The sequence below is a fragment of the Paenibacillus sepulcri genome, assembly GCF_042647105.1.
Classification (GTDB): domain Bacteria; phylum Bacillota; class Bacilli; order Paenibacillales; family Paenibacillaceae; genus Paenibacillus_Z; species Paenibacillus_Z sepulcri.
On the sequence record NZ_JBHRUP010000001.1, the window covers coordinates 4,322,299 to 4,437,641 of the forward strand.

The 115,343-nt window shown below is 51.7% G+C and carries 93 protein-coding genes and 1 riboswitch (2 of these 94 only partly in view); of the genes, 83 read left to right on the forward strand and 10 right to left on the reverse strand.

Annotated elements, in window-relative coordinates; all coding sequences use genetic code 11:
- The 5 genes from ACFOLF_RS19135 to ACFOLF_RS19155 all read right to left on the reverse strand — a co-directional run.
- Positions 1–1,364, reverse strand: partial view of an ABC transporter ATP-binding protein gene (locus ACFOLF_RS19135; RefSeq protein WP_210039093.1) — the 5' portion only. It extends 634 nt beyond the left edge of the window; the window shows 1,364 of its 1,998 coding nt (coding positions 1–1,364); its start codon is at positions 1,362–1,364; its stop codon lies beyond the left edge, outside the window.
- On the reverse strand, positions 1,361–3,085 hold the full coding sequence (locus ACFOLF_RS19140; protein ID WP_210039092.1) for an ABC transporter ATP-binding protein: 1,725 nt from the start codon (positions 3,083–3,085) through the stop codon (positions 1,361–1,363). The genes ACFOLF_RS19135 and ACFOLF_RS19140 overlap by 4 nt, the downstream gene beginning before the upstream one ends.
- Before the next feature lie 3 nt (positions 3,086–3,088).
- The gene (locus ACFOLF_RS19145) at positions 3,089–3,589 is read right to left on the reverse strand and encodes a MarR family winged helix-turn-helix transcriptional regulator (protein WP_210039091.1); all 501 of its coding nucleotides are present in this window, start codon (positions 3,587–3,589) and stop codon (positions 3,089–3,091) included.
- Positions 3,590–3,857: 268 nt separating this feature from the next.
- Positions 3,858–4,424 carry a TetR/AcrR family transcriptional regulator gene (locus tag ACFOLF_RS19150; protein ID WP_210039090.1) on the reverse strand — a complete coding sequence of 189 codons (567 nt, stop codon included), beginning with the start codon at positions 4,422–4,424 and terminating at the stop codon, positions 3,858–3,860.
- A gap of 447 nt (positions 4,425–4,871) precedes the next feature.
- A complete protein-coding gene (locus ACFOLF_RS19155) occupies positions 4,872–5,732 on the reverse strand; it encodes a helix-turn-helix domain-containing protein (protein ID WP_210039089.1) in 861 nt (286 codons plus the stop codon).
- A 144-nt stretch (positions 5,733–5,876) separates the two neighbouring features.
- Here ACFOLF_RS19155 and ACFOLF_RS19160 point away from each other — a divergent pair, with 144 nt between their 5' ends.
- From ACFOLF_RS19160 to ACFOLF_RS19175, 4 genes are all read left to right on the forward strand, one after another.
- Positions 5,877–7,865: a glycoside hydrolase family 127 protein gene (locus ACFOLF_RS19160; RefSeq protein ID WP_210039088.1), complete on the forward strand. Its 1,989-nt coding sequence runs from the start codon at positions 5,877–5,879 to the stop codon at positions 7,863–7,865.
- 180 nt (positions 7,866–8,045) lie between these two features.
- Positions 8,046–8,672: an FMN-dependent NADH-azoreductase gene (locus tag ACFOLF_RS19165; protein WP_210039087.1), complete on the forward strand. Its 627-nt coding sequence runs from the start codon at positions 8,046–8,048 to the stop codon at positions 8,670–8,672.
- A gap of 97 nt (positions 8,673–8,769) precedes the next feature.
- Positions 8,770–9,546, forward strand: a complete 777-nt coding sequence (mobA, locus tag ACFOLF_RS19170; RefSeq protein ID WP_210039086.1) for a molybdenum cofactor guanylyltransferase — start codon at positions 8,770–8,772, stop codon at positions 9,544–9,546.
- A 188-nt stretch (positions 9,547–9,734) separates the two neighbouring features.
- A complete protein-coding gene (locus ACFOLF_RS19175) occupies positions 9,735–10,421 on the forward strand; it encodes a class I SAM-dependent methyltransferase (RefSeq protein WP_210039291.1) in 687 nt (228 codons plus the stop codon).
- Positions 10,422–10,476: 55 nt separating this feature from the next.
- On the opposite strand, the gene ACFOLF_RS19180 is transcribed toward ACFOLF_RS19175, so the two are convergent.
- The gene (locus ACFOLF_RS19180) at positions 10,477–11,718 is read right to left on the reverse strand and encodes a nitrate/nitrite transporter (protein WP_210039290.1); all 1,242 of its coding nucleotides are present in this window, start codon (positions 11,716–11,718) and stop codon (positions 10,477–10,479) included.
- A gap of 441 nt (positions 11,719–12,159) precedes the next feature.
- Between ACFOLF_RS19180 and ACFOLF_RS19185 the strand changes: the two genes are divergently transcribed.
- From ACFOLF_RS19185 to ACFOLF_RS19195, 3 genes are all read left to right on the forward strand, one after another.
- Positions 12,160–12,987 carry an alpha/beta hydrolase family protein gene (locus tag ACFOLF_RS19185; protein ID WP_210039085.1) on the forward strand — a complete coding sequence of 276 codons (828 nt, stop codon included), beginning with the start codon at positions 12,160–12,162 and terminating at the stop codon, positions 12,985–12,987.
- Between the two features lie 234 nt (positions 12,988–13,221).
- Positions 13,222–14,571, forward strand: a complete 1,350-nt coding sequence (gene nagZ / locus ACFOLF_RS19190) for a beta-N-acetylhexosaminidase (RefSeq protein WP_379114440.1) — start codon at positions 13,222–13,224, stop codon at positions 14,569–14,571.
- A gap of 271 nt (positions 14,572–14,842) precedes the next feature.
- A complete protein-coding gene (locus ACFOLF_RS19195) occupies positions 14,843–16,492 on the forward strand; it encodes a copper amine oxidase N-terminal domain-containing protein (protein ID WP_210039084.1) in 1,650 nt (549 codons plus the stop codon).
- Positions 16,493–16,729: 237 nt separating this feature from the next.
- On the opposite strand, the gene ACFOLF_RS19200 is transcribed toward ACFOLF_RS19195, so the two are convergent.
- Positions 16,730–17,365 (reverse strand): DsbA family oxidoreductase, encoded by a 636-nt coding sequence (locus tag ACFOLF_RS19200; RefSeq protein ID WP_379114442.1) that lies wholly within the window; start codon positions 17,363–17,365, stop codon positions 16,730–16,732.
- Between the two features lie 68 nt (positions 17,366–17,433).
- The gene (locus ACFOLF_RS19205) at positions 17,434–18,432 is read right to left on the reverse strand and encodes a LacI family DNA-binding transcriptional regulator (RefSeq protein ID WP_210039083.1); all 999 of its coding nucleotides are present in this window, start codon (positions 18,430–18,432) and stop codon (positions 17,434–17,436) included.
- Positions 18,433–18,672: 240 nt separating this feature from the next.
- Here ACFOLF_RS19205 and ACFOLF_RS19210 point away from each other — a divergent pair, with 240 nt between their 5' ends.
- The 12 genes from ACFOLF_RS19210 to spoIIR all read left to right on the forward strand — a co-directional run bounded on the left by ACFOLF_RS19210 (position 18,673) and on the right by spoIIR (position 31,505).
- Entirely contained in the window at positions 18,673–19,563 is an 891-nt protein-coding gene (locus tag ACFOLF_RS19210) for a DUF72 domain-containing protein (protein ID WP_210039082.1), read from the forward strand.
- A gap of 180 nt (positions 19,564–19,743) precedes the next feature.
- The gene (locus ACFOLF_RS19215) at positions 19,744–20,169 is read left to right on the forward strand and encodes an RrF2 family transcriptional regulator (RefSeq protein ID WP_210039081.1); all 426 of its coding nucleotides are present in this window, start codon (positions 19,744–19,746) and stop codon (positions 20,167–20,169) included.
- Between the two features lie 83 nt (positions 20,170–20,252).
- Positions 20,253–20,564: a thioredoxin gene (gene trxA / locus ACFOLF_RS19220; protein WP_210039080.1), complete on the forward strand. Its 312-nt coding sequence runs from the start codon at positions 20,253–20,255 to the stop codon at positions 20,562–20,564.
- Positions 20,565–20,849: 285 nt separating this feature from the next.
- The gene (locus ACFOLF_RS19225) at positions 20,850–21,599 is read left to right on the forward strand and encodes a response regulator transcription factor (protein WP_210039287.1); all 750 of its coding nucleotides are present in this window, start codon (positions 20,850–20,852) and stop codon (positions 21,597–21,599) included.
- A complete protein-coding gene (locus ACFOLF_RS19230) occupies positions 21,596–22,648 on the forward strand; it encodes a sensor histidine kinase (RefSeq protein WP_210039079.1) in 1,053 nt (350 codons plus the stop codon). Before ACFOLF_RS19225 ends, ACFOLF_RS19230 begins: the two co-directional genes overlap by 4 nt.
- A 96-nt stretch (positions 22,649–22,744) precedes the next feature.
- Positions 22,745–23,983, forward strand: coding sequence for a molybdopterin-dependent oxidoreductase (locus ACFOLF_RS19235; protein WP_210039078.1), 1,239 nt, complete (start codon positions 22,745–22,747; stop codon positions 23,981–23,983).
- Between the two features lie 180 nt (positions 23,984–24,163).
- Positions 24,164–25,264: a redox-regulated ATPase YchF gene (gene ychF, locus ACFOLF_RS19240; protein ID WP_210039077.1), complete on the forward strand. Its 1,101-nt coding sequence runs from the start codon at positions 24,164–24,166 to the stop codon at positions 25,262–25,264.
- A gap of 98 nt (positions 25,265–25,362) precedes the next feature.
- A complete protein-coding gene (locus tag ACFOLF_RS19245) occupies positions 25,363–26,577 on the forward strand; it encodes an MFS transporter (protein ID WP_210039076.1) in 1,215 nt (404 codons plus the stop codon).
- A 33-nt stretch (positions 26,578–26,610) separates the two neighbouring features.
- Entirely contained in the window at positions 26,611–27,975 is a 1,365-nt protein-coding gene (locus tag ACFOLF_RS19250; protein WP_210039075.1) for an MFS transporter, read from the forward strand.
- A gap of 113 nt (positions 27,976–28,088) precedes the next feature.
- The gene (gene prfA / locus ACFOLF_RS19255) at positions 28,089–29,156 is read left to right on the forward strand and encodes a peptide chain release factor 1 (RefSeq protein WP_210039074.1); all 1,068 of its coding nucleotides are present in this window, start codon (positions 28,089–28,091) and stop codon (positions 29,154–29,156) included.
- Positions 29,157–29,231: 75 nt separating this feature from the next.
- Positions 29,232–30,410, forward strand: coding sequence for a N5-glutamine methyltransferase family protein (locus tag ACFOLF_RS19260; RefSeq protein ID WP_379114447.1), 1,179 nt, complete (start codon positions 29,232–29,234; stop codon positions 30,408–30,410).
- 366 nt (positions 30,411–30,776) lie between these two features.
- Positions 30,777–31,505 (forward strand): stage II sporulation protein R, encoded by a 729-nt coding sequence (gene spoIIR, locus ACFOLF_RS19265; protein ID WP_210039073.1) that lies wholly within the window; start codon positions 30,777–30,779, stop codon positions 31,503–31,505.
- Positions 31,506–31,621: 116 nt separating this feature from the next.
- On the opposite strand, the gene ACFOLF_RS19270 is transcribed toward spoIIR, so the two are convergent.
- A complete protein-coding gene (locus tag ACFOLF_RS19270) occupies positions 31,622–33,073 on the reverse strand; it encodes an MDR family MFS transporter (RefSeq protein WP_210039072.1) in 1,452 nt (483 codons plus the stop codon).
- A 254-nt stretch (positions 33,074–33,327) separates the two neighbouring features.
- On the opposite strand from ACFOLF_RS19270, the gene ACFOLF_RS19275 reads away from it, so the two are divergent.
- The 49 genes from ACFOLF_RS19275 to ACFOLF_RS19515 all read left to right on the forward strand — a co-directional run bounded on the left by ACFOLF_RS19275 (position 33,328) and on the right by ACFOLF_RS19515 (position 83,465).
- The gene (locus tag ACFOLF_RS19275; RefSeq protein ID WP_210039071.1) at positions 33,328–34,446 is read left to right on the forward strand and encodes an L-threonylcarbamoyladenylate synthase; all 1,119 of its coding nucleotides are present in this window, start codon (positions 33,328–33,330) and stop codon (positions 34,444–34,446) included.
- Between the two features lie 88 nt (positions 34,447–34,534).
- The gene (locus ACFOLF_RS19280; RefSeq protein WP_210039070.1) at positions 34,535–35,095 is read left to right on the forward strand and encodes a manganese efflux pump MntP; all 561 of its coding nucleotides are present in this window, start codon (positions 34,535–34,537) and stop codon (positions 35,093–35,095) included.
- A 29-nt stretch (positions 35,096–35,124) separates the two neighbouring features.
- Complete coding sequence (locus ACFOLF_RS19285) at positions 35,125–35,706, forward strand: low molecular weight protein arginine phosphatase (RefSeq protein ID WP_210039069.1); 582 nt, start codon at positions 35,125–35,127, stop codon at positions 35,704–35,706.
- Positions 35,707–35,793: 87 nt separating this feature from the next.
- A riboswitch (ZMP/ZTP riboswitch) is annotated at positions 35,794–35,876 on the forward strand.
- 131 nt (positions 35,877–36,007) lie between these two features.
- A complete protein-coding gene (gene rpiB / locus ACFOLF_RS19290) occupies positions 36,008–36,475 on the forward strand; it encodes a ribose 5-phosphate isomerase B (protein ID WP_210039068.1) in 468 nt (155 codons plus the stop codon).
- 107 nt (positions 36,476–36,582) lie between these two features.
- Positions 36,583–37,230 (forward strand): TIGR01440 family protein, encoded by a 648-nt coding sequence (locus ACFOLF_RS19295; protein ID WP_210039067.1) that lies wholly within the window; start codon positions 36,583–36,585, stop codon positions 37,228–37,230.
- Positions 37,231–37,400: 170 nt separating this feature from the next.
- Complete coding sequence (locus ACFOLF_RS19300; protein ID WP_210039066.1) at positions 37,401–38,648, forward strand: serine hydroxymethyltransferase; 1,248 nt, start codon at positions 37,401–37,403, stop codon at positions 38,646–38,648.
- A gap of 176 nt (positions 38,649–38,824) precedes the next feature.
- Positions 38,825–39,859 (forward strand): hypothetical protein, encoded by a 1,035-nt coding sequence (locus ACFOLF_RS19305; protein ID WP_210039065.1) that lies wholly within the window; start codon positions 38,825–38,827, stop codon positions 39,857–39,859.
- Between the two features lie 263 nt (positions 39,860–40,122).
- Entirely contained in the window at positions 40,123–40,752 is a 630-nt protein-coding gene (gene upp, locus ACFOLF_RS19310) for a uracil phosphoribosyltransferase (RefSeq protein ID WP_210039064.1), read from the forward strand.
- An 83-nt stretch (positions 40,753–40,835) separates the two neighbouring features.
- Positions 40,836–41,984 (forward strand): non-hydrolyzing UDP-N-acetylglucosamine 2-epimerase, encoded by a 1,149-nt coding sequence (gene wecB / locus ACFOLF_RS19315; protein WP_379114449.1) that lies wholly within the window; start codon positions 40,836–40,838, stop codon positions 41,982–41,984.
- 188 nt (positions 41,985–42,172) lie between these two features.
- Complete coding sequence (locus tag ACFOLF_RS19320) at positions 42,173–42,394, forward strand: AtpZ/AtpI family protein (protein ID WP_210039063.1); 222 nt, start codon at positions 42,173–42,175, stop codon at positions 42,392–42,394.
- Positions 42,387–42,764, forward strand: coding sequence for an ATP synthase subunit I (locus ACFOLF_RS19325; RefSeq protein WP_210039062.1), 378 nt, complete (start codon positions 42,387–42,389; stop codon positions 42,762–42,764). The genes ACFOLF_RS19320 and ACFOLF_RS19325 overlap by 8 nt, the downstream gene beginning before the upstream one ends.
- A gap of 10 nt (positions 42,765–42,774) precedes the next feature.
- Positions 42,775–43,542, forward strand: a complete 768-nt coding sequence (atpB, locus tag ACFOLF_RS19330) for a F0F1 ATP synthase subunit A (protein ID WP_210039061.1) — start codon at positions 42,775–42,777, stop codon at positions 43,540–43,542.
- A gap of 100 nt (positions 43,543–43,642) precedes the next feature.
- A complete protein-coding gene (gene atpE / locus ACFOLF_RS19335) occupies positions 43,643–43,858 on the forward strand; it encodes a F0F1 ATP synthase subunit C (protein WP_036583039.1) in 216 nt (71 codons plus the stop codon).
- Between the two features lie 101 nt (positions 43,859–43,959).
- Positions 43,960–44,442, forward strand: a complete 483-nt coding sequence (gene atpF, locus ACFOLF_RS19340) for a F0F1 ATP synthase subunit B (RefSeq protein ID WP_210039284.1) — start codon at positions 43,960–43,962, stop codon at positions 44,440–44,442.
- Positions 44,439–44,987: a F0F1 ATP synthase subunit delta gene (locus ACFOLF_RS19345; RefSeq protein ID WP_210039060.1), complete on the forward strand. Its 549-nt coding sequence runs from the start codon at positions 44,439–44,441 to the stop codon at positions 44,985–44,987. Before atpF ends, ACFOLF_RS19345 begins: the two co-directional genes overlap by 4 nt.
- Positions 44,988–45,003: 16 nt before the next feature.
- Positions 45,004–46,518 carry a F0F1 ATP synthase subunit alpha gene (atpA, locus tag ACFOLF_RS19350; protein ID WP_210039059.1) on the forward strand — a complete coding sequence of 505 codons (1,515 nt, stop codon included), beginning with the start codon at positions 45,004–45,006 and terminating at the stop codon, positions 46,516–46,518.
- Positions 46,519–46,608: 90 nt separating this feature from the next.
- Positions 46,609–47,469 (forward strand): ATP synthase F1 subunit gamma, encoded by an 861-nt coding sequence (atpG, locus tag ACFOLF_RS19355; RefSeq protein ID WP_379114452.1) that lies wholly within the window; start codon positions 46,609–46,611, stop codon positions 47,467–47,469.
- Between the two features lie 33 nt (positions 47,470–47,502).
- Positions 47,503–48,921 carry a F0F1 ATP synthase subunit beta gene (gene atpD, locus ACFOLF_RS19360; protein WP_210039058.1) on the forward strand — a complete coding sequence of 473 codons (1,419 nt, stop codon included), beginning with the start codon at positions 47,503–47,505 and terminating at the stop codon, positions 48,919–48,921.
- Positions 48,922–48,945: 24 nt separating this feature from the next.
- Positions 48,946–49,353 (forward strand): F0F1 ATP synthase subunit epsilon, encoded by a 408-nt coding sequence (locus ACFOLF_RS19365; RefSeq protein WP_210039057.1) that lies wholly within the window; start codon positions 48,946–48,948, stop codon positions 49,351–49,353.
- A 379-nt stretch (positions 49,354–49,732) separates the two neighbouring features.
- Entirely contained in the window at positions 49,733–51,496 is a 1,764-nt protein-coding gene (locus tag ACFOLF_RS19370; RefSeq protein ID WP_210039056.1) for an alkaline phosphatase family protein, read from the forward strand.
- A 139-nt stretch (positions 51,497–51,635) separates the two neighbouring features.
- Entirely contained in the window at positions 51,636–52,406 is a 771-nt protein-coding gene (locus ACFOLF_RS19375; protein WP_210039055.1) for a glycosyltransferase family 2 protein, read from the forward strand.
- A gap of 40 nt (positions 52,407–52,446) precedes the next feature.
- Entirely contained in the window at positions 52,447–54,261 is a 1,815-nt protein-coding gene (locus ACFOLF_RS19380) for a glycosyltransferase family 39 protein (protein ID WP_210039054.1), read from the forward strand.
- A gap of 127 nt (positions 54,262–54,388) precedes the next feature.
- Positions 54,389–55,213 (forward strand): hypothetical protein, encoded by an 825-nt coding sequence (locus ACFOLF_RS19385; RefSeq protein ID WP_210039053.1) that lies wholly within the window; start codon positions 54,389–54,391, stop codon positions 55,211–55,213.
- Positions 55,214–55,228: 15 nt separating this feature from the next.
- Positions 55,229–56,179 carry an FTR1 family iron permease gene (locus tag ACFOLF_RS19390; protein ID WP_210039052.1) on the forward strand — a complete coding sequence of 317 codons (951 nt, stop codon included), beginning with the start codon at positions 55,229–55,231 and terminating at the stop codon, positions 56,177–56,179.
- 245 nt (positions 56,180–56,424) lie between these two features.
- Entirely contained in the window at positions 56,425–58,032 is a 1,608-nt protein-coding gene (locus ACFOLF_RS19395) for a spore germination protein (RefSeq protein ID WP_210039051.1), read from the forward strand.
- A complete protein-coding gene (locus ACFOLF_RS19400) occupies positions 58,032–59,297 on the forward strand; it encodes a Ger(x)C family spore germination protein (RefSeq protein WP_210039050.1) in 1,266 nt (421 codons plus the stop codon). Before ACFOLF_RS19395 ends, ACFOLF_RS19400 begins: the two co-directional genes overlap by 1 nt.
- 16 nt (positions 59,298–59,313) lie before the next feature.
- Positions 59,314–59,556, forward strand: a complete 243-nt coding sequence (locus ACFOLF_RS19405; protein ID WP_210039049.1) for a hypothetical protein — start codon at positions 59,314–59,316, stop codon at positions 59,554–59,556.
- Positions 59,553–60,902, forward strand: coding sequence for a GerAB/ArcD/ProY family transporter (locus ACFOLF_RS19410; protein ID WP_210039048.1), 1,350 nt, complete (start codon positions 59,553–59,555; stop codon positions 60,900–60,902). The genes ACFOLF_RS19405 and ACFOLF_RS19410 overlap by 4 nt, the downstream gene beginning before the upstream one ends.
- Positions 60,903–61,046: 144 nt before the next feature.
- Positions 61,047–61,418, forward strand: a complete 372-nt coding sequence (locus ACFOLF_RS19415; RefSeq protein WP_210039047.1) for an NADH-quinone oxidoreductase subunit A — start codon at positions 61,047–61,049, stop codon at positions 61,416–61,418.
- Positions 61,403–61,921, forward strand: coding sequence for a NuoB/complex I 20 kDa subunit family protein (locus ACFOLF_RS19420; protein ID WP_210039046.1), 519 nt, complete (start codon positions 61,403–61,405; stop codon positions 61,919–61,921). The genes ACFOLF_RS19415 and ACFOLF_RS19420 overlap by 16 nt, the downstream gene beginning before the upstream one ends.
- Positions 61,918–62,925 carry an NADH-quinone oxidoreductase subunit C gene (locus ACFOLF_RS19425; protein ID WP_210039045.1) on the forward strand — a complete coding sequence of 336 codons (1,008 nt, stop codon included), beginning with the start codon at positions 61,918–61,920 and terminating at the stop codon, positions 62,923–62,925. The genes ACFOLF_RS19420 and ACFOLF_RS19425 overlap by 4 nt, the downstream gene beginning before the upstream one ends.
- 6 nt (positions 62,926–62,931) lie before the next feature.
- Positions 62,932–64,032: an NADH-quinone oxidoreductase subunit D gene (locus tag ACFOLF_RS19430; RefSeq protein WP_210039044.1), complete on the forward strand. Its 1,101-nt coding sequence runs from the start codon at positions 62,932–62,934 to the stop codon at positions 64,030–64,032.
- The gene (gene nuoH, locus ACFOLF_RS19435; RefSeq protein ID WP_210039043.1) at positions 64,032–65,045 is read left to right on the forward strand and encodes an NADH-quinone oxidoreductase subunit NuoH; all 1,014 of its coding nucleotides are present in this window, start codon (positions 64,032–64,034) and stop codon (positions 65,043–65,045) included. The genes ACFOLF_RS19430 and nuoH overlap by 1 nt, the downstream gene beginning before the upstream one ends.
- 14 nt (positions 65,046–65,059) lie before the next feature.
- Positions 65,060–65,515: an NADH-quinone oxidoreductase subunit NuoI gene (nuoI, locus tag ACFOLF_RS19440; protein ID WP_210039042.1), complete on the forward strand. Its 456-nt coding sequence runs from the start codon at positions 65,060–65,062 to the stop codon at positions 65,513–65,515.
- A 2-nt stretch (positions 65,516–65,517) separates the two neighbouring features.
- Entirely contained in the window at positions 65,518–66,033 is a 516-nt protein-coding gene (locus ACFOLF_RS19445; RefSeq protein ID WP_210039041.1) for an NADH-quinone oxidoreductase subunit J, read from the forward strand.
- 1 nt (position 66,034) lies between these two features.
- Complete coding sequence (nuoK, locus tag ACFOLF_RS19450; RefSeq protein WP_210039040.1) at positions 66,035–66,337, forward strand: NADH-quinone oxidoreductase subunit NuoK; 303 nt, start codon at positions 66,035–66,037, stop codon at positions 66,335–66,337.
- Positions 66,338–66,343: 6 nt separating this feature from the next.
- Positions 66,344–68,215 carry an NADH-quinone oxidoreductase subunit L gene (nuoL, locus tag ACFOLF_RS19455; RefSeq protein ID WP_210039039.1) on the forward strand — a complete coding sequence of 624 codons (1,872 nt, stop codon included), beginning with the start codon at positions 66,344–66,346 and terminating at the stop codon, positions 68,213–68,215.
- A complete protein-coding gene (locus ACFOLF_RS19460; protein ID WP_210039038.1) occupies positions 68,215–69,846 on the forward strand; it encodes a complex I subunit 4 family protein in 1,632 nt (543 codons plus the stop codon). Before nuoL ends, ACFOLF_RS19460 begins: the two co-directional genes overlap by 1 nt.
- A gap of 3 nt (positions 69,847–69,849) precedes the next feature.
- The gene (locus ACFOLF_RS19465; RefSeq protein ID WP_210039037.1) at positions 69,850–71,439 is read left to right on the forward strand and encodes an NADH-quinone oxidoreductase subunit N; all 1,590 of its coding nucleotides are present in this window, start codon (positions 69,850–69,852) and stop codon (positions 71,437–71,439) included.
- A gap of 290 nt (positions 71,440–71,729) precedes the next feature.
- Positions 71,730–74,867: a S8 family serine peptidase gene (locus ACFOLF_RS19470; RefSeq protein WP_379114454.1), complete on the forward strand. Its 3,138-nt coding sequence runs from the start codon at positions 71,730–71,732 to the stop codon at positions 74,865–74,867.
- Positions 74,868–74,912: 45 nt separating this feature from the next.
- Entirely contained in the window at positions 74,913–75,164 is a 252-nt protein-coding gene (locus ACFOLF_RS19475; RefSeq protein ID WP_210039036.1) for a DUF1146 family protein, read from the forward strand.
- A gap of 217 nt (positions 75,165–75,381) precedes the next feature.
- Positions 75,382–76,848, forward strand: coding sequence for a UDP-N-acetylglucosamine 1-carboxyvinyltransferase (murA, locus tag ACFOLF_RS19480; RefSeq protein WP_210039035.1), 1,467 nt, complete (start codon positions 75,382–75,384; stop codon positions 76,846–76,848).
- Between the two features lie 275 nt (positions 76,849–77,123).
- Positions 77,124–78,332: a stage II sporulation protein D gene (spoIID, locus tag ACFOLF_RS19485; protein ID WP_379114456.1), complete on the forward strand. Its 1,209-nt coding sequence runs from the start codon at positions 77,124–77,126 to the stop codon at positions 78,330–78,332.
- 135 nt (positions 78,333–78,467) lie between these two features.
- Positions 78,468–79,223: a peptidoglycan DD-metalloendopeptidase family protein gene (locus tag ACFOLF_RS19490; protein WP_210039034.1), complete on the forward strand. Its 756-nt coding sequence runs from the start codon at positions 78,468–78,470 to the stop codon at positions 79,221–79,223.
- Between the two features lie 216 nt (positions 79,224–79,439).
- Positions 79,440–79,727 (forward strand): sporulation transcriptional regulator SpoIIID, encoded by a 288-nt coding sequence (spoIIID, locus tag ACFOLF_RS19495; RefSeq protein ID WP_188997743.1) that lies wholly within the window; start codon positions 79,440–79,442, stop codon positions 79,725–79,727.
- 103 nt (positions 79,728–79,830) lie between these two features.
- Positions 79,831–80,820 carry a rod shape-determining protein gene (gene mreB, locus ACFOLF_RS19500; protein WP_210039033.1) on the forward strand — a complete coding sequence of 330 codons (990 nt, stop codon included), beginning with the start codon at positions 79,831–79,833 and terminating at the stop codon, positions 80,818–80,820.
- Between the two features lie 298 nt (positions 80,821–81,118).
- Positions 81,119–82,189, forward strand: a complete 1,071-nt coding sequence (locus ACFOLF_RS19505) for a flagellar hook-basal body protein (protein ID WP_210039032.1) — start codon at positions 81,119–81,121, stop codon at positions 82,187–82,189.
- A gap of 72 nt (positions 82,190–82,261) precedes the next feature.
- Positions 82,262–83,083: a flagellar hook-basal body protein gene (locus tag ACFOLF_RS19510; protein ID WP_210039031.1), complete on the forward strand. Its 822-nt coding sequence runs from the start codon at positions 82,262–82,264 to the stop codon at positions 83,081–83,083.
- A gap of 16 nt (positions 83,084–83,099) precedes the next feature.
- The gene (locus ACFOLF_RS19515) at positions 83,100–83,465 is read left to right on the forward strand and encodes a DNA-directed RNA polymerase subunit beta (RefSeq protein ID WP_210039030.1); all 366 of its coding nucleotides are present in this window, start codon (positions 83,100–83,102) and stop codon (positions 83,463–83,465) included.
- Positions 83,466–83,603: 138 nt separating this feature from the next.
- Here the strand turns inward: ACFOLF_RS19515 and ACFOLF_RS19520 are convergent, their stop codons facing one another.
- The gene (locus ACFOLF_RS19520; protein ID WP_379114458.1) at positions 83,604–85,949 is read right to left on the reverse strand and encodes an Ig-like domain-containing protein; all 2,346 of its coding nucleotides are present in this window, start codon (positions 85,947–85,949) and stop codon (positions 83,604–83,606) included.
- 316 nt (positions 85,950–86,265) lie between these two features.
- Here ACFOLF_RS19520 and ACFOLF_RS19525 point away from each other — a divergent pair, with 316 nt between their 5' ends.
- The 15 genes from ACFOLF_RS19525 to ACFOLF_RS19595 form a co-directional block, all read left to right on the forward strand.
- Positions 86,266–86,793, forward strand: coding sequence for a CDP-alcohol phosphatidyltransferase family protein (locus tag ACFOLF_RS19525; protein WP_210039029.1), 528 nt, complete (start codon positions 86,266–86,268; stop codon positions 86,791–86,793).
- A 329-nt stretch (positions 86,794–87,122) separates the two neighbouring features.
- The gene (gene fabZ / locus ACFOLF_RS19530) at positions 87,123–87,557 is read left to right on the forward strand and encodes a 3-hydroxyacyl-ACP dehydratase FabZ (RefSeq protein ID WP_210039279.1); all 435 of its coding nucleotides are present in this window, start codon (positions 87,123–87,125) and stop codon (positions 87,555–87,557) included.
- Positions 87,558–87,634: 77 nt separating this feature from the next.
- Positions 87,635–89,347, forward strand: a complete 1,713-nt coding sequence (locus ACFOLF_RS19535; RefSeq protein WP_379114461.1) for a phospho-sugar mutase — start codon at positions 87,635–87,637, stop codon at positions 89,345–89,347.
- 12 nt (positions 89,348–89,359) lie between these two features.
- Positions 89,360–91,471 (forward strand): DUF5693 family protein, encoded by a 2,112-nt coding sequence (locus tag ACFOLF_RS19540; RefSeq protein WP_210039028.1) that lies wholly within the window; start codon positions 89,360–89,362, stop codon positions 91,469–91,471.
- Complete coding sequence (csaB, locus tag ACFOLF_RS19545) at positions 91,420–92,622, forward strand: polysaccharide pyruvyl transferase CsaB (protein ID WP_210039027.1); 1,203 nt, start codon at positions 91,420–91,422, stop codon at positions 92,620–92,622. The genes ACFOLF_RS19540 and csaB overlap by 52 nt, the downstream gene beginning before the upstream one ends.
- 18 nt (positions 92,623–92,640) lie before the next feature.
- On the forward strand, positions 92,641–93,414 hold the full coding sequence (locus tag ACFOLF_RS19550) for a WecB/TagA/CpsF family glycosyltransferase (RefSeq protein ID WP_210039026.1): 774 nt from the start codon (positions 92,641–92,643) through the stop codon (positions 93,412–93,414).
- A gap of 244 nt (positions 93,415–93,658) precedes the next feature.
- On the forward strand, positions 93,659–94,792 hold the full coding sequence (locus ACFOLF_RS19555) for a glycosyltransferase family 4 protein (RefSeq protein ID WP_210039277.1): 1,134 nt from the start codon (positions 93,659–93,661) through the stop codon (positions 94,790–94,792).
- Between the two features lie 191 nt (positions 94,793–94,983).
- Positions 94,984–99,171: an S-layer homology domain-containing protein gene (locus ACFOLF_RS19560; protein ID WP_210039025.1), complete on the forward strand. Its 4,188-nt coding sequence runs from the start codon at positions 94,984–94,986 to the stop codon at positions 99,169–99,171.
- Positions 99,172–99,700: 529 nt separating this feature from the next.
- Positions 99,701–102,565 carry an S-layer homology domain-containing protein gene (locus ACFOLF_RS19565; protein WP_210039024.1) on the forward strand — a complete coding sequence of 955 codons (2,865 nt, stop codon included), beginning with the start codon at positions 99,701–99,703 and terminating at the stop codon, positions 102,563–102,565.
- Between the two features lie 191 nt (positions 102,566–102,756).
- Positions 102,757–105,321 (forward strand): hypothetical protein, encoded by a 2,565-nt coding sequence (locus ACFOLF_RS19570; RefSeq protein ID WP_210039023.1) that lies wholly within the window; start codon positions 102,757–102,759, stop codon positions 105,319–105,321.
- A gap of 219 nt (positions 105,322–105,540) precedes the next feature.
- Positions 105,541–106,092 (forward strand): hypothetical protein, encoded by a 552-nt coding sequence (locus ACFOLF_RS19575; RefSeq protein WP_379114464.1) that lies wholly within the window; start codon positions 105,541–105,543, stop codon positions 106,090–106,092.
- Positions 106,093–106,191: 99 nt separating this feature from the next.
- A complete protein-coding gene (locus tag ACFOLF_RS19580; RefSeq protein WP_210039021.1) occupies positions 106,192–106,476 on the forward strand; it encodes a small, acid-soluble spore protein, alpha/beta type in 285 nt (94 codons plus the stop codon).
- A 436-nt stretch (positions 106,477–106,912) separates the two neighbouring features.
- A complete protein-coding gene (gene metK / locus ACFOLF_RS19585) occupies positions 106,913–108,115 on the forward strand; it encodes a methionine adenosyltransferase (RefSeq protein ID WP_210039020.1) in 1,203 nt (400 codons plus the stop codon).
- Positions 108,116–108,450: 335 nt separating this feature from the next.
- Positions 108,451–112,764 (forward strand): Ig-like domain-containing protein, encoded by a 4,314-nt coding sequence (locus tag ACFOLF_RS19590; RefSeq protein WP_210039019.1) that lies wholly within the window; start codon positions 108,451–108,453, stop codon positions 112,762–112,764.
- A 187-nt stretch (positions 112,765–112,951) separates the two neighbouring features.
- On the forward strand, positions 112,952–115,343 hold the 5' portion of the coding sequence (locus ACFOLF_RS19595; protein WP_210039018.1) for a stalk domain-containing protein. Its footprint extends 329 nt past the window's final position; 2,392 of the gene's 2,721 nt are visible here — the first part of the coding sequence; the start codon lies at positions 112,952–112,954; its stop codon lies beyond the right edge, outside the window.

Genomic DNA, 115,343 nt, shown 5'->3' on the forward strand with positions numbered 1-115,343 from the left:
CCGGTGGGGCCGACAATCGCGATGGTTTGGCCGGAATGGACATCTATGCTCATATCTTCGATCAGCGGAGTATCCTCTTTGTAGCCGAACTTGACATGATTGAAACGGACATCTCCTTTGGGGAGGGCGACCAGCCTGCCTTGATCAACCGTTCCTTTGTCAAGGCGCATCTTATTCTGCTGCTGTTTGGAGGCGACCATTACGGCATCTTCCGCTTCTGGCACTTCCTCCTGCTCGTCAAGCAGCTCGAACACCCGCTCGGCCGAGGCAATCGTCGATTGAATGATATTGGCGATTTGCGCTGTCTGGGTGATCGGCATTGTGAATTGCCGGGAGTACGAGATAAAAGCCTGGACATCCCCGATTGTAATGGCATTGCGCAGGACGAAGATACCGCCGGCAACGCTGACCAGCACGTACCCGATATTGCCGATGAAGCTCATGATCGGCATGATCATGCCGGAGATGAACTGCGCCCGCCAGCCCGAGGCGTACAGCTCGTTATTCACTTTCGTGAAATGCTGCATCGATTTCTCTTCGTGACCGAATGCCTTGACAATCGGGTGGCCGGTGTACATTTCCTCAACATGGCCGTTAAGCTCTCCCAGCGATTTCTGCTGGCCTTTGAAATACAGCTGCGAGCGTTTAGCGATCATGCGGATCGCCAGGAAGCTGAGCGGCAGGGTAATGATGGTGATGAGTGTCATAACCGGACTGATGGTCAGCATCATCACGATAACGCCAATCAATGTGACGATGGAGGTGATGAGCTGCGTCAGGCTTTGCTGCAGCGTGCTGCTGATATTATCGACGTCATTGACGGCGCGGCTGAGAATTTCCCCGTGCGTCCGCGAGTCGAAAAACTTGAGCGGCAGTCTGGCCAGCTTCTCGTTGACGTCCTTGCGCAGATCATAAACCGTCTTCTGGGCGATGCCTGCCATGACGTACTGCTGGATATAGCTGAACAGCGAGCTGATAACATATAAGCAAATCAGTACAAGCAGGATGTGCCAGATATAGGTGAAATCGATTTTCGCCCCCTCAACGCCCTTCAGCTTGCCAACCATGCCTGTAAAAAGCTCGGTGGTCGCCTTCCCCATAATCTTCGGGCCAAGGATAGAGAAGACCGTGCTGAGTACTGCTGTCAGCAGCACGATCAGCAGCGCGAAGCGGTGGGGCTTCAAATAGCCGGCGAGCCGGCGCAGCGTGCCTTTGAAGTCCTTGGCTTTTTGGACAGGCATGCCCATCGCTCCAGGGCCGCCGCGGCCGGGTCCGAAGCCAAAGCCGGCCCCCTGTCCTCCGGGTCTTTGACCTGCAGCGCCGCCAGCCTGCCCTGAACCTTGCGGTCCTCGTGAGTTACTCATGCAATCTCCTCCTCTGACAGCTGCGACGTGACGATTTCGCGGTAAATCGCATTGCTCTGCAGCAGTTCGCGGTGCGTACCGATTCCAGCCACTTTGCCGTCCTCCAGCACGATGATGCGGTCCGCATCCATGACCGTACTGACCCGCTGGGCGACAATGATGACCGTCGCCTCCGTCGTAGCCGGGCGCAGCGCCTCGCGCAGCCTGGCATCCGTCTTGAAGTCCAGGGCCGAGAAGCTGTCGTCGAACAGGTAGATCGACGGCTTGCGGACGAGGGCGCGCGCAATGGACAGCCGCTGCTTCTGTCCGCCGGACACATTGGAGCCGCCCTGGGCTATCCGCGAGTCGAAGCCTTCCGGCATCTCCGATACGAAGTCGCTGGCCTGCGCGATTTCGGCCGCGCGGCGGATTTCCTCATCCGTGGCGTCCTCCTTGCCATAACGGATATTTTCCGCAATGGTGCCGGTGAAAAGCACGGACTTCTGCGGGACAAGCCCGATCCGGTTGCGCAGCTGCTCCTGCGAAAGCTCGCGTACATCGACGCCGCCGATGCGGATGCTCCCGTCTGTCAGATCATAAAATCTCGGAATGAGATTGATCAGCGTAGATTTTCCGGAGCCAGTGCCCCCGATAATGGCGGTTATTTCCCCCGGACTTGCGGTGAAGCTGATGTTGGAGACGGCGGGTATTTCCGCTCCCGGGTAATGGAAGGTCACATTGTCGAATTCAACGACGCCCGCGTCTGCCGATTTCTTCGGAGAAGCCGGATCGTTAATGTCCGGCAGCATGCCCAGCACTTCATTGATCCGTACAGCAGAAGCGGAGGCGCGGGGAATCATGACAAACATCATGGAAGCGAACATGAGCGCAAACATGATTTGAAAGGCATACTGGATAAAAGCAATCAGGTCGCCTACTTCCATGTGACCGCTGTTGATCCGCAGACCCCCAAACCAAACAAGGGCGACGCTGGCAATGTTCATCATCAGCATCATGATCGGCATGAGGGAGGCCATAATCCGGTTGACCTTCACAGCCGTATCGGTCAGATCGCGGTTGGCTTCATTGAAGCGGTCCTGTTCATGGCGGATCCGGTTGAAGGAGCGGATAACGCGGATACCGGTCAGGTTCTCGCGCAGGACAAGATTGAGCTTGTCAAGCTTGGTCTGCATGGCCCGGAACAACGGTATGCCTCTGCCGACGATGGCATAAATCAAGAGGCCGAGGATAGGCACGATGGCTATAATGACAAGCGACAACGTGACATCCTTATACATGGCCATGATGATGCCGCCGAAGCACATCATCGGAGCCATGACCATGACCCGCATCATCATCGTCAGTACCTGCTGCACCTGCGTAATATCATTGGTGGTGCGGGTAATCAGCGAAGCGGTGCCGATCTTGTCGAATTCATTCAGTGAAAATCGCGACACATGGGAGAAGACCCGGCTGCGCAGATCCTTGCCAAAGCCGCCCGCCGCCTTGGCGGAGAGGAAGCTGGCACCAACCGAGCAGGCCGCGCCGAGCAGGGCCATCAGCATCATAAAGCCGCCAATCTTCCAGATATAGGGCGTATCGCCAGCAACAACGCCTTTATCTACAATATCCGACATTAGAGTCGGCAGATACAGATCCGAGAGCGACTGGACCAGGACAAGGATCAGCACAAAAGCAACAGGAATGCGGTAGGGCCTCAAAAATCGCAGTAGCTTCATCATCGTTTACGCTTCACCTTCATTCGGTAAATTTAGTTTGCGTTCGGAGCATTGGGCCAGGTGAGTGCCGCCATTGTAATAGTCAAATACCTCATCGAGCAGCTCAATAAGCTGATTGCTGCGCTCTTCGCCCATCCGGTCAATCAGTCCCTGAATGCGTTCGAACATGGCCGTCTCAGATAATTGCGTTTGACGCAGGCCTTCCTCGGTCAGCTTGATGCGCACAACACGCCGGTCCTCCGGGTCAGAGCTTCGTTCAAGCAGACCTCTGGCTTCCAGTACATTGACCGACTGGGTCACCGTAGGCGACGTGACGTTGAGCAGCTGGCTGAGCTCTGAGGCCTTCATTCCTGCGGGATGAAGCTTCTCCCGCCTGCGGATAACGAATAACATGACAGCCTCGCTTTGAGTACAGCCCTCAATGGGCCGCTGGCTTCTCCAGCTGATATGCCGCATTTGACGAAAAACACGGAATAACTCGCTGGGAGTGCTGAGTTCATCGGGCATTTGGGTGTATCCTCTCCTTTTTCGCATTTATAGTATGTTCAGGGGCAGCAGCATGAATATAATTTACTTAGCTAAACTAATTGTATTCAGGTAAAGAATCCTTGTCAATTCATTTGACGCAGTTTTTGAAGTGATGGAATGCCAGGCCAAGTGTGACAACAGCCCATGATAGATTCGTGAGCCGGACATTAGCGAGGGGGAAGATTGATGAGGATTGGCAGCAGCCAATACGCCTTTTTCGCCTATTGCATGGCCGGAAATTCTGAGATCACTTCACGATTCCGTTCATAATGAGATCCTCGAGCTGTTTTGTTGTGATGCCCATATCACCAGCCATCCTTCTTGCCCGGCCAAGCGACATCACAATGCCTATCACGATTGTCGCAATATCGGTTACCGGTTGGCGCAAGCGTGCTTCGTCCGGCTCAAGCACGCTGCAAACGGCGGAATGGATTCTTTGATGCGAGGCTGTCCGACTTTCACTCAACCGGCGGATTTCTTCATCAGATAATGAACTGCGTTCTCTACGTTTGGATGGAGCGGCCAATCGTACGGCATTCATGATGGCACCGGTTCTCTCTCCTTGAAGCCGAATCACATCGATCAGGTTTGTCAACCGTTCTTCCAAACCGGCCTCTTTGTCGATTGCCTCCAATTCAATCAGGACATTCTCCGGTTTTGTTGCTTCATCCAGGCACGCCAACAGCACTTCATCCTTGTCGGCAAATGCGCGGAATATAGTCGGTTCGCTGATTCCGGCTGCCCGTGCAATTTGCAGCGTCGTGACGCTTGGGCCGATTTCCACCAATAGAGGCAATGCGGCTCTTACGATCATTGCTCTCCTTTCTTCAATATTCATACCGGGAGCTCGCTTGGGCGACGTTAAATTATTCTCATTTGTTTTCATGTTGATATTATATGTAGTGAATACTCACTATGTCAACTTATATATTTTTTCTTGGTACCACAGGCGGCAGAATACATAGCGTCCCAGACAAGCTGAGGCTTTGAGAACGGGATCATGGCTGAAGCCGGGATCAAGCAGAAGAAGGGGATGATGTGATGGTGAATAATGAATTATTATTCAGGCTCAGCAGGCAATTTTTGAGTCGGGGAGAATGGGGCTGCTGCACAGCTTGCAGGCGATCTGGAGAATTGGGCTTGCCGGAGCGCAGCAGCGGGAAATGGTTGTGAAACAGTACCGGAAGAAATATGCGACAGTCTGGAGAAAAGTGTAAGGGCGGCTCATCCTTCGGGTCAGCGCCCTGCAGCATCCTGCCCTTCACAGGAATTGCCTGCGGAACTGCAGCGGGGGCATCCCGCAGTACTGTTTGAAGCAGCTGGAGAAGTAGGGCGTGTGGCGGAAGCCGACCTCTTCGGCAATCTGGGCGATGGACCATTCGGTCTTGATCAGCAGCAGCTTCGCCTGCTCCAGCCGGTATTCCTGCAAATATGCCATCGGCGTGCAGTCATAGATTTCTTTCATGCATCTGACAATATAATTGGGATGAAAATGCAGCGCTTCGGCCAGCGTCTCATTCTTCAAATCCGCCTGGTAATACTGTTTGATATAAGCCTCCGTGCTCTCGGCAAGCTTCATTGCCGGTGAGGCGCTTCTGCTTTCGCCGCCTTCCTCCAAGAGACGCAGCAGCTCCAGGAACGACTGCTGTTCCTTCAAGAAAGCGCTGGAGCGGTTCTCTGTGGAGAGCTCCATCAGCTTCGCCAACTGCCGCAGCGCCAGAGTGAAATTCGGCAGCATCTGGGACTGCGGAAACTGCATCGTATACGCGCTCATCCAAGGCTGCCTCGGGGGATGAACCGGCGCCGCGGCTTCTTCCCCGTTCGTCCATTCACCGGCAAAGTTGAAATGAATCCAGTAGAAGACCGTTTCCTCCTCGCAGGGCTTGACCGCATAATGATATCGGTCCGGCAGCAGCAGCAGCGTCTGTCCCTCGGCCAGCTCCCATTGACGGTCCTCCTCCCCGATATGCAGCACACCCTTTACCACCCATAACAGGTCAAAAACCCCCAGATTCCGGCGGCTCGGATGCTGTTCGCCCGGCGCAAAACGGCTCAAGCCGATCGTGATGAAATAAGGCATCGGCGGTGTTTCCATTCGAATCAGACTGCTGTGTCCATTCATGCCCTCACCCCTTCATCAGTGTGATATTTTATAAAAACTGGTTCAGTTTATTTATAGTTGATTTCTAGTTTAAAGAATAAACTGAACTCGCATGAGAATCAAATATTGATGTTTCTTGACCGACCACACTGAAGGAGGATAATCATGAATCTTTCAACGCAACGGGATAATGAGAAGCCTAAAGTACGCATACGGGATGATTTTTGGGACGGCTATATGGAGCTGGTGAGGGATACGGTCATTCCGTATCAGTGGGATGCGCTGAATGACCGGATTGCAGATGCCGCTCCCAGCTATGCGATTCAGAATTTCCGGATTGCGGCAGGGCTTGCGGAGGGCGAGTTCGGAGGGATGGTCTTTCAGGACAGCGATGTCGCCAAATGGCTGGAGGCCGTTGGCTATTCCCTGGCCGGGCATCCCGATCCCGAGCTTGAGAAGACAGCCGATGGCGTGATTGAGCTCATTGCAGCGGCGCAGCGCAGTGACGGTTACCTGAACACCTACTTTACGCTCAAGGAGCCGGGCAAGGAGTGGACGAACCTGCAGGAGGCGCACGAGCTGTACTGCGCCGGACATATGATGGAAGCGGCGGTCGCCTATTATGAAGGGACAGGCAAGCGCAGGCTGCTGGAGGTTATGTGCAAATTTGCCGACTATATCGATTCCGTGTTTGGACCGGAGCCGGGAAAGCTCCACGGTTACGACGGGCATCAGGAAATCGAGCTGGCGCTGGTCAAGCTGTATCGCGTCACGGCTGAGGAGCGGTATCTCCGCTTGAGCCGGTTCTTTATCGATGCAAGGGGAGAGAAGCCCAGCTTCTTCGTGGAGGAATGGGAAAGACGAGGAAGATTCAGCCACTGGACGCAAAAAGTGACTGCATTGCCGGATCTGGCATACTTCCAGGCGCATGAGCCGGTGCGGGAGCAGTCAGTGGCAGTGGGCCACGCGGTCCGTGCGGTTTATATGTATGCTGCAATGGCGGACCTGGCCAGACTGACCGGTGACCAGTCCCTGCTGGAAGCGTGCCGCAGGCTGTGGCGCAATACCACGGCCAGACAAATGTACATTACAGGCGGAATCGGCTCCACCCATCACGGGGAAGCGTTCTCCTTCGATTACGATTTGCCCAACGATACGGTATATGCCGAGACATGCGCTTCAATCGGGCTTATGTTCTTCGCCAGCCGGATGCTGCAGCTGGAGCCTAAGAGCGAATACGCCGACGTACTGGAGCGGGCGCTCTATAATAATGTAATTGGAAGCATGTCGCAGGACGGCAAGCATTATTTCTATGTCAATCCGCTGGAGGTGTGGCCGGAGGCCTCGGAGAAGAACCCGGGAAGGCATCATGTGAAGGCGGTCCGCCAGAAATGGTTCGGCTGCTCCTGCTGCCCGCCGAATGTGGCGCGGCTCTTGTGCTCCTTGAACGATTATATTTATACGGCATCACCTGAAACCAATACTGTATATGCGCATTTGTTCATCGGCAGCGAATCGAGTTTCGAGCTTGCGGGCGGCAGCGTGAAGATGAAGCAGGTATCCGGGCTGCCTTGGGAAGGCAAGGTCCGCTTCGAGGTGACTCCTGCCGCTTCAGGCAGCGAGTTCACGCTGGCTCTGCGAATTCCGGATTGGTGCGCCGGGAAGGCCGGACTGACCGTCAATGGTTCGCCTGCCCCCTACGATATTGAGCAGGGGTATGCGCTGATCAAGCGGCAGTGGTCGGAGGGCGACGTGGTGGTATGGGAGCTGGAGCTTCAGGCGCAGCTGATTGCGGCAAGACCGGAGATCCGGGCGAATGCGGGCAAAGCCGCCATCCAGCGGGGTCCGCTTGTGTACTGTCTGGAACAGGCGGACAATGGCAGTCCGCTTGCGGCTGTTTCCATTGTGCGCGAAGCCGAGCTGGGCACTCGTTATGAGGCCGGGCTGCTGGGCGGAGCGGTCATCGTGGAAGGGGAAGGGCAGATCGAAGATGAAGCGGTCTGGGAAGCTGATGACGCTCCTTATCTGCCGCTCTCATCCACACGGCAGACGAGGAGCGTCCATTTAACGGCCGTGCCTTACTACCTGTGGGGCAACCGCGGCCAGGGCGAGATGACGGTATGGATTCGAACAGCGGCAGGGAAGAAAGAATAGTGAATAATGAATAATGGCCTTTTTAAGGTCCTGATTTAAAATAGAACAAGCTGCCCGGAGTGGATTATTTCTCCGTCATCCCAAGAAATCCCCTGACAATAGGCTGTCAGGGGATTTGCTTTATTATTGAAAGAGAAGAGGGCCCTTATCCAACTTTACTGCGGGAGGAAGATATTTGACATGGCAAATGTGTTATTCGTAAAAGCAAATGACCGCCCGGCGGATCAATCCGTCAGTGTGCGAATGTATGAGAGCTTCCTGAACACTTACCGGGAAACCCACCTCCTGGATCGCATCACCGAGCTGGATCTGTATCAAGCGGAGCTTCCCTATTACGGGAACAAAATGATTACTGGTCTTAATAAAATAGATCAGGGTATGGAAGCATCCCCGGAAGAAGCAGCGGCAGCGGCTGTCGCCAACCGTTATCTGGATCAATTTCTTGCTGCGGATAAAATAATTTTTGCTTTTCCGCTGTGGAACCTGACGGTACCGGCTCCGCTGATTACGTACATCGCCTATTTGACACAGCCCGGAAAAACCTTCCGGTTCGCTTCGGAGGGTGCGGTTGGTTTGGCGGGTGACAAGAAGGTCGTGCTGCTCAGTGCCCGGGGTGGGGATTATTCAATGGCGCATATGCAATCGCTGGAAATGGCTTTAAACTACGTGAAGTGCGCAATAGGTCTGTGGGGCATCCAAAGCCCGGAATCCATTGTCATCGAAGGCCATAATCAGTATCAGGACCGCGCGCAGGCTATCATTGAATCCGGTCTGGCAAGAACGGTCGAGCTGGCTTCCGGATTCTAGCTTGCGATCCGAAGCCATTTGCGGGGAGCAGACTTGTTCTTGTCCGGTAATGCGAGTACAATCTTGGCATAATAAAGCTTATGAAGGTTGTGAATGCATGGGGGACAGGAATGAACAGAAAGCCGGGATCCGGCAGGGCATTATTCTGGCCGGAGGGCGAAGCCTGCGGATGGGAACGGACAAGGCCATGCTCGACATCGGCGGCAAGCCGCTGCTTCTGCGGATTATCGGGCAGATGCTGGATGCCGGCATCAGGAGCATTGCCCTTGCGGTTCGCGACAGCGGGCAGGAGGAGCGTTACCTTGCTGCTCTCGGGGAGTCGGGCGATGAATGGCCGGCCCGGATCATACCAAAGGGCGGCGGGCCCGGATTTCAGACATCCGGCGGCGGATTGCGAAATAGCAGCGGCCAGCTTCCTTCCGGCTCCGGAACAGGCAATCCGGAAGCTTGCATTTCCTTCGCGCAGGATAGCTATCCAGACAGCGGACCGCTTGCAGGGCTGCATGCGTCATTATCCGGCGTACCGGAGGAGGGCTACGTCTTTGTTATGGCCTGCGACATGCCTGTCCTGTCTATCCCGCTGTTCAGGCGCCTGGCGGAATTGGCGGTCCATACAGGAGAACCGGGACCGGATATCATCCGCACTTCCGGGCAGCCTTTTCATGCGCTGTACCACACGCGCACGGCATCCGTCATCCAGCAGCAGCTTGAGCGGGGAGACCTCCGTGTCATGCATTTGCTGGAGCGGCTCCAGTCTGTCCGGATCGGAACTACGGAGGAAGAAGAAGAGGCTTTTGTCAATTTGAATACGCCGGCGTCCTATGAACATTACATAATGGGTCAAAGGAATCCTTCTTCAGATAGTACGGAGTGAGCTGCTGAAGATAGGGAATGCGGATACGCTGGCGATTTGCTCTCTGCCTCTGTTGTTTATCATTCTATAGGAAGAAGCTATTAGAACAATAGTAATTATATATTTGTGGAATAACAGGTACATCCTATACAGTGGGATCAGAAGATAACTTTATTCGGATCCATGCATAGGAGGGATTGGCCGTGAGTATGAACAAGGACAGTCATCAGGTAAAAGTGAAATTCGATGAAATTGCAGACAAGTACGACCAGCAAAGAAGGATGCTGATCCCAAGCTTTGATGATTTCTATGGTATCCCGGTCGCATTTTCCGGGCAGAGCCGGAATGCCCCCCGGATCCTGGATCTGGGAGCGGGAACCGGATTATTTTCTTCCTTTTTTGTGGAGAAATATCCCGATGCCGAACTGACCCTTATCGATCTCTCCTCCAATATGATGGATATCGCCAAGGTCAGATTCAGCCATCTGTCCCGGGTTGAATATATCGTCGCCGATTATTCGGCCTACGAATACAGCGGGAAATTCGATATTATCATTTCTTCGCTCTCCATTCATCATCTGGAGGATGCGGCCAAGCAGGCCATTTATGCCAAAGCTTATTCACTTCTTGAGGATGACGGGTTGTTCATTAATGCCGATCAGGTACTGGGAAGCACGCCGGCCATTCACCGGTATTACGAAGAGACATGGCGTGCGGCGGTGCTCTGCAGCGGGCTCTCCCAGGACAATCTTGATCTGGCTCTGGAGCGGATGAAGATTGATAAATATGCAACGGTGGAATCGCAGCTGGGCTGGCTCGCCCGAGCTGGCTTCACAGATGTGGATTGCTTGTTCAAGCATTATAATTTTGCTGTGCTGACCGGGCGAAGGGCATAAAAGCACAAATCATGTGCGAGCATGCCTGTGCGGATTTTTGTCCGTGGACCCCCGCTTACGACGCGATCGTGTTCTGAATTGCGTTTTGGCTCTCGCGGGCTTTGCCGCCGCTGCCAATCCAGGTTTTCTTCCAGGAGCCCTGAATGATGAAAATGAGCACGACGCAGGCGAGCGCAACCCCGCTCAGAATAAGAAAGCCCGGTGTATAGGAGCCGGTGGACTGCTTCAGGTTGCCGAGAATTTTGGGCAGAAAATAACCGCCAAGTCCTCCTGCCGCGCCAACAATGCCCGTTATAATGCCGAGCTCCTTCTGAAACCGCTGCGGCACCAGCTGGAAGACAGAGCCGTTGCCCATCCCGAGGCTCATCATGCCGATGAACAGAAGTACGGTAATGAGCGAGAGCGGAGGAAGCGAGGATATACTGGCCATCATGATGGCCACAATGCCGTACAATACCATCAGCATGCGGATGCCGCCAATCCGGTCGGCCAGCCATCCTCCGATCGGACGGAAGAAGCTGCCGGCAATGACGCAGACTGTAGTAAAGTCCGCCGCACGGACGGGACTCAGCCCGTATTGGGTGTTGAAGAAGATGGTCAGGTAATTGGACATGCCGACGAATCCGCCGAACGTGACACTGTACAGGATGCAGAACATCCAGGTATCGCGCTGCTTGAGAACGGAGCCGTACTCGGATAATGTTCGCGGCGCCGGCTGCGAGGGGCTGTCTTTGGCAAATATACTGAAAATAATGAAGACGATGGAGACAGGTATGATGGCCAGTCCGAATACCACATGCCAGTCTCCAAAATAGTTGGCGATCCGGTTGGCGAACAGCGTCGCAAAAACAGTGCCGCTGTTGCCGGCCCCGGCAATTCCCATCGCTAATCCCTGATACTGCGGCGGATACCAGCGGCTGGCAAGCGGCAGCGCAGCGGCGAACGAAGCCCCGGCAATTCCCAGAAGAATAGCGACCATATAGAGCTCATTCAGGGAATCAACGAACTTCCAGCCCCATACGAGCGGAACCATGGTCAGCAGCATGCCGATTTGTCCGGTGCGTTTGGGACCGATAACATCGGTTAAATATCCGAGCACAAGACGCAGAACAGAGCCGCCCAGTACCGGGAGCGCCACCAGATTGGCTTTTTGCGAGGCGTCCATAGGATAGTCGCTCATAATGACAACAACGAGCGGACCCAGCAGAACCCATACCATAAAGCTGACATCAAAGTACAAAAATGAACTCAACAGCGTAGGGCTATGTCCGCTTTTCAAAAAGCTTTTCCGATCCATCATGGCAAAAACCCCTTCCAATTCTCATCGTTTCGTTAGTGGGCCGGCTTGTTGAACAGGCTCCAAAACACAATAAAAGGCCGCAGCACAGTTGTAATCAACTGAACCTGCGGCCTCTTTGCCAAATTGAGCTGCACGTCAGTGTGCAGGCCAATTACATTTTTCGATTCACGTCATTGTGATCTTATTTGCATTATATTCTTTGCGTTAATTACATGTCAATATATCTTACACAAAAATAAGCAATATAAATTCCGAGGCTGCAGCCGGGTAAATTTCCAGATGCGGGGGAAATACTAAATGACCAGAGGCTTGCAATGAAACTGACGTAAAGCGGATATCAAACAAATCAGGTATTCACATATTGACGGGATTGAATTATCATGTTAATCTTAATTCATAGTATAAAGGTAGGAATTATAGGGTTAGGCGGTGCGATTCATGAATCATCCCATAACGATTAAGAGCGGCGATCTTCTTTTATCCGGAGTGCTGCAGTATCCGGTGCTGGATCGGGAAGGCAGCAGAGCAGCGGATAAATTTCCGCTTATTATTATATGCCATGGCTTTATCGGCAACCGGATGGGAACCGACAGGCTTTTTGTCGAGGCAGCCGAACGATTGACGAATAACGGCTATTTGGTGCTGCGCTTCGACTATGGAGGATGCGGCGAGAGCACAGGAGATTACGGGAGCGGCGGACTTGAGGATATGATTGAGCAGACCCGGACGGTGATTGATTACGGCTACTGCCTGGATCTGGTCGATCCGGACCGGATTATTCTGCTCGGCCACAGTCTGGGAGGCGCGGTTGCGGTGCTGACGGCAGCCCGCGACCCGCGGGTGAAGTCACTGGTTCTATGGGCAGGTGTGGCACATCCCTTCATGGATATCCGCAACATCGTCGGCACCCGCACCATCGAAGAGATTGAACTTTCGGGAAAAAGCGACTATATGCATTACGAGCTGACCAAGCACTTCACCGATTCCCTGGCGCAGTTCCAGCCCCTGACCGAGCTTCGGAGCTTCAACGGAGATGTTCTCGTCGTCCACGGCACTGCCGATGAAGTAGTGCCCGTCGATTACTGCTTCCTGTACCAGAAGATGTTCTGGCTGCGCAAGGAAGGCAGCTGCGACAAGGAGGTCATTCTGCAGGCGGATCATACCTTTTCCTCGAGGGCTGCCCGGGAGCAGCTGTTTGATATTACCTTCCGCTGGATCGATGTCCTAGGCAAGCGGCGCAATGATTGGAGCTTGTGGACCATCTAGCAGTGTTGAGCCGCAAAGTAATGGCGGTTATAGCAGCAGACACAAATAAACAAGAAGCCCTTCAATTCCGGTTGGGGGGCTTTTTGTTGTTTTTTTCAATCTATAAAATCCAGAACATAATTGATGCTGCGCACGTCTAAAGCATGTGGGCTGATTATAAGCAGCCGGGATTAAGTGTAAACTAACATGGATTGACATGCAGTGAAGGACGATATAGCGGAGGTAGGACAGTTTATGAGATTAAAAGCGGGATGGCTAGCCGTTATCATATGCATCTGCTGCTTCACGGCAGGATGCGGCAATAAACAGGCAGGGCAATCGGATCAAACGGGCGGATCCGCCGGATCAGTGGAACAGCAGCCGGCTCAGGAACATGGGAATGCCGGTGACCAGCCTGAGCCGGATGAGGGCTCCGCTCTCCCGGATACCGGCAGCAACAGCGGTTCCGGCAATGAGCCGGAAACTGAGCCGGGTCATTCATCTCCCTCCGATGAAATCGGGCTTCAGGTGAAGGCGATGACGTTGGAGGAAAAGCTGGGACAGATGATTATTGCCGGCGTAGAGGGAAGCAGCGCCACGGAGCAGACGCGGAAAATGATTGCGGATGAGCATGTAGGGGGCATTATTTTCTACAAAAACAATCTGACGAGCCCGGAAGGAGTCGCAGCTTATGTGAACCGGATCAAGGAATGGAACCGCGGCAGCAATTCGGCGCCCTTGTTCATCTCTGTCGATGAGGAAGGCGGCAGGGTCAGCCGTCTGCCCGGGGTCAGCGATCTGCCGACCGGCAGAGCCGTGGGCAAAGTGAACCAGCCGAACTATGCTGCCAAGATCGGCTCTTTTCTCGGCGAGGCCTGCAGCGCAATGGGGATTAACGTCGATTTTGCACCCGTTCTGGATATTAACAGCAATCCCGATAACCCCGTTATCGGGGACCGTTCTTACGGAGCGACGGCAAAGCTGGTAACGGACACGGGGATGGAAGTGATGAAGGGGATTCAATCGACAGGGGTCATTCCGGTAGTGAAGCATTTTCCCGGCCACGGCGATACTTCCGTTGATTCCCATCTGGAGCTGCCGGTGGTGAACAAAAGTCTGACCCAACTGCAGTCCTTTGAATGGCTGCCTTTTAAAGAAGCGGTCGATGAGGGTGTGGATGCCGTGATGATCGCCCATATTTTATTTCCCAAGCTGGATCCCAAATATCCGGCCTCTCTATCCAAAACCGTCATTACCGACGAGCTGCGGGGCACGCTTGGCTTCAAAGGAGTGGTGATCACGGATGATCTGACCATGGGAGCGATCGCCGAGCATTTCGGGATGGGGGAGGCAGCCGTAAGGACCGTTATGGCGGGCAGCGATATTCTGCTGGTGGCCCATGAATATGACAATGTGGCGAGTGTGATCCAGGCATTGAAGAAGAGCGTGGGCAAGGGAGACATTACCGAAGAACGGATCAACGAAAGTGTGACGCGGATTCTTGCCCTGAAGAACAAATATGCCCTAACCGACGATGTGAAAATTCAGACGCCAAAGCTTACGCAGCTTAACGCCGCGATTAAGCAAACTCTGGCTTCGCATTAATCTTGTTCGGATTTAACTTCACTTTTTCTTTGCAATTGCAGCCTCCTCCAACCTTATGGCAGGAGGTTTTTTGCTGTTTTACGAAGCTGTTCATTTATAAAAATTCCTATAAAAGTAATTATATACCTGTTTATATTCAAAAAAAATTGTGACTTCAGTATGATGAGAGCCTTCACATTTTTTTAATGAAAGCAGTTTCAGTCTCTAATCCGCGGTGTAAGTCATAAGTGTTAAGACGGCAATCATCCTACATATCGAGGAGAGATGAACAGTGAAGGGTTTGAAAGAGAAGGTCGGGGTTTTATTAGCTTGTTTGTTGCTCGTCGTTCCTGCATTGGCTGGAGCGCAAGCCCAGAATGCCAAAGGGGCCACGCAGGATTTGCGGGCAGGTCTTGGACAATTGCTTGGCGAGCATGCCGTGCTTGCTGTTATCGCAATGCAGAAGGGCTATGATGCTTCAGCGGATTTCAACGATGCCGCGAATGCGCTCAGTGCCAATACGGATGATCTGACAGCGGCCGTTGCCTCCGTCTATGGAGCAAGCGCAGGCGCAGAGTTCAAGACCATTTGGGCCACGCATATCGGCTACTTTGTCGACTACGTCAAGGCGACAGCGGCCAATGATCCGGAAGGGCGCCAGAAGGCGATTGCCGATCTGGAGGATTACCGGACGAAACAGGCTGCATTTTTTGCAAACGCCAACCCCGATAACTTCAAGCAGGAGGTTATTGCCGAGGGCTTGAAAATGCATATTCATCATCTGCTGGATGCTTTTGATGCCTATGTGAACAAGGATTACTCCGCGGTTTATGCGGATACCCGCGCAGCTTATGCGCATATGTTCGAAACCGGCGATGCTCTTGCAGCAGGAATCTCTGCTCAATACCCGGCCAAATTCCCTTCACTCAGCAGCAATCAGGAGGCTTCCGATCTGCGTTCCACACTTGGCCGTCTGCTCGGCGAGCATGCTCTGCTTGCAGCTTTGACCATGCAGAAGGCCAATGATGCCAAACCGGATTTTGAAGCGGCATCCTTATCGCTCGGCGATAACACCGCTGATCTGACGGCGGCGATCACCAGCGTGTATGGCGATGCGGCAGGCGAGGCTTTCCGGCCTCTCTGGTCTTCGCATATCGGCTACTTCGCCGATTATGTGAAAGCGACGGCTGCAAACAGTGAAACAGACCGTGCGGCGGCTGCGGCTGAGCTGGAGAAATACCGCATGGATCAGGCGCGCTTCTTCGCTGCCGCCAATCCTTCCTATTTTAATGAGAATGAAATTTCCGATGGACTGAAGATGCATATCAATCAGCTGCTGGATTCATTCAATCATTATGATCAGGCGAGCTATGCGGCTGCCTACAACGATTTGCGCACAGCCTACGACCATATGTTCATGACAGCTGATTCGCTGACTGGCGGTATCATTGCCCAGAACAGCGATAAATTCCAAATGCCCGGTACGCTTCCCGGAACAGGGACAGGCGGCGGTTCAACCGGAAGCGTTGGCGGTTTGGGAACGATATTCGAGACCTCCAGCGTTTCAATGAAAGTCAACAGCAAGAATCTCACTGTGAACGGTACGGTCACCGCGATGGATTCCACGCCTATTCTTCAAAACGGAACGGCATATATTCCGGTCCGTTACTGGGCGGAAGCTACGGGCGGAACGATTACATTCGATAAGGCGGCCGGAACGACAACCGTGACCAATGGTTACAATGTGTCGGTATACAGCACAGTCAATCCCAAGCAGATCACGCTGAACGGTTCGGCTGTGACAGGAACCTCCATTGTTGTCGTAGACGGCCGCGTGTACATCCCGGTCCGCTCGATTTCCGAATTCTATGGCTGGACGGTTCAATTCAACAGTATGGACCAATCCATCATGATGTCGAAGCAGTATGAGGCGGATATGTAAGTCAGCTTGAATGAAAAAGAAACTTGCAGCGCGCGCCAGCCTTTGGTGGCACTTGCAAGTTTCTTTGCTCTCCGAGCGGCCAGCAGGTGACTGAATTTTTCGTCACCTGCTTTATTTTGTTCAAGTATAAGGAAGTATAAATTCCTCCATACTTTGCTTATATTTTCTGAGGGAAGAAACTTGGCTTAGCCGCTAAAGGACGGCGACAGCCGCTTCTTCCTGACCTGTAATAGCTGATTATTCCCCTTTGCTGACCCGTTCCAGCAGCTGAACAATCTTATCTGCGGGATAGGCGCCGGACAAGGCGTAGCGGTTGTTGAATACGAAGAAAGGAACGCCTGTGATGCCGAGACTGCGGGCCTGCGCCAGATCAGCTTCCAGCACATCTGCGCCTTCGCCGTTTTGCAATCGGGCGATGACGGACTCTTCCGCACCGATGGCGGCGCGGACTGCACGGATCTCGTCGAGCTGGGCGACATCCCGGCCTTCCTCGAAATATGCGCGGAACAGCTCATCTATCGCCGCTGCCTGAAGCTCTGCGGGCAGCAAAGCCACGAAGCGGTGGGCCAGCCGGGTGCTGGGCATCCGTTTCACCAGGTCAAAGCGGAATGTGACGCCTACTGCAGCGCCGGCCTGTGTCACATGCTCGGTCATCTGCTTCAATTGGGCTTCTGTTCCTATTTTCGATCTCATCACATCATTGAAGGGAAGTCCTTCCTCGGGAAGTGTCGGGTCAAGCAGATATCCATGGTAGGACACCGTAACCGGTTCTCCGCCTTTCTCAGCCCACAGCTCAAGAGCCTGGAACAAATTATGCTTGCCTATGCGGCACCAGGGACAAACGACATCGGAATATAAGTCAATATGCATCATCTATGATCCTCTCGCAATCGTAATTTTTCTACTATTGTACCATTTCGCGCACAGCTTCGCTTCCACAGTTATTTGACGCTTTCCCTGATAATCAGCTGTGGATCTACTTTCACAGGCTGGATGTCCTGCTCCTGTCCGATCAGCCTTTCAATGACTATGAACATCTCGCTCGCGAGTCTCTCGAAATCCTGTCCCATAGTGGTGAGCGGAGGATAATAATACTTTGAGATCGGAATATTATCGAAGCCCATGACGGACACATCCTGCGGAATGGACAATCCGTGTGCGTATACCGAGTTGTACACCGCAATCGCTTTTTCATCCCCCGATACAAAATAGACATCAGGCAGCCTGTTGTCTTCAATCCGCCTGTCCACAAACCGCTTGATATTCTCCAGATTATTCATGTTGTAAATGACCTCCAGACGATCCAGAGGAATGTTGTGCAGCTTATATACTTCCTTAATAGCCTCGGCTCGGTCGAGGTTGAGATCGATTGCCGCACCGAGCAGCAGGCATATGGTCGTTAAACCTCTTGCAAACAGAAACTCCGCTGCCTGCGTCATCCCCAGTCTGTTATTGTTGGTGATAGAGATTGGAGCAAGCGGGTTTTTCTCGAAGGAGATATAGGGGATATGGTTTCTTTGCGCCATTTCGATTCGCTTGTCATGATCATCCACGTAGAACAGCACAAGAACATCGATATAGCCGCCGGATTTTTCCAGCATCGAATTTTGCAGGTCTGCATCGTCGCGAATTATTTCCTGAATAAGCATGTACTGTTTATCGCGGGCTTCCTTGATCATGAAGGACATCAGGTAATCGAACCATTGCGTCGTGTTCTGCCCCTGCGTCTTGCGGATGGAGACGAGGATATTTTTATTGACTTTGGTGTTCAAGTTTTTGGCGTACATATTCGGCTTAAAGTTCGTCTCGGCAATGACCTGCAATATCTTCTCCCGCGTGCTTGGCTTTACACTGGGCTCGTCGTTGATTACCCGCGACACGGTCTTGAATGAAAAACCCGATATCCGGGCGATGTCCCTAATCGTATATCGATGATTCATTTTATTCTCCTTATATTGCAAAACTTGATCCGACACCGTTGTCCAATCTTGATAAAATTACCATTTTATATGACTGTTTTCTAATCAATTCAGTATATTTTAACGTTTGATTGTTAAGCTTGTATCAACATGCTGTAATTATATTCAGGCTATATTACAATACTCCCATGTGTTCACCAGGCATCGGGGTATTATAAAATAATTTCAATCTCATTTTTGTGTGAAGGCGGTGGCATAACCGTGATTTCAATTGGACTGGCAGGATGGGGAGACCATGCCAAGCTTTATAAAGCTGGCATCAAGCCGCAGGAAAGACTGAAGGAATACAGCAAATTCTTTTCATTGGTAGAGGTGGACAGCTCCTATTACGCGATTCACAAAGACAGCCTGTACAGAAAGTGGGCCGGAGACACTTCCGGGCATTTCTCATTCGTCGTTAAAGCCTATCAGGGCATGACAGGGCATACGCGCCAGGCATATTCTGAAGATGATCTGGAGGTTATGTTTCGCGATTTTCGTGAGTCGATCGGTCCTGTTATTGAGGCAGGCAAACTGAAAGCTGTCCTTTTTCAATATCCCCCATGGTTTGATTGCAGTCGTCACAATATCGCCGTACTGCGGTCTGCCAGGAAAAGGATGGAGGATATTCCCGTTGCCCTTGAATTTCGTCATCAAAGCTGGTTCAAGCCCGATATGATGCAGAAGACGTTGACTTTCATGCGCGAGGAAGGGTGGATTCATACGGTATGCGATGAACCCCAGGTCGGCGACGGCTCCGTGCCGATTGTGGAAGCGGCGGTGGATCCGCAGCTTACGCTTGTGCGGCTGCATGGACGCAGCAATGACGGCTGGTTGTCGAGCGGCCAGCCGAACTGGCGGGAGGTGCGGTACCTGTATCGCTATAACGAGCAGGAGCTTGAGGAATGGGCTCAGCGGCTGATCAGGCTGGAGCAGCTGTCAGAGACGGTATGTATTCTTTTCAATAATAATTCCGGCGGGGATGCGGCGGATAATGCGCTGCAGCTGATGGCCATGCTGGGCCAGACGCCGCCGCGCGGATTCTTCGGTGAGGACCCGCAGGCGGATCCGGTGGAGCAGCTTGATTTGTTCGATCTGCCCGGGGAGGAATGAATGCCTTTCCCCGGCCTCCGCTGAAAAAGTTTGAGTAGGCTCTCTCTAAACAGGGTATTTTAAACTGTAGAGAAGGTATGAATTTCATGCGAGGTAATCCGAAATAATCAATGCCTGCCCTGTTGACATTTTCAACTGTAACTGATATTATTACAGTACAAAGCGGGGTGGCCGTAACGCATGAACAGCGAATTTACGATAGCCGTACACAGTTTGGTATACTTGGCATATCGTCCGGACCGAATGGCTTCGAGCGAAGCAATCGCCGACAATGTTGCCACGAATCCAGCCAGAATACGTAAAGTAATGAGCTATCTGCGGCGCGGCGGCTATGTCGATACGCGGGAAGGCGCAGGCGGTGGTTACCGGCTGACGCTCGATCCTTCGGTCGTTACCTTGGCCGATGTGTACCGCTTATTGGCTCAAGGATCCGTCATCCCTAATTGGTGTTCCGGCAATCCTGATATGGATTGTGTAGTCGGCTCCAATATGCGGGAGGTTATGGATGGTATCTTCTGCAAGGCGGAGAAGCAGCTGGAGGAGTACTTCGGCGGCATTACGATTACGGATGTACTCGGTCAAATTCACGAGTGCGAGGATTGTTGATTTTTTTAAGAAACAAGGTATAACGGGCAGCTCCCTCCAAGCAGCCGGAGCACCCGGAACTTATAATTGAGAGGATGATTATCATGGCAGTAGCATTGACAAAAGATAATTTCACGAAAAGCATCGAAAGCGGCGTGACCCTTGTAGATTTCTGGGCTCCATGGTGCGGACCTTGCAAAATGCAGCTTCCGATCGTTGAAGAGCTTTCCACGGAATTGACCGGCCAAGCCACCATCGGTAAAATCAATGTGGACGAAGAGCCTGAACTGGCTTCCCAATTCGGAGTCATGAGCATTCCGACATTGATCCTTTTCAAAGACGGACAACCGGTTGACAAAATGGTTGGTCTGCAATCCAAAGATTCCTTGAAAAATAAAATTCAAGGCCAAATCTAATCGCTCTGCCTTTCTTTTCTTTCGAAAAGCCTTCATACCCTGCGGGGTATGGGGCTTTTTTTGCTTTATTTGATCCTCGTCTTAACATCATCCGGCCTTCCGTTCATACTTTCGTAATACATTCGTTAGAACTCTATAATCTTTTCGTTCTTCTTCGTTTACGGTTATCCGTTATGCTTGTAATAAAATACCGTTCCCGCGTTATGATATAGAAGAAATATTCGTTATAACTGTAAGCAGGGTATAATAGAAGCACCAAAAATGGAGCATGGAGGAGGCGCCGATGTGGCAGGCAGCATCATTATTGCCGATGACGAAAGCAACATAACCGATGTGTGCCGCCGGTATCTGGAACGGGAGGGCTACGAGGTCCGCATTGCCCATAACGGAGCCGCTGCGCTGGAGCTATGGGAGGAACGCAGAGCGGATTTGCTTGTGCTCGATTTGATGATGCCGCGCATGGACGGCTGGCAGGTATGCGAAGCGGTCAGGCAAGCAAGCGATGTGCCGATTATTATGCTGACAGCGCGGGGCGAGGAGCCTGACCGTTTGCTTGGGCTGACGATGGGCGCGGATGATTATATGACGAAGCCCTTCAGTCCAAGGGAGCTTGTCCTGCGGGTGAAAAATATACTGCGCCGTGTCGGCACAAGCGCGGCTGCTTCAAACGCTTTCCTGCCGGGAGCAGGCGGAGCACAAGGGGCAATTGCGCAGTCTGTTCGGGAGGAGATTCATTTTGAGGGCTTATCCGTTTATCCGGATGAACGGCGCGTTATTGTGGGCGGCACGGAAGCGGAGCTCACCGTAAAGGAATTTGACCTGCTTCTCACGCTCTCGGAGTACCCGGGGCGGGTGTACTCGCGCAGCCAGCTGCTCAGTCTCATTTGGGATACCGAATTCGATGGCGATACGACCACGGTGACTGTACATATCCGCAGACTGAGGGAAAAGCTGGAGCCAATACCCTCCGAGCCCAGCTGGATCAAGACGGTTTGGGGCATTGGCTATAAATTTGAAGGCAAGAGGCAGTCATGAAGCTGCGTATTTATTTGCTGCTGACCAATGCCATAAGTATTCTCGTTATTATCGTGCTGCTCATTCTGTTCTACAGATTCATGCTGCTGTCAGAGGAGCAGTTCATTTGGCTGACAATCGTCTCGCTGGGTGCGGGACTGCTGTCCGGCATACTGCATTTTCTACTTATACGTCCGATTGAAGCGGCTGTGAAGCGGATCGGTGAAGGATCGGCGAGTATTGCGGACGGGGACTTTCAGGCCCGCGTCCCGCTCGTCGGACCTGTAGAGCTGAAGCTGCTGGCCGGCCAGTTCAACGAGATGGGCGACAAGCTGCAAGCAAGCTTCCACCAGCTGCAGGCGGCTGAAGTCGCCAGACGCGAGCTCGTAGCCAATATGGCGCATGATCTCAGAACGCCGCTGGCTTCCCTGCAGGCGTATGCCGAAGCGCTGGAGGACGGCGTAGTTAATGATGAAGCTGCGGTCCGCCGTTATATGGGAACCATCCGCGCGGAGGCGATTCGTCTTGGGCATCTGATGCAGCAGTTATTCGAGCTGTCCATGCTGGACAGGGGAGAGTCTCCCCGTGAGGATGAATATGAGCAGCCGTCGCAGAGCCTGCTTGAAGACAGCCTGCTGGAGCTGCTGCCGCGGTTCGCTCCTCAATTGGAAGCGGCTTCGATCACCCTTGAGGTCAAGCTTCCGGACCAGCCTCTTTACTGCCGGCTGCCCTCGCAGTCGCTTCAACGGATTATGCAGAATCTGCTCGAGAACGCGATCCGTTATTCCCCGCAGGGTGGTGCTATAGCCGTGGAAGGGCTGGCGGAGCAGGGACATCGCATTCGCATCCGGATATCGGATCAGGGAGAAGGTGTGCCGGAACCGGACCGGGAGCGGGTATTCGAGCGCTTCTACCGGGTGGACCGTTCCAGGGGGCGCGAGAGCGGCGGCGCGGGATTGGGGCTTTCCATTGCCAAATCCCTGGTCGAGCAGGCAGGCGGAGAGATCGGTCTTGATTGTCCCCCGGCAGGCGGGAGTATATTCTGGTTTACCGTACCTGAAGCCGTTTAGAATCCGCGAGGATTCATGACATGATTGTATAAGAATGCAGGATCATTAGCGGTGGATCATTAGCGGTTGGAATCATGATCGGGAGGCGAGGAACGCATGAGCAATTGGTTGGCGTCACTGCGTAAGGGCTACGGGAAGAAGCTTCACGCGCTGCATGCATGGAACGGTTGGATCGTTGTCATTCTGACGATCTCCGGACTTCTGCTGTTTGGCGGTTTTTGGCGCGGTATACTGGGTGAAGGAAGGGTGTGGATCCGCTGGATTCATATCGTCGTAGGGATTGCTTCGCTGCTTCCGGTTGTCTATTATCTGCTGCTGGCCGGCAAGCATTGGAAGCAGCTGAGGGGCAAGTCGTCGCAGAGGGCCAACGTCATTGTGGTGCTGGCGCTGCTCGTTGGCTGGCTGCTGTCGGGCTTGCTGCTCTGGCAGTTCAGGCTGGTCGGTCCCGGATGGTCCAACGGAGCTCTGCTGGTGCATGATTTGCTCACATGGATCGGACTTCCCTATATTATCTATCATTCCATCACGCGTGCGAAATGGCTCAAGGAGGAGCCGCACCGCCGTACGGTGAAGAGCGGCAAGCCGGATAAAGAGAAGGAAATCCACCCGGCTGTCTCTCCTGGAGCGCTTTATTCCCGGCGTGCATTCATTAAGACCGCGATTGGAGCAGGTCTTGCCATCACGCTGGGTCCTTCGTTCCTGCGCTGGGTCGGCAATTCCATCGGAACGGGAGCCGACATAGAGAAGCTGGTGGAATCCGATGCCAACAATCTGATTCCCGCACCCCAGCCGCTTCCCGCATCGCTTCCGCCCACGGGCGGGGGAGGCCGCGGTTCGTTCCGCGTGTACACCGTGACGCAGATTCCCTCCTTCAATAACAGCAACTGGTCGTTTGCCGTGGACGGACTGGTTGACAAGAAGATGAATTACAATTGGGAGCAGTTCGTGAAGCTGGCGCGCAAAGTGCAGGTGAGCGATTTTCACTGTGTAACCGGCTGGTCCGTCTACTCCAATACCTGGGAGGGGATACCGCTCAAGCAGTTTCTCAAGGAAGCGGGTGTGCAGCAGCAGGCGAAGAACGTCAAGTTTTATTCCGGAGATGGAGTATATACGGATTCGCTGACGCTGGAGCAGGCGGATATGGACGATGTGATGGTTGCCGTGCTTCACGACGGCAAGCCGATCCCAAGCGATCTGGGCGGGCCTGTCCGTCTGATTGTGCCGAAAATGTATGCCTACAAATCAGTCAAGTGGCTCAACCGGATTGAACTCATCCCCGATGAACATATCGGGTATTGGGAGCAGCGGGGCTACTCCAATGACGCCTGGGTGTGATCAGACAACCTGTTCCTGTTCGTGAAAAAGGCCGCAGACAACGAATGGAAAAGCTTCAACCCGGGAGGGAGGAAAGCCGCTTATGCGCGGCGGGCCTCCTCCCTTTTTTCTTTTCTTCCCCTGCCGCATCGGGTATAATGACCTGAGAAATGTTTATTTCGAAAGCAGGGGTGTACAGCAATGGCTTTGAAAGCAGGTATTGTTGGTCTTCCGAATGTCGGGAAATCAACGTTGTTTAATGCGATAACGCAAGCTGGCGCCGAGTCCGCCAATTATCCGTTCTGCACGATCGATCCCAACGTGGGCGTCGTGGAAGTGCCGGATGTGCGTCTTGACAAGCTGACAGAGCTGGTGGTGCCGAACAGAACGGTGCCGACAGCATTCGAATTTATCGATATCGCAGGCATCGTGAAGGGAGCGAGCAAAGGGGAAGGGCTTGGCAACAAGTTTCTGGCCCATATTCGCGAAGTGGACGCGATTGTTCACGTCGTGCGCTGCTTTCAGGATGATAATATTACCCATGTTTCCGGCAAGGTGGATCCGATCGGCGATATTCAGACGATTAACCTGGAGCTGATTCTGGCGGATATCGACTCCGTCGACCGGCGGATCGACCGCAGCCGCAAGAACATGAAGGGCGGCGACAAGAAGGTTGCCCAGGAGGTTGAGGTGCTCGAACGGGTCAAGGAGGCGCTCTATAACGATCAGCCTGCGCGCAGCATCGAGCTGAACGAAGAAGAGCTGTATCTGATCCGTGAGCTTCATTTGCTGACGCTTAAGCCGGTTCTGTACGCGGCCAATGTAAGCGAAGGCGAAGCGGCCAATTCGGATGAGAATCCTTATGTGAAGCTCGTCCGCGAATTTGCGTCAGCCGAAGGCGCCGAGGTGGTGCCGATCAGCGCCAAGGTGGAAGCGGAAATCGCCGAGCTTGAGGGCGAGGATAAAGCGATGTTCCTTGAGGAGCTGGGCCTGCAGGAATCCGGGCTCAACCGGTTGATCGCCGCAGCTTACAAGCTGCTGGGGCTCTACACGTATTTTACAGCGGGGGTTCAGGAGGTTCGCGCCTGGACGATTCGCAAAGGGACGAAGGCGCCACAGGCAGCGGGCGTCATTCATACCGATTTTGAGCGGGGCTTTATCCGGGCGGAGGTCGTATCCTATGAGGATTTGACGAATGCCGGCTCCATGAATGCGGCGAAGGAGAAAGGCCAGCTTCGCCTGGAGGGCAAGGACTATACGGTGAAAGACGGAGATGTTATGCATTTCCGTTTCAATGTGTAGGACCTGAAGACTCCGACATTATTATCGAATGAAGGAAGGGCCCGAATTCTAAAGGGTCCTTCCTTCGTATCGTTTGAAGGGGAGAAAACAGTTAAACCATGGCAACCTCTACAGCTCCACTTACCAAACCTGCGGCTGCAACGGTATTTCCAATTTTATTCGCGATCAGTATTGTCCATCTGCTGAATGATTCGATGCAGTCGACCGTATCCGCACTATTCCCGATACTCCGGGATTCTCTCGATTTAAGCTACAAGCAGATCGGTCTGATCGCATTCGCGATGAATATGACGGCTTCGCTTCTGCAGCCAGCGGTCGGCTATGCCGCCGATCTCAAGCCCCGGCCCTATATCCTTCCCATCGGCGTCTGCTTCACGCTGGTGGGGATCGTTTCTTTAGCGCTGGCACCGCATTATTCCGTTATTCTGCTAGCCGTTATTGCAATCGGCGTGGGCTCGGCTGTCTTTCATCCGGAGTCGTCCCGTGTAGCTTATCTGGCCGCTGGAGGCAAGCGCGGTCTGGCGCAGTCGATCTTCCAGGTGGGAGGCAATATCGGGAGCGCCCTGGGTCCCATTATGACAGCGGTGATATTTGTCAGAGTGGGTCAGCATGGCGTCATCTGGTTTGCTTTTGTTGCCGCCGCCGCAATCATCATTCAGACCTATGTGGCCCGCTGGTATCGCGATCAGAACGTTCCCGGACGCAAGAAAGCCAAGAGCGGCGCCCAGCCGCTGCGTCTGACAGGCCTATCCTCCCGGCAGGTGATGTGGGCAGTCGTCGTTCTGGTCTTCCTTGTTATCTCGAAGCATGTGTACATGTCGAGCATTTCCAGCTATTATTCCTTTTATTTGATTGATTATTACGGCGTATCAGTGAAGCATGCGCAGTGGTTCCTGTTTGCCTTTCTGGCTGCTTCAGCGGCGGGAACATTTCTTGGAGGCCCTTTGGCGGACCGTTTCGGCCGCAGAAATATTATCTGGTTCTCGATCCTTGGGACGGCGCCCTTCTCGATTTTACTGCCTTATGCCAATTTGACCTGGACCGGTGTATTATGCGTGCTTGCCGGATTTATTCTCTCTTCCGCCTTCTCCATTATTGTTGTGTATGCGCAGGAGCTGATGCCGGGGAAGGTGGGTCTGATCTCCGGCCTGTTCTTTGGCCTGGCCTTCGGCATAGGAGGTCTGGGCTCGGCTGTGCTGGGCTGGATCGCCGACGCGACGACGATTGCATTCATTATGAAGCTGTGTGCTTACCTGCCGCTGCTCGGGATATTGGCAATTCTGCTGCCCAAGGATAAACAGTTGTATGCTTAAGCTCCTTATTCCTCCAATAGAAGGTGCTGCTCAATGAAAAATCGGATACCGGTGCTGGCCAGCATTGTTATGGCGATGCTTGTCGCCTCAATGGATTCCACCATTGCCAATACGACGATGCCCATTATTGCCCAGGAGCTGGGCGGTATTGAATTGTATGCATGGGTTTTTGCAAGCTATATGATTTTCTCGACCGTCATGGCCCCGATTGCGGGCCGGATTTCCGATATCTTCGGACGCAAGAAAGTGTTTGCCGTCGGCATTATTTTATTTATGCTGGGCTCCATCCTGTGCGGGAGTGCGCATACGATGGTGCAGCTCGTTATTTTCCGGGCTGTCCAGGGAATAGGCGCGGGGGTGATGAATCCTTTTCCGATGATTATCGCAGGGGATCTGTTCACGGTGGAGAAGCGGGGGCGAATCCAGGCTTTGTTTACCGCGATGTGGGGAATTTCGGCTGTGCTTGCCCCGTTGCTAGGCTCCATGTTTGTGGAGTACGCCACCTGGCGCTGGATCTTTTATATCAATATCCCGATCTGCCTGCTTTCGGTTCTGCTGCTGCTGCCGTATCGCGAAGTGTATGAACCCAAGCGTTCCAAAGTGGACTATACGGGAGCGCTGGTTTTTACCGCCGGAATCAGTCTCCTGCTTCTTATGACCGTGGTCGACATCGGCACCTTCTTCTATTTATCCGGAGCGGCGGGCGTGCTGCTGCTTATTGTGTTTTACAAGTATGAGAAAAAGCTGGCTTCGCCCATTGTTCCCCTCAACCTGTTCCGCAATAAGCCGGTTGCCTGGATGAACCTGAATTCTTTCCTGGCTTATGCTTCGATATTCGGGGGCGCCAGCTATCTGCCGATGTTTCTCCAGAAGCATGGCTATTCGCTGTTTATGAGCGGTGTGGCGATGCTGGGCATGTCCGTGGGCTGGATGGCCATGTCCGTGCCTGCGGGCAAGTGGATCGGGCGCTTCGGCTACCGCTGGCTGATGATTGCCGGCAATGCCATTCTCGTGGCTTCGGGCATCTGGTTTCTGCAGCTCTCCCCAGCCTCGGGATTCTGGTTCACCTTTGCCGGCTCGGTGCTGATGGGCCTTTCCTTCGGCCTGCTGTCCGCCGTTTCCATGATCGGCTCGCAGCAGCTGGTGGATGGCAAGCAAAAAGGCGTCTCTACCTCTCTGCAAATATTTTCACGCAATATCGGGACGGCTGTCGGGGTGACGATAATGGGCGCCTTCCTGGCGAAGAATGCCGATCTGATGACAGGCTTCTCCCATATGTTCGCCTACGGCTTTATCGTCAGCCTGATCGCCTTGGCCAGCTCATTGATGATCCGGGTGCAGGGGCAGGCCGTGGAGGCCAAAGCAAAACCGGCGGGGCAAGGATCCATATCTCCTTGAAATTGGACGCTGAAAATATTTAGTTAAAGTCACATTTATGGAAAGCCCCGCGTTATGATATAATAATAAGACAACAATCAGCGAAATCTTATTACATGTAGAGGTGAATGAATGTGTTAGACCGTTTACAGGCACTCGCAGACCGGTATGATAAATTAAGCGAGCTGTTGTGCGATCCGGATGTGGCAAGCGACCCCAAGCGGCTGCGCGACTTATCCAAGGAGCAGTCGGATCTGCAGGACGCTTACACAGCATATACGGAATACAAGGAAGTATCGGCGCAGCTCGACGATGCGAAGGCCATGCAGGCCGAGAAGCTCGATGATGAAATGCGCGAGATGGTGAAGATGGAGATTGAAGAACTGTCCGAGCGCCAGACAGCGCTTGAGGATCACATTCATATTCTGCTTATGCCGAAGGATCCCAATGACGACAAGAACGTGATTGTGGAGATCCGCGGCGCGGCAGGCGGCGATGAAGCGGCATTGTTCGCGTCCGATCTGTACCGGATGTACATGAAATTTGCCGATTCCCAAGGCTGGCGCGTGGAGCTGATGGAAGCCAACGAAAGCGATCTGGGCGGCTACAAAGAGGTTATTTTCCTGATCAACGGCAAGGGCGCTTACAGCAAAATGAAATTCGAAAGCGGCGCGCACCGGGTTCAGCGTATTCCCGTAACAGAGTCGGGCGGACGGATTCATACGTCCACGTCAACCGTTGCGGTTATGCCTGAGGTGGAAGAGCTCGAGATTGAAATTCTCGACAAGGATATCCGGGTGGATACGTTCTGCTCCAGCGGCGCCGGCGGGCAGTCCGTTAATACGACCAAGTCGGCTGTCCGCGTGCTTCATGTGCCGACAGGCATTATGGCGCAGTGTCAGGACGGCAAGTCGCAGAATGAGAACAAAGCCAAAGCGCTGCAGGTTCTCCGGGCGCGCATTTCCGACATCCGCCGCCAGGAGGAAGAAGCAAAATACGCCGGCGAGCGCAAAAGCAAAGTGGGTACCGGCGACCGCAGCGAGCGGATCCGTACTTACAACTATCCGCAGAGCCGGGTAACCGACCACCGGATTGGTCTGACGCTGCATAAGCTGGATTCGGTTATGAACGGCGATATGGGTGAAATCATCAATGCCCTCACGGTAACGGCTCAAGCAGAGCTGATCGAGCAAATCAGCTGATTCATCGGGAAACCGGCTTGACCGCCGCATCATGGCGTGAGGCTGACGGTATATAGAGAGGGGCGCTAATGGATTATGGAGCGCAGCATGAATGGCCCCGGCCCCGCAGACTTCCGGATGGGAGAAGCGGACCGGCTGTTTACCATTGGAGAAGCCTGCTTGCAGGCTTCTTTGTTTTTGGAGAGGCATGAGATTACGGAGCCAAGGTCCAACAGCGAGCTGCTGTTGATGCATCTGCTCGGACTGGAGAAGGCGGGCTTGCTGCGGGATTGGCGGGATCCGTTTCCGGTGGAGCGTTCAGCGGAGTGGGAATCGCTGATCTCGCGCAAGGCAGCCGGCGAGCCGGCGCAGTATTTGATTGGCGAGCAGTGGTTCTATGGCCTGCCGTTCGCTGTGACGCCGGCCGTGCTGATCCCGCGGCCGGAGACGGAGCTGCTCGTCGAGGCGGTGCTTGCCGAGGCCGACAGGCTGTGGCCGGAGGCGAGCGGAGCTGGCAGCCGTGGAGCGGGGCAGGGTGGCGAAGCTGCAGTGAAGGCTGGAGGCAGCCGCACAACCGGTGCGGGGCCGTCAGAAATCGGTGCTGTGGCCGGAGATGAATCACGGCAGGTTGGTGAAGCGGCGGCTGAGGCGAACAGCGAGAGCGGGACCAGGGCGGCGCTGACGGGCCGCACAGTCAGCGCAGGTGTGCCGACGGTCCTTGACGTCGGCACAGGGAGCGGCGCCATCGGCGTGACGCTTGCGGTGCAGCGTCCGCTCTGGCGCGTCAGCGCGTCCGATCTGTCGCCGGACGCGCTGGAGGTCGCCCGCACGAACGCGGCGCGCCATGGCGCAGCGGCGCGCATGGCGTTCGTGCAGGGCGACCTGCTCGCGCCGTTCCGGCTGCGGCGCGAGGGTGAGCCTGGCGCTCCCGGCGGGGAGAATGACTCCGCCGGGCTGCGGATCGATGTGCTCGTCTCCAACCCGCCGTATATCCCGGCCGGAGACATCGCGGGCTTGCAGCCGGAGGTTCGGGACCATGAACCCCGGCTTGCGCTGGACGGCGGCGGTGACGGCCTTGACCCTTACCGCCGTATGCTGGAGCAGCTTCCGCGGCTGGCACAGATGCCGCGGATTATTGCCTTCGAGCTTGGCATGGGCCAAGCCCGTGAGGTTGCAAGACTGCTGGAACAGCTCGGCGAATGGGACGAGGTTCGGATCATTGACGATTATGCCGGCATCGAACGGCATGTGATTGCCGTGAACAACAGGGCATGAGGTATGAAAAGCTGTTATAACAGGCAGACTCTAGTAACGTAAAGAGATTATTTCTCTTTCGTTACTAGAGTCTTTTTTAACTTATGGAGTGTATATCGAAGGGAAGGGCAAGATTTTATACTTCTTAGGCATACCGAAATAGATAGGCTTCATGCATAGCCGGCTCCGAATAATCCTTGAATCCAACGCTGCGCTTCCATCCTCGAAGAGGGCTCCATGCGTTTTATATTTGTGCTGGAATTCTAGTTTTTCTTATTCTCCGGCTGCTAGGTTTAAAGATTGCCAGAGTGGACATACTTAGGGATATGATCGTTCCGGAACGTAAAGCCGAGTGCACCGACGGGTGACGAAAAGGAGCTTAACGTTATGATCCGCCCTTATTCCCGTTTTCCTTACCGCCCTTCTTATGGTTACTTGTTTCTTGCCATTATCATTCTTATTATGAGCTGGGAAAGCCAGCGTGCAGATGCAGCCATTGCAGGCGGTGAGATTCCCAAGGAATCCATTCGTCTTCGTATTCTCGCCAATTCCGACAGCGCGGCAGATCAGGCGGTTAAGCGGTATGTCCGCGACGCCGTTGTCGCCGAAATCGATCAATGGGTAACCAGCCCGCAAACGATTGAAGAAGCCCGGGGCACGATCCTCTCGCATATGGGCGACATCGAACGGGTCATAGCCAATGAATTGCATAAACGCGGATTCACATACGACTATAAAGCGGAGCTTGGCAGTGTGCCATTTCCAACCAAAATATACGGCAGTGAAGTTTACCCTGCGGGCAATTACGAAGCGCTCCGGATTTCGCTGGGCAAGGCTGAAGGGCAAAACTGGTGGTGCGTCTTATTCCCGCCGCTCTGCTTCGTGGATGCGGTCAATGGAGAAGCTTCGGCACCCGCGGCATCGGCCGTCACCGCCGCTGTCGACAAAGATGCCCCGAAGGGCGGCAATGTGCAGACGACAGGCACTGCAGGCGGCACAGATCAGTCGAGCGGCACCGAAGCGAAAGAAACGGGTGCCGATACTCCCGAGGTAAAGTTCTTCATTTGGGAGCTGATTCAGTCCATTGTTCACTTCTTCAAAAACCTGTTCAGCTAAGGCTGACTTTCTTAGAGGCCAGTCCCGGTCCGGAACATCCGCAAACAAACAACAACCCCCTTCTGCCGAAGGAGGTTGTTGTTTGTTTTGCACTATAGGACCGCCCGCAGCAAGAGTTAAGCCGCCTGTTTCCGGGCGACCTTATCCGGGCGCAGCTTGGGAATGAACAGGCAAATCGGCAGTGCGACCAATACGATAATGGTCGCGATGAGATACACATCGTTTACGCTCATTGTAAAGGACATCATTTGTATGCCGACTTGATCGGTTGAACCTGCATTGACCAAATCTGTTGCATGCGAGGCCGAATGCGACGCCAGCAAGGTCGTAAAAATCGCAATAGCGAAGGAGCCGAATACATTGCGCAGCCAGTTGCTGATCGAGGAAGCATGTCCGCTCAGCTGCGGTGATATTTGCTCCATCCCGGAGTTGCTGGCGGGCATCATGGCAAAGGCAATCCCCAAATTCCGCACGATCATCCAGAAGACGATATAGCCGTGGGGGATGTCGACGCTGAGCCAGCTGAGCGGCAGCGTTCCCGCACCCATCAGCACGACCCCAATAATAAGCAGAACGCGGGGACCGAACTTGCTGTAAAACTTGCCCACAAACGGGGTCAGTATGGCCATGGCCAACGAAGCCGGAAGCAGAATCAGCCCCGTATCAAGCGGCGTGACATGCTGAATGTTTTGCAGGAAGATCGGAGTCAGGAATGTTCCGGAATAAAGGCTGATTGTGATGATGCAAATGGTAATCAATGAAATCGTATAGCGGGCATTGCCGAATACCCTCAGATTCAAGAGCGGTGTCTGTGCAGTTAGCTCGCGCCAGATGAACAGGGCCAGAAACACGAAACCGGCTGCGATCAAGCTGATCACCTTTGTCGATGACCACCCCCAGGCATGGCCTTGCGATAAGGCTACCAGAAGCGAGGAGCTGCTGACGATAACAGTGACAAAACCGATCAGATCGAATGACTTGGGCACATTCAGCCTGTAGTAGGGGATGAATGGAAGGATGAGCAGAACACCGATAATGCCGATCGGCACATTCATCCAGAACAGCCACTGCCAGGTGAGATTGTCAAGCAGCCAGCCGCTGAGCGTTGGTCCGATTGCAGGAGCCAGCATGGCCGACATAGCCCAGAAGCTGACTGCGATCGGCTGCTTCTCGCGGGGGATGACCTGATAAATAATCGACATGGTAGCTGGAATGATGAGACCGCTAAAGGCCCCTTGCAAAATACGGAATGCGATGAGCGACGGGGCGCTCCATGCCAGCGCGCATAAGGCGGAGGCAATGGTGAAGCCCAGCAGGGAGACGAGATAAAGCCATTTATAGCTGAACCGTTCGCCGAAATAGCCGCTGATCGGGGCAAATGTGCCCATGGCAAGCATAAAACCTGTCAGTGTCCATTGAATGGTGTTCAGGTCGGAAGCAAAGTCAACCTGCAGAACAGGAATGGCGATGTTAATCGTACTGACACTGAGCGTAGAAATAAAACTGCCGAAGAAAATGGCAATCATAATGGGCAGGAAACGGACCTGCTTGGCTTCTTCTGTCTGCATCTGTAATCCTCCATTGCGCATGTAAAAATGCGAAGCTGATATATCTGAATTTATATATAAATAATCGTAGTTATCATACATCCGCAAAAGGTTAAAAGTCAAAGGAAATTACATGATTTTCCGGATAGCTTCCTAATAGATGTCAGATAAGATTCCATAGTACTCCGGATATCGGAGAGGATGTGAGACTTGCCATGTATGATATAATGGAAGAAATAAAAATGATTAATTGACGTCTAAGGATTGGTTGCATAATGACGAGCAAAACCAAGGTGTATCATGTCGATCCCGCAAGCCCCGACGATAAGATCATCAGAGAAGCCGCACGTACTCTCCGTCAGGGAGGAACGGTGGCATTTCCCACTGAAACGGTGTACGGGCTCGGAGCCAACGCATTGGATCAAGATGCAGTAAGCAGAATTTTTGAAGCCAAAGGAAGACCTTCGGACAATCCGCTCATTGTGCATATTTCGGACTCTGCGCAGCTTGATTCGTTTACCGCTCCCTGCGGGGAGCTGGTCCAGCTTCTGATGGACCGCTTCTGGCCGGGGCCGCTTACGATTGTTCTGCCCCTGAAGAGGGCCTCGGTATCGGAGCATGTCACGGCAGGGCTGGACACCGTTGCCGTCAGGATGCCTGCGCATCCCGTGGCACTGGCGTTGATCACGGCTGCCGGGTGTCCGGTTGCGGCGCCCAGCGCCAACAGCTCGGGCCGCCCCAGTCCAACAGAAGCGGCGCATGTTCTGGATGATCTGAACGGACGGATTGATGCCGTTATTGACGGAGGTTCGGCCGGCGTGGGACTGGAGTCGACGGTTGTTGAGGTTGAAGCAGGCGGTATTGTACGGATTCTGCGACCAGGCGGGATAACAGCTGAAGCGCTGCGCGCAGCGGGGGCGCAGGTCGAATATGATATAGCTGCCGCCCCTCATGATAATGGACAGGAACGCACCCCGGGTTCCGTTGAATTGGGAGCGCATGAACACCCGGCAGCCGGCATCGCTCCGAGATCCCCAGGAATGAAGTATGCCCATTATGCGCCCAGGGGAGTCATGCAGCTGGTTCAGGGCGGCATCGACGAAGTTGCCGCTTATATCGGCAAGCAGAGCCGGAATGCCCGGGCGGAAGGTGAACGTACGGGTGTGCTCGCGTTCCATGAGCATGCCGACCGCTTCGATGCCGATCATGTATTGGTCATCGGCAGCCTCGGCAATCTGGAGCGGGCGGCTCAGGGCTTATATGCCGCCCTGCGTTCATTTGATGATCTCGGCGTGAGCCGAATTTGGGCGGAGACCTGTCCGGAGGCCGGCATCGGGCATGCCTTGATGAACCGGCTTGCCAAAGCGGCAGCCCAGCAGATCATCCGCGTATAACGCCCTTCCCGGGCTGCCGCTTTTACAGGTCATGTTTAACTCCTTGTCCGCATATGCTGGAAAAGAATGCGGACAAGGGGGAAAAAGAATGGTCGAAGCGGGTATGCATGCCGGACAACTGCTGACGCTTTTACTTATGGCGATAGCTCTTGGGATGGACGCTTTTTCACTCGGGGTCGGTATAGGAATGAAGGGTATTCGGCTTGTTGACATTCTTAAATTAAGTGCGGTTATCGCGCTGTTTCATATAATAATGCCTCTTATGGGCATGCTTACCGGTAAATACGTCAGCTCCCTGCTCGGCGATGTGGCTTCATCCGCCGCCGGTGTGCTGCTGCTGCTCTTGGGCGGCCACATGATTTATAGCTCCCTGCGGGGTGAGTCCGTGGAATCTCTTGATCACAGCACGGTTTGGGGAATGCTGCTGTTTGCGCTCAGCGTGAGCATTGATTCATTTTCCGTAGGCATTTCACTGGGCATGTTTGCGGCGGATGTGCTGGTCACGGTGCTTCTGTTCGGCTTCTTCGGCGGAATCATGTCCACGGTTGGACTGCTCATCGGACGGCGGGTCAGTTCAAGCATGGGCGAGTACGGGGAAGCGCTGGGCGGTGTTATTTTGTTCACGTTCGGGCTGCTTGTTTTATTTTGAATAAATTGAGGAAAAGGAGTGTGAGTGCTATGAAACGGATTTTGTTCGTTTGCACCGGCAATACATGCCGTTCCCCGATGGCGGAGGCCATTCTTAAGGAGCTTGCGAGAAAGCAGGGCAGGCAGCTGGAGGTACGCTCGGCAGGTGTGTCCACGGTGGATGGACTTCCTGTTTCTTCGAATGCTGTGGGCGTGCTGCGTCAAAGGGAGGTTTCATGTACTGGCGGCTCCAAAGCGCTTGATGGCGGTTCAGTCGTTTGGGCGGATCTGATTTTGACGATGACGACAAGCCATAAACGCAATTTGCTGCAGCGCTTCCCGCAAGCCGTGGATAAAACTTACACGCTCAAGGAATTCGTCGGCTGCGACGAGAAGGTGTTGGCCGATATTTCGGAGCTGGAGGGGCTTTACACGGAATGGCAGATGAAGCAGGCGCTTGGCCAACAGATGACCAGTGCCGAGCGCGATCGCTTGCTTGAGCTTGAGAAGCGGATTCCCGATTTTGACATAGCCGATCCCTTTGGCGGGTCGATGGAGATGTATAAGCGCAGCGCCGACGAGATCGAGGATGCATTGAGGAAGCTGCTGGATAAGCTTGGCCCTTCCCAATAAGATCGTTTACAAAATATCCGCATCAGCCCCTGACGTTCGATGATTGATTTTCAACAGGCAATACGTTATGATAAAAACAACTAAGACGGTTTCTGATGTAACTGGCGACTAAAGTGGATCAAACCACGGTGGAGCATCAGATCATACGGCCGGTCGCCTGGGCAAAGAGCAGCGTGCGAAAGCATGTCATGCTCTTTTTTCGTCTTCCAGGCGATTTCAGCATGATTTCAGGTATACTAGTAACATGATTCATCGACATTTTTCGCCATCCAAGGCGGTCAAACCGGGAGGATTATATGTTATGAAAATCGCCATCGGCGCCGATCACGGCGGTTACCGCCTCAAGGAGGAGCTCGCTTCCTTCATCCGGTCGCTCGGTCATGAAATCGAAGATGTCGGCTGCGATTGCGAGCAATCCGTGGACTACCCTGATTATGCGCTTCCTGTCTGCGAAAGAGTAAAAAGCGGGAAGGCGGAACGCGGAATTCTTGTCTGCGGCACCGGAATCGGCATGTCAATTGCGGCCAATAAAACGGCCGGCATCCGGTGCGCACTTGTGCACGATACCTTCTCGGCCAAGGCAACCCGTGAGCATAATGATACGAATGTGCTGGCGATGGGAGAACGCGTCATCGGACCAGGGCTTGCCCAGGAGATCGTCCGAATCTGGCTGGAAACCCCGTTCTCAGAGGAGCAGCGTCATGTTGGCAGGATCGGCAAGGTCATGAAGCTTGAAGAAAATGCGTCTTCTCCCTCAACCGTTATTTGAATCCGTTTTTGCCATCCGGCGCAAGCTGCCGTTCCGGCGATTGTTTTCAGAGGGAAGCACCATACTTAGCAGCAAGCGGAAGATCCGAATCGAAGGAGTGTCAGGTGATGAACCGGGAACTGAAGCTGGATACGATTGCAGGTGATGTTGAAGCTGTTGTCCGTGAGCTGGCGCATGCCGCTCAGCTTCGAAGCGGACAGCTTCTGGTAATTGGCGCAAGCACAAGCGAAATCATCGGTCAGCGGATTGGCACATCAGGCACACTGGAGACAGCCAAAGCGGTTTACGAAGGCGTTGAGGCGGCCCGCCGTGACATCGGCTTTCACCCCGTCTATCAGTGCTGCGAGCATTTGAACCGGGCGCTTGTGATGGAGAGGGATATCGCAGAGCGGTATGGCCTGGAGATTGTAGGAGCCATTCCCGTGCCGAAAGCCGGCGGTTCGATGGCTTCCTACGCCTACCGGCAGCTGTCCGATCCCTGTCTGACGGAGTCGGTGCAGGCGCATGCCGGACTGGATATTGGCGATACGTTCATCGGCATGCATCTGCGGCGTGTTGCTGTTCCCGTCAGGCCGACAATCCGTTCCATTGGAGAAGCGCATCTGACAATGGCTTATACGCGTCCAAAGCTGATCGGCGGCATTCGCGCTGTATATACGGAGGAAGAGGCCGGCATTCCGGGCAGTTCAGCTGCTGAAGCCTTTACGGATACATCCCCAGGTGGCCCGGAGTCTCCGGGCGGCACATGCGACTAGAGAAGTTGATTCGGCGTTTGACCACATACCGCGTTAATTAACAACCGCCAATAAACATGTTTTGCGAATTGTTTCTGACCCATGGCTGCTCAATAAGCTGCAAAGGCCAGTCAGCGCAATGCAAGGGACTGTTATAGAAGGCGTTACATTTAAGGAGGATAAACAAAACAATGGAACATTTACGCAAACAAGACCCTGAATTGGTAAAAGCGCTCGGACTTGAACTGCAGCGTCAGCGCGACAACATTGAGCTTATCGCATCCGAGAACATTGTCTCCGAAGCTGTGCTGGAAGCCATGGGAACCGTATTGACGAACAAATACGCCGAAGGCTACCCGGGCAAACGCTACTACGGCGGCTGCGAGCATGTGGATATCGCCGAGAACATTGCCCGCGACCGTGCCAAGGAGCTTTTCGGCGCAGAGCATGTCAACGTACAGCCTCATTCCGGCGCCCAGGCGAATATGGCGGTTTATCTTGCAGCACTGAATGCGGGCGATACCGTGCTTGGCATGAATCTGGCGCATGGCGGGCATTTGACGCACGGCAGCCCGGTTAACGCATCCGGTATTTTGTATAATTTCGTCTCTTACGGCGTCAATGAGAATACATTCACCATCGATTATGAAGAAGTCCGGAAGCTTGCGTTCAAGCACCGTCCGAAGATGATCGTAGCAGGCGCCTCGGCTTACCCGCGTATCATTGACTTTGAAGCACTGGGCAAAATCGCAAATGATGTCGGTGCACTGCTGTTCGTCGATATGGCGCATATTGCCGGTCTGGTTGCAGCCGGTCTGCATCCAAGCCCGGTGCCGCACGCCCATTTCGTTACCACCACGACGCATAAAACGCTTCGCGGACCCCGCGGCGGCTTGATTATGTGCCGTCAGCCATGGGCGCAAGCGATCGATAAAGCCGTATTCCCTGGTTCCCAGGGCGGACCTTTGATGCATATTATTGCTGCCAAAGCGGTTGCTTTCGGCGAAGCGCTGGATCCATCATTCAAAGTCTACGGCAAAAACGTCGTCGATAACGCCAAGGCGCTGTCAGAATCGTTGATGGCCCAAGGCATTAATATCGTATCCGGCGGAACAGACAATCACCTGATGCTGATTGATCTGCGCAGTCTGAACATTACCGGCAAGGATGCGGAGCATGTACTGGATTCCGTGCAAATCACAGTCAACAAAAACGCCATTCCATTCGATCCGACCAGCCCGTTCATTACAAGCGGCGTGCGTATCGGTACTCCTGCGGCAACTTCACGGGGAATGGGCGTCGAAGCGATGAAGACCATTGCAGAAATTATCGCCATGACCTTGAAAAACCCGAAAGATGAAGCGGTGCTTGCCAAAGCGCGCGGCATGGTCAGCGACCTGACCTCCCAATACCCGCTTTATCCCGGTTTGAAATATTAAAAAAGCTTCATAACAAAGAAAGCGAAGAGGCTGCTGCGCAAGTCCACGAGGACAGCGCAGCAGCCTTTTTTTACAACACCGGCCTGATACAGCCCTAATGTTTACCAAAAACGGCAGAAAGACATGGTTTATTCATGCTATGATGGAACTAATCCTACGAAAAGCGGGTGATAGCTATGGGTGGTTTCCTTATCATTGTTCTCGCTGTCATTATTATCTTTTTTATCGTATCGCGATTGAACAATCAGAAATCACAGAGCAGGGGATCGCGCAGGGCGGCTTCAGCCAAGCGCAAGCCGCCGGAGGCTCTCGGCGTACCTTCAGGACATCCCGCACGACCGGCGGCAGAGCGTCTTGAAGCTGTGCTGACCGCCGATATGGAAGCCAGGGTGAAGGACCGCGTCTTGAGAAACAGGCCTTCTATGCGTGACGGCGAGTGGCAGTGGCTGTGGTTTGAATTGAAACGTTATTTCCTGATGTGCGCCATTATGCGGGGCGTACCGATGTATAGTGAGAAGGTCGATGAGGTTTGGCATGAAATGCTGATGTTTACCCGGGAGTATGAACAGTTCTGCATCCAGCTGAGCGGCGGATTTATTCATCATGCGCCGCATGGGGACGGAGCAGGGCCGGAGCAGGGCGAACGGGCTTGGTTTGATTGGATTTACGGGGAGCTGTTTGTGCAGACGCCTGTGAGCAGCCAGCTTTGGGGAACCTTCTACCGGACACCGCTTTCACCGCAGCGGATGGAAGCGCTGGAGCAGCTAAGCGTGGATGAGCTCCGCGGACATTATTTTAATGTCAAGGCTGCAGAGAAGTTTCCGGATTTAAGTGCCGCAGTTGACTATTTGATTCAAAGGGGCCAGGAGCTTGCAGCAGATGCACGGAGCGGCACCGGCAATCCATACGATAGATACGAAACGGGCCGGGGCGCCCAATGGTCTGATCCGCTCATGATGACAGGAGCGCTATCAGGTGCGTTATTCATGTCGTCCATGCTCCCGCCCGATCAGTTTGCAAACGAGATGGATGCCGCTCACAGGAAGGAACAGGGAGGCTCCGCGAGCAGCTGCGGATCAAACTCTTATGTGTGCGACAGCGACAGCTCAGGCAGCGGGGGCCACGATGGAGGCGGTTCTTCCTGCGGATCGGGCAGCGACGGCGGCGGCTCGTCCTGCGGGGGAGGCGGCTGTGGAGGCGGAGGAGACTGAGTCTATATTCCCAAAGCCTTGGAATGGCACCAAATCATGGAGGCCCTTCGACTCACCGATCAACCGGCGTCCGTCAATCCGGACTGGCCGGTTTTTTAATATTTATAGGAGAAAATAATTCAAAAGAACCGTTTCTTCTTGATTTTTACTGTGCAGTGCATAATGAAGCTACCGATGCTATAATAGACGAGGTTGTGATAGGATTGTAAAGAATGAGGATGTTCCAAGAAGGGACGCAAAGCTTTTACAGGAGGATGAAACCAATGGGCAAATTGACGATTTGTGACCACCCGCTTATCCAACATAAGCTGACGCATATTCGCGACAAAGGTACCAATACGAAGGATTTCCGCGAGCTGGTGGACGAAGTGGCAACGTTAATGGCCTATGAAATTACACGGGATGTTCCCTTGGAACCGGTGCCGGTAACAACGCCGGTCACAGAAGCGGTAGGCCAGGTGATATCCGGCCGCATGCTCGGTCTTATCCCCGTGCTTCGCGCGGGCCTTGGAATGGTGGATGGCATGCTTAAGCTGATTCCGGCGGCCAAGGTTGGTCATATTGGTCTGTACCGGCATCCGGATACACTGGAGCCGATCGAGTATTATGTGAATTTGCCCGCGGATGCAACCGAGCGGATGCTGATCGTCATTGATCCCATGCTCGCCACTGGCGGATCGGCCAATGCGGCGATCGAGACTCTGAAGCAGCGCGGCTGTCTCCAGATTAAGCTGATGTGTTTGATTGCAGCGCCTGAAGGTGTTGCAGCCGTCCAGAAAGACCATCCCGATGTGGATATTTTCATTGCCGCACTTGACGAGCGCTTGAATGAGCACGGTTACATTGTACCCGGTCTGGGAGACGCCGGCGACCGCATGTACGGTACGAAATAGCGGGGAAGTTTTGCGGCATACGCAGTTTCAATGTCACCGGAGAACACACATAACGCATTAATTTATCATAGGAGTGACAATCATTGGCTAAACTGAAGGTAATGACTATTTTTGGCACGCGTCCGGAGGCAGTAAAGATGGCTCCGCTTGTTCTGGAGCTGCAGAAACATTCGGATGAGATTGAATCGATTGTTTGTGTGACGGCGCAGCATAGGCAAATGCTGGATCAGGTGCTCGACTTTTTTGAAATCAGACCGAATTATGATCTGAACGTGATGCAGGATCGCCAGACGCTGACGGGAACGACTGTACGGGTGCTGGAAGGGCTTGAGCCTATTCTGAGGGAATCGAAGCCTGATATCGTGCTCGTCCATGGCGATACGCAAACCACTTTTCTGGCGAGCTATGCTTCGTTCATTCAGCAGATTCAGGTGGGTCATGTCGAGGCAGGCCTGCGTACGTGGAACAAAATGTCGCCTTATCCCGAGGAAATGAACCGCCAGCTCGCGGGCGTCCTGTCCGATATTCATTTTGCCCCGACCGAGCAGGCGGCCAGCAATCTTCGCCAGGAAAACAAGCCGGAGTCCGCCATTTATGTAACGGGTAATACAGCTACGGATGTTTTCGAGTATACGGTGGACAAGTCGTTCACCCATCCCATTATCGATTGGGCGGACGGAAAACGCCTGGTGCTCATGACGGCGCATCGCCGTGAAGCGCTTGGACAGCCTCACCGCAATATTTTCCAGGCGGTGAAACGGATTGCCGACGAGTTTGCAGATGTGGCTTTCGTTTATGCGGTTCATCCGAATCCGGCTGTCCGCGAGCCTGCCAATGAAATTCTGGGCGATCATCCCCGGATCAAGCTGATCGATCCGCTCGACGTATTTGAGTTTCATAATTTCTATCCTCACACCTATATGATTATGACCGACTCGGGCGGGTTGCAGGAAGAAGCGCCTTCATTCGGCGTTCCGACCTTGGTGCTGCGGGATACAACGGAGCGTCCGGAAGGAATCGAGGCCGGAACGCTGGAGCTTGTCGGTACGGACGAAGAAGTTGTATATACACGCGCCCGTGCTCTTCTCAAGGATGCCGGACTATATGAGAAAATGAGCAAAGCGGCAAATCCCTACGGCGACGGTCAAGCTTCCCAAAGGATTGTACAGGCGATTTTGCATCATTTTGGGAGAAGGAAAGAACGGCCTGTCCCGTTCACACAACGTTCATAGTTAAGTCCAAATCGCCGCATGTCGCCAAACACCACAGCATACAGTGGTACTGTATGGTTTGCAATCTTGGAAAACCTTGATATAGCAAGGCTTTCCGGGTTCGCGTTCACAAACTGTTTGAATTTATATCGATTGACAAACGTCGCTTCGCTTGGATAAAATGTATAAGGATTAACAGAGGTAAAGCCATGAATAAAAAGGGTATGGGAGACAACCCCTGGCGAGCTGCAGGGCTGGTTGGTGTAATGGGGCTTGACTTCGCAATTTGCATCTTACTGGGCTATTTTGTCGGCAAATGGATAGGTGGTTCGCAAGCTTGGATCATTGGCGGTTTGCTTGTTGGTCTGGCTGCCGGTATTCTGTCCTGCGTGTTGCTTGTCAAGGTTGTATTGGAGGACACCGATGAATGAGATCTTTAGGAAAGCAATGCGATCAGCTCTCTATCTGATGTCACTCTGCATTGTAGTATGGCTGCTTGTTCCATCTTTGAAGGCCATAGCCGCCGGAATCGTTGCAGGCTGCGCGGCAAGTTTGTTCAATGCATATCTTCTGCGAAGGCGTATTGATCTTCTCGGACAGATCGTTGTTGATCAAGGGCCAAGAAGGATGAGCATCGGCATGGCCGGAAGGCTTGCTACTGTTCTGTTTGTCGTCATGATTGCCAATAAGTTTCCTCAACATCTGAATGTAGCCGCTACATTGTCTGCATCTTTCTTTGTACAGATAGCTGTTTTTCTAATCACGGCCGTAACCTATTCAAAGCATAGCGGAAAGGGGTGAAAACAAAAGCATGCATTTATTTCCGATTATTGACGTTGGAGGCTTTCACATCGATCTTTCCACCTGGTTGTCCATCATCGTGTCCTGCCTGATTGTTTTTATTCTGGCACGGGTGGCAGTGGGTAATCTATCGGTGACCAATCCTTCAAAAATGCAAAATTTTATGGAATGGGTTATTGAATTCGTTCACAATACCATTGCAAGCACGATGCCGCTCAGCAAGGCAAAGAGTTTCATTAACTTGGGTATGACTTTGATTCTGTTCATCTTTGTATCCAATTTATTAGGGCTCCCATTCGGTATCATTACCGAGCATCATGAACCGTTTACTTTCGCGGGAACTGAAATCGTTTCCGAAGCCCAGCTGGTCGAGGATGGCGGTCACGCGCATGTTGGTTGGTGGAAATCACCGACAGCCGATCTGGCTTGTACAGCGGGACTTGCGATTATAGTGATCTTTATGGTTCACTTCCTTGGTCTGAAGCAGAATCGTAAACACTATCTGAAGCATTACATTGAACCGTATGCTATTTTCCTCCCGCTCAATATCCTGAAGGAACTAGCTAAACCGCTTACCCTCTCACTCCGTTTGTACGCTAACATTTTCGCTGGTGAGGTTCTGATTTCCACGATTTTGATGCTGGGAGTAGTCGGTATTCCACTCCTCGCCGCCTGGCAGGCATTCAGTTTGTTTGTTGGGGCGATTCAAGCCTTCCTGTTTACCATTCTTACCATGGTTTACATTTCGCAGGCGACGGTTCATGAAGAGGATCATTAACAGGCACAAATCCCGCTACTTAGGAGGCTTCGGGCTCTTCTGGCGGGAGTCATATATATTGGCACGACAAAAATAACCTACTATTAGGAGGATTTCAAAAATGGAATTTTTGGCAGCAGCATTGGCAATTGGTTTGGGAGCGTTGGGTGCAGGTATTGGTAACGGTATGATCGTCAGTAAAACAGTTGAAGGGATTTCCCGTCAGCCTGAGCTTCGCGGTACGCTTCAAACCACTATGTTCATCGGTGTTGGTATCGTCGAGGTTGTTCCAATCATTGGCGTTGTAATCGGCTTCCTTCTTTATTTCGGAGCTTAGTATCCATATAACGGGTTGGCGGGGTTGGCCAAGGCCATCCACGCCTTCGTTTTGATTGGCACAATTATTATGATTCAGGTTTATGGAAAGGAGTGTCAACTATGGAGTTTGTGTGGGAATCGACAGTATTTACCATCATAGCGTTCCTGGTGTTGTTATGGTTGCTGAGCAAATATGCCTTCGGACCCTTGATGGGCATTATGGAACAGCGCAGACAGCTGGTGCAGGATCAAATAAAAACAGCAGAAGAGAGCCGTCTGCAAGCAAGCCAGCATCTTGAAGAACAGAAGCAAGCTCTTCAGCAGGCACGCAAAGAGGCTTATGAAATTATCGAGCAATCAAAAGTAACCAGTAATAAGCAGGCGGATGACATTATGCAGTCTGCAAAAGCTGAGGCAACCCGTTTGAAAAATGAAGCGGTCAGCGATATCGAAATTGAAAAGAATAAGGCAATTGCCGCACTTCGCAGTCAAGTTGGCGGCATGTCTGTTATGATCGCATCCAAAATCATCGAGAAGCAAATCGATGAGAAATCGCAAGCAGAGCTCGTTGACCAATACCTGAAAGAGGTAGAAAGCAAATGAGCCGCGACGGCGTAGTTGCAAAACGTTATGCGAAGGCGTTGTTCCAAATTGCACAGCTGAATCAAACGATTGCTGAAAACCAGGAACAGCTTAAATTAGTAGTTGAGGTTATTGAGAAGAATGCGGAAATTCGCAAATTTCTCAGCTTTCCCAACATAGAAACATCCAAAAAAATCGCTTTGGTCAAAGGCGCTTTTTCCGATAAAATCTCAGAATCCGTTCTCAGCACACTGGAACTTCTTATTATCCGCGGCCGTCAGGGAATCATTAGCGGCGTCTACGAAGCGTATACGAAGCTTGCTGGCGAAGCGCTGGGCCAAGCCCATGCAACGGTGTATACAGCTAAGCAGTTAAGCGCGGAAGAGTTGTCCAAAGTACAAGCGAGATTCGGTGCAATTGCCGGCAAAAAAATTGTCGCGGAACAAATCTTGAAACCGGAGCTGCTCGGCGGTGTGCAGGTGCGCATCGGCGACCGTCTTTATGACGGCAGCCTGCTAGGCAAGCTTTCTCGTTTGGAACAATCATTGAAAACTCAAGCATTGTAGATAGGGGTGAGCGGAATTGAGTATCAGACCTGATGAAATCAGCACGCTGATTAAACAACAAATCGAACAATTTAAATCCGAGATTCAAGTTGTCGATGTCGGTACGGTCATCCAAGTCGGTGACGGTATTGCTCGCGTTCATGGACTCGAAAACTGTATGGCAGGAGAACTGCTCGAATTCTCCAACGGCGTTATCGGCATGGCCCTCAACCTTGAGGAAAGCAATGTCGGTGTCGTTATCATGGGACCTTACACAGGTATTCGTGAAGGTGATCAAGTGAAGAGAACCGGTCGTATTATGGAGGTTCCTGTAGGTGAGGCGCTTCTTGGACGCGTTGTTAACGCACTGGGTGAGCCAGTGGATGGCAACGGTCCTGTCAACACGACAGAGGCGCGCCCGATCGAATCGCCGGCTCCGGGCGTTATGGCCCGTAAATCGGTATTCGAGCCGATGCAGACAGGTATCAAGGCGATCGATGCGATGATTCCGATCGGCCGCGGCCAACGGGAGCTGATCATCGGTGACCGTCAAACCGGTAAAACCCAAATTGCCATCGATACGATCGTTAACCAAAAAGGCAACGGCGTTATCTGTATTTATGTGGCAATCGGACAAAAGCAATCCACTGTCCGTACGGTAGTAGAATCGCTTCGCAAGCAAGGTGCGCTTGATTACACAATCGTCGTTACCGCGAGCGCATCCGAGCCATCCCCATTGCTCTACATTGCCCCTTACACAGGCTGTACGATGGGTGAGTACTTTATGTACAGCGGCAAGCATGTACTGGTTATCTATGATGATCTGTCCAAACAGGCTGCCGCATACCGTGAGTTGTCCCTGCTGCTCCGCCGTCCTCCAGGTCGGGAAGCTTATCCGGGCGACGTTTTCTACCTGCATTCCCGTCTTCTGGAGCGTGCAGCCAAGCTGAATGATGAGCTCGGCGGCGGTTCGCTGACAGCACTGCCATTCATTGAGACGCAAGCGGGCGATATCTCCGCTTACATCCCAACCAACGTAATTTCGATTACGGATGGACAGATTTTCCTTGAGTCCGATTTGTTCTACTCCGGCCAACGTCCGGCTGTTAACGTCGGTAACTCCGTATCCCGGGTAGGTAGCTCGGCGCAAATCAAAGCGATGAAAAAGGTTGCGGGTACGCTCAAGCTTGATCTTGCCCAATACCGTGAGCTCGCTGCATTTGCCCAATTCGGGTCGGATCTTGATAAAGTAACGCAATCCCGTCTGAACCGCGGTGAGCGGACACTGGAAATTCTCAAGCAGGGCGTTAACCAGCCGCTGCCTGTTGAACGCCAGGTTGTATCTCTTTATACGGTAACCCGGGGACATGTTGACGATATTCCGGTTCAAGACATTCGTCGTTTCGAAGCTGAATTGCTGGCTTACGTGGATGCAAGCAAACCCGAGATTTTCTCGTCGATCCGCGATACCAAGGATTTAACTTCCGATAACGAGAAGGTTCTTATTGAAGCGATTAATACGTTCAAAAAAGGCTTTTCCGCATCGGCTTAATTCGGGGCAAGCATATAAGCCTGGACTTAAGCGGAATAGAGCCGGATTCACTTCGTTAAGGGAGTCCGGCAATAAGGTGGTGACAACGAATTGGCTAAGGGTATGCGCGAGATTAAGCGTCAAATCAAGAGTACGCAGAATACCAAACAAATTACGAAAGCAATGGAAATGGTTGCTGCAGCCAAGCTCAGACGGGCTCAGGAGGCGGCAGTCGCTTCAAGACCTTACACGGACAAAATCCGCGAAGTCGTCGCCAGCATCGCAAACAGCGGCGGCAATGTGAAGCATCCTATGCTGCAAACCCGTGAAGTGAAGCGGACGGCCTACCTGGTCATCACGTCGGATCGCGGACTTGCCGGCGGCTACAATGTCAACGTGCTTCGTAAAATAGCTTTGACATTGAAGGAGAAGCACTCTTCCGCCAACGAATATGCGCTTTTTGTCATCGGACGAAAAGGCCGGGATTACTTCAAACGCCGGGATATTGCAGTCGTTCAGGAGACCACAGGCTTATCGGATTCCCCCAAGTTTGCCGACATCAAATCCATTGCGAACGCGGCCGTTAAGGGCTTTGAGAGCGGTGCGTATGACGAATTGCATGTTGTCTATAATCAATTCCATAATGCCATCACCCAGATCCCTGTTGTGAAGCGTTTGCTGCCGCTGGAGCAGATTGAAGTAACTGGCGCTAAAGCCAATTACGAGTATGAACCGTCTGCCGAGGAAGTGCTTGACGTTCTGCTGCCGAAATATGCGGAAACGGTCATTTACAGTGCGATTCTTGAAAGTAAAGCAAGCGAGTTCGGAGCAAAAATGACGGCAATGGGCAGCGCGACGAAAAACGCGACCAAGATGATCGCTGGCTTAACGCTTACGTACAACCGTGCGCGTCAAGCGGCTATTACCCAGGAAATAGCGGAAATTGTCGGCGGAGCGAACGCCCAGCAATAAGAAATGTCAATTTATGTAGTAGGAGGGACATCAATGAGCAAGGGACGCGTTATCCAGGTAACGGGACCAGTTGTCGATATTGCTTTCGAAAACGGTCATTTGCCGGACATCCTAAATGCGATAAAGATTGAAACAAAAGCTCAAGACGCTGGCGGACGCGACATTAATCTGACCGTCGAAGTAGCGACTCACTTGGGCGATAATATGGTGCGCTGTGTAGCCATGTCTTCCACAGACGGTTTGGTCAGAGGAACGGAAGTTGTTGACCTTGGCAAACCGATTACTGTACCGGTTGGACCAGCTACACTAGGCCGCGTGTTTAACGTGCTAGGCGATCCGATTGATAACAATGGCGATGTTGACCGGACGCTTTCGAATCCGATTCACCGTCAGGCTCCTCCATTTGAAGAACTCTCTACCTCCCAGGAAATGCTGGAGACGGGTATCAAGGTTATCGACTTGATGGCTCCATACTCCAAGGGCGGTAAGATCGGTCTCTTCGGCGGCGCGGGCGTTGGTAAAACCGTAACAATGCAAGAGTTGATTCATAATATTGCGCAAGAGCACGGCGGTATCTCCGTTTTCGCCGGTGTAGGCGAGCGTACCCGTGAGGGTAATGACCTGTATCACGAGATGAGTGATTCCGGCGTTATCAGTAAAACAGCCATGGTATTCGGTCAAATGAATGAGCCCCCAGGCGCGCGTCTTCGCGTTGCGTTGACGGGTCTGACTATGGCTGAATATTTCCGTGACGAAGAAGGCCGTGACGTGCTTCTGTTCATCGATAATATTTTCCGCTTTACTCAAGCCGGTTCAGAGGTTTCCGCTTTGCTGGGCCGTATGCCATCAGCGGTTGGTTACCAGCCAACGCTGGCGACAGAAATGGGTCAGCTGCAGGAGCGTATCACTTCGACCAAAAAAGGATCCGTTACATCGATTCAGGCGATCTATGTTCCTGCCGATGACTATACCGATCCGGCGCCGGCAACAGCGTTTGCCCACTTGGATGCAACGACTAACCTGGAGCGTAATATCGCGGCAATGGGTATTTTCCCGGCCGTTGATCCACTTGCTTCCTCCTCCCGGATTCTGACACCGGAAATTCTGGGCGAAGAGCATTATCAAGTGGCGCAGGGCGTTAAGAAATTGCTCCAACGCTACAAAGAGCTTCAGGATATTATCGCGATCCTGGGTATGGATGAATTATCCGAGGAAGATAAAAGTATCGTTTTGCGTGCTCGCCGTATCCAACTGTTCCTCTCGCAGCCTCTCCACGTTGCTGAAGCGTTCAATGGCATACCTGGTGTTTACGTATCGGTTAAAGACACCGTACGCAGCTTCAAAGAAATTCTTGATGGCAAACATGACGATCTTCCGGAACCGGCGTTCCACAATGTCGGGTCGATTGAAGAAGCAGTCGAGAAGGCGAAAAAGCTCGCACAAGGGCTGTAATAAGCCGCTTATGGAGGTATCGGGATGAGCACCTTTTTATTAGAAATCGTCACGCCTGAGCGGAAGGTTTACGCTGAGGATGTCAATATGGTGATCGTCAAAGGGCAGGAAGGCGAGCTGGGGATTCTACCGAATCATATCCCGCTTGTCACGCCGCTCAGGATCGCTCCGATTGTGATTAAGAAAGACAGATCCGAAGAAGTCATTGCCGTGAACGGCGGGTTTCTTGAGGTTCGCAAGGACAAGGTTGTCATACTGGCTGAAAGCGCGGAGCTGCCTGGCGATATCGATATCGATCGCGCACAGGAAGCAAAGCGGCGGGCTGAGGAACGTTTGGATAGCAAACGTGACGAATATGACCACCGGCGTGCAGAGCTTGCTCTGCAGCGGGCGATCAACCGTCTGGAAGTCAAGAATCGGATTAATCGATAACAAGATGGAACGCCACACTTTTGTGTGGCTTTTTTTTTGCCTTTTAGCATTTAATCGTTTCATTCCAAGGACAAGGGAAGAATAGGCGCGGCCGCAACGGAATGGCTGGAGGTTCCTGCTGTAAATTTAGAGGCACTGCACCTGCTGTATGATTCGTGCCTTTGAATACGGCAGTACGCCGTTAATAAAAATTGACGATATACGATATGCCGTCTATACTGAATCGAGAATAGTTCTCATTGGTCTTGAGTAGGACTGAACTTTAGCATAGCAGTGCTTTTTTTGAAAGAATCCAAAGGAAGAATCATGTTAGCGCCGCCGTGGGACGGAGCCATGCTGTTCTTCTTTTCAGTACATATGGCGGAAGGACGGACTGGCTATGAAGAAAGCATCAGCGTTTGAGATTGTGGCGGCGCGCTGCTGGAATTTGTTGAATGAGGGTCGGCCGTTTACGCCGATTTTTGTTATAGGAGCTTATCTGCTTTATCATGTGCGGGATTTGTCGGAGCCCTCCTTCTGGATTGCGTTCGCGCTTGGATTATTGGTTGGGCTGCCGGTGTTCGGGCTTTATTTTGTCTATGACTTTCCTTTGTTTTTGCGGAATTATTTGTGGCTGCCGATTGTGGCGGCTTTAGTGTTGTGGCGGGATGTGCCGCTTGATTTGGGCTTGTATGGCACTGCGCTGGGATTGTTCTTCTTCTTTACGGTATATTTTTGGGGGACCTTCTATTATCATCTGCGAATCGGCACGTCGTGGTGGAATTTTAGACGCTTCTGGAAGCTTGTCCTGAAAAACAGCGATTCCACCAGCGGCAATGCCCAGGAGCAGATGCCCAAATTCCTGCTGCTGCTGTTTATCGTGGATATGACGGCGCAGGGCTGGCAGTTCGACGGAGAGCAGACGAGGCTCTTATACAGTTGGACATCTTATGCCTGTTTTGTGATCGGCCTGATGGTATATACGTGGGTACTGCACCGTTATCTGTTCGACTGGAAACCGCGGGAGATTGCCACACGGACCTCGAATGTGACAGTGCCGAAGAAAGGAATCAGCGATAAAGTGTTTGTGCTGGTTATTGACGGGATGCGCAAGGACCGCTTCGAGGAGGCGGACGCGCCTTTTCTCAAGAAATGGCGGGCAGAAGGTACCGAATATACACAGATGGAGACGGTGTATCCGGCAAGAACGGTCGTCTGCTTCTCTTCCATGTTTACGGGAACCTACCCGAGGGAGCACGGCATCACCTCCAACATGGTGTGGAGTCTTGGGATCAAGACGGAATCGATATTTGACAGTTTGCGAAAGGTTGGCAAACGGGGAAGGCTGCTTGGCATCGCGCATCTGATTGATTCGATGGGCGATGATGTGGAAAGTGTAACAGCTGTTATGCATAACGATAAAGCGGACCGCAATATTATGGAGAGGGCCAAGCTGATCATGACGGAGCAGAATCCGGATCTGCTGGTGGTGCAGTTTATTGCGACCGATCAGACGGGACACAGTATGGGGGCGCTGTATGATGAATACCGCGTCAAAATCGAGGAGGCCGACCGCCTGATTGCCGAGTTCGCCGGATGGCTTAAAAGTGAAGGCCATGCTGACAACGCAACATTTATTGTCTGCGCCGATCATGGACAAGCAGACGGCATCGGCGGCCACGGCCATCTGGACGAAGGAGAACGTTACGTGCCGTTCTTCATCCATGGGCCTGCTGTGAACAGGGGCGTTAAGGTTGAGGACAAGCATTCACTGATATCAGTTGCCCCGACGCTGAGTTATCTCCTTGGAGCGCCGTTTCCGGACCACAGCCGGGGGCCCGTTCTGATGGAAGCGATCAAAGCCAGAGCAGCAGCGGGAATACCGGGAAGCAGAGGAGCAGAATCCAAGAAGGCAGCGGCGGCTGCCAAGAGTGAAGCGGCAAAACAAGGTGGTTTGTCTGCAGCCAATAGGGAACCGGCGTCTGGTGGGGATAAACAGTCTGCCGCCAGGAGGGCACCGGGAACCAAGGATGAAGCTGTCAGTGATGTGGTTGCTGGACCTGCAGCCAGGATCGGGGCAGCGAAGTCAGGGGAATTATCGGTTGTACCCAGGAATACAGCAGCTCTGCCGGAGAGGACAAGCAAGCCTGTCCGGAAGAAATAAGCTGTTAGGTTAAGGGAAGTTGTGCGTGGCTTAGCTGGATGCTTGGGAAGTTTCTGCGTTGCGCATGCTGAAATGAGAGTCCTATCTTCTTAAGGGATGCTGAACAGGAAAGAATGACGGGAAAGAAGTTGGACATACGATGGTTGTGCGGAAGCTGATTGTTTTTTTGCCCGCTTATAATGAAGAATTGAATATTGGCCATGTGATTGCCCGTATTCCCCGGGAAATCAAGACGGGCTGGCAGGTTGAAGTGGCCGTAATTGATGACGGGTCCACAGATGGTACAGCTGCTGCAGCACGGGGGGCAGGAGCCGATCATGTGGTGTCATTTGGAAAAAATCGGGGGCTCGGCGCTGCAGTTCGTGAGGGACTGGCTGTTTGTGTGCGGCTTGGCGCAGATATCGGACTGATGATTGATGCGGATAATGAGTATCCTGCGGAACAAATACCGGAGGTCATCCAGCCGATTTGGGAAGGACGGGCCGACTATACGATGGGCTCGCGTTTCAAAGGTGAAATACAGGGCATGAAGCTGATGCGGCGGCTCGGCAATATAGGCTTCACCCTCCTGCAAGCGCTCATTCTGCGGCGGATGATCTGGGACGGCCAGTCCGGCATGCGGGGGTTTTCCAGAGAGGCGATGGAGCATGCCGAAATTATCCATGACTATAATTATGCGCAGGTGCTTACTCTTAATCTGGTCAGGCAGGGCTTTCGGATGGAGGAAGTGCCTATCCGCTATCAGGTTCGTCTTCATGGTGAATCCTTTATCAAATTCCGCCGTTATGTGACGGCAGTGCTTCCGGCGGTCTGGAGAGAGCTGCGCCGCCCGGTGAAGAAGCATCATCGCGCGGTAAAGGATAACAGCAAGCGGGTTCTGGCAAACCCCGGACAGCGTACGGGAGATTAAGGCCAACGCGACTTCCGGTGAAACAAGGGGGATTGACTGTTTGAGAGCAAGAGAGCGAAGGAAGCGGCTGTGGTCCATGCTGTTCCCGGCCGTGGCCGGTGTTCTGGTATTGATATGGACGTTGTACGGCTTCATGCATATCAGTCCGTTCGCCGCCACCTGGGATGAGGTGGATTTTGCGCTTGCCCTGACGCGCTTTGATCTGCTCACCATGCAGCCCCATTTTCCCGGGTATCCTTATTTTGTATTGGGGGCCATGGGACTTAGCCGCTTTATGCCGGAGCCCATTCAGGCCTATGGTGCGTGGAACCTGCTTCTGACAGCCTCCTCGTGTGTGCCTTTGTGGCTGTTGACGCGGCGGATTTTATCATGCTTCTGGTCAGCAATTGTTGGCTGCCTGGTGCTGACTTCTCCCTGCCTGTGGCTCCAAACCGTTCGGCCTATGTCGGAGGCGGCGGGGATTGTCTTGTTATGGTGGTTCCTGTGGTGCTGGTGGCGGGCGATGGAGCATCCGGGCTGGCGGCGGTCCATCATTGCCTTGTTTGGGTTTGGGCTATTGATGGGCGTCCGACTGTCGTTTGCGCCATTTGGCCTGGCTGTTGTATGGCTGCTCGTCAACCATTGTGCCATCTGGCGCAAAGAGGGCAAGCGCTTGCTGCCGAGGCTGCTGCTTTTTGGGCTTGCGGCTGCGCTCTTCCAGCTGCTGTGGGTGGCCGGTCTGGCTATGAGCGAGGGCGGGCTGGCCGGTTTTGTGAAGCTGGCGGCGGCTTTTACCGCCGGTCACTTCAGTGAGTGGGGAGGCGGGGTTGCGGCCACCGGCGAATATTCGTTTGCCGGACGGCTGCTGCATTTCGCCGGCGGCAATCTGCTCTGGACCGGCATGTTTGCCCGGTCCAATTCATTGCTGGCGGCTGCGGCTGCGCTGCTGCTGGCGGCCGTGCTCTGCGCGGGCAGCAGGCCGCCTGCGCAGCGCGCTGGCGACGGACCGCGCCGCGAAGCTCTGGCCCGGGCGGCGGCATGGCTCCGCCGCCCGCCGCTGCCGGCGGCCCTGGCTGTGCTGGCACTCGCCTACGCCGCGTGGGCACTGCTGGCGCAGAACATCGACAAGCCGCGGCACATCACACCGTTAATCGGTGTGATGTGGCTGCTGCTGCTTGCTCTGTTCCGCGCGGCGGCGCCGAAACCTGCGCCCGCCCCAGGACGGCCGGCAGCTCCGCGAGCTGAGCCGCCGGCAGAAACCCGCCAATCGGGCGGGCGGGTCATGGACACCCCCGCATGCCCGCCGCAGCCCGGCAGCGCGGGTCTTCCCCAGCCCGGCGGCTTCGCAGACCGGGCGCCTGTAAGCTTCTCGCCCCGGACTGTCCCGGACTCCGGGGCACGGAAACAGGCCGCCTCCTCCGCGCTAGCGGCGCAGATAGGACATGCGCTGCGGGCGGCGGGCGGTGTCCTCGCCGCAAGCATCATCGTACTGCAGACCGTGCAGGGCAGTACGCTGCTCAAGCGGCAGTCGGAAGAACAGCCGGCTGTTTATCAGCTGGCAGCCGCCCTTGATGGCATGCAAAGCCATCCAGGTACAAAGAACCGGGCTGTCGTGTATACGTGGGAGGAATCAAGGGTGCTGGATTATTTGCATACCGGGGTGAGCCACCGGCAAATCCTGACCTATTCGTATTTCCTGGCCGATGTGAAGGCGAATCCGGAGGCGGAGATTTTGTTGACGGACCATGTATTAAGCGGGTTTGAAGCCCAGGCGGGCCCCTTGCGCGATAAGGTCAGACTCGCAGCCTCTTTTCATAGCGAGGCTTTGTTTGATCCGGTTTATCATGATATCCAATTATATGAATGGATACGTTGACGCCAACCCGTACGCGCTGAAAATGCAGCGGGTCTCGGACGATTTTTCATATTGACACTATTATTGAAAATGATTATCATTGTCTACGTGATTAAAGCATTACGATTTCACAACAGAAGGTGAGAATATGCGCACAATCTCATTTACTATAACCGCAATGCTTGCTGTTGTGATTATATTCGCTCTGACGCCAGCCAGCGTCCGGGCTTATTCGTATGGCGATGCCAACACTGAAGATGTTGCGGAAACCTTCAAGCTGGTGGTGGCCGATCTTACCGTATCGCCGGTCGACTGGAAAGGCGTAGAGGATGCGCATAAGGCGCGCCGATCCGAAATTGCCTCCCATTTTGGCGAAGAGGTCGTCGCTGAATTGGACGCAGACATTGCCTCACGCGACGCGGAACTGCTCACAGCCAACTACAAGGCGCTGCTCGTCATGAATCTGGACCGGCGGTTCGAGAGTGTCATCCAGTCCATAGATGAATATACACAGGCTAAGCTGCTGCTGGCCAAAGCCAAGGCAACCTTCGAGGTGCTCAAGCCTTATGCGGAAGCAAAGCTCACCAAGGAGCAGACGGACGGCATAACGGATGATTTCCAGAAAGCGCTGGATGCCATCGGCAATCCCGGTCTGTTCGGCGTAGGCCAGCTAGAAGCCGATCCCGAGGCTCTCAAAACGACGGTCAACCGGATTTACGATATATTGGTCCCTTTATTTCCCTACAGCGGGAAGCCCGGGACCGGTCAGCCGACAGAAGGCGACGCTGGTAATGCCGCAGCATCGCCGGGTGAGGGTTCAGCAGGCGGGGAGACCATACAAGGCAACAAAGAGCATGCTCCCATGGAACGCACGGAGAAGACCAACGCGGGCGTTACGATTGGTGTAATAGGCGGGGTCGCGGTCGTCGGTATTTGCGTGGTGTGGTGGGCCCGGCGCAAAGGTATTTTCTAAAGGAGTGGAGACACCATGAATGTGCAGGCATTTCTCATCACATTTCGTGAAGCCTTCGAAGCGATTCTCATCGTGGGCATTATTGTATCGTATCTAAAGCGCATAGGCCAATCGAAATGGAGCAGGTGGGTTTGGCTTGGCGCAGGGTGTGCGGTTCTCGCCAGTCTTGGCGTAGCGCTGGTTTTTCAAACCGTGCTCGACGGCTATTCCACCATGGGCAGCCAGGACTACATGCGTATCGGCATTCTGCTTGTTTCCTCTATGCTTCTTACCCATATGATTATGTTCATGAGCAAGCAGAGCCGTGATATGCGGGGCAAGCTGCAGAATAAAGTCGCCCTTATTTTGACGACCGGCGGCGCCATTAATATGGTCGTCCATTCTTTTCTCGTAACCTTGAGGGAAGGGGTGGAAACGGTATTCTTCTTCGCTGCTATCTCGCAGGGCGATCTCTCGCAGGCGCTGCAGAGCTGGGGCGCTGTTCTGGGCCTGATTTGCGCAGCCGCGCTCGGATTTCTTGTCTTCAACGGGAGCAAGAAGATCCAGCTCGCCACCTTTTTTAAAGCGACCAGCCTGTTTCTGATTCTTATTGCAGCGGGGCTGTTTGTACAGGCGATCGGGGTTATGCAGGATCTGAAGCTGATGGGTACGGTGTATCATACATCCGGCGGCGAGATCGGGGAAGTCTACGATATTACATGGATCATGCCCGAGCACCCCATCGATGAGGCGAATTACATACGGGATACGGGCCGGCACCCGCTCGTTAACGGACAGGTCGGTGTATTCTTCAAGGCTTTCCTCGGCTATTCGGAGGCGCCCTCTGTAGAAGAATTTGTCGCCTATTGGATGTACTTCCTGCTGGTTTTTGTGCTTATTGTCCGCCAGAGGAAAGTGGAATCGCCGCAAGGCGTCTCCGGTCAAACCGTTCTCACTGCGAGAGCCGCCCTGCAGGATGAAAAATAGAAATTTGCTTTAATATCAAGGCTCTCACCCGTCTTTGGAGTCGGTGGGGAGCTTTTTTGCGTTGTCTTGGGATAGACAATCCTCTGAATAGATTTGTCCAATATAAGCCATTCTAGTAAGAAGAAAGGAATTTGTCGAATTGCGTTCACTATGCTGCAAGGTTCCAATCATGATCGTATTGCAGCTTTAAATATTAATTTCCTGATCCCATACAACATGAAGCGGCAACGAAAGAAGGTGGAAATATGAAAGGCCCGTTCTTAAGCAGTCACAGCGGAAAATCCGGAGGCGACAAGAAGCAGCAAATTCGTGATCGGGCTGTAGAGCCTCATATGAAAGCCTTTGAAGATATGAAAATCGATCCTGACCTGAAGGCGACATTAAAGCTTATTGAGGAGGAGATGGGCGGAAGCAACGATGTCATTGTGAAGGAAATAACCCTGATAGGGGAGATTCCTTTTCAGGCTGCGGTTCTATACATACAAGGGCTTGTGGATGATAACCGGCTCAATGAGCATGTGCTTGAGCCGGTTCAGCGCGCCCGATTGACGGCTCCTGCGGTTAACGCGGACGAAACACTCAACCAAATTAACAAGAGTCTGCTGCAGGTAGGCGATGTGGAGGCAGTAGATAACTGGGCGAAGGTCTTTCAGTCACTGTTTGTCGGCAATACCATCTTGTTCGTCGATGGACTGAATAAGGCTATATCTGCGGGTACGATTGGGGGACCGAAGCGTGATGTAACGGAACCGCAGACCAATATGGTTATTCGCGGACCGCGGGAGGGGTTTACCGAGTCCATCCGTACAAACAGCGCACTGCTGCGCCGCAAAATACGCAGTCCCAAGCTTTGGCTTGATCAGCGGACCATCGGCAGTGTCACACAAACGCCGGTCGGAATCATGTATGTGAAAGGTATTGCGGATGATTCCTTGATTGAGGAATTGTCTATCCGGCTGGATGCCATATCCATTGACGGCGTCCTGGAGAGCGGTTATATCGAAGAACTGATCTCGGATCAGAAGATTACCCCATTTCCGACGATTTTTTATAATGAGCGGCCTGACGTTATAGCGGCAGGGCTGCTGGAGGGACGTATTGCCATTCTGGTCGACGGCACCCCCTTCGTCCTGATGGCTCCGGCAACCTTCAATGTCTTCTTTCAGGCTGCGGAGGATTATTATCAGCGCTATGATATTTCCACCTTTTTGCGTATGCTCCGTTTTCTCTCGTTTGCGATGGCCTTGATGCTACCTTCTGTTTATGTCGCTATCGTTGGTTATCATCAGGAAATGATTCCGACACCGCTCTTGCTGAAGCTTGCCGCACAGCGGGAGGGCGTGCCGTTCCCTGCCTACGTGGAAGCCTTCATGATGGAGATTATATTTGAGGTGCTGCGGGAAGCGGTTGTACGGATGCCCATCGCCGTAGGCAATACGATTTCCATTGTAGGAGGTCTCGTTATCGGGCAATCGGTCGTGGAAGCGGGCTTCTTCTCTCCAGCTGTTGTGATCATTGTTTCCTTGACGGCCATTACGAGCTTTGTCTCTCCTGCCTATAACCTGGCCATCGCCGCCCGGCTGCTGCGTTTTGGTTTGCTGATTGCCGCAGCTTCACTGGGCTTTTATGGTATTGCGCTAATTGTCCTTGCTCTGCTGCTGCATCTGACAAGTTTACGTACGCTGGGTGTTCCCTATTTAAAGCCTTTTGCTCCTTTGTTCTGGAAGGACATGAAGGATAGCATCATTCGGGTTCCCTTCTGGATGATGAAGCAGCGTCCGCAAGGAGCTGCACCTAAAAATAAAGTCAGGGAATCGACTGACATCAACAAATCCAAAGGTGGAGATTCGTGATGAATGCATCCGCAGCCTACGGCTTGTTCCGCGTGCAAAGAGTCCGAATCATGGCCGTTGTTCTCTGTTTGCTGCTGCTGACGCCGCTAATTTCAGGCTGCTGGGATGTTCGCTATCTGGATCGGATCGGGGTTGTGTTCGCGATTGGCGTAGATGATGATCCGACGGGCAAGCACAAGCTTTTACTGAGCGTACAGGTAGTTCTGCCGCAGAACGTTAGCGGCGGCAGCAGCAGGGGCTCATCAGCACAAGGGCCTGCGGTGATTACGTTCAGGGAGAGCGCCGACACCATGTTTGAGGGCCTGCGCCATATGGGGACGATGACTTCGAGAAGACTTTATTTTTCACACACTCAATTGTTTGTCATAGGGGATGCAATAGCACGACAGGGATTCTGGCCGCTGCTTGATTTTGTCGACCGCAATCCGGAAGTCAGAACCAATATTCAGATGCTGGTTGCCAGAGGTACGCGTGCAGAGCAGCTGTTGAAAACAACGACGCTTATGGAGCCCATACCTGTCCAGCAAATTCACAGCATGGTGGAGACCACCCAGAAATCCTGGCCCCAATCATATAAAGTAACCGCACAGGAATTGATCAGGGATGCGGTAGATGACATGAAGCAATCGACGATGCCTTCAATCCTGTTAGTAGGAAACAAGAGCAGCGGCAACGACAGCAAGAATGTGGAGAAAATCAAACCGGATGTAATTCCCAAGCTGTCCACAATGGCCATCTTTCGCAGCGGTGAACTCATCGGATATTTAAATCAGCAGCAATCGCTGGGGTTGGGATGGATCATGAATAAAGTAAACGATACGATTGTTAAGGTGCCATGCTTTGACAATGATAAGTCGCAGGGGGAAGTAACGATTGAAATTCAATCCGCTGTAACGAAGCTCAGTGTACGCCGTTCCAAGAAATCCGCCTATCCGGAAATCATGATCTCCGTGAAAACCAAGGGAATCATCTCTGAAATAACATGCAGGGACCTGAATGTGATTGACGAGACGACCTTTGAGCTCTTTCAAGCTAAAGGCGAGAAGAAGATTACCGCTGAGATCGAAGCGGCCATCAAGCAAATTCAAGGAGTTTTCCATACGGATACCTTCGGTTGGTCAACCGTGATTTATAAGGGAATGCCGCAGACATGGAAGAAGCTTAAGCCCAGGTGGGATGATGAATTTGTGCATATTCCTCATCAACTGAAAGTAGATGTCAAGATCGGCGGCACGGGTCTCCGGGGCAAATCGATTGTGAAATGAAGGAGGGATCTGACAGATGATTGTTTGCGGTGTTGTAGTGGTTATGGGAATCATTATTGGCATCCGGATATGGACCCAATTGATTCAAGAGAAAACAAGAGAAGCCGTCTGGGCCATCGCGGTTTTGACGCTCGGGGTCGCTTATTCCTGTGTGGTTATCCTTAAAATCCCTATGCCCAATCCGGTCGATGTTATCGACAGAATGACGGAGCCTGTCTATAGAGTAGTCCTCGAAGCTATGGGGATAACCCCTTTATGAGCGGCAGGAACGAAATTAATAATGGGCTGCTGTCGGGCAGCCAATTGGGAAAATTGCATGTACTCTTCGCGCTTGGCACCGCTGTTCTTATTCTGCCAACGCTTGTCGTCCTGGTGGCGAAGGAGGATTCCTGGATAACCTTGACGTTGGCATGGCCGTTGAATTATGTATTTCTGTTTGCGCCCCTGGCATTAAATAAGCGGTTCCCCAATTTTTCTGTGGTGACCTATTCGCAGAAAATTTTGGGGCGATGGGGCGGAACTCTTTACATGTTGATTTATATCGGATTTTTCATTCTCTTGAGCGCCTTTACACTCCGGAACATGGGTGATTTCATCGGCACAGCGATTCTTCCTGAAACGCCGCGCTGGTTTACCCATATTACGTTTATGATTGTTATCGCTTATGGGGTACTGCTCGGAGCGGAAGTGATCGGGCGGACAGGCGAGCTGCTGTTTATGTGGATTTTCATTGTGACGGGAATCGTTTTCCTGCTGCTGTTCAATAAAATGGATTACAACAATATGTTTCCGATTCTGGCCAATGGCTGGGGTCAGCCGCTGGGAGGGCTTTACCCCATTGTCGGGTTTCCCCTTGGCGAATATACTTTCATGATGATGCTGCTGCAGCTCGTCCGGCCGGAGGACCGTCCCAAGCTTCGCCGTAAATTATGGTCATACGCTGTGGTTATCGGGGTATCCGCATTAGCGATGACGTTTTTGCTGTTGACGGTTCTAGGAGTTGAATTGGCAACGCGAAGCCCCTATGCAGTTTACGATATGGCCAAGGAAATCGATCTTGGCGACGTGGTGGAGCGCGTCGAAATTACGATTGCCGTCATCTGGATAAGCACGGTGTTTACGAAATTTGTACTTTGCTTTTATGTCGCCAATCTCGCTGCTGCAGAACTGCTGCGGTTCTCAACCTACCGGTCGCTCACTGTGCCGCTTGCGTTTATCGTGGTTCCGTTATCCCTGGTGGTTTACCGGAACTCTGCTCAAATTACCCAGTTTGCTTTTGATTCATGGCCGGTCCTCAGCGTTTTCCAAGGACTGGTTATGCCGCTGGCACTGCTTGCCATTGCGGCTATGAGGGGCCTGAGGGATGACTCATATCCCGCTATCAATGTAATACCGGGGGCTGGGGGGAACGCCGGTGGAGGGCAGCCTGATGCTCAAGCGGGCAGCAAAGCGGACGGGCAGGCGGGCGGTACCGAATCGCAGGAAGCCGAAAAAGGGGATTCGGAGCCTGCCTACAACCGGACCCAAAGCAGTCTTGTTTTGACACAGGATGGCAAAGATATCAGCGGGAATATGGAGAATTCCGGGGAAGAAAAGCAGCAGTGACGATACGGGGCGGTAGAGATAAAGGAAACGCATTCAACTCCGACATAGACGGGGATGGGAGCATTTGTTATAATTGTGATGGAAATTTGACCAAGCGGTGCGGTCCTTCCCACCTGCAAACGGTTGTTCTATGGAGGCGATGGTGTGGAGAAGTACATCAATAATTATGTGATTGTAGCCATCTTCATTCTGCTTGGAATCCTTCTTCCGGTGGTGGCTTTGAGTGCCGGCCGGCTGCTGCGTCCCCATAAGCCGACAGATGAGAAAAAGACGACGTACGAAAGTGGAAATGAGCCTGTAGGGGAAGGGCAAGTGCGGTTTAATGTACGCTACTACCTGTTTGCTCTGATGTTTGTCATCTTTGATGTGGAAACCGTTTTCTTATACCCCTGGGCCGTTGCATATAAGCAGCTCGGCCTTTTTGTGCTTGTTGAAATGGCGATATTTGTGGGACTTTTGCTGATCGGCCTTATCTATGCCTGGAAGAAGAAGGTGCTCAAATGGAATTCAATTTAGAGTCGATCTCCCCTGAAGAGCGGAAAGAGCTGGAGCGCAATGTATTTATGGGCACGCTTGAGGAGCTGAAGGCATGGGCCCGCAGCAATTCGCTGTGGCCGCTTACCTTCGGACTTGCCTGCTGCGCAATCGAAATGATGGGTACCGGGGCTTCGCACTATGATCTGGACCGGTTCGGAGTTATGTTCCGCACGTCGCCGCGGCAGTCGGATGTCATGATCGTAGCCGGTACGGTTACGAAGAAGATGGGGCCGCTGCTGCGAAGGCTGTATGACCAGATGCCTGAGCCCAAGTGGGTGATTGCCATGGGCTCCTGCGCGACTGCAGGCGGACCTTATGTGAAGTCGTATGCGGTGATTAAAGGCGTTGACCAGATTGTTCCGGTGGATGTTTATATTCCCGGTTGTCCCCCTAACCCGGCGGCGCTGATCTATGGGATCAATAAGCTGCAGGAGAAGATCCGCTATGAGGCGAAGACCGGGAAGCGGGTGACCAGCCGATGAGCGACGAGAAGGACAAAGAGCCTGGACAGCAGGCTGATCAGGAGAAAAAGGAGCCTGTGGAAAGCGGCGGGCAGCCGGAACAAGGCGCGGCTGCCGCTCCGGATCGTCCTGCGGAGGAGCGGAGCGATCCAGCTGCGGCGCAGAAAGGCGATGCCGCTGCTGTGCGCCAAGCTTCAGCAGACGAGGCTGCGGAGGGCGCGGCGCAAGAGAATATCGCGCCGACTGCGGATGAGTCCGCCTCTCCTGCAGGTTCGGCGGGCGAAGGTAAACCGCCAGCGCCGGCGGCAGCCGATCCGGAGCGCGAAGCCAAGCTGAAGGCGGCAGCGGAGGCCCGCGCCGCGCGTGCCGCGGCCAAAGCGGCGGCTGCCGGTGCAGCGGGTGAACCGCCCGCGTCCGCTCCGGCGGCAGGGACCGATCCGGAGCGGGAGGCCAAGCTGAAAGCAGCGGCAGAGGCCAGGGAGGCCCGCGCTGCAGCCAAAGCCAAGGCAGAGAGCGAAGCCGCGCCCGAGGAGCCCAAAGCTCCTTCGCACAGACAGCCCCAGCTCGATGAGGCAGTCGGCCTCGTCCGGGCGCTTGTGGCGGAAGATGCGGTTGATGAAGCCTTGATCAACGAAATGAATGACCATATGCCGACGATCGTCGTGAAGGGAGATCGTCTGCTTGACGTCGCCAGAGTATTCAAGACGCATCCAACGCTGGACTGCAGCTATCTTCGCAATGTCTCCGGCATCGACTACGAGACGCATCTTGAAGTTGTTTATCATCTGGTTTCACTGGCGACCAGGCATGAATATGCGCTTAAAGTCAAAACGGACCGGGAGGCGCCGCAGATCCCTTCGGTTGTATCTCTGTGGGCCACTGCAAACTGGAACGAGCGGGAAATATTCGATCTGCTTGGCATCGGTTTTACCGGCCATCCCGATCTGCGGCGCATTATGATGCCTGATGACTGGGTGGGTCACCCCCTGCGCAAAGATTATGAACCGCTTGATCCGGAGGTGTAATCAGCTGTGATCCGTACTGAAGAACTGCTGCTTAACGTCGGGCCGCAGCACCCGAGCACCCATGGTGTGTTCCGTATTATCGTGAAGCTGGACGGCGAAGTGATCACCGAAGCGATTCCTGTCATGGGCTATTTGCACCGGGGCACCGAGAAGCTTGCGGAGAACCTGACCTATACCCAGATCATTCCCTATACCGACCGGATGGACTATGTATCGGCCATGACAAATAATTATGTGCTCTGCCATGCGGTTGAGACGATGATGGGGCTCGAAATTCCTGAACGCGCCGAATTTATGAGGCTCATTGTTATGGAGCTTCAGCGGGTCGCAAGCCATCTTGTCTGGTGGGGCACCTATCTGCTGGATATCGGGGCGATGAGCCCGTTCCTGTATGCATTCCGCGACCGCGAAATGATCATTGATTTCTTCAATGAGCTGTGCGGCGCACGGCTGACCTACAATTATATGCGCGTGGGCGGAGTCAAGTGGGATGCGCCGGAGGGCTGGCTCGACAAAGTGCGGGATTTTGTCCCGTACATGGAGAAGAAGCTGAAGGAATATGACAGTCTCGTCAGCGGCAACGAGATCTTTTTGGCCCGGATCAAAGGGGTCGGACAATACGACGCCCGGACCGCAATCGATTATGGATTGTCCGGCGCTAACCTGCGGTGCACGGGCGTAGACTGGGATTTGCGCAAGGCGAAGCCATACAGCTTGTACAGCCGGTTCGAATTCGATGTGCCGCTGGGCTCCAAAGGAGACTGCTATGACCGCTATCTTATCCGGCTGGAGGAGATCCGCCAGAGCCTGCGTATTCTGAAGCAGGCGCTGGAGCAGATGCCTTCGGGCGGCGAAGTCATGGGCAAAGTGCCCCGTGTGATCCGGCCTCCGGCAGGCGAGGCTTATGTCAGCATCGAATCGCCCCGCGGAGAGATCGGCTGTCATATCGTCTCCAAAGGGAAGGCGGAGCCGTACCGGCTCAAATTCCGCCGTCCGTCCTTCGTGAACCTGCAAATTCTGCCCAAGCTGCTGGTTGGCGAAACGATGACCAACCTCATTACGATTCTGGGCGGCATCGATATCGTCGTCGGGGAGGTAGATGCTTAATGGGAGCCTGGCTGGATGAAACTCTGACATGGGGCAATGCCCTTATTTTCTTCCTATGGGGCGTTGTGCTGCTTGCGGTTGTGCTTGGTTTTGTAACCTATGCGATCTTTTTCGAGCGGAAGGTGATCGGCTGGATGCAGCTGCGGATCGGGCCGAACCGTGTAGGGCCATTCGGGCTGCTGCAGACGGTGGCGGATATTACGAAGCTGCTGATCAAAGAAGATACAATACCGCGCAAGGCCGACCGGATGCTGTTTATTCTCGCGCCTGCGCTGGCCTATGTTCCGGCCTTTGCGGTGCTGGCGGTCATCCCCTACACGCAGAAGCTGTATTTTGCCGATATTAATGTCGGCTTGCTGTATTATGTGGCGTTGTCCGGCATATCCACGATCGCGATTGTGCTCGGCGGGTGGTCGTCGAACAATAAATATGCGCTGCTTGGAGGAATGCGCTCTGCTGCGCAGATGATCAGCTACGAGGTGCCTCTGGTCATATCGGTAGTGGGTGTCATTATGGTATCGGGCAGTCTGAATCTTCGCTCCATTGCGGAGCAGCAGGGCGACTGGTTTTGGCAGTGGAATTTCCTGCCCCAGATCATCGGATTTGTCGTGTTCGTGATTGCAGCGGTATCGGAGCTTAACCGTACCCCGTTCGACCTGCCGGAGGCGGAGTCGGAGCTGGTAGCCGGCTATCATGTCGAGTACAGCGGCTTTCGTTTTGCATTCTTCATGCTGACAGAGTATGTTTACGTCTATGCGATCGCGTCGCTGACGACTGTGCTCTTCCTGGGCGGCTGGCATGCGCCCGCGCCTTTTCTTGATTTTGTGCCGGGAATCATCTGGTTCCTGCTCAAGTTCTCCCTTATTGTGTTTTTCCTGTTCTGGCTGAGAGCGACGATGCCGCGTATCCGGGTCGATCAATTGATGGGCTTCGGGTGGAAAGTGCTGCTGCCGCTGGCTATACTCAATGTATTCATAACAGCCGTTTATCTCGAGCTGTTTATTAAAGGGTAACGGAGGGATAAGGTATGAAGGGTCTCTTTAAAGGGCTGGGCGTTACATTCAAATCCATGACAGCAAAAAAGGTTACCACCTCCTATCCCGACAAGCCGATTATTATGCCGGACCGCTTCCGGGGCATTCAGCATTTCGAGCCGGACAAATGCATCGTGTGCAATCAGTGCGTGCGGGTTTGTCCGACGGAATGCATTACACTTACAGGCGTTGCCAACCCTGATCCGGATAAAAAGGGTAAAGTGATCGATACGTACGATATCAATTTTGAAATTTGCATTCTATGCGATCTTTGTACGGAGGTTTGTCCGACGGAAGCGATTGTCATGACGGGCAACTTCGAGCTGGCTTCCTACAGCCGCGATGACCTGTTCAAGGACCGCAAATGGCTGGATGAGAACAACAAGCTCGTCCGTCAGGACAACAACAACATCGGTGCCCCTCAAGCAGCCAAAGGGGGGGCCAAATAACCATGTTCAATGTGGACTTGACCGGCGAGTTCGTCGCGTTCTTCATCTTCTCCATTATTATTATCAGCGGCGCCGTACTCATGGTAAGCTTTACCAAGGTTGTGTATATGGTTGTTTCCCTGGCTGCTGTATTTATCGGAATTGCCGGAATGTTCATTCTGCTGAATGCGGAGTTTCTCGCCTTCGTGCAGGTGCTGATTTATGCGGGGGCCGTCTCCATTCTGATGATTTTCGGCATTATGATGACCAGACATGAGGATAGTGAAACGGAGAAATCCAGACCGCTTCAGGAGACGCTCACGGCGGTAGGCGCCCTGGCGCTGTTCGGCATTCTGTTCTACGCGATCCGCCAGAGCGATTTCCCGGTTCCCCCGGCAGCAACGTCTGCTGCGGACAACACGATGGAAATCGGCAAACAATTGTTCACTGCTTACGTGGTGCCGTTCGAGCTGGTTTCGGTTCTGCTCACGGTTGCGTTTATCGGAGCCATTGTGCTTGCGAAGAAGGAGGCGGACTAGCATGTTATCTTCCTATTTGACGATGGCGGCTATTCTTTTTTGCATCGGCTTGTATGGCGCGCTTGTCAAGAAGAATGCGATTGTCGTGCTGCTGTGTATCGAGCTGATGCTCAATGCGGTCAACCTGAACCTTGTCGCCTTCTCCAAATACGGCGTTGTTCCGTCGCTGACCGGGCAGATGTTCGCGCTCTTTACCATTACGGTTGCCGCTGCAGAGGTGGCGGTGGGCATTGCGATTCTGATCGCATTGTTCCGGGCGCGGGGCTCGATCAATGCCGATGATTTCGACGAGATGAGGAGGTAAACCGATTTGGAAACCATGTTCTCACAGGTTGCCTGGCTCATTCCGCTGTTTCCGTTCGTCGCTTTTCTGCTGCTGCTCGCCTTTGGCCGCAATCAAAGCCTCATTGGCACAACAGTAGGCATTGTCGCTTCCCTTGCTTCGCTGGTCGTGTCCATTCTTGTGCTGGTGGAGCATATGAGCGACGGCGCATCCTACTACCAGTACAGCTTCAAATGGATTGACCTGGGCAGCATTCAAATCAATGCAGGCTTCGAGGTAACGAACCTGACGGCCCTCATGCTTGTTGTGGTGACGGCAGTCAGCTTCCTGGTGAACGTCTATTCAGCCGGTTATATGAAAGGCGACGAGAGGATATCCGTCTTCTTCAGTTATGTCGCGCTGTTCACGTTCTCGATGCTGGGACTTGTGCTCGCGGACAACATGCTGACGCTTTACGTCTTCTGGGAGCTTGTCGGCGTATGCTCGTTCCTGCTCGTAGGCTTCTGGTATACGAAGCCCGAGGCTGTGGCTGCGGCCAAGAAAGCCTTTATCGTGACGCGGATTGGCGATGCCGGCTTGCTGCTTGCGATTCTGCTGCTTTACTGGTATATGCCGGACCACGCGCTGGATTTTGTACATATTCAGAACGTCTTCGACGGACAGACAGGCGCAATCGCCGCAAGCGTCACGACGCTGATTGCCATTCTTATTTTTGTCGGCGCTATCGGCAAATCAGGGCAGTTTCCACTGCATGTGTGGCTGCCGGACGCCATGGAAGGTCCGACGCCGATCAGCGCCCTGATTCATGCCGCAACGATGGTCGCCGCTGGCGTGTATCTGGTTGCGCGCACGTTTGATATCTTCCAGGCTTCGCAGGCCGCAATGGATACAGTCGCTTATGTGGGTGCCTTTACGGCGATTTTCGCGGCGACGATTGGTGTTGCGCAGAACGATATCAAACGCATCCTGGCGTACTCGACCGTCAGCCAATTGGGCTACATGATGATGGCGCTTGGTCTTGGCTCGCTTACCGGCGGAATTTTTCATCTGTTTACGCACGCATTCTTCAAAGCGCTGCTGTTCCTTGGAGCGGGCAGCGTTATCCATGCCGTGCATACCCAGAATATCCATGAAATGGGCGGTCTGGGTGCGAAAATGCGTATTACCGCCTGGACCTTCGGCATTGGCGCACTGGCACTTTCGGGCATACCGCCTTTCTCCGGATTCTGGTCCAAGGACGCGATCCTGACAACGGCGCTGCACGAGAAGCCGGTGCTGTTTGTTGTCGGCGTGGCGGCTGCCTTCTTTACCGCATTCTACATGTCCCGGCTCTTCTTCCTGGTCTTCACCGGCAAGCCCAAGGGAGAGCAGCATGCGCATGAGTCGCCTTCCTCCATGACGCTGCCGCTTATTATTCTCGCGGTATTCGCAGTTATTGCCGGCTTCGTGCAGACGCCGTGGAATAACACGCTTGGTTCATGGCTGACCGATGGAGCGGAGACCGAGCATGGGGGCGGGGGCCTTGTCATGATCATCTCTACGGCGATCGGAGTGCTGGGCATTTATCTGGGCTGGCTGGTGTTTGTGAAGGGGACGATTTCCCGCGACGCGGTATCATCCCGTGCCGCATGGCTGGTCAGATTGCTGGAACGCAAATATTATATCGATGAGCTGTACCATGTGCTTATTGTCCGCTCTTTGCGGGCGTTCGGAGCTGGACTGGTCGCCTTTGACCATTATATCGTTGACGGCATTGTCCGTCTGGTTGGCGGAGCCGCGCTGCAATTGGGCCGCGGAGGTACCCGGCTGCAGAATGGCCAGGTGCAGACATATGGCCTGATTTCGGTGCTTGGACTTGTAATTCTCATTGCTGCAGTAGTCGGAAGGAGGTTCTGGTAATGCTGTCCGATCTTCCTATCCTGTCCTTTATTGTTTTTTCGCCGCTGCTGGGCATCATTGTGCTGCTTTTGCTTCCCAAGCAGAGCAGCCGCTGGCTGAAGGTAACGGCGATCACCGCTACATTTATTCCGCTTCTGCTCAGTCTCTGGCTGTATGCCGATTTTGAAGGAGCGAGCGGCGGAAAGCCGTATGAAGAGAATTCAACCTGGGTCGATGCTTCACTGAGCAAAGAAGCGGTCGGCGAGGTGACGTCATACGCCTTCAAATTCCAATATCATTTGGGCGTTGACGGGCTGTCGCTGCCGCTGCTGCTGCTGACAACCATTGTTGCCGCGATGGCGGCGCTCGCCTCAGTCAATATTAAAAAACGTTGGAAATCCTTCTACTTGTGGTTTCTGCTGCTGGAAATCGGGATGCTCGGCGTATTTTTGGCCAGAGACGTGTTTCTCTTCTTCGTCTTCTTCGAGCTCACCTTGATTCCGATGTTCTTCCTGATCGGAATCTGGGGCTATATGAACCGGGAGAAGGCAGCCAATAAATTTCTGATTTATAATGGTGTCGGCTCAGCAATCATGCTGATTGCCTTTGTTCTGCTTGTATCCACGGCAGGCTTCACCGTCGATCAGCCGGGAGGCGGTCAGGTCACGCATCTGTCCTACAGCGGTGATTATGCAGTGATCAAGGATAACATGGTCAACCCCGACTCGTATGTCAATATGCCGCCGGATGCCGCGCAAGGGCAGTCCAATCCATTTTACATGACGGATACGATGCGCTGGTCGATCTTCATTCTGCTGCTGATTGCGTTTGGCATCAAGCTGCCGATCTTTCCATTTCATACCTGGATGCTGCGTGTCCATGCGGAGGCTCCCCCTTCGATTGTCATGATTCATTCAGGCATCCTGCTCAAAATGGGGGCTTACGGGCTTATCCGCTTCGGCGTGTTTCTCTTCCCGCTCCAGACGAGCCACTGGGCCGTGGTGCTCGCCATATTGGGTGTCATCAATATTCTGTACGGTGCGGTGCTGGCGCTGGTGCAGAAGGAATTCAAGCTGGTGCTTGCCTACTCGTCGATCAGCCATATGGGGATTGTAATGCTGGGGATTGCTTCCCTGAATGAAATTGGCCTGCAGGGGGCTATGGTCCAGCTTGTGTCACACGGCTTTATCTCTGCGCTATTGTTCCTTATTGTCGGCATTCTCTACGAGCGGACCGGCACCACGGAGCTCAGCGAGCTGGGCGGCCTGGCCAAGAGCCTGCCGTTTATCAGCGGCATTCTTCTGACGGCTGGGATGGCCTCGCTGGGACTGCCAGGATTATCGGGCTTTATCGGAGAGTTCCTCTCGCTTCTGGGATTGTTCGAATCGATGCGTATCCTAACGGCGGTCGCTGTGCTTGGTGTGATTCTGACCGCAGTGTATGTGCTGCGAAGCGTGCTCGGGATTACATTCGGTCCGATATCGGAGCGTTATGGAACACTGCGCGATGCCAGGCTCATCGAGGCTGTGCCAATGATTGCCCTGCTGGCATTCATCGTGCTGATCGGGGTGTACCCCGCCGTGCTGACCGAGCCGATGAAGCATGGCTTCGACGCTTTGCTGCAGCAACTTAACGGGAAGGTGGGGAGATAGATAATGGATGTTACCCAACAGCCGCTTCCGGCTCTTCAACCTCTTACCTGGAGCGATGCGGCCTATCTCGCCCCGGAATGGATTCTCATTGTTTTCACAATTGTATTGGTCATTATTGATCTGGCGATGCCAAGACAAACCAGCCGGGCGGTTATTGGCTGGCTCACGCTTGCCGGCCTGTTGACGTCGCTTGGTTTTGTGATCTGGCGGTTAATCGATCTGGTCAATCATCCGCTTTCTGCGAATGCCAACGGTGAGCCAACAGGCGGTGCGATCCGTCTGCTGGCTGACAGCTACCGGATCGATCAATTCTCCAGCCTGTTGAAAATCGTTTTTCTGGTGGCGACGGTGCTGATTGTGCTCCTGAGTCTGGGAACAGTCAAGCGCGCGGAGATTCCCGACAAAGGCGAATTCTACTACCTGCTGCTGCCGGCGGTCGTCGGTGCCATGATGATGGCCTCTTCCGGTGATTTGATCACCTTGTATCTAGGTCTTGAGCTGCTCAGCATCACAACCTATGTGCTGGTTGGAATTCGAAAGCATGCCGTCCAGTCTGCCGAGGCTGCATTCAAATATGTGGTGACCGGCGGTATCTCATCCGCGCTGATCCTGTTTGGAATGTCTTATCTGTACGGGATCACAGGCGCCACGAATCTGGGTGCCATTGCGATCGGTGTCCAGCAGCATGCTGCGGATTTCAAAGAACTGCTCTATATCGCCTTCTTCTTCATTATCGCAGGGCTTGGCATCAAAATCGCAGCAGCGCCGTTTCATCTTTGGGCACCTGACGTCTATCAAGGCGCACCGACGCCGATTACGGCTTTTCTCGCGGTTGTTTCCAAGGGCGCCGCGCTCGCTGTTGTCTTTCGGATCGTCTATAATGTCGTGATCTTCGCCAATACGCCGGATGCCCCCATTGCCGACGATATGCTGCTCGTGCTGCTTATTATGGCGGCCGCTGCGATGATCGTCGGCTCCACGGCAGCGCTGCGTCAGGTGAATCTGAAGCGGCTCATGGCGCTGTCGGGTGTAGCCAATGCAGGATACCTGCTCGTGCCGCTGGGGATTTCCTTCAAAGGCTATCACACGTCCAATTTCAGCGAGTTTCTGTTCTACCTGGCGGTATATATGCTGATGAATATCGGAGCGTTCGCCGTCATCACTGTTGTGAGCAAGGCATCCGGCAATGATGAGCTGAACGGGTTCGCCGGATTGTATTACCGGGCGCCCTGGACAGCGGCGGCCATGATTGTATTCGTGCTTTCACTGGCGGGACTGCCGGTTACAGGCGGGTTTTTCGGCAAGCTGTTCATCCTGCTTGGCGCTGCCCAGTCACAGGCTTACTGGATTGTGGCGGTCATGGTGGCAACCAGCGCCATTTCGTATTATTTCTATTTCGGAATCGTCCGCCAAATGTTCATGCGCTCGGCGACTCAGGATACTGAGGTTCCCGTGCCGGTGACGACAGGCGTTGTGATTTGGCTGAGCGCGGTTTTGACAGTTGCGCTTGGTATTGTTCCCGGTCCTGTTCTGGGCTGGATCAATGAGCATTTTTCCGTCGTCAATGACTTGTTTACGCGTATTGGCAGTTAGCTTGTCTCCAACATACGTGGAGGTATGCTGATCTGGAAAGCGGTTCAGGCCCTGAACAGGGGCTTGGACCGCTTTTTTTCTTTATCCCGGACCCTTCCGTGAAATTTAACATTTCGGATATTTCAAAAAGGTAATGAAGCGGGTTTGCAGATGCATAGTATCGATAAGTAAATGGAATCCATGTAGGTCTATGGTCTCTTTATGAAGATTTAAAGAAATTGGCAAAAGGAGAATGTACTATAAAACGCGAAAAGGTTTCATAACACTAATTTGCAGGTTAAAGGCAGAATATGATGAACGAACCATACTGGGATCCGCATTCGAATAATAACGGCAGTCCAGAGGGCGAAGCCGGAAGGGTTGCAACTGGAGCGCAAGGCCGTATTGGCCAGGCTTGTTTGCCCATGCTCCAATCCGGTTACTTCTCTCCGCCAAGGGCTCGCCAGGCCCGGATCAACGGGAATATATATGCAGCCGCGGAGGATGACCAGTGTGGAAATAAACGTTTGGACGAGTGGAAACGATTGAAGCGGAGACCTGATTCCGCAGTTACTGTGAATGCCCATAAAGCACAGCAAGGACGTGCTGCACGCAGATGGTCTTTTATGCTGGCCGTGCTGCTAGTCTGGAGTCTCATTCTGGGCACTATATCTCCAGTTCTAAGCCGTCCGGGAGGCGAGTCTGTACAAGTTGATCTATCTGCTGCTGAAGGCCCGCTGACGGCGGCAGGAGGCTCCTCAGGGGAAACGCAAAGCTGGCTCCTCAAATGGAACCCCGGGCAGGAGAGAGTACTGCCCGGGACTCATGTCATAAGCCGGCAGTCATTGTCTGCAGCCGTGGATGTCGTTCGCCCTGAAGATCCTGGGACCGACATCGAGGAATGGCTCAATACGCTTCGCCAAACGCCAGGTGTTGCGTATGTGGAGCCGAGCAGCACTGTCACGCTGCTCGGCGTGGTCAGCACCAGTGACCCTGAGCTGCCCAAGCAGCATTTTCTGGATCAGATCGGAGCCAGGGAAGCGTGGTCGACCGTGCATGACCAGACTGATCTGACGATTGCGCTCGTAGACACCGGAGTCGATCTGGACCATCCGGATCTCAAGGACAATCTTGTTGAGGGCACCAATCTCGTTCATCCTGGCAATGCCCCTGAGGATGATAATGGTCACGGCACGGCAGTGGCAGGTGTTCTGGCGGGCAGTGGCAATAACGGAAAGGGGATATCCGGGATTCTGTGGAAGGCCAGGATTATGCCGATCAAGGCGCTGGATGAAGAGGGCTACGGTGATGAGGAGCGTCTCGGTGAGGCGATCCTGTATGCCGTGAAGCATGGCGCGAAGATTGTTGTTCTTTCCGTTGGACTTTACAGATATTCGCCCTATATGAAGGACATCGCCTTGTATGCCGAGTCCAAAGGCGTGCTGCTGGTTGCCGCAAGCGGCAATGACGGAGCAACATTGGGATCCAGAGCCAAGGTGAAATATCCCGCAGCTTATCCAAGCGTGCTGGCTGTAGGCGGTGTAACGGCTGATGACAAAGCGGAGCCGCGTTCCAATAAAGGGCCGGAGCTGGATATCGTTGCTCCTTGGAGCGTATATACTACTGCGGTTGGAGGCGGTTATACGCGTGAGGAGGGGACCTCGATGTCTGCTCCGCAGGCCGCAGCCGCAGCCGCGCTTATCTGGGCGGTGCATCCGGATTACAAGCCTTACCAAATCCGGGAGACGCTTAGGCAGAGCGCGGAAGATATCGGGAAAAAGGGTGTCGATGACGCCTCGGGCTATGGGCTGCTCAGCGTTGACCGGGCCGTTACAGCTTCGCTCAAGACCGATCAATATGAGCCAAATAATACCCGTGACAAAGCGGCAGCGTTCCCTGCAGGAACCAAAATTGCCGCAGAAATCAGCGGGAATGCCGACCGTGACTGGTATAGGATTGATGCGCCTTATGATGGCACAATGTCTATCCAGTTTCAGGGGATTACGGCTGGAGAGGGCTCGCAGCCATCGGTTACCATGACGCATTATACCGGCGACGATGCCCAGAGCACGAAGGAGACCAGGCTGGGCAATGAAACCGCAGACTGGAAGGTTAAGAAAGGGATTAATTATTTTGAGCTTCAATTAACAGACAACCAGAATCAAACCGTGCTTCCTTATCTGCTTACCTCGAGCTTTGAGATGAGCGCAGACGCCTACGAGAACAATGATAAACAGTATTCGGGATTCACTTTGTCTCCCAGGTCCCAGACCATTGTCGGCAATTTTCATCAAACGGGTGACCGTGACTGGTATGTGGTCCATTTCGAGACCGGAGGCACGCTCAAGCTGTCGTTAACGACGGATTCTGTCCGGATCGACCCCTCGCTTTCCATTCAATTAAAGGATGGGCCGCTGCTTGAGGTGGACGAGAATGGCGAAGGTGCAAGCGAGACCTCCGAACTGATGAGCATTACTCCGGGGACTTATTATTTTCGCGTATATAACGCCATGTCCGCGCAGGCAAGTCCGGTCATCGGGCAGTATACGCTGGCAATGGATTTCAGAACCAAATATACGGATCCCAATGAACCGAACAACAAAACCTATGAAGCCACAGCAATCAGTTCAGGTTCTGATTACACAGGTGTAATTGGCGATGCGCAGGATGTAGACTGGTATCAGCTGCGTCTTGGGGCTGGAAGTGTCGTAGGTCTAAAGGTAAGCGGCATCCCTGCCGATGTAAGAATAAAGGCAGTCATCATGGATAAGCGCCAAAAAATAATTTCCACTCTTCAATCCAAACCGGGCGAGACCGGAATCGCCGCAGAGACCAAGCTTGAAGCAGGCTTGTATTACATTAAAGTGACTGCAAGCGCCCCGTTCGACAAACAATATTACGGACTTCGCATCGATGCGGATCAAATCGTAGCGGGTTACCGCGATATTGCCGGACATTGGGCCGAAGGAGCGATTGTTGCCTTGAATACAAAAGGGATTATCGCCGGCAGCGGCGCTTACCAATTCCGGCCGGATGAGAGCATTACCAGAGCCGAAGCGGTATCCATGCTGGTCCGCGCTTTTAAACCGCCTAAGGCAGGTGCGGTACAATATAGGGATGTTCCCGCGAAATATTGGGCAGCCGGAGCTATCGCGCAGGCGGTAACAGCCAGGTGGGCGAGCGGTTATCCGGACGGCACATTCGGACCGGAGCGTTTCATTACACGCGAGGAGATGGCCGCTATGCTCGTCAAGGCGCTAAGTCTGAGTACAGTCAAACCGTTGAAGGCACCCTACAATGACGTGGACATGAATCACTGGTCATCCGCATCTCTTGCTGCACTAAAGCAAAAGGGCTTGATTGGCGGTTATCCCGATCAGGAGTTTAAACCGGAGCAAACCGCGAGCAGGGCTGAATTTGCTTCTCTGCTGCTGCGGGCTTTACAATAGTATTTGCACGTACGGTCAAACCTATGAGGTCAGGTGAACAAGGAAATGGATATGGACAATGTCGTTGCCACTGCAGGCCTGCACGCGCTGGTGTCCATCGTCATCGAGCTGATGTGCATTACACTGGCTTGGTATGTCATTCAAGATGTCAAACTGGATTTATTCATGCGCCGTCCCAAAAGCACCCGGGCCCGTCTCCTGCAGGTCATGATCGCTGTTATTTTGGGACATTTGTTCGCTGGATTTGTCATTGATTACTGGCAATGGTCCAATCTGCTTAGAGGAATTGTCGAATAACATCGAGGGAACATGTCAACAATGGGTAGTATATGACGGCACCAAAAACCAATCATGCTTCGAATGGTATAAAATGACGGTAATTTTGACATTCTGAAAATAAAGCTTGTCGCTTTATGTTGGTAAATGTTATGATGAAAGTTGGGTGCCGAAACCATGGTATCATATATTACACAATCAGTTAGACGAATCTACTGCGCGCGGAGGGAAACCTAAGATGAGCAAAATAATCGTCCGCGGCGGCCAGCGATTATCCGGAAATGTACGAGTGAGCGGGGCAAAAAACGCCGTTCTGCCGATTCTCGCTGCCACGTTATTGGCACAAGAAGGCGACAGCGTCATTTATGACGTGCCTAATCTAGACGACGTTACAACGATACAACAAGTGCTTACCGCATTAGGCGGCAAGTTAACATACGACAATGAGACGATGCGGATATCCGCGCAGCAGTTAACCTCCTTTGAAGCTCCATATGAGCTGGTCCGCAAGATGCGGGCATCATTTTTGGTAATGGGGCCTTTGCTTGCCCGTCTTGGCCGTGCCAGAATTTCGCTGCCGGGCGGCTGCGCGATCGGTACGCGCCCTATTGACCAGCACTTGAAGGGCTTTGAGGCCATGGGTGCAGAAATCATTTTAGGTCAAGGCTACATTGAAGCACGTACAACCAACCGTCTTAAAGGCGCCAAAATATATCTGGACGTTGCCAGTGTCGGCGCGACCGAAAATATTATGATGGCTGCAGCATTGGCGCAGGGGACGACAACCATTGAGAATGCGGCCAAGGAACCCGAAATCGTGGATCTTGCCAATTATCTGAATGCGATGGGCGCAAAGGTCCGCGGAGCCGGAACCGGAATTATACGAATTGAAGGCGTTGAACAAATGTCCGGCGTTGCACATACGGTGATTCCCGACCGCGTTGAGGCGGGGACTTATATGATTGCAGCGGCAATAACCGGTGGAGATATACATATAGATGGTGCGATTGCCGACCATCTGGCCCCTGTGATCTCCAAGCTGCAGGAGATGGGCGTCGAGATCATGGAGACTGATAACGGTCTTCGTGTCAGTGCCCCGGGCAGACTGAAGGCTGTCGATGTCAAGACATTGCCTTATCCCGGATTTCCGACGGATATGCAATCGCAGATGATGGCGCTGCTGATGATGTCGGAGGGCACAAGCATCGTGACGGAGACCGTCTTCGAGAACCGCTTCATGCATGTGGAGGAGTTCCAGAAGATGAGCGCTCAAATCAAGGTGGAAGGCCGCACAGCGATTGTCAGCGGCGGATTTGCCCTAACGGGCGCCAAAGTATGCGCCACCGATCTGAGGGCGGGTGCGGCGCTAGTATGCGCAGCGCTTTGTGCCGAGGGGGAAACGGAAATTACCGGTATCCATCATGTCGACCGTGGTTACGTGGATATTACGGGCAAGCTGGCGGGACTGGGCGCCACGATTTTCCGTATTGACGAGAATAAAGAACGGGACACGGAAGTGGCAGCCGTCACACAGGAACCGGTTTATGCGAAGGCGCTGGAGGATGTCATTATGTTTCCGGCCCAGCCTGAGATGACGCCCGAGGTCATCATATCGGCAGTATCGGCCGAGCCAGCTGCCGAGAAGCATGATTACAAACGCGAAAAAGAAGTTGCCCGCATGAAGGTTCAGCCAACCTGGGCGTAATCAGACATTATTTACAGCATACCCCCTTCACCGCTTGTTACAGGCGGTGAAGGGGGTATTTATTTTGCCTCCAGTACGCTTTGCAGGTAAGGTAAATCCCCCAATTGATCAACGTGATTCGCCGCCTCTATTTATCGTAAACGCCCCTGTATCTAATAACCGTATCCCATTCCTTTCGGTACTATCCTACTAAAACACCTCATAGACTATAGAGCAGCGGATGTCTTAAGAGAGCAGGAAGAATAGAACCGGACAGGTCGGGAAAGGAGTGTGCAATGAATCAGATGAGGTGGCAGACCGGACGGCGCCGCAGCTGGCGGAGAGGGACAAGGCGTTGGTGGGGCGGGTTTGCGGCAGGCCTGATAGTCATTGTCCTATGGAAAGGTATTTTACTGATAAACGCTCAGCGGGATATAAAGGAAACGAAGATTGAAGAGATAGAGTCTGCTCTTGTAAAAGCGCCGGATGAGAGTATAGGGGAACAGGTTAGCCCGCAACCATCTGAGACTGACCGGAAAGGTTCCGGCAATGGGCCCAATGGGGATGTTGATACAGGCTCCAAAGGGAATTCTCTAACGGAGTATGAACGGACGAGGGTTCAGGTTTTTCTCACGGCGGACAAGCGTATCGAGACACTGCCCATTGAACTTTATGTGCGCGGCGTAATTGCGGCGGAAATGCCTGTTGAATTTGAACTGGAGGCGCTTAAGGCGCAGGCGATAGCAGCCAGGACTTACATCTACAGACGCCTTGCCGCGGGTGAGAGAATAACCCCTCCGTCAGGCGGAGCGGCCGATGTGACAGACACCGTGCAGAATCAGGTTTATTTGTCCTTGAACAAGCTTTTAAGCCGCTGGAACGGGGCGGAGAGGGAAGCGAATCTGAACAAGCTGAACCGCGCAGTCGAGGAAACGAAAGGTCAGATTATCACCTACAAAGGCGAGCCTATAGAGGCGGCTTTCTTCTCTACCAGCAACGGCTATACCGAGAATGCCTCCGATTATTGGCAAATAGATGTACCCTATCTGCAAAGCGTGGCGAGTCCCTGGGATAAGGAGATCTCTCCGCGTTACAAAGAAACGGTAACGATGAAGCTGGGTGACTTTGCAGACAAGCTGGGAGTGAAGAAAAGCGCAGCGAGGTCGATGCGGATTCTGGAAACCACCGAGGGCAAACGGATCAAAACGGTTGCTGTAGGCGGAAAGACTCTCAGCGGCCGCGAGGTGCGTGAAAAGCTTGGGCTTGCATCTTCGCAGTTCTCGTGGGCAATCCAGGACGATGAAATTACTTTCACCACATTTGGTTATGGACACGGCGTGGGCATGAGTCAATGGGGAGCCGACGGAATGGCAAAGAACGGCATCGGTGCGGTGCAAATTGTGACTCACTACTATTCCGGAACAAAGGTGGAGCAAGCTTCGAAGCTTCCGTTATCGGCGCTAGTCTTGCAGCAAAGATCCAGGTTATTAGGCGCGGGAGGTTAATAGGATGTACGCTGCGGCCAGGCAGGCCGCGAGATCAACTGCCACGCCCGCTTTCTGACAATCTTTCAAAAATGTTTGGCCCTCACGTATAAACTGCTAGGTTGTGGCAACAATGGCTAGTGAGGTGATAGAACAATGAATGATCAAAACAAACCAAAGCTCAATGAAGACTCTCCCAAAACTGCTATGGGAGGAACTGCCGTCAAACCTTCTGCATGGAGAAAGCTGCTGTCGAAGAAATGGACAGCACCAGCAGCGTTCATGGCCGCGGCAGCAATTATCGTAACCTTAATGTGGATTTACCAGGGGGCGGATGAAACAACTACGACTGCACCGACAACCACCGACTCTGCGGTAAGCCAAGGTACGACGGATGAAACTGCTGACACGACCGAAACGGAAGACACGCTTGAAGTCATCGCTTCTGCGAATGAGACTATGCAGTGGCCGGCTGACTACACTCAGCTGGAAGTAGTATCCCCTTTCTATGATGAGAAGGCGCCAAGTGAAGAACGCCAGGCGGCTTTGATTCAATCAGGGAATACGTTTATGGGCAATATGGGGATTGATCTGGCCAACGCGGATGACAAAACCTTTGATGTCAACGCAGCGCTCAGCGGTAAAGTAACGGTAGCGGAGCAGCATCCGCTGAATGGCAGCATTGTTGAGATCAAGCATGCGGACGGTCTGGTGACCGTGTACCAAAGCCTTAGCGATGTACAGGTCAAAGTCGGCGACGATGTGAAACAGGGCACGCTGATTGCAAGAGCAGGCCGCAGCGAGCTTGAGAAGGATCTGGGTACGCACTTGCACTTCGAGGTTCGCAAGGACGGAAAAGCAATCAACCCGAATACGCTGCTGACCATGGCCTCCGCAGACGCCGCTCAATAAAAAACAGAATAAAATTGAGCAGGTCAAGAGCGAAAGTGTGAAAAGGCAGGGGAAACCCTGTCTTTTTGCTTATTTTCGGGACCTTGGGATAAGCCTTGCGGCCTGCGTTTTTGAAAATATTTGCATAACTTGGGCTTGTCAGGCTTGGACATAAAGAATATATACCCGTACCCCTCATATAATGTACCAAACTATCTCGAGTAGGGAGGCGGGAGCGTGCACGATTACATCAAGGAACGGACCATAAAGATCGGCCGTTGTATCGTCGAGACGAAGCATACGGTACGAACGATTGCCAAAGAGTTTGGCGTCTCGAAAAGCACGGTGCACAAGGATTTGACGGAGCGATTACCGGAAATCAATCCCGATTTGGCGGACCAGGTGAAACACATACTGGAATACCATAAATCGATCCGGCACCTAAGGGGAGGAGAGGCGACAAAAATAAAGTATAAGAAAACAAGCGGTCGTAAACGCGAAGTCCTTGCCGCAGCAAAATCGTAAGCGATTTTTTCTACAAAAATAGAGGAATTTCGTTCAATTCAGCGAATACAGTACGATATGATTTTTGCATCGACTACTATTCGTTCTGGGGGACTTCAGACTTATGTTTAGCAAGGACATTGGAATTGATCTAGGCACGGCTAATGTGTCCATTCATGTGAAAGGAAGGGGCATTGTATTGGATGAGCCTTCGGTCGTGGCGATCGAAAGCGAAACAAAGCGCGTGCTCGCTGTTGGCGAAGAAGCGCATCGTATGGTGGGGCGTACGCCCGGCAATATCATTGCCATCCGGCCCCTTCGCGACGGCGTTATCGCAGACTTTGAAATTACCGAAATCATGCTGAAGTCTTTTATTGATCGTGTGGGCGGCCGTTCGTGGTACAGCCGCCCACGAATTCTTATTTGCGCCCCCACTAATATAACATCGGTGGAGCAAAAAGCAATTCGTGAGGCAGCAGAGCGGAGCGGAGCAAGGGACGTGTTCTTGGAGGAAGAGCCTAAAGCGGCTGCGATCGGCGCCGGAATGGATATTTATCAGCCAAGCGGCAATATGGTCGTGGATATTGGTGGCGGAACGACAGATGTAGCCGTTCTTTCTATGGGCGATGTCGTTACCGCCTCTTCTATTAAGGTCGCCGGGGACAAATTTGACGAGGCGATTATGAAGTATATCAAAAACAAGTACAAGCTCCTGATCGGCGAGCGGACTAGCGAGCATATCAAGATTCAGATCGGAACGGTTTATCAGGACGGCCGCAGGGAAGAAGTCGATATTCGCGGCAGGGATATGGTATCGGGCTTGCCGCTTACAGTCACGATTCACTCCGAAGAAGTAAGGGAAGCGCTTTGGGAACCGGTCTCGCACATCGTGGCGGCAGCCAAATCCGTGCTGGAGCAGACTCCGCCCGAGCTTTCGGCAGACATTATTGACCGCGGCGTTATTCTTACCGGAGGCGGCGCACTGCTCAGCGGGTTGGATACGCTGCTGGCAGAAGAACTGCGCGTTCCGGTTCTTATCGCTGAGAACCCTATGCATTGTGTAGTAAAGGGAACAGGGCTGCTGCTGGATCATTTGGACCGGATGAAGAAATAAGCTAGGTTCTCTAAGCTCGCCAACAGATGAACAGAGCCAGGTTGCGCTGCGCTTGGGTAGGACGCCAAAAGGGGGGCGTGCCGAGAAGCGTAAATGAGCCTAAAGACATAGGAATATACTATTCACCCCGCTCATTTTTCTGCCGATATATAGGTATATGTATTCGTTTCGCCCGTTTCATGTGTTTCTTTGAACAAACACAGCATATACTTACGAAGTCAGCGCTCCTAGTGAAAGCTTGGGTTGAGGTTTGCGAAGCCAGCTTTCACGGTAGAAGCTCTCGGGAGGTTCCAAGTCCATGTTAAGAGGTCTATACACGGCTGCAGCGGGCATGATTGCCCAGCAGCATCGCCATGATACCGTCACGAACAATATCTCGAACATAAATACCCCCGGTTATAAGCAAAATAACGCAGTCACCCGGTCATTTCCGGAAATGCTGCTGCAGCTCACAGGAACAGAAAATTCAAACGGTCCGATCGGGAAAATCAACACTGGCGTTTTTGCCGAGGAGAGCTTGCAAATTCAGCTGCAGGGCGATTTGACGCAAACCGGTCAGCCGTCTGATTTTGCCATACTGTCGGATATCGAAGTGCCGGGCATTCAGTTTGATGAATCCGGCAAATATGTAGCGCCTGATGGCCAGCTGACTTTTCAGCCTCAAGCCTTTTTCACGGTACAGGATGTGAGCGGAGAAACGCGGTATACGCGCGATGGTTCATTTAAGCTGGACGAGCAGGGATTTCTGGCTATGGCCGACGGCTCAAGAGTACTTGGAGTGGATGGAGCGCCGATTCAGCTGCCGCAGGGGATTTCGATGGACCAGCTGACGTTAGGGGATCAGGGTTTCCTGGCTCTGTCGGCAGGTTCAAAAGTGCTGGGAGCGGGTGGAGAGCCGATTGAGTTTCCCCAGGGCGTTGCGATGAATCAGATCAGGCAGGACGGGCAGGGATTTCTTGTCCGGATAGCCAATGGAACAAGAGTGATTGGAACCGATGGAGCGCCGATTCAGCTGCCGCAGGGAATCGTATTGAACCAGCTGGAGTTGAATGGACAGAATCAGCTTGTTCATGGACCCGATTCCAATGTCGGACAGCTTCTGCTGACACGGGTTGACGATCCGAATGAACTGGTGCGTGGCGGTGATGGCAAATTCGCGTTGAATGGCAATGCCGGCAATGCGCGTCCTGTGAATGCGGCTGACCGTGTGGAGGTTCGCCAAGGCTACATAGAGCGTTCGAATGTCGACTCGGCACAATCCATGGTTGATCTCATGTCAGCCATGCGGGCTTATGAGGCGAATCAGAAGGTGATTCAATTCTACGACCGCAGTTTGGACAAAGCAGTTAACGAAGTGGGCCGTGTTTAGACCTTATCGTATTGTATAAGCCCTGCAGGCATTCCAAGCAGATGGGAGCCTGTATAACAAAGGAGACGGCTCATGAACAGTTCAATGATCAATGCCATGGTATCCATGAACGGATTGCAGCAGAAGCTGGACATACTCGCCGATAATATTGCGAATGCTAATACAACCGGTTATAAGCGCAAGCAAGGCTCATTCGAGGATCTGTTAACCACCTTGAAGCAGCAGCCGGAGGCTTTCGCGCAGCCTGGCAGGCTCACGCCGCTGGGCTTCAACCAGGGATGGGGCTCGCGCCTTACAATGGTACAGCCGGATCTGTCGCAGGGCCAGCTGCAGCAAACCGATCAGCCTTACGATGTGGCGATACAAGGCGATGCATTGTTTGAGGTGATGGCCGATGACGCGGGTAATCTGGCGTATACGCGCAACGGAGCTTTTCAGCTGACATTTGACAATAATGGCATGAATATATTAACAACCAAGGAAGGGTATCCTGTTTTGGATACCAATGATCAGCGTATTGAGATACCGGCTGAAGTGAAGTCGGTTAAGTTTGATAAGGATGGCTCCGTACTGGGAGTATTGGCTGACGGAAATACATTGGCGCTTGGCCAGCTGAAGCTCGTTCAAGCAGTAAAACCGGCTCTGCTCTCGCCGGTTGCCGATAATCTATTCGCCCTTGCGGACGGATTAAACGTAGCGGATGTTCTTCGCACCGTGACGGCTGCTCCTGACAATGACATCTCTGTAAACCAGGGTTACCTGGAAGCATCCAATGTTGATTTAACCGATGAGATGACCGAACTGATTAACGTGCAGCGCGCTTATCAGTTAAGCGCTAGAGCGTTGTCCTCAAGTGATACTATGATGGGACTCGCGAACAACATGCGCGCTTAGAAATGAGTGAACTGAAATGGAAATAAAAAAACAGACGGCTATCGAAACGGAAGGTGTTTCACGGCCGGAACGAAAAAGTCTGCTCCGCGCCGCTCCGGATAACGTCAAAGCGCCGGAGGCGGAGGATGATTCGCGCAAGCAGCGTGGCCAGGAGGCTGGCGACGAGCGGCAGGTGGGCAAGAATACGCGTTCCAAAAGAAATCTTGGGCTGCGCATCCTGTTTTGGCTGCTGCGGAAAAGCATCGTACCCGCACTTTGTATCATCGCGATACTTGGCGGGATGTATATCGGCTATTCCATGCTCGGGAAGAGGCCTGGAGAAGACATATTTGTATGGGACACCTGGAAGCATATGTATGATCTAATATTTGCTGATTCATAGAGTTTGGTCCCATTTATTTCCTTCTGCTCGCCTGGAGCAGAGGGTTATTTGCATGTCTGAGAATGGTTCCCAGGTGACTGAGAAAAAGCCGATCGCGGAGCATTCCGCGATCGGCTTTTTGAGTTGTGTCAAATATAATTAATTGACGGTGACGAGAATTTTGGCCTTCTTGCCTGCAAAGCTGACGGTTATGGTCGCTTTCCCTTTGCCGGTCGCTTTGATGATGCCGTCCTTAGCGGTGGCAACCGTCACTTTGGAGGAAGCCCATTGTGCGGCTTTGGAAACGTCCGCTTCGGTCTGGTCGGCGTAAGTAGCTGTCGAGATCACCTGTACTTGCTTGCCAGGAGTGAGTGTCAGGCTGACCTCGCTCGTTTCAAAATATTTTAAGGTGTCCACATCAATCGGAACTTTGACCGTTTTACCCGCATAGGTAGCAGAGATTGATGCTTTACCGTAGCCGACTGCCATGATCTTACCGCTTTTGGCGGTGGCCACCAAATAATTGGATGTCTTCCATTCTGCGAGTGCGGTGACATCCTTGATTTTACCGTTGTTATACGTCACTGTAACGGCAATCTGCTCGAACTTGCCGGATTTGAGCGAAACGTTGAATACCGATGCTTCGATTCTGGTGATCTGGTCGACTTCAACCGCGATAGCAGCGCTCTGCCCCCCGTAGGTGGCTGTAATGGTTGCTGTTCCCTTCGCTATGGCTTTGACGAGCCCTTTCTTCACATCAGCAATCGTCGCTCTGCTGGAGCTCCATTTTGCGTCTGCAGTAACGTCTGTGACTTTTCCGGAAGCGTCGGTTGCTTCCAAAGTAATTTGCTCCGTATCGTTAAGAGCCAATGAGACCAATGTAACATTGGCTTCAAGCTCTTTGGCCAAACCAACCTTGACGGTTATTTTGGCAGTCACGCCATTATAATCGGCTGTGATTGTAGCTGTGCCTTCAGCAAGTCCGGTAATTTTGCCGGCCTCGACTTCGGCAATAGCTTCGTCCGATGTTGTCCATTTTGCTTTGGATGTTATGATTGCGGTCGAATCGTCGGAGTATACGGCTGTTAGAGTAGCTTGGTATTCACCATTAACCTCCACATTCACTTCCTTGGAGCTGGTAGTCAATTTGCTTGGTACATCAACATAAACGGTTACCTTGATCGTTTTTCCGCCGTAGGAGCCGCTAATCTGGGCGGTACCTGACTTATAGGCCGTTATCAAGCCTTTGGATGCATAGGCTACATCCTCATTATCCGAGCTCCAATCGGCTTTTTCGGTTATATCTTCGGGTTTTCCATCGGCATAGGTCGCAATCAGTGCGAGATTGCCGGTATCACCAGCACTCATTACGACTTTAACCGGGCTGACATCCAGATGATTGACGACTTCAACATCGACGTCGATGTCAACCGACTTGCCGTTGTACTTGGCCGTTATGACAGCTGAGCCCGACTTGTAACCGGTGACCAGTCCATTGCTGACATATGCGACCGTTTCGTCGCTGGAGGTCCACTCTGCGTCACTGGTGATATCTGAGTTGCGGCCATCGGCGTATTGGGCGGTTACCTTCAATTGCTGGGGTGTGCCTTTAATATGAAGGAAGATGCTGTCCTGGTCCACATTCAATGCGATTGTCTTGTCGACATCGACAGTGATGCTTGTCGTTTTTGTGCCATAGGAGGCTGTAATAACAGCTGTTCCCGCTGCATAGCCGGTAATGACGCCCTTAAGCGCATCAGCAACCTGATCGTCGCTGGAAGACCATTTGGCATCGGCCGTTACATCTTTGGTAGTGCCGTCCGGGTATGTCGCTGTAAGAACCACGGTTTCTGATCCTGTAAGCAGCAAGGACAATTTGGATTTGTTTACGGCAATGCGATTGACCAGCTCTACATTGACATCTATGGTCACCGTTTTCTTGCCGAGTGTGGCGGTTACGGTTGCGGAGCCGGAGCTGATTCCGGTCACGCTGCCGTTCAAAACGGTCGCAACCTTCTCGTTGCTGGAGGACCAATCCGCGATGCTTGCCACATCTTGAGTCGAGTTGTCGCTATACGTGGCGGTCAACTTGATCGCACCCGATTCATTTTTGCGGAGATTAAGAATTTGCGTATCTTTCGTCAAGGCTTTAACCTTCTTGGTTACGGTAACTTGAACGGATTGCACCAAGTCTCCATAAGCAGCAACTATGGTTACGGAACCTTCGGATTTGGCGGTAATGGTTCCATTATATACGGTGGCTACCGATGCCTTCTCGCCGCTCCAGTCCGCGAGGGCCGTCAGGTTCTTGGTCGTTCCGTCGGAATATACGCCAGTGGCTGTCAAGGTGGAGCTGTCGCCGACTTCCAGTGAAAGCTCATTTGCGGACAGCAATAATTTGGACAAGGTGACTTCCGCTGCCGCACCGACGACGGATGCGAGCCCGGTCATGCAGAGAACGAAGACCAGTGCGGTAACAGATAGTTTACGGATGGTTTTTTTCAAAATGTTTTTAATCCTCCTGACTCAATTAGCTTGCTTTCTGGACAGATTTCAAGTAATTACACTTAGGTGTACTATCATTTTCGGTCAGTATGGAAGGAAAGTTTAGACCAGGACAGTATCTTTTTTGTAAACGGGCGTTACGTTTTCATTTGATTTGACTTTGGCGGGGCGGATTGAAAATGGGATGGAAAGCATAAAAACCGTGGGGAAACGAGGGCAGCGGCATAGCCAAGTAGTTTTATTTTTCCTGGGCTAGAGGTATAATGGTTGAGGAACTTTGAAGCGTCATCCAGTAAAAATAAGGAGGCGTGAGCGTTTGAATCTGCCGAATATGTTGACAATGCTGCGGTTTATATTAATTCCGGTTTACGTCTTCATTTTTGCAGCAGGACATATGATTACGGCATTTTTCATCATGGTGGCCGCCGGTTTGACCGATATTCTGGATGGATATTTAGCGCGCAGGAATAATCAAGTGACGAATCTGGGTTCAATGCTGGATCCATTGGCAGATAAAACGATGATGATCACCGTCATTTTGTCGCTGCTCTTCACCGGACTTATTTCCTGGAGCGCGGGTGCGGCTATCTTCATTAGAGATTTGGGGATGATCATAGGTTCTGCTTTCTTTCATTTTCGGGGGAAAAAAACGGTACCGGCCAACTGGATGGGCAAGTTGACAACGGTGCTTTATTACGTGGCGATCATGTTTATTTTCTTTGAGCTTTCATATGCCACTGCCTATCTGTGGGCTGTTATTATTTTTTCGTTTATCACATCATTTATTTATATTTTCCTGTTTGTCGCTCTCAACAGGGAGGAGAAACTTGGCAAAGTCGAATAAATCGGCTTCAGGTCTCTTCCCGAAAACGTGGCGATGGACATTCCTTCTCTTGCCCCCATCCTTTTGATGAGGCTCGTCGTCTTACAAGAGAGAAATAAGTAAGCGCCGTCCTTTGGCGAAGGCAGGCTTTTCCCCTTGAAATATAAGCAAAGTATGATGGGAATTATACTTTGCTTATACATTAAAAAAGGAGCTTGGCCATATGACGCTTCGGTCATTAGGCCAAACCCCTTATCTCAACCTCCACGACTGCAGTTTCATGAAGGATGACATTATTGTGGCACAATTCGAACGATTTTAAACGTGAAACACGAAAGGAGTTTTTTCAGCTGCTTGATATTAGACAAATTCAGGAGATTATTCCGCACCGTCCGCCATTTCTGCTGATTGACCGCATTCTTGAAGTGGAGCCGGGAAAACGGGCTGTAGGCATCAAAAATGTAACAATGAATGAGCCGTTCTTCACCGGTCACTTTCCCCAATATCCGGTTATGCCGGGCGTACTGATCGTTGAAGCGCTCGCCCAGGTGGGGACAGTTGCTATTCTGATGGTGGAAGCCAATAAGGGGAAACTCGGGTTTTTCGCAGGCATCGATAATTTCCGTTTCCGGGGACAGGTTACGCCAGGGGATACGTTGACGCTTGAGGTTGAGATCACCCGGTTTAAAGGCATCATCGGCAAAGGACAGGCTACCGCCAAGGTCGATGGGAAAATTGTCGCAGAAGGTGAAATTATGTTTGCCCTTAAAGACCCCAACGAATAAGGAGTCAAACGGTCCATGGATTTGTCCATTCCGACTATATAATATAGAAGAGACTTTATTTTTGTGGAGAGAAGGGAATGATAGGAATGGTACAAACGGCAAAGGAACGCTACGAGGCTTGGTTGAACGATCCGGCCATCGATTCGGCGACAAAGGAAGAGCTTGCAGGCATTGCAGGCAACGACAAAGAAATCGAAGACCGCTTCTATCGTGATCTTGAATTCGGAACCGGCGGTTTGCGCGGTGTTATGGGAGCGGGCACGAATCGCCTGAATGCCTATACAGTTGGAAAAGCAACACAGGGCCTGGCAGCATGGACGCTTGCCAAGAGCAGCACTCCCTCTGTCGTTATCGCCCACGATTCACGCAACTTCTCGCCGGAATTCGCCTTGGAAGCCGCGCTTGTGCTCGCCGGAAACGGTGTGAAGGCCTATTTGTTCAAAGGATTGCGTCCAACTCCGCAGCTGTCTTTTGCCGTGAGAGCACTTGGTGCAACAAGCGGTATTGTGGTAACGGCGAGTCATAACCCGCCAGAGTATAATGGTTATAAAGCCTATGGTTCTGATGGCTGCCAGCTGGTTCCCGAGGATGCTGAGCAGGTAATCGCCGCAATCCAGCAGGTGAGCGGTTTTGATAAAGTCCTTCGCATCAGCCAGCAGGAAGCAGAGGCTAGCGGTCTGCTCATTTGGCTGGGGGATCAAGAGGATCAGGATTATGTTAATACGGTCGTTTCGCATAGTCTGAACAGCGATCTGCTTAAAAGCGGGGCGGGGGCAGAATTTTCGGTTGTCTATACGCCGCTTCACGGCGCAGGCAATATGCCGGTTCGCCATGTGCTCGCGCAAGCAGGCTTCACTAATGTTCATGTGGTTGCACAGCAGGAGCAGCCGGACGGTTATTTCAGCACAGTGAAATCGCCAAACCCGGAGGAACGTGAAGCATTCACGCTGGCCATTGAGCTGGCCCATCAGGTTGGAGCAGATATTATAGTAGGAACAGATCCGGATTGCGACCGCATGGGAGCGGTTGTCCGCAACAATGAGGGCGAGTACGTGGTATTATCCGGCAATCAGTCGGGGGCCATCATGGTTCATTATCTGCTGAGCACCCTAAAGGAGCGCGGGCAGCTGCCTGACAACGGCGTTGTCGTGAAGACGATTGTAACGAGCGAAATGGGCGCTGATATCGCCCGTCATTATGGAGCCGGCGTTGTTAATACGCTCACGGGCTTCAAATATATCGGCGAGAAAATGACCCAATACGAGAAAACCGGGGAGCATTCTTTCCTGTTCGGATATGAAGAAAGCTACGGGTATCTTGCAGGTACATATGCGCGTGATAAGGATGCAGTCATCGCATCCTTGTATATTTGCGAAGCGGCTGCCTACTATAAAAGCAAAGGCAAAACGCTGTACGATGTTCTGCTGGAATTATATGCACAATTCGGTACTTATCTGGAGCACCTGGAATCACGTACTCTGAAGGGGATCGACGGTGTTCAGCAGATCACCTCTATTATGGAAAACTGGCGTAATCATCCGCCTGTGGAAATCGCCGGAACGGCGGTCGGCAAAGTGCTGGATTATTCCCTTGGAATTGACGGTCTGCCCCGGGAAAATGTATTGAAATACATGCTGCAGGACGGTTCATGGTTCTGTCTGCGTCCTTCCGGAACAGAACCGAAAATCAAAGTATATTTTGCCGTGCGGTCAAATAACCAGAACGAAGCAACGGATGCCCTCAAACGTTTGACGCAAGCGGTCATGGCTAGAGTGGACAACAAGGCATAGGGAGTGGAAGGCGTGCAACGAAGGTGGCAGCAATGGAATCGCAAGGCGCATACGGTTTTGTGGGCGCTTGTTGTAATTGGCATTATCGCGGCTTTGCCGCTCGGCGTAACCCGCTGGCAGATGGAGAAAACCTCCAAGCAGGTTGAATATATATTCGACTATCGCGACTTGGTGCAAATCGCTTCCTATAAAGCGCGTCCGCAGTCGTTTATCCAGGAGCAGCTCGGTCGTATGAAAGATGCAGGCTTTACGACGATGGCTTTGTATGAAAGCTCCCTTCAGGAACTGCGCTGGGCTGGACGCCTTTCCCTGTATAATTCGGACCAAGCCGGAGAATTGGAAGGCAAGCCACCGGAAAGCGATGAGAACTTCACCTATGTTCTGTTTAATGGGCCGCAGGAGGTTCAGGCATACCGGGATCTCATCACAAGTACATTCAAAAGCTGGGATATCCAAGCTTCTCCATGGTCCTACGGAGGACACGAAGGGCTTGTGATTGAAACGCCGATGGAGGATGCGGTGTTAAAGCAAATGAATCCCGATCCGCTTGCTGTGCAGACGCTGCATGATGCCGGATTTCAAATTCTGCCGCGCTTGTCCGACCGGACGCCTTTTGACGCAGCGGCGGTTGAAAAACTGTTTGCCGGTTATAAAGAACTGGGTGTGACGCGTGTATTGTTTGACGGAGATGCTGTCAAAGGTTACGAGGACAATGCCGAGAAGAGCACCTTATATACCTTTGCCGAAATTCTGAACAAGTATGGCATCGGCATTACGGCAATTGAGAACTCCAAGCAGCAAAAAGGGATGAGCACCCTCGCCTATCTGACGCATTATAATGTAACCCGTTTATACTCACTTTCGGAGGGTGATGCTTATTCAATGGAGTCGGAGGCCATTGCCGACCGCTTCCATCTGGCGGCGAAGGACCGCAGCATCCGCATGTTCTATATTAATGGATCGCCGATAAGCAGTGCGAATAAATCCGCCATTACGGATCCGCTGGACAACCTGTACACAGCTTTGGCAGGTAATGACGAGGAAAAAGGGGCAATCAAGAAGCTCGGTGAGCTTGGTTTTCAACCGGGCAAAGCAGTGGCTTTCGATTATGAAACGCCATCATGGCACAAACCGCTTAAAGCTGTTGTCGTCCTTGGCGCAATCGCCTTTATTACGCTCCTGATCAGTGCGTTCATTCCGGGCGTTGCTATACCGGTATTCGTATTGGGCTTGATCGGCAGCGCAGGATTATATATCCTTTCCAAATCAGCCCTGGAGCAGGGACTGGCATTAGGAGCTGCTATCAGTGCTCCGACGCTCGCTATTATATGGGCTATCAGGCGTGTGCAGGCACATACGGTGGGCAACAGGAGGCCTGTAGGCGGAGCTTCGGAGTCCGTCGTCCAAGCGAAGGCACAGTGGCTTTTTCCTGGAATCAGAGCCGGACGCCGTCTTGCCATGGCGATTGCTTTGTTCGCCGCAACGGCCGTCATTTCTCTGGCAGGCATTCCATTTGTTACCGGTTTATTGAATAATATTACGTATTCGCTCGTTCTTGAGCAGTTCCGCGGAGTAAGTATGCTTCATCTGGCGCCAATCGGATTATCCGCCTTGTATGTATTTCTTTATACAGGCGAATCTGTAATGGGAAATTTACGCCGGCTGCTAACGATGAAAATTACGGTTCTTGGCGTTGTCGTGGCTGTCATTGTTGGCGCAGCCGGCATGTATTATTTGTCCCGGACTGGCAATGAAGGACAAACGACATCCATCGAAGTGCTGCTGCGCAATACATTGGAGTCGACCTTCGGCGTGCGGCCGCGCAACAAAGAGTTTCTGTTTGCGCATCCCTTATTTTTCCTGGGCCTGTTCCTGGCGCTTCGTTATCGCGCGGCATGGGTATTGTTTATTGTAGGAGCGGTTGGGCAGCTGTCAATGGTCGATACATTCGCCCATATTCATACACCGCTGCATATTTCCATTATCCGCGTGCTGCTTGGTCTGGTACTGGGCGCTATTATCGGATTTGTCATGATTGCGGTCTGGCAGGTTCTGGAGGGGGTCTGGAAACGATGGGTACCCCGCTCCGCGCAGGAGAAAATGAAGTTCAAACCCGGCGCATAGTTGTTTCCGGCTACTACGGCTTCCGCAACAGCGGCGATGAAGCGGTATTGAAATCGATTCTGTTTGCCCTTGAAGAAGAAGGCGCCAAGGCTGGCCTCAGGGTTGTACCGGTCGTTCTGTCGGTCGACCCGGCGTGGACCACGGCGATGTACGGCGTAGAAGCCGTACATCGCATGCGCCCCGGAGCGGTTCTGGGCGCGCTCCGCAGCAGCGACGGGCTGATCAGCGGCGGCGGCAGCCTACTGCAGGATGCGACAGGCGCGAAGACAATCCCTTATTACACCGGCGTTATGCGCCTGGCGCAGCTGCTTCGCAAGCCGGTCTTTGTTTATTCCCAGGGCATCGGACCGGTGAACCGCCGGTGGATGGACCGGTTGATCCGCGGCGTGATGCGCCGCAGCGCATACGTCAGCGTCAGGGACGCCGAATCCGCCGCTTTGCTTGGGCGGATGGGCGTGGCTGCGGACCGGATCGAGGTTGTACCCGATCCGGTTATGGGCTTGCCGCTTCCCGGCGCGGCGCATTCGCGCGCCGGGGCGGCAGCCGGCCCTGAGGCCGCTGGCGGAGCCGCGGGCCCGGGCCCTGCGCCGGCGGCGGCGGCATTGCCGCTGGTCGGCGTGTCCGTGCGCCCATGGCGCACGGACGGCGCCGACCTTGCGCGCGTGGCCGCCGCGCTGGGCGCGCTGGCCCGCAGCCGGCCGGTGCGGCTGCGGTTCCTGCCTTTTCACACGCCATCTGATGCAGAGGCATCAGAGCGGGTGATCGGGCAGCTTGGCGATCTTGCCGGCAGCGGAAGCTCCGCTGAGATCGCCGGCTCATTGGATGATCCCCAGCAGATGCTGCTGGAGGTCAGTCAGTGCGACGCACTGCTTGGCATGCGCCTGCATGCGCTCATCTACGCGGCCAACCAATCGGTGCCTATGCTGGGATTGTCCTATGATCCCAAAATTGATCAATTTCTCAACCGTATCAACCTTCAGCCGATTGGAACAACGGAGCAGCTGGATGCGGAGAAATTCGTTGCCGGAATGCTCAATCTGCTGGATGATCCCAAGGATTGGCATGCAAAGCACGACAGGGCGATTGAGCTCTTAAAACAGGAAGCGCGCAGACCCGCGAAACAAATTATTGAGCTTTTGCGTTTAATCTAATAGAGGTGACAACCATAAATGAGTCAGTCTGCCTTGGCAAGTGTGCCGACGGTTTCGCTATACGGCATCCGTTTTTCCAAGCTGAATATGCAGGATACTGTAAATTTGCTAACTGAATGTATTGAACAGCGCCAACCGACACAAGTTATAACAGGGAACCCCATTATGGTGATGACGGCATTGGAACAAAGTCATTTCCACGATGTGATGGCGGGCGCCGACCTGGTGGTCCCTGACGGCACGGGTGTTGTATGGGCAGCCTCTCATATCGGCCAGCCGGTTGCAGAGCGGGTGCCGGGCTTTGATTTGATGCATCATCTTTTTGAAGAAGGACATGTTCGCGGATGGCGTGTGTTTTTGCTGGGGACTTCTCAAGAAACCATTGAGAAGACCGCCGATATTCTTCAGCAGCAATATCCCGGGCTAACGATAGCGGGTTATCGCAACGGATTTTTCGGGCCGGATGAAGACGAAGCGGTCATTAGGCAAATCCGGGACTGCGCGCCCGATATGTTGTTTGTCGCACGGGCGGTAGATAATCAGGAGCCATGGATAGCCAAACACAAACGAGCCCTCCATGTACCGGTTATGATGGGCGTTGGAGGAAGCTTTGACGTTATTGCCGGCGTATTGAAAAGAGCGCCAAAGCTTTTTCAAAAGCTGCGTTTGGAATGGCTCTACCGGCTTTTGCAGCAGCCCTCAAGATACCGGAGGATGTTCGCTCTGCCGAAATTCGTCGTGAAAGTGATGCGAGATAAAGGAAACATTGGAAAACACCGCAAAGCTGCCTAGAAATCGCAAGTAAATCGCTATAATCGCTTGAAAATGGGAGTAGCGATTCTTTTTCATTCGGAGTATAATTCATTCCGGCGGTATTGGAAGAAACGGCTGGCGTCATGCACGACCGACTTGATAATGAAAGCTTTTGTCCCGGTACGGTACTGCTGCGAGTGACGACGATAATTGTTTCTTCGCCCCAAATGTAAGCGTGACAGAAGCTTGTATCATGCTTATGTTTTACGAAAGGGAGATGGAGATGGCTGAAGGCATTCTTTATGGAATCGGATTTGCAGTTTCACTTTGTATAGCGCTCGTGTTAACCCCGTTTGTTATTAAATTGGCTTTCAAGATCGGGGCTATAGACAAGCCTAATCATCGCAAAGTTCATACGCGTATAATGCCTCGTCTGGGCGGACTGGGTATATTTGGAGCCTTTGTAATTGCCTATTTCGTCATCAAACCATTCATTCCTGAAGGTATGCTTCGCCATTATGATTTGAATATTATCAACGCCCTTCTCGCAGGAGGCTCCATTATTGTCGTAATTGGCATGCTTGACGACCGGTTCGAGCTCTCCGCTAAAATAAAGCTTCTGGGTCAAATCGCGGCAGCGTGTGTGGTCGTATTTGGCTTTGGCGTCAAGATCGACCTGCTTAATATTCCATTCGGTGAATCGATGCAGCCTATTGCCGCATGGATCAGTATTCCCTTAACGATTTTGTGGATCGTTGGCGTCACGAATGCCATTAATCTTATCGACGGGTTGGATGGGCTGGCTGCCGGCGTATCAGGTATTGCGATCGGCACAATCCTGATTATGGCTGCTATCATGGGCTTTGCACCAGTCATTCTGTTATGTGCGCTGTTGCTGGGCGGTGTAGTTGGCTTCCTCGTCTATAATTTTCATCCCGCCAAAATCTTCATGGGCGATACGGGGTCTTTATTCCTCGGATTCGCTTTAGCCACCTTATCCATGCTGGGCTTTAAACAAGTGACAGTCGTTTCCTTTGTCACGCCGCTTCTCATTATTGGCGTGCCGCTCTCGGACACCTTCTTTGCCATTGTGCGCCGCTGGGTCAACAAGAAACCGATTTTCGCACCGGACAAAGGCCATTTGCATCATTGTCTGCGTGAGCTTGGGTTCAGCCACCGCCGGACAGTGCTGATTATCTATGCTATTGCCTCCTTCTTCGGGCTATGCGCGATTATTCAATCAACAATCGTACAGTCCGTCGCAGCCAACTGGATCACCTTTGTCGTTATTCTGATCCTGGTTTTCGTCTTGCAGATAGGCGCTGAGCTGATTGGAATCGTCGACAAATCCAGGCGACCGCTCATCAATTTCATTCAACGCCTGTTCATGCGGACGGAGCAATCGCGAACGAAATAATGCCAATTGTAATTGGCTTCCAATAAATTAGGGTTGGATAAATATAACTCCTCTTCCATCGCGAAGTGGAGTTTTTTGTTTTGTAAAGGAGCTTTTTTTATCCGAAATGTCTAAACTTTTTCCAGTTTCGCACCGATAACAACATTACAACTAATTGAAATTTGGGTGCAAAAGAGTGGAGGAGGCTTACTGTGATTAAGAAATTAGGCATGTGGGTTATGTTGCTGTCCTTAGTCATTTCACTACTGCCTATGAGCAGCGTTAAGACGGCAGAAGCAGCGACAGGGAATTTTACATTCCCGTCAGAGAGCGACCAGATCGGTTCACCGCGTATTACGACAGACGAGCGTATCACATTGCAAGGAACGATTAACAACGTAGATCCGTCGTCTATTTCTTATAACGTCTATCAAATTGTCAATCCTTCGACCGAAGAAGTTGGCAGCAAGCGGGAGAACCTGACAAGCAATGTTTCCCTTAACGGGTTCAGTATCCAGATATTCAATATTCAACTATTTCCCGGTCTGAACAAGATCACGTTCAAGGGCACACAGGGCGGAGGGGAAGTTACAAACTCGATCTTTCTTGAGTACCGTAATGGTCCGATGCTTTACGATTTAACAGCAAGTTTGGATGGTAATCAGTATCCGATTATCGAGAACGGAACAACGGTCGTTCAATCCAGCGCTTCCAAAGGCCTCAATACCGCTGATATCAGCATCACAGGTAAAGCTCCGAATGCCCAGCAAGTAACGGTAGTTGTTAATGGCAGCAGCAAAACCTATTCGGTCAATAATACGAATGACAATACATTTGCCGCTGCGCCGATCAATCTAAAAAAAGGAAAAAACCTGGTTACCTTCAAAATTGCAAATGGCACTCAGGTTATCCAGACTACGCGTGAAATCGCCTTTTATAATGGCAACGTAACCTTCTACGATGTGAATATCAATGAAGTTACTTCACCTCCCGATGCAGCCAATTCGGGAGCGCTGGAGTACAGTCCGAATCTGGTAATCGATACAGATAATAATTTGACGATAACGGGTAAAGTTATTGTTCCCAACAGCAGATATGAAGTGATGACAGGAACTCCTCCTGTTCCCGTTATGCTGCCGCACCCGAATCCAATCGCATCGCTGGGTGGCGATCCTAACGCTCTCAGTTCACTAAAAGCTAGTATTAAGCTTGCGACTGCTGCGACTTATACAGATATAACGGGGGATATATCCTCCGTGTCGGTGGTTGGTACACCACTGGAAACAGACAACTTCTTTATTTATGAGTATCAAATTGATCTCGGTGTTGCTTCGGATCTGACACTGGATCAGTTATACAATGTCAAGCTCATGGCGGATAATGAATATAATCGGCATGTTGGCTCAACTGACATCCAGCAGGGGACCGATGCCTTGTATTTCTCACTTCGTGATGGAGAAACGCCTTTTATCAGCCAAATCAATTACTTGCCCGGCTATAAGCCAACGGCCTTTGAAGGAATAGAAGGTGTTCCTCTGGAAGGTAAAAGTATTTATGGCCTTCCAATCGGGATTGAAGTGTTGATTGGCAATCCCGGTAGTGGGAGCCAGTCGTTGAATATTACGAGTATCCAGGATCTATACGGCAACAAGAAGGATGGATCATCTACTCCAAAAGCAGAGGATTATGCAGAGGAAATATCAGATACGATCATCACGAGAATGGTCGATGGTCAAAGTGTATCTTTCCGCCGTGTTGTGCTTGAATTTGCCAAGATGCCATTTGAGGGCACTCAGACGATTTCCATGAAAGTTGATACAGGAGCAGAATCTACAGCCAAATTCACACTGCTATTCGGGCCATTCGCAAGCTATAACAAAATTTACGATACAATGACTATCTACGATGATTCAACCAAAGATCTGGGGGATCGCGTAGCTGAGATTATTGGTGTAGCAGGTGTCAGTCCAGACAATTCCAAGCTGGGATTATTTCAGGGGGAATTGCAGAATATTAACAATACGGATGAAATCCGGTATGTTGCTGATGCCGCTACTGGTCCGCGGACTATTTACTTCTACATTAATAATGTTCCGTTCGCTCTAAAACCTGTCAGTGGAGTTCATGATACACATTTTATATTAGACGGCGCGCCTGCGGACGCATTTAACGCTATGTTTAGCGGTGAGAACATAATCAAATTTGTGTTTCAAGGTACGAAGAGCTACTATGAGAAAGTTGTAAAAGTAAATCTTGTTCCGACCAACTTGCCTATCATACCGGCACAAGCATCGGGAGTTTACCCGTTCACCTATGATGGCGCAGTTACAGATCCCAAACCGATCGCAAACGATCCGAAGTTTCCGAAGCAGGGTTCGATCTATACGACAACCGAGCCTTACATGAATATTTTCGGAACCTTCGATTTTATTGATCTTGGAGAAACCTACGATCCGACATCCGGTACAGGAACAGTTTCCAGTAAGATGGCCACTCTTCTGACGGTGGTTAGTGGTCATTCGCCTGCCGACGATTATATCCTGAATATCAGTGGAGCATCGCTTGCAAATGATATTCAATGGAAGCTCTCTGACCCTTTTATGGTTGTTAATGGGGATACGCCAGTAGGCATCTACCCAGCGAATGCAACCATTAATGGCGATCTGGTTGTGCAGTATAATCTGGCTAACCAGCAGTTCTCTTTTATTCTGAAGAGGCAGGAGCTTAATGCTGATGGCAGCTCGAGCGTTTATCTGTTTAATGTTTATAACAGTGGTACAACCGGTCCCAAAGCAACCTACCGCATGGAAGTTGATCCAACGACGCTTCCATACAAGGTTTTACGTCCATACCTGCCAGCTGAAGGTATCGTTAATAAAAACTTTGTTGATGTGATTATCAATGCCAGAGGCGCTGATAAAGTTACAATTAATAAAATAGCAGCTGAGAAGTTCGAATATGATTACAATAACGATGGCGTTATCACGGACGAATTGGATTATCCGAATGCATTCAAATCAACGGTTACCGGGCTCAAAGCCGGTGTGAACAAAATTAGCTTCACCATCGAGAATGCAAGCGATAAAATCACCAGCTTTATAAATGTGACATACACACCAACGAATATACCCGGTGCTGAAATTCTGGACGATATGAAAAGCTCCAACAAGGTTTTTGAAGGAGCTTTAACGCTTACTTTCCCTAAAGGTGCAGCTCTCATCCGACGTGATTTCAATGTGCCAAGCAATTTCAAGAACCAGGTTTTCTCCGGCCATAAACTGCTGTTTGCGATTGCCAATCCGGAAGATGGCGTGGTTGACCGTCGCGAGTATGACAATCCGCCAGCAGACTTTGACTTGATTATGCAGAACTTTGGGACAAGATTTAAAGTTTCCTTCCCAACTCGTTTCTCCAAATCAAGTCCTGTTTTCTGGATAGATGCCGGATTGGCGGATGACTTGACAACACCTGGCTACGACCCCCTAACAATGGGTGTGGATCCGTATCAATATCCAGGAGCCAAAGGTCCAGGCGGTACTAAAATACCAACTTATGATGACAGGCCGGATGATCGTGAGCTTGTATCATCCAAGCGCGGAAGCCTGACATTGGCATTTGATCCAAGTATTCGCGATACAACAGGAACGATCATCACGGTGTTCCGTTATGATGTGAAAAACAAGTTCTGGGTGAATCTTGGCGGTGTTGTGGATACCAAGAAAAATACCATTACCGTTCCTTTTGATCAGTTTGGATATTATGTTGTTGCCAAAATGGTATACTCATTCTCTGACATTACCAATCATCCATACGCCAGAAATTATATGGAGGCTATCTTCTCCAAAGGTGTCATGAACGCAGCAAATTTTGATGACTTTGGAGCTGACATGTATACGGCGCGCGGTGAATTTACCCGTATGATGGTAAAAGCATTGGATATTCCGCTTAACTACGAACTTAGCAAACCGCATTTCGATGATGTTGCGCCAATCATTAATCAGGATGCATTATGGGATTATAGTTATATTGAAACAGCGGCTAGAGAAGGGTTAATCCGGGGAACGCAGCCTCGTACCTTCGAACCGAATGCTAATCTAAGCCGGGCAGATGCAGCTGTATTTATAGCTCGCGCTTTGGATCTCAAGCTTGAAACGGATCCAGCGAAGATCGATAAAGCTTTGCAGAAAACATTTAAGGATTATGGCGATATCAGTTACTATGCCAAAGCGTCTGTGCTCGCTGTGGCGAATAAAGGATATATTCAGGGTTCACCGGTTGATGCAACTGATTTGAAAAAAGGTTATGTATTTGAACCGCAATCTAATCTGCTTCGCTCAGATGCATCCATTATCGTCGGAAAGCTTCTTGCTGATACGAAACGTTTACCTAAATTAACTTAATTAAAGCTAATCAAGGCTGTCTGGATTGCCAGGCAGCCTTGATTCCGTTATAAGGACCACTACAACAATGACATAATACGTATGCGGCAAACTCTCATTTAGAATGGGAAATGTTTGATATCGACGGAAACAGGGTATTCAAGCTATACTTAGCAATGTGTGAAAGCAGGGAGAGTTTCTACATAATGCGTCACCGTACGATAAGTCTAAGCAGATGCTTATGAAATTATTTTGAAAATTTTTTTCCGGTATCGCAACTTTTTAAAACCTGCTGCGTTTAATTACATGAACGAGACGCAAACACCGACAGCAAGCGGTGGAGAATACTTTGGAACATATTCACAGATTCCTCTTTACGCTAGTATTGACCCATTGTATAATGTTATAGTGGCAGAGGGACTCTACCAAAATTTTCTTGCGTTCATCAGTTTACAAGTTTCTGCGACATGTTCCTACAAGGAACGCCTAATGCTTGCAGACATCATTTATATGAATTGTGCTCTACTCTGGAAAGGGGGTGAATCAACAGATGAGTGAAACGGGCAAACAATATTACAAACACAACTCTCAACAACCGAAGGATTTAAGAGGAGGAGAAAAAAAGGTTATGAAAAAAAGTTTAGCTGTAATTGTAGCCGGTGCTATGGCTTTCTCGATGTTCGCTTCCGCGGCATTTGCTGCTGACGAGCAGAAAGACCTGACAGCACTTGAGAAATTCAACGCTCTGAAAGAACTGGGTGTATTTGAAGGTTATCCAGGGGGCGGCGCTGGTCTTGAAAACGAAATGACTCGCGCAGAATTTGCAAAAGTACTTAGCAAAATCTCCAACCTTACAGAAAACGCAAGTGCAGCTAATGTATACAGCGATGTATCCGCTACTCACTGGGCTAAAGGCTTTATCGGCGCTGTAACGGCTGACGGTATCATGGAAGGTCTTGGCGGCGGTAAATTTGGTCCGTCCGGCAAAGTTACAATCGAGCAAGTTGCTAAAGTAGCAGACGAAGTTGCTGGCTTGGAGCAATCCGATGCAGCAGTATCCGGTGCAGTATCCGCTTGGGCTAAAGGCTATGTAGCTGCAGCAATCCAAGCAGGTCTGATCGCTGAACTTCCTTCGTACAAAACAAACGCAACGCGCGAAATGCTCGTTAATGTTACTTACGACCTGGTAGAGAGCGGTACTAACCTTGTAACTGTTAAATCGACGAAAGTTATCGATGACAAGAACATTGAAGTAACCTTCTCCGATGACCAAGTTGTTAAGAAAACTCTTGACACTGCTCTTGTAGCTGGTCAAGACACGAAAGTTTCCGTTGAGTACAACGGCAAAACTTACGAAGTTACAGTTAAACTGGATGTTCTTCAAGCAACTGAAGCAAAACAAACAGGCGCTAAGAAAATCACAGTCAACTTTAACCAACCAGTTTCCGCAACTGACAAAACAGATCTTACTTACGAGCTGAAATACAGCTTCTCTCCCTACCCAGTTACAGCTGTGTATGCTGAAGATGGTAAATCAGTTGTTCTAACAGCTGCATACTTGCCAGCAGGCGATTATGTTCTGACAGTTAAAGGCAGTGCAGCAATCAACTTGAAAGTTGAAGCAGAAGCGGCTACTAAGGTTGATGTAACATCACCAGCATTGCAAAAAGCTGATGATCAAAGTCTGGGAGTAAAACTTTACAACCAATTTAACGAAGAGATGACTACTGCATCTCCACAGATTACTGCATATAACTCAACAAAGAACATTCCAATTACAGTAGACAACGGTACTGTCGATCTTGCTGCCGATAGTAAAGCAGCTCTTGGTGACAGCATTATTGTAACAGCAGTATATCCAGCTGCTGGCTTGTCTAGCACTAAAACACTCAAAGTTATGAACGGTAGTGCAGCTACTTCAATTAAAATTGGTACTGTAGTGCCACTGACAAATGAAACTAGAATCTCTGTATCCCAAAGTGGTTTGATTCTTCCATTGACGCTGATCGACCAAAATGGCCAAACCATTAAACTTCCTATGGGTTCTAGGACGCTTCCTGCAAACCAAAACAGCTTTGAGTATGGCGGATTGTACTTCTATATCAGCGATAATCAAATTGTTGATACTATCAATGTTAACTCAGATGGAGTTGTTACTTTTAACACGAAAGGCAAATCCGGTACTGTATACATCACTGTTACAAACGGTGCAACAGCTGCCAGTGCAAGCACTTCGGTTATTGTCAATGGCCTTGCTGATGTTAAAGAATTCCAGCTGAATCATCCTGGTAAAGTAATCGTAAAAGGCGAAGATATCGTATTCCCTTTTGCAGCTGTTGATTCTTATGGCGCTCAAATTGCCGGTAAAGATCTTAATCTGAACAATGTGAAATTTGTTGCAGGTTTGAATCTAACACCTGGCTATCCAAAAGTTAATGCAAAAGGCGAGTTGGTATTTAACTTCGCTCAAACCGGAACAACAACTATTTACACATTTGTTAATGGATTGCAGCAAACAAGCAACGTTCAACTGGAAGTTAAAGATGTTGCTTATAAAACTGCAGTTAATGGTATCAAAGACTTTACGACAACATTAGAAGTCGGTGCTAAGCCTGCATTTGATGCAGACAACATCACAACCGTTGATAACTATGGCCGTGTTTCGAACGTAACAGAAGGCACTTATACTGTTAAAAGTTCTGCTGATAGCATAGTTAAATACGAAAATGGTCAATTGGTAGCTGTAGCTCCTGGATCTGCTACAATTACTGTAGCTAGCTCGCCTAATGTAGCTCCAAATGCAGACAAATCAGTTTCTAACTACACGTTTACTGTTAACGTTGTAGCATCAAGCGATGTTAAAACTTTCGCAATTGATACCGTTGGAACTGTCTTCGGTAAATCAACTGCAACTGATGCAAGCAATGCTTATAAAAAAGCAATCACGTTGGTTGGTAAAACAGCTAGCGGCACAACAGTTACACTGGCCTCAAACAACCCAACATTTGTAACTAGCACGAACGAAGATATTTTGAAAGTAAGCTCAGCGGATAGCACCTCTGTATACGGTCTGAAAGCTGGTACATCAACAGTAGCTGCTTACTTCAATGGTGCTAAAGTTGCTGAACAAGCAGTGACAGTATCTGAAGATGCTCCAGTTGTTAAAACAGTAGAACTTTCTGCTGATGAATATACAACTACTGTTAATGGTACTGTAACAGTAGGTGTAACCGTTAAGGATCAATATGGTGTTGTTCTTCCAGCTCCATTCCAAATCCTTTCCAGTGATTCGACTATTGCTACAGCTTCGGCAAACAGCTTGGTTGTAACTGCTGGTAACAAATCGGGCAGCGCAACATTGACTTATGTTTCGTCTAACGGAACACAAGACACAGCTACTATCGTAGTAAACTAATACCATCTTCTCTAAGAACAGGCGAGGATATCCTCGCCTGTTTTTTGTTTTTTTATAAAACTTGATCCAAACGCTTCACATTCATTTCATTTTGATTCTGTATAGTGAAACTATAAAACTTTATCGAAAGGACGAAACAAAGTAAAGCTGTCAAGCGTCTAATAGAATATACAGAAACAGGAGGAATGAACGTGAATTCAAAATGGATCAAATATGGTGTCGTGACATTAACGGCATCGTCCTTACTCACACCTAATCTGATATTGCCAGCGGCTTCAGTAGCAGCAGCAGCCCAATCGGCGATATCATCCAAAATTGTAAAACTGACCGGCTCCAGCTATTTGAATATTCGTGATGCTCATTTCTTAATGCAGGAAAAAGGAAAGGTGCTGGCTTTTTCCGTAGCGATTACGAATAATGGTTCCACCCAATTGGATCTTATTGATTATTGGCTTCGAGTGAAGACAAAATCAGGCAAGTCCTTTAAATCGACTATTACGGAAGCGGATAAAACAAAAACAACGGTCGCTCCGAAGTCCACGCAATATTTGACGTACTACACCGTTGTAGATAACCAAACAAAGATTTCAGATCTTACTTTTGAAGTTGTCAAATGGGATTTTTCCGTAGCGAATTACGAGCGCAGACTGGGAATGATTCAATATCCAGCGAATACGACCGATCAGATTCCTGCCTTCAAGGATACAGTTATGCTCTATAACAACAATAAAATCAGAAGCGCTATCAAACAGTCCTACATAACAAAGGATGCCAATAATGCTTACTTGACCATCAATTTCCTTCTGGAAAATGTCGGTCTTCAATCAGCGGATTTGTCTAAAATGAATTTCTTCATTCAAACAGATAGCATGTCCGTCTATAATGTGAGCTCGAGCTTGGAAGGAGCCTCCATTCAGCCGAAAGAACGCAAAATCGTTACCCTGCACGCGACGTTACCGCTTGTTGTGGCTGATAAACCGCTCTCCTTTATTGCATCGCTGAATGATGATGTATCCAAGGTTCAGCTGCCTTCCGGCGTGTTCGCTCTGCCTGCGACCAAAGCCGCTGCTGTAACGCCCGCTGGAGCGACTCGAATGTTCTATATGGATGGAACACCAATCAATACGAAAACAGGTTCTGCCTTTCTCACGCAAGGGTCGGATAAGAACCAGGTATCGATTGATTATACATTGACGAATACGGGGACCGCATCGATTGCCAATCCGAATCTGGATTATTTCCTCGTCACTTCTTCTGGAACAAGCTATCCATTAACGTTTACCAAAGAGGAAAATGGTGTGCTTCTGCCGAAGATCGACAAGGTGGTTACATTGACCGGGGAAATCCCATCCACGATCAAGCCGGAATCATCGCAGCTGCTCGTAAAAACAACTGCCACTGAGAAAGAAAAGTCGTATATTATCGGCAGTTACTATCTCAAATCGACATCACAGCAGGGATCGCTGCAAAGCTCATTTGCTTATAACGATTACACCGTTAAACTCGATTCTGTTGCACGTTCGCCGCTGGAAGACAATGATGTTCTGATGGCTAACCTGACGATCACAAACAATAGCGATGTAAGCAAGCAGGTTCCTTCACTTAGCGGTTATTTTATGGTGAACGGTGTCAAAATAGGCACTGAACAAAAGGCTGTCGGGCTTGATGAATCGGTTACAATTGCTCCAGGCGCATCCTATGAGGAAGTCGTATATTCAGAAATTCCTTATACAACCGCAATCGATAAAATTACATTCGTAAGTACAGAACCGGTACAGGATAAAGAAGGCAAGCAGCTTTATCAATTCTCTGGCCAGACGCTTAGCGAAACTCCAATACGCAATATTGACGTGCCTTATGATGTCACAAGTGTCGGAAAACGTGCTTCGGTCAAAGTTACCCGTTCGGCTGTATTTGCCGGTGAGCAGAAAAATAATTTCTATGTAGAACTGGAAGCTGTCAATAAAGAGACGCGAGCTGCGCTAATTGCTAACCTGGGTGGTTACATTCAGGATAAGAATGGCGTCATCGTACCTGTGCAGTTTGCAGAGGTGAAGGAGAAGCTTTCACCAAATGGCAAAGCGCTGGTCTCAGCATGGGCTCAGGTTTCCAAAAATTTTGACACAACTTCCTATCAATTCATTATTGGACAGTCTCTCGTAGCTCCTAATGACACTGGATCTCCTCCGGATACAGGAGGCGGTACGGGAGGTGGCGCAGGTACAGGTGCTGGCACCGGAGGAACCGGAACAGGCACGCCCACTCAAATCCCTGTTATTGTAAAGCCTGTCTCCTACACCTTAAACGGAACGGATGCTCAAGGCACGAAACAAGGTCTCACAGGCATTACGTTTGGCGGCTATACGCTGGATATTCACCACGTTAATGCTTACTTGAATGTAGCGGGTGAATACGATGTGCAGGGCTTGAAGATGATGTTTGACTATAATTTGTCCAAAGACAAGCAATATGATTACATTGCCGGCGATCATAAGCTGATGTTTGAATTTGTTAATAAAGATACGTTGAAAACGACTTATTCCAAACAATATGCATTAGGGACTGCTGGGACCGATGAAGAGCTTCTTAAAGAAGCGGCGGAGAGCACACCTCTTACCATCATTTTCACGGATAAAGATATCCAGGCGAATGTTCAGAAATATGAAGACTATACCCTAAACGTGTATGATGTCTTCCAAAATACCAAGCTGCTGATTGCAACAAAAGATTTAAAATGGTTTACTCCTTCCGAATAACAGCAGCGAACCCCGTACGGGTCAACGGACCAGTGCGGGGTTTTCTTCCTTTTGCGTGTGGAAGAAACACTTGAAATCTAGTAAACTGACATGAGAGTTAACAAGCTTAGTCAAGCTTAGTTGCAGCACTGATGTTGAAATAATGAGAATAATTGAGATGATTGATTGTAAATGAAACTGCAGCTGGGGACCTTCAAGTAAGAAAGGAGATTAATGATATTGCGATACAAAGGATGGAAGCTAACAGCGGCAGCCGTTGTAATTGGTGCCGGGTTATGGGCGGGCTTTGAGTGGCCGTCAATGGCAGAGGGAGATGTGACTACTGCGGTTACACCTGGCAGTGTGGATGACCCGGTAGTAACAAAAAGCTACGTGGATCAGAAAATCGCTGCATTAAGTGGTGGGAATTCAAATAGTGGCGGCACCGCTTCAGAGGATAAGCCAGTTCCAGAGGAACAAGAACCGGGAGAAGCCAATAACACAACCAATATTGTTACGGTACCTGTCGGAAAAACACTCATCGCCAAGGATGGCGCACAGATGGTGGTACGGGCCGGTAAAGCGATCGCTTACAGCCCTGATTCGAATGGTATCGCTGATGTCACGGACGGAGCAGATATAAAGAGCGGCAGCCGCGTCCTCAACAATCATCTTATTATGTTTCCGCGCGGCGGACGGGGCATACTGCCTGAGCCAGGGCAAAAGTACAGCCTCACGGTCATGGTAATGGGCGGCTACGAAATTAAAGTGTTGGATGACCAAGGCAAGTAACATTTGCAAGTCCTGACAAATTGTTTAGCGCGTCAAAGCTTAAGGATGAAGGCACAATAAAGCCATATCCTTTTTTAAAACTTTGGAGGTGCTTAGACGATGGCAAAACGTTCTTCTAATAAAGTGTTGGTAAAAGAAAGCAGGGCTGCTCTTGAACAAATGAAATATGAAATAGCAGCTGAGCTGGGATTAACGACAGGCCTGCTTTCGGCGGATCGCTTGGGTCATACCGAGTTTGCAACCGAGTTAGGCGGTATCGGCCAGGCATCGTCTTCAGACAGCGTGCCTTGGTCACAGCTGGCTACCAGGGACGCCGGATCGGTTGGAGGCTCGATGACCCGTCAGCTCATTCAGAAGGCTGAGCAAGCTCTGAACGGATTGTAAATAAACTTACAACCATTGACACAAAGCGACAGTTTCGGTATCATACTGTTCTAGAGACTTGTCATTCCAGACCTTTTCCACTTGGAAAAGGTTCATTTTTTGAACCAAAGGAAAGTGTGGATTTTCATTTGGCTTTTCTCTGAGTATTTAGAGAAAGACGGTCTTATGAAGTATGGTGCCGATAGCCATTTCTTCTTAAATCGGGACGTTCAACGTTAGATTTGACGTGACCTTGATTTCTTTATAATCTCGATTCGACTGCTGTTTTATTCAAAATATAATAAAGTAGTCATTTATGCTTTTTCATATTTTGAAAGAAGAAATTGAACATTTCAGCCATGCGCGATTCTAAGGCCGCGTCAGCGGTTTTTCGCATAACGATAACATTTCTTCGAATGGATACTTAACTTATTATGTTGCAGGAGGTTGATATTGAATGTCGCTTAAAGGCAGTCATTTGTTTACATCGGAATCCGTTACAGAAGGACATCCCGATAAAATTTGCGATCAAATCTCGGATGCGGTATTGGATGCTTTTCTGGAGGTAGATCCTTATGCCCGAGTAGCTTGTGAGGTTTCGGTTGCAACCGGTCTAGTGCTTGTGATTGGTGAAATCAGCAGCAGGGCGGATTATGTGGATATTCCTGCTATCGTACGCCGTACGATCAAAGATATCGGCTATACGCGTGCCAAATATGGCTTTGATGCCAGCACATGCGCTGTATTAACCTCGCTCAACGAGCAATCCGCAGACATTGCCCAAGGCGTCAACGCTGCGCTGGAGTCGCGAGACGGCAAGAATATGCTTTTGGAGAACGAAGATATAGGCGCAGGCGATCAAGGCTTGATGTTCGGTTTTGCAACTAACGAAACTCCGGAACTGATGCCGCTTCCGATCGCCTTGTCGCACCGGATTGCCCGTCAATTGTCCGAAGTGCGCAAAAATGGCAAACTGGACTACCTGCGTCCGGACGGCAAAACTCAGGTTACCATCGAATATGTGGATGGCAAGCCGAAACGAGTGGATACCATCGTTGTCTCGACACAGCATGCCGAGGAAATTTCGCTCGAGCAAATTCAATCCGATATCCGCGAGCATGTCATCAAGCCGGTTGTGCCGATGGAGTGGCTAGATGAAGAAACCAAATACTTTATCAATCCGACAGGCCGTTTCGTTATTGGCGGTCCTCAAGGGGATGCCGGTCTGACAGGCCGCAAAATAATCGTGGATACGTATGGCGGCTACGCTCGTCATGGCGGCGGGGCGTTCTCCGGTAAGGATCCGACAAAGGTTGACCGTTCCGCAGCTTACGCCGCTCGTTATGTAGCGAAGAATCTAGTTGCTGCAGGACTTGCGGACAAATGCGAGATTCAACTCGCCTATGCTATCGGCGTGGCCAACCCGGTATCCATCAATGTGGATACTTATGGAACAGGTAAAGTCAGCGAAGAAAAGCTGGTTGAAGTAATCAAGAAGAATTTTGATCTTCGTCCCGCAGGCATTATCAAAATGCTTGATCTTCGTCGTCCCATTTATGGTAAAACGGCTGCTTACGGTCATTTTGGCCGTACAGATATCGAACTGCCGTGGGAGAATATAGACAAAGCCGAGCAGCTTAAAGCTGATGGATTGGCTTAAATTTTTATCCTCCCGGACCAACCTGCAATCTTTAATGAATAATCGATCAAATACAAGCCGCTCCTTATTGCTGGGGGCGGTTTTTTATTGTTGACTTATTGGCAAATATCCGTTTTTTGAAGGGCTGGATTCGAACAACATGGAGATTGCCGCAGGCGAGTATAGTCCCTTTATTCTTGAAAATCATTAAAAGTCTTCATTTCAAGGTGTACTTGACCGAAAAAGATAATACGAGTGTCTTCTATTGGGGAGTGGTAAAGTTGGTCCGAAATCGTAGCTGGCTATTTTGTTTAACTGTAATGATATTCGTTGTACAAATCGGATTTGGAGCGCTTATGGCTGGTCCATCCGCAGCTTCAGCCGCATCCGGAGGGCCTGAAGTACTGAGTAAGTCTCCTTCAGCCGGAGCAACCAATGTACAGTTGAGCGAAAAATTAGTGTTGACCTTTGATGAGAATGTGGCAAAAGGAACGGGATCGGCTGCCATATCGATTCGTAAGCTGAGTGATAATACGCTTTTTGAATCGTATATCGTATCTTCGGACAGCCATGTTCAAATAGGGGCGTCCAGGAATGTTGTCACCATAACGCCAAGCAAATCCTTCGAGGCAAATATGAGCTATTATGTGTATATTGACGCAGGAGCCTTCCGGAATGAAGGCAATAATGCCAATTTTGCAGGGCTTACAAGCACAGCCGCCTGGAATTTTACAACAATTTCAACAGCAGACACATCGCCTCCGGCCCTAACGTCTGTATCCCCTGGAAATGGCGCATCTGCAAGTATTGGTACAACACTTGTATTATCCTTCAATAAGGCTGTTTATGCGGCCAGTGGCAATATTCAAATCAGCAATGTCAACCAATCCGGAGACAGTCAATCGATTGGAGTTGTTTCGGGCAGCGTTACAGGAAGCGCGTCCCCGAATGTCACTGTACAGCTTGGCACTACGCTGCGGCCCAGCAGCACATATGAAGTGACCATTCCAAGCGGTGCTTTTCAAGACGCGTCAGGCAATAGTTTTGCGGGCGTCAGCTCGGGACAATGGCGATTTACAACGACGGCGCCGCCTCTCGGAGTCCCTTCTCTGCAGCCTGCAGACAACGCATTTTCTGTGGGAATTGCAAGTAATCTGATCATGAATTTTCCTGTCAACGTGGCCGCGAATACGGGAAATATCAGAATCAACAAAATCTCCGATAACAGCACGGTTCAAACGATCAGCGTCAATTCGTCACTGGTAAGCGTCAGCGGAGGCTCGGTGACGATTAATCCGCAGGAGGATCTCTTGGGCAGTTCCGGCTATTATGTGCTGATCGATTCCGGCGCCTTCAAGGACGCCGGTAATCCGGGACTTCTTTATGAAGGCATTTCGGATGCGTCAGTCTGGAACTTTACAACGGATGCCGGCAATGATACGACACCGCCAACGCTGGTTGGAGACCGGAAGCCGCTCAATACGCAGACAACGACCACGCTGGACATGGAAATGAACTTTAGTGAGCCGGTCTATCAGGGTTCGGGCAGCATCATCATCAAGAATGCAGCCAACAATGCTGTGTTTGCAACAATCCCGGTTACTTCAGATAAAGTCAGCGGCGGAGGAACGTCAAAGATCACAGTTAAGGATACCAGTCTTGTTTTTGTGAATAATACTTCTTATTATGTGCAAATTGGCGGACAGGCGTTTCGCGATTTGAAAGGAAATTATTTTACCGGAATAAGCGGAACAACCGATTGGCAATTTATCGTGACGCAGGATACGGAGAAGCCTTCGATCGTCACCCTTCTTCCTGCTAATAATGAATCCGCAGTAGCTTTGTCCGGCGTAAATCTGGAGCTGCTGTACACCGAGCCGATTCAACTCGGATCAGCTCCGTCGGTCAAGATAAAACGCAATTCGGGCAGCACCAACGAAAACACGGTAACCACAAAGCTATCCGTTGATCCGCAAAACAATCGGAAGCTGATTATAGCGCCAGAGAGCGCAATGACCGCTAACACGAACTATTTTGTGGAGATTGCAAGCGATACGGTTACGGATTTGGCGGGAAATAAATTTGACGGGATCCTGAATCAGTATCAGTGGACATTCAAAACAGCCAGCTCCTCTACAGGCGCTCCCTCTGTATCAAAAGCGGAGGTGCTGGGTACAAATCAGATCGTGCTCACCTTCAATAATACACTTGATCCAAACTCAGTACCCGTTCCAGCCAACTTCTATGTTACCGTTAACGCGGCTTCCAGACCGGTGACGAATGTACAGGTCAGCGGCCAGACGGTCGTGCTGACCCTGCAGGGGACACTGGCCTCCGGCCAGCTGATCAAAGTATCGTATTCGGCAGGCGAGAGGCCGATTAAATCTACAGGCGGCACAGCTGCTGCGAATTTCTCAGGCCGGGATGTTTCCAATAATCCCGACACAACCGTGCCCAGACAGCTCAGCGGTACAATTAACGGCAACACGATTATTCTGACCTTCAGCGAGAACCTGGCTGCTGTTAATGCGGGCGCCTACAGCCAGTTCTCGGCAGCCATTGGAAGCTCTACACGTACGGTTACACAGGTATCAGGAAGCGGCAATATTGTATTTATCACGTTTAACGGCAGTCCGGCAGCGAGCACGGAGACTGTAACTTTGTCTTATTACGCTTCAACCTATGCGTTGAAGGATTTGGCGGGGAATGCTGTTCCTTCCTTCAGCAGCTTCTATATTCAGAACGGGCAGGATACCCTTCCTCCGGTTCTGCAGAGTACAGCTGCTGCGGGTAATCTCGTAACTCTGACCTACAATGAGACCATGAACCCGGCAATGAAGCCGCCGACAAGCGCTTTTAAAGTCCTGGTTAACGGGACAGCGCGCGCGGTAACGTCAATCAATATCTCAGGGCCTCAGGTCGTTCTCACCTTGGCTTCTGCGACGGAGACAACAGACAATGTGAATGTATCCTACTCCGGGGGCTCACCGGCATTAACCGATATGAGCGGAAATGCCGCTGCCATCTTCAATGGACAGCTTGCAAATGGAGGGAATGGGTCACCGGCTGCCTCCATATCTCTTAGTGGAGTATTAGCCAAAGCAAGCACGATCACGGTCACCTTTTCGACAACGCTGAATGCGTCTTATCTTCCTTCATCCACTCAATTTACGGTTAAAGTGAATAATACGACTCGTCCGGTATCTTCAATTGCAATAAACGGCGCCGCTGTTACACTTACGCTGTTCACGCCTGTGGCCATCGGCGATACGATTACGGTAAGCTATACGGCCACAGGAACGATACTGCGTTCCACCTCCGGTGTGGAAGCAGTATCGTTTACAGATATCAATGCAGCGAACCAGACAACCTGGGCGGATAATACTTCAGGGGATTTCGAAGAAGCCCAGGGCGGCGGAATAGCCATCAAGACATCTGCCGCCGCCGTCACAACCGCTGTTTCTCCTGCTGGGCAATCAACCCATCTTTATACCATCACATCGGAGAAGATTACGAGAGCCTTCTCCACGATACGGACAGTCAGCGGAATGGCGCCAAGAGTCGTGTTCGTTGTTCCGGACAGCGAGAATGCCGCCATGGTTTCTGTGCCGCTGGGAGGATTGGAGGAAGCCAAAAAAGCTGCCTCCAACGCTTCTGTCGCAGTCGTATATAAAGGCGCTACCTACGAGATTCCACTTAGTGCACTGGATTTAACAGAGCTGGCAAAATTGCTGAATGCAGCCGGTGCTGCAGGACAGCTTGTCATATCCATCGATACCAGCGCCACAAACATGGCTTCGCCGCTTACCACAGCGTTAAATGCGAGCAAGGCCCAGATGATGATAAGTCCGGTCAACTTCGATCTTACGGTTACCAATGGAGCCCTGACGAAAAAAGTGAACAGCTTGAACGGTTATGTAACCGGGACCTTGAAATCAACCATGCCGTTGAACGGACATGAAGTGGCTGTTGTCTGGATGGATCCGGTAACGAATAAACTGTCTTATGTGCCTACCAGAGTAACCAGTGAAAATGGGCAATCTACAGTAACCTTCAAGAGCAGAAGCAACGGTGCTTTTACTGTAGTAAAAGGCTCGGTCGCTTTTTCAGACATCAACAAGCATTGGGCACAAAACGATATTCTGCTGATGGCGAATAAATATGTGGTTGAAGGAACCTCTCTTACTACCTTTACTCCGGATAAATCAATCACCCGTGGAGAGTTTGCGGTTCTTATCGTCAAAGGTCTGGGTCTGTCCGGCGATAAGCAGGGAGCCTCCAAGTTCAAGGATGTCAACACGTCCTCGATACTGGCGGCGTATATCGGCGCAGCGGCGAACGCCGGAATTATACTGGGCATGCCGGATGGCACCTTCATGCCAAACAGTCCGGTGACCCGGGAGCAGATGGCTTCGATGATGATCCGGGCTTCCAATACAGCCGGCGTACAGGTGGTTCTTTCGCAGGATGTGTCGGCCGTGCTGAAGAAATTCAGCGATTCCAACAAAATCGGCACCTGGGCACAAAGCGATGTGGCCAAAGCCGTTCAGGCAAGCATCATCAACGGCATGTCTTCCACAAGCTTTGGCGGCAAATCCAACGCGACACGGGCGCAAGCGACCGTTATGGTTAAGCGTCTGCTGGATTACGCCGAGTTCCTGGATCTTTGATCCAACCCTCTCTACCATAATAGTGATACTATGAAAATTGCTGAAAAGCTATCCGAGAGCCAGAATCGGATAGCTTTTTCTTTTCGTTCTTCGCCCGCTGATAGGACTCTTCTATCAAGCGTAACTTTTTCCAACTAGTAATAGTCTATAGCTAATAGACTTTTATGATGGGAGAGTTGCAGGAGAAATGCGCAAACTTGATAGAATAAAAAAGAAAAATGTCGTGAACACACGGAATTTGACGAAAAAACAGGTACTTATCTTAACGTTGGGTGTCTCTATACTCGCTCAGCCGCTCTCTATAGCAATTCCAGCGGTTGCCTCCGCCGCCACCGATACAAAGTCCGCCAATGCCTCTCAGAGCACGCAGGAGCAGCTGGTGCGTGTCTACGAGGAGATGATCACCTCCGGTGCGAAGCGTGTGGATTACAAATGGGCAAATAAAACAGGCTCGGGCGCCGAGCAGTCCAATGTCCATGTCATAGAGGTGGATTTGACCAATCCCAATGTGAAACTGGATGTCATGAACGGCAAGACAGGTGCGATTACCGGCTATGCCTCGACCGGAAACATGGTCAAGAACAGCGGCGCAGTCGCAGGCGTGAACGCGGACTATTTCAACACGTCGGGAAAAGGCGTGCCCATGGGGGCTGAAGTCCTCGGAGGCACATTGGTAGCAAGCCCCTCCAAGCTTAAGGGGATGTACGCCTTCGCGGTGACTGCCGACCGCAAACCGATGATTGACCTGTTTGACTTCAACGGAACGGTAACCGCGGCGGATGGTACGGTATTTCCGCTTGCCGGCATCAATAAAGCCTCTTATACGATCGAACCGGAGAATACATACAGCCATGCGAATGCGATGTATATCTACACGAGTGCCTGGACGGCTCCCCGCCCTGATGCCAAAGAGAGCTCCACAACACCGACGGAAGTTCTGGTAGTGGACAATGTTGTCACTCAAATTGCCGAGAACTCGATGATTCCGGGGACTCCGCCGGCCAATGGCTATATTTTGCGGACGCACGGCAAAGCGGCAGAATTTGTGCGCGATCATCTGCAAGTAGGTCAGCCCGTTACTTCCATTTACGGCCTTGTCTCGCAAACAACGGGGAAAACATATGATCCGGGTTCTCTGCAAATGCTGGTTGGCGGACATACGATCCTGGTTGATGAAGGCAAAGCGTCAGCTTACTCCAGAAGCATCAGCGGGATCAGCGGCACAGGCGATCGTGCGCGCACTGCCGTTGGATACAGCAAGGATGGCACCAAGGTATATATCATCACCGTTGAAGACAGCGATAACAGCGAAGGGGTCACGATTGCCGAGCTTCAGAAGCTGATGGTTCAGCTTGGTGTGTGGCGGGGCGTGAATCTGGACGGCGGAGGATCGACCACGATGATCACACGGCCCCTCGGTGAATTCAGTGCAGGGCTCACATTCCCTACGGAATATGGTACCGTGCAGCGCTTGATTCCAAGCGGCTTGGGTGTATTTACGACAGCCCCGCAGGGACAGGTGAAAGGAATCAAAGCAAGCGGGAGCGGCGTCCTCTTTATCGGTCAGCAGGCCACCTATGAGATGAAAGCCTACGATACCTACTATAATCCGATCGATCCCGGAACGCTGACGCCGACCTGGAGGTCATCCAATACGCTGGGTACATTCTCGGGAAATGCGTATACAGCTCAAAAAGCGGGAAAAACAACATTAACCGTTAAATCCGGCAGCGGCAGCGACGAGCTTCCAGTGGAAATTGTCGGCGGCGATCAGCTTGCCCAGATGAGCGTCGATGTGAGTTCGCCGGTCCTGGAGCAGGGCAAGACCGGCACGATTTCCGTTGAGGCAGTCCTTAAGGACGGTCGCAAATTGACGGTGCCCGCTTCCTCTATCAAGTGGGAGCTCCGTGGCTTCAAAGGCACCATTAGCGACGGTACACTGACCATAAATTCAATTGATGAAGGCGCCAAGGCAGGTTATGTGATCGCCCGTTATGACGGCTTCTCCTCGGTAGCGGTTCTGGCTGCCGGAGCGGATAAGAAATTTGAAGATTTCGAGCAGACGACCTACCCAATCACCTTCTCCAATACGAATGGTGTAGTGGGGTCTGCGACCCTGGTTGCCGGATTGTCCGAAAATGCGGCATCGAAGGCGCTGCAGCTCACTTATGATTTCACAGGGGGCAGCGGCACGAAAGCAGCGTACGCCGTCTTCAACACGACCGGCAAGGCATTGGAGGGCAAACCATCTGCCATTACCTTGGATGTCCTTGGCGACAACAGCCTGAACTGGCTGCGCGCTGAATTTATTGATAACACGGGAAAAGCGCATCTTGTGACACTTGCCAAACAGGTGGACTGGACAGGCTGGAAGCAGCTCAAAATCAATCTTCCGGCTGACGAGATGACGTACCCCGTGAAGCTTAAACGGATATATATGGCCTCACTCGAGGATGGCCAGGATGAGCGGGCATTGGCGGGATCTGTAGCGTTCGATAATATAAGCTTCCAATATGCGGCACTGGTTGCGGAGCCCCCCCGCACCACAATCCAGCTGGTGGTCGGCTCCAAGTCGGCGA

Excerpts from the sequence above, each read along its gene's own strand:
- ACFOLF_RS19140 (WP_210039092.1), bottom strand. The coding sequence starts at position 3,085 with ATGATGAAGCTACTGCGATTTTTGAGGCCCTACCGCATTCCTGTTGCT.
- ACFOLF_RS19145 (WP_210039091.1), bottom strand. The coding sequence starts at position 3,589 with ATGCCCGATGAACTCAGCACTCCCAGCGAGTTATTCCGTGTTTTTCGT.
- ACFOLF_RS19150 (WP_210039090.1), bottom strand. The coding sequence starts at position 4,424 with ATGATCGTAAGAGCCGCATTGCCTCTATTGGTGGAAATCGGCCCAAGC.
- ACFOLF_RS19155 (WP_210039089.1), bottom strand. The coding sequence starts at position 5,732 with ATGAATGGACACAGCAGTCTGATTCGAATGGAAACACCGCCGATGCCT.
- ACFOLF_RS19160 (WP_210039088.1), top strand. The coding sequence starts at position 5,877 with ATGAATCTTTCAACGCAACGGGATAATGAGAAGCCTAAAGTACGCATA.
- ACFOLF_RS19165 (WP_210039087.1), top strand. The coding sequence starts at position 8,046 with ATGGCAAATGTGTTATTCGTAAAAGCAAATGACCGCCCGGCGGATCAA.
- mobA (WP_210039086.1), top strand. The coding sequence starts at position 8,770 with ATGGGGGACAGGAATGAACAGAAAGCCGGGATCCGGCAGGGCATTATT.
- ACFOLF_RS19175 (WP_210039291.1), top strand. The coding sequence starts at position 9,735 with ATGAACAAGGACAGTCATCAGGTAAAAGTGAAATTCGATGAAATTGCA.
- ACFOLF_RS19180 (WP_210039290.1), bottom strand. The coding sequence starts at position 11,718 with ATGGATCGGAAAAGCTTTTTGAAAAGCGGACATAGCCCTACGCTGTTG.
- ACFOLF_RS19185 (WP_210039085.1), top strand. The coding sequence starts at position 12,160 with ATGAATCATCCCATAACGATTAAGAGCGGCGATCTTCTTTTATCCGGA.
- nagZ (WP_379114440.1), top strand. The coding sequence starts at position 13,222 with ATGAGATTAAAAGCGGGATGGCTAGCCGTTATCATATGCATCTGCTGC.
- ACFOLF_RS19200 (WP_379114442.1), bottom strand. The coding sequence starts at position 17,365 with ATGATGCATATTGACTTATATTCCGATGTCGTTTGTCCCTGGTGCCGC.
- ACFOLF_RS19205 (WP_210039083.1), bottom strand. The coding sequence starts at position 18,432 with ATGAATCATCGATATACGATTAGGGACATCGCCCGGATATCGGGTTTT.
- ACFOLF_RS19215 (WP_210039081.1), top strand. The coding sequence starts at position 19,744 with ATGAACAGCGAATTTACGATAGCCGTACACAGTTTGGTATACTTGGCA.
- trxA (WP_210039080.1), top strand. The coding sequence starts at position 20,253 with ATGGCAGTAGCATTGACAAAAGATAATTTCACGAAAAGCATCGAAAGC.
- ACFOLF_RS19230 (WP_210039079.1), top strand. The coding sequence starts at position 21,596 with ATGAAGCTGCGTATTTATTTGCTGCTGACCAATGCCATAAGTATTCTC.
- ACFOLF_RS19235 (WP_210039078.1), top strand. The coding sequence starts at position 22,745 with ATGAGCAATTGGTTGGCGTCACTGCGTAAGGGCTACGGGAAGAAGCTT.
- ychF (WP_210039077.1), top strand. The coding sequence starts at position 24,164 with ATGGCTTTGAAAGCAGGTATTGTTGGTCTTCCGAATGTCGGGAAATCA.
- ACFOLF_RS19245 (WP_210039076.1), top strand. The coding sequence starts at position 25,363 with ATGGCAACCTCTACAGCTCCACTTACCAAACCTGCGGCTGCAACGGTA.
- ACFOLF_RS19250 (WP_210039075.1), top strand. The coding sequence starts at position 26,611 with ATGAAAAATCGGATACCGGTGCTGGCCAGCATTGTTATGGCGATGCTT.
- ACFOLF_RS19260 (WP_379114447.1), top strand. The coding sequence starts at position 29,232 with ATGGAGCGCAGCATGAATGGCCCCGGCCCCGCAGACTTCCGGATGGGA.
- spoIIR (WP_210039073.1), top strand. The coding sequence starts at position 30,777 with ATGATCCGCCCTTATTCCCGTTTTCCTTACCGCCCTTCTTATGGTTAC.
- ACFOLF_RS19270 (WP_210039072.1), bottom strand. The coding sequence starts at position 33,073 with ATGCAGACAGAAGAAGCCAAGCAGGTCCGTTTCCTGCCCATTATGATT.
- ACFOLF_RS19275 (WP_210039071.1), top strand. The coding sequence starts at position 33,328 with ATGACGAGCAAAACCAAGGTGTATCATGTCGATCCCGCAAGCCCCGAC.
- ACFOLF_RS19280 (WP_210039070.1), top strand. The coding sequence starts at position 34,535 with ATGGTCGAAGCGGGTATGCATGCCGGACAACTGCTGACGCTTTTACTT.
- ACFOLF_RS19285 (WP_210039069.1), top strand. The coding sequence starts at position 35,125 with ATGAAACGGATTTTGTTCGTTTGCACCGGCAATACATGCCGTTCCCCG.
- rpiB (WP_210039068.1), top strand. The coding sequence starts at position 36,008 with ATGAAAATCGCCATCGGCGCCGATCACGGCGGTTACCGCCTCAAGGAG.
- ACFOLF_RS19295 (WP_210039067.1), top strand. The coding sequence starts at position 36,583 with ATGAACCGGGAACTGAAGCTGGATACGATTGCAGGTGATGTTGAAGCT.
- ACFOLF_RS19300 (WP_210039066.1), top strand. The coding sequence starts at position 37,401 with ATGGAACATTTACGCAAACAAGACCCTGAATTGGTAAAAGCGCTCGGA.
- ACFOLF_RS19305 (WP_210039065.1), top strand. The coding sequence starts at position 38,825 with ATGGGTGGTTTCCTTATCATTGTTCTCGCTGTCATTATTATCTTTTTT.
- upp (WP_210039064.1), top strand. The coding sequence starts at position 40,123 with ATGGGCAAATTGACGATTTGTGACCACCCGCTTATCCAACATAAGCTG.
- ACFOLF_RS19320 (WP_210039063.1), top strand. The coding sequence starts at position 42,173 with ATGAATAAAAAGGGTATGGGAGACAACCCCTGGCGAGCTGCAGGGCTG.
- ACFOLF_RS19325 (WP_210039062.1), top strand. The coding sequence starts at position 42,387 with ATGAATGAGATCTTTAGGAAAGCAATGCGATCAGCTCTCTATCTGATG.
- atpB (WP_210039061.1), top strand. The coding sequence starts at position 42,775 with ATGCATTTATTTCCGATTATTGACGTTGGAGGCTTTCACATCGATCTT.
- atpE (WP_036583039.1), top strand. The coding sequence starts at position 43,643 with ATGGAATTTTTGGCAGCAGCATTGGCAATTGGTTTGGGAGCGTTGGGT.
- atpF (WP_210039284.1), top strand. The coding sequence starts at position 43,960 with ATGGAGTTTGTGTGGGAATCGACAGTATTTACCATCATAGCGTTCCTG.
- ACFOLF_RS19345 (WP_210039060.1), top strand. The coding sequence starts at position 44,439 with ATGAGCCGCGACGGCGTAGTTGCAAAACGTTATGCGAAGGCGTTGTTC.
- atpD (WP_210039058.1), top strand. The coding sequence starts at position 47,503 with ATGAGCAAGGGACGCGTTATCCAGGTAACGGGACCAGTTGTCGATATT.
- ACFOLF_RS19365 (WP_210039057.1), top strand. The coding sequence starts at position 48,946 with ATGAGCACCTTTTTATTAGAAATCGTCACGCCTGAGCGGAAGGTTTAC.
- ACFOLF_RS19370 (WP_210039056.1), top strand. The coding sequence starts at position 49,733 with ATGAAGAAAGCATCAGCGTTTGAGATTGTGGCGGCGCGCTGCTGGAAT.
- ACFOLF_RS19375 (WP_210039055.1), top strand. The coding sequence starts at position 51,636 with ATGGTTGTGCGGAAGCTGATTGTTTTTTTGCCCGCTTATAATGAAGAA.
- ACFOLF_RS19385 (WP_210039053.1), top strand. The coding sequence starts at position 54,389 with ATGCGCACAATCTCATTTACTATAACCGCAATGCTTGCTGTTGTGATT.
- ACFOLF_RS19390 (WP_210039052.1), top strand. The coding sequence starts at position 55,229 with ATGAATGTGCAGGCATTTCTCATCACATTTCGTGAAGCCTTCGAAGCG.
- ACFOLF_RS19395 (WP_210039051.1), top strand. The coding sequence starts at position 56,425 with ATGAAAGGCCCGTTCTTAAGCAGTCACAGCGGAAAATCCGGAGGCGAC.
- ACFOLF_RS19400 (WP_210039050.1), top strand. The coding sequence starts at position 58,032 with ATGAATGCATCCGCAGCCTACGGCTTGTTCCGCGTGCAAAGAGTCCGA.
- ACFOLF_RS19405 (WP_210039049.1), top strand. The coding sequence starts at position 59,314 with ATGATTGTTTGCGGTGTTGTAGTGGTTATGGGAATCATTATTGGCATC.
- ACFOLF_RS19410 (WP_210039048.1), top strand. The coding sequence starts at position 59,553 with ATGAGCGGCAGGAACGAAATTAATAATGGGCTGCTGTCGGGCAGCCAA.
- ACFOLF_RS19420 (WP_210039046.1), top strand. The coding sequence starts at position 61,403 with ATGGAATTCAATTTAGAGTCGATCTCCCCTGAAGAGCGGAAAGAGCTG.
- ACFOLF_RS19425 (WP_210039045.1), top strand. The coding sequence starts at position 61,918 with ATGAGCGACGAGAAGGACAAAGAGCCTGGACAGCAGGCTGATCAGGAG.
- nuoH (WP_210039043.1), top strand. The coding sequence starts at position 64,032 with ATGGGAGCCTGGCTGGATGAAACTCTGACATGGGGCAATGCCCTTATT.
- nuoI (WP_210039042.1), top strand. The coding sequence starts at position 65,060 with ATGAAGGGTCTCTTTAAAGGGCTGGGCGTTACATTCAAATCCATGACA.
- ACFOLF_RS19445 (WP_210039041.1), top strand. The coding sequence starts at position 65,518 with ATGTTCAATGTGGACTTGACCGGCGAGTTCGTCGCGTTCTTCATCTTC.
- nuoK (WP_210039040.1), top strand. The coding sequence starts at position 66,035 with ATGTTATCTTCCTATTTGACGATGGCGGCTATTCTTTTTTGCATCGGC.
- ACFOLF_RS19460 (WP_210039038.1), top strand. The coding sequence starts at position 68,215 with ATGCTGTCCGATCTTCCTATCCTGTCCTTTATTGTTTTTTCGCCGCTG.
- ACFOLF_RS19465 (WP_210039037.1), top strand. The coding sequence starts at position 69,850 with ATGGATGTTACCCAACAGCCGCTTCCGGCTCTTCAACCTCTTACCTGG.
- ACFOLF_RS19470 (WP_379114454.1), top strand. The coding sequence starts at position 71,730 with ATGATGAACGAACCATACTGGGATCCGCATTCGAATAATAACGGCAGT.
- ACFOLF_RS19475 (WP_210039036.1), top strand. The coding sequence starts at position 74,913 with ATGGATATGGACAATGTCGTTGCCACTGCAGGCCTGCACGCGCTGGTG.
- murA (WP_210039035.1), top strand. The coding sequence starts at position 75,382 with ATGAGCAAAATAATCGTCCGCGGCGGCCAGCGATTATCCGGAAATGTA.
- spoIID (WP_379114456.1), top strand. The coding sequence starts at position 77,124 with ATGAATCAGATGAGGTGGCAGACCGGACGGCGCCGCAGCTGGCGGAGA.
- ACFOLF_RS19490 (WP_210039034.1), top strand. The coding sequence starts at position 78,468 with ATGAATGATCAAAACAAACCAAAGCTCAATGAAGACTCTCCCAAAACT.
- mreB (WP_210039033.1), top strand. The coding sequence starts at position 79,831 with ATGTTTAGCAAGGACATTGGAATTGATCTAGGCACGGCTAATGTGTCC.
- ACFOLF_RS19505 (WP_210039032.1), top strand. The coding sequence starts at position 81,119 with ATGTTAAGAGGTCTATACACGGCTGCAGCGGGCATGATTGCCCAGCAG.
- ACFOLF_RS19510 (WP_210039031.1), top strand. The coding sequence starts at position 82,262 with ATGAACAGTTCAATGATCAATGCCATGGTATCCATGAACGGATTGCAG.
- ACFOLF_RS19515 (WP_210039030.1), top strand. The coding sequence starts at position 83,100 with ATGGAAATAAAAAAACAGACGGCTATCGAAACGGAAGGTGTTTCACGG.
- ACFOLF_RS19535 (WP_379114461.1), top strand. The coding sequence starts at position 87,635 with ATGATAGGAATGGTACAAACGGCAAAGGAACGCTACGAGGCTTGGTTG.
- csaB (WP_210039027.1), top strand. The coding sequence starts at position 91,420 with ATGGGTACCCCGCTCCGCGCAGGAGAAAATGAAGTTCAAACCCGGCGC.
- ACFOLF_RS19550 (WP_210039026.1), top strand. The coding sequence starts at position 92,641 with ATGAGTCAGTCTGCCTTGGCAAGTGTGCCGACGGTTTCGCTATACGGC.
- ACFOLF_RS19555 (WP_210039277.1), top strand. The coding sequence starts at position 93,659 with ATGGCTGAAGGCATTCTTTATGGAATCGGATTTGCAGTTTCACTTTGT.
- ACFOLF_RS19565 (WP_210039024.1), top strand. The coding sequence starts at position 99,701 with ATGAGTGAAACGGGCAAACAATATTACAAACACAACTCTCAACAACCG.
- ACFOLF_RS19580 (WP_210039021.1), top strand. The coding sequence starts at position 106,192 with ATGGCAAAACGTTCTTCTAATAAAGTGTTGGTAAAAGAAAGCAGGGCT.
- metK (WP_210039020.1), top strand. The coding sequence starts at position 106,913 with ATGTCGCTTAAAGGCAGTCATTTGTTTACATCGGAATCCGTTACAGAA.
- ACFOLF_RS19590 (WP_210039019.1), top strand. The coding sequence starts at position 108,451 with ATGGCTGGTCCATCCGCAGCTTCAGCCGCATCCGGAGGGCCTGAAGTA.